General features: G+C 41.2%; 106 protein-coding genes, 2 tRNA genes and 5 pseudogenes (2 of these 113 cut by a window edge). 88 read left to right on the forward strand and 25 right to left on the reverse strand.

Annotated elements, in window-relative coordinates:
- The 20 genes and pseudogenes from STO1_RS02290 to dtd all read left to right on the forward strand — a co-directional run.
- Positions 1 to 736 carry the 3' end of a type I restriction-modification system subunit M gene (locus tag STO1_RS02290; protein WP_096421784.1) on the forward strand. The gene continues 836 nt to the left of window position 1, outside the view, so the window shows 736 of its 1,572 coding nt (coding positions 837–1,572); its start codon lies beyond the left edge, outside the window; its stop codon occupies positions 734 to 736.
- Complete coding sequence (locus STO1_RS02295) at positions 726 to 1,730, forward strand: virulence RhuM family protein (RefSeq protein WP_096421786.1); 1,005 nt, start codon at positions 726 to 728, stop codon at positions 1,728 to 1,730. The genes STO1_RS02290 and STO1_RS02295 overlap by 11 nt, the downstream gene beginning before the upstream one ends.
- The gene (locus tag STO1_RS02300; protein ID WP_096421788.1) at positions 1,730 to 3,559 is read left to right on the forward strand and encodes a restriction endonuclease subunit S; all 1,830 of its coding nucleotides are present in this window, start codon (positions 1,730 to 1,732) and stop codon (positions 3,557 to 3,559) included. Before STO1_RS02295 ends, STO1_RS02300 begins: the two co-directional genes overlap by 1 nt.
- A gap of 13 nt (positions 3,560 to 3,572) precedes the next feature.
- The gene (locus tag STO1_RS02305; RefSeq protein WP_049477411.1) at positions 3,573 to 4,811 is read left to right on the forward strand and encodes an ATP-binding protein; all 1,239 of its coding nucleotides are present in this window, start codon (positions 3,573 to 3,575) and stop codon (positions 4,809 to 4,811) included.
- Positions 4,804 to 7,848, forward strand: coding sequence for a type I restriction endonuclease subunit R (locus STO1_RS02310; RefSeq protein WP_096422976.1), 3,045 nt, complete (start codon positions 4,804 to 4,806; stop codon positions 7,846 to 7,848). Before STO1_RS02305 ends, STO1_RS02310 begins: the two co-directional genes overlap by 8 nt.
- Before the next feature lie 132 nt (positions 7,849 to 7,980).
- A complete protein-coding gene (locus STO1_RS02315; RefSeq protein WP_096421790.1) occupies positions 7,981 to 8,385 on the forward strand; it encodes a YbgA family protein in 405 nt (134 codons plus the stop codon).
- Complete coding sequence (locus STO1_RS02320; RefSeq protein ID WP_096421792.1) at positions 8,369 to 8,734, forward strand: TIGR02328 family protein; 366 nt, start codon at positions 8,369 to 8,371, stop codon at positions 8,732 to 8,734. The genes STO1_RS02315 and STO1_RS02320 overlap by 17 nt, the downstream gene beginning before the upstream one ends.
- 155 nt (positions 8,735 to 8,889) lie before the next feature.
- Positions 8,890 to 9,255, forward strand: a complete 366-nt coding sequence (locus STO1_RS02325) for a type II toxin-antitoxin system RelE/ParE family toxin (RefSeq protein ID WP_096421794.1) — start codon at positions 8,890 to 8,892, stop codon at positions 9,253 to 9,255.
- Positions 9,245 to 9,538 (forward strand): helix-turn-helix domain-containing protein, encoded by a 294-nt coding sequence (locus STO1_RS02330; RefSeq protein WP_000797751.1) that lies wholly within the window; start codon positions 9,245 to 9,247, stop codon positions 9,536 to 9,538. Before STO1_RS02325 ends, STO1_RS02330 begins: the two co-directional genes overlap by 11 nt.
- A 260-nt stretch (positions 9,539 to 9,798) precedes the next feature.
- Complete coding sequence (gene metE, locus STO1_RS02335) at positions 9,799 to 12,048, forward strand: 5-methyltetrahydropteroyltriglutamate--homocysteine S-methyltransferase (RefSeq protein WP_096421796.1); 2,250 nt, start codon at positions 9,799 to 9,801, stop codon at positions 12,046 to 12,048.
- Positions 12,049 to 12,142: 94 nt separating this feature from the next.
- A complete protein-coding gene (gene metF / locus STO1_RS02340; RefSeq protein WP_002877494.1) occupies positions 12,143 to 13,009 on the forward strand; it encodes a methylenetetrahydrofolate reductase [NAD(P)H] in 867 nt (288 codons plus the stop codon).
- A 579-nt stretch (positions 13,010 to 13,588) separates the two neighbouring features.
- Positions 13,589 to 15,802, forward strand: a complete 2,214-nt coding sequence (gene pnp, locus STO1_RS02350; protein WP_096421798.1) for a polyribonucleotide nucleotidyltransferase — start codon at positions 13,589 to 13,591, stop codon at positions 15,800 to 15,802.
- Between the two features lie 15 nt (positions 15,803 to 15,817).
- The gene (gene cysE / locus STO1_RS02355) at positions 15,818 to 16,435 is read left to right on the forward strand and encodes a serine O-acetyltransferase (RefSeq protein ID WP_061421303.1); all 618 of its coding nucleotides are present in this window, start codon (positions 15,818 to 15,820) and stop codon (positions 16,433 to 16,435) included.
- An 11-nt stretch (positions 16,436 to 16,446) separates the two neighbouring features.
- Entirely contained in the window at positions 16,447 to 17,331 is an 885-nt protein-coding gene (locus STO1_RS02360) for a GNAT family N-acetyltransferase (protein ID WP_096421800.1), read from the forward strand.
- An 82-nt stretch (positions 17,332 to 17,413) separates the two neighbouring features.
- A complete protein-coding gene (gene cysS / locus STO1_RS02370) occupies positions 17,414 to 18,757 on the forward strand; it encodes a cysteine--tRNA ligase (RefSeq protein WP_096421804.1) in 1,344 nt (447 codons plus the stop codon).
- Positions 18,750 to 19,136, forward strand: a complete 387-nt coding sequence (locus STO1_RS02375) for a Mini-ribonuclease 3 (RefSeq protein ID WP_096421806.1) — start codon at positions 18,750 to 18,752, stop codon at positions 19,134 to 19,136. The genes cysS and STO1_RS02375 overlap by 8 nt, the downstream gene beginning before the upstream one ends.
- A gap of 2 nt (positions 19,137 to 19,138) precedes the next feature.
- Positions 19,139 to 20,008, forward strand: a complete 870-nt coding sequence (locus tag STO1_RS02380) for a helix-turn-helix domain-containing protein (protein WP_096421808.1) — start codon at positions 19,139 to 19,141, stop codon at positions 20,006 to 20,008.
- 113 nt (positions 20,009 to 20,121) lie between these two features.
- Positions 20,122 to 21,252, forward strand: a complete 1,131-nt coding sequence (locus STO1_RS02385; RefSeq protein WP_096421810.1) for an ABC transporter ATP-binding protein — start codon at positions 20,122 to 20,124, stop codon at positions 21,250 to 21,252.
- A gap of 138 nt (positions 21,253 to 21,390) precedes the next feature.
- On the forward strand, positions 21,391 to 23,607 hold the full coding sequence (locus STO1_RS02390; protein WP_096421812.1) for a RelA/SpoT family protein: 2,217 nt from the start codon (positions 21,391 to 21,393) through the stop codon (positions 23,605 to 23,607).
- Between the two features lie 18 nt (positions 23,608 to 23,625).
- Positions 23,626 to 24,068, forward strand: a pseudogene (dtd, locus tag STO1_RS02395) (D-aminoacyl-tRNA deacylase).
- A 31-nt stretch (positions 24,069 to 24,099) separates the two neighbouring features.
- On the opposite strand, the gene STO1_RS02400 reads toward dtd, so the two are convergent.
- The 7 genes from STO1_RS02400 to STO1_RS02440 all read right to left on the reverse strand — a co-directional run bounded on the left by STO1_RS02400 (position 24,100) and on the right by STO1_RS02440 (position 29,607).
- Positions 24,100 to 24,513, reverse strand: a complete 414-nt coding sequence (locus STO1_RS02400) for a hypothetical protein (protein ID WP_096421814.1) — start codon at positions 24,511 to 24,513, stop codon at positions 24,100 to 24,102.
- 284 nt (positions 24,514 to 24,797) lie between these two features.
- Entirely contained in the window at positions 24,798 to 25,505 is a 708-nt protein-coding gene (locus STO1_RS02410; protein ID WP_172843637.1) for a nicotinamide mononucleotide transporter, read from the reverse strand.
- Between the two features lie 120 nt (positions 25,506 to 25,625).
- A complete protein-coding gene (locus STO1_RS02420; protein WP_096421818.1) occupies positions 25,626 to 26,276 on the reverse strand; it encodes a metal-dependent transcriptional regulator in 651 nt (216 codons plus the stop codon).
- 83 nt (positions 26,277 to 26,359) lie between these two features.
- Positions 26,360 to 26,854: a thiol peroxidase gene (gene tpx / locus STO1_RS02425; RefSeq protein WP_000206541.1), complete on the reverse strand. Its 495-nt coding sequence runs from the start codon at positions 26,852 to 26,854 to the stop codon at positions 26,360 to 26,362.
- Positions 26,855 to 27,083: 229 nt separating this feature from the next.
- Positions 27,084 to 28,013 carry a metal ABC transporter substrate-binding protein gene (locus STO1_RS02430; RefSeq protein WP_096421820.1) on the reverse strand — a complete coding sequence of 310 codons (930 nt, stop codon included), beginning with the start codon at positions 28,011 to 28,013 and terminating at the stop codon, positions 27,084 to 27,086.
- 26 nt (positions 28,014 to 28,039) lie between these two features.
- A complete protein-coding gene (locus STO1_RS02435; RefSeq protein WP_000559800.1) occupies positions 28,040 to 28,888 on the reverse strand; it encodes a metal ABC transporter permease in 849 nt (282 codons plus the stop codon).
- Positions 28,885 to 29,607, reverse strand: coding sequence for a metal ABC transporter ATP-binding protein (locus tag STO1_RS02440; RefSeq protein ID WP_000618098.1), 723 nt, complete (start codon positions 29,605 to 29,607; stop codon positions 28,885 to 28,887). The genes STO1_RS02435 and STO1_RS02440 overlap by 4 nt, the downstream gene beginning before the upstream one ends.
- A gap of 179 nt (positions 29,608 to 29,786) precedes the next feature.
- Between STO1_RS02440 and STO1_RS02445 the strand changes: the two genes are divergently transcribed.
- On the forward strand, positions 29,787 to 31,679 hold the full coding sequence (locus STO1_RS02445; RefSeq protein WP_096421822.1) for a M13 family metallopeptidase: 1,893 nt from the start codon (positions 29,787 to 29,789) through the stop codon (positions 31,677 to 31,679).
- Between the two features lie 88 nt (positions 31,680 to 31,767).
- A complete protein-coding gene (locus STO1_RS02450; protein ID WP_084939228.1) occupies positions 31,768 to 32,532 on the forward strand; it encodes a hypothetical protein in 765 nt (254 codons plus the stop codon).
- Between the two features lie 104 nt (positions 32,533 to 32,636).
- On the opposite strand, the gene STO1_RS02455 is transcribed toward STO1_RS02450, so the two are convergent.
- Both STO1_RS02455 and STO1_RS02460 read right to left on the reverse strand, forming a co-directional pair.
- Complete coding sequence (locus STO1_RS02455; RefSeq protein ID WP_096421824.1) at positions 32,637 to 33,266, reverse strand: MBL fold metallo-hydrolase; 630 nt, start codon at positions 33,264 to 33,266, stop codon at positions 32,637 to 32,639.
- Positions 33,267 to 33,329: 63 nt separating this feature from the next.
- Positions 33,330 to 34,424, reverse strand: a complete 1,095-nt coding sequence (locus STO1_RS02460) for a DUF2974 domain-containing protein (protein ID WP_084939227.1) — start codon at positions 34,422 to 34,424, stop codon at positions 33,330 to 33,332.
- Between the two features lie 156 nt (positions 34,425 to 34,580).
- Between STO1_RS02460 and STO1_RS02465 the strand changes: the two genes are divergently transcribed.
- The 4 genes and pseudogenes from STO1_RS02465 to STO1_RS02480 all read left to right on the forward strand — a co-directional run bounded on the left by STO1_RS02465 (position 34,581) and on the right by STO1_RS02480 (position 37,772).
- A complete protein-coding gene (locus STO1_RS02465) occupies positions 34,581 to 35,258 on the forward strand; it encodes a response regulator transcription factor (protein WP_009729883.1) in 678 nt (225 codons plus the stop codon).
- Positions 35,251 to 36,225, forward strand: coding sequence for a HAMP domain-containing histidine kinase (locus STO1_RS02470; RefSeq protein WP_096421826.1), 975 nt, complete (start codon positions 35,251 to 35,253; stop codon positions 36,223 to 36,225). Before STO1_RS02465 ends, STO1_RS02470 begins: the two co-directional genes overlap by 8 nt.
- Before the next feature lie 75 nt (positions 36,226 to 36,300).
- Positions 36,301 to 36,579, forward strand: a pseudogene (locus tag STO1_RS02475) (ABC transporter permease); the annotation flags it as partial.
- 143 nt (positions 36,580 to 36,722) lie between these two features.
- Positions 36,723 to 37,772 (forward strand): DUF389 domain-containing protein, encoded by a 1,050-nt coding sequence (locus tag STO1_RS02480; protein WP_096421828.1) that lies wholly within the window; start codon positions 36,723 to 36,725, stop codon positions 37,770 to 37,772.
- Positions 37,773 to 37,925: 153 nt separating this feature from the next.
- Here STO1_RS02480 and thrS read toward each other — a convergent pair whose 3' ends face one another.
- From thrS to STO1_RS09750, 3 genes and pseudogenes are all read right to left on the reverse strand, one after another.
- A complete protein-coding gene (gene thrS / locus STO1_RS02485) occupies positions 37,926 to 39,869 on the reverse strand; it encodes a threonine--tRNA ligase (protein ID WP_096421830.1) in 1,944 nt (647 codons plus the stop codon).
- Between the two features lie 10 nt (positions 39,870 to 39,879).
- Positions 39,880 to 40,505, reverse strand: a pseudogene (locus STO1_RS02490) (AAA family ATPase).
- A gap of 261 nt (positions 40,506 to 40,766) precedes the next feature.
- Positions 40,767 to 41,141, reverse strand: a complete 375-nt coding sequence (locus tag STO1_RS09750; RefSeq protein WP_096421832.1) for a hypothetical protein — start codon at positions 41,139 to 41,141, stop codon at positions 40,767 to 40,769.
- Positions 41,142 to 41,338: 197 nt separating this feature from the next.
- Between STO1_RS09750 and STO1_RS02500 the strand changes: the two genes are divergently transcribed.
- From STO1_RS02500 to STO1_RS02510, 3 genes are all read left to right on the forward strand, one after another.
- Positions 41,339 to 42,181, forward strand: a complete 843-nt coding sequence (locus STO1_RS02500; protein WP_084939225.1) for a metallophosphoesterase family protein — start codon at positions 41,339 to 41,341, stop codon at positions 42,179 to 42,181.
- Positions 42,182 to 42,253: 72 nt separating this feature from the next.
- Positions 42,254 to 42,691 (forward strand): Rrf2 family transcriptional regulator, encoded by a 438-nt coding sequence (locus STO1_RS02505; protein ID WP_001167381.1) that lies wholly within the window; start codon positions 42,254 to 42,256, stop codon positions 42,689 to 42,691.
- 67 nt (positions 42,692 to 42,758) lie between these two features.
- Positions 42,759 to 43,781, forward strand: coding sequence for a YdcF family protein (locus tag STO1_RS02510; protein WP_000273638.1), 1,023 nt, complete (start codon positions 42,759 to 42,761; stop codon positions 43,779 to 43,781).
- A 286-nt stretch (positions 43,782 to 44,067) separates the two neighbouring features.
- On the opposite strand, the gene STO1_RS02515 is transcribed toward STO1_RS02510, so the two are convergent.
- The 5 genes from STO1_RS02515 to STO1_RS02535 all read right to left on the reverse strand — a co-directional run bounded on the left by STO1_RS02515 (position 44,068) and on the right by STO1_RS02535 (position 47,902).
- The gene (locus tag STO1_RS02515; RefSeq protein ID WP_084939224.1) at positions 44,068 to 44,850 is read right to left on the reverse strand and encodes a DUF4037 domain-containing protein; all 783 of its coding nucleotides are present in this window, start codon (positions 44,848 to 44,850) and stop codon (positions 44,068 to 44,070) included.
- 129 nt (positions 44,851 to 44,979) lie between these two features.
- On the reverse strand, positions 44,980 to 45,639 hold the full coding sequence (locus STO1_RS02520) for an amino acid ABC transporter permease (protein WP_096421834.1): 660 nt from the start codon (positions 45,637 to 45,639) through the stop codon (positions 44,980 to 44,982).
- A 9-nt stretch (positions 45,640 to 45,648) separates the two neighbouring features.
- Entirely contained in the window at positions 45,649 to 46,326 is a 678-nt protein-coding gene (locus STO1_RS02525) for an amino acid ABC transporter permease (RefSeq protein WP_096421836.1), read from the reverse strand.
- A gap of 12 nt (positions 46,327 to 46,338) precedes the next feature.
- Positions 46,339 to 47,133 (reverse strand): transporter substrate-binding domain-containing protein, encoded by a 795-nt coding sequence (locus STO1_RS02530; protein WP_084939221.1) that lies wholly within the window; start codon positions 47,131 to 47,133, stop codon positions 46,339 to 46,341.
- A gap of 10 nt (positions 47,134 to 47,143) precedes the next feature.
- Positions 47,144 to 47,902, reverse strand: coding sequence for an amino acid ABC transporter ATP-binding protein (locus STO1_RS02535; protein ID WP_045617531.1), 759 nt, complete (start codon positions 47,900 to 47,902; stop codon positions 47,144 to 47,146).
- Positions 47,903 to 48,079: 177 nt separating this feature from the next.
- On the opposite strand from STO1_RS02535, the gene recJ reads away from it, so the two are divergent.
- The 14 genes and pseudogenes from recJ to brnQ all read left to right on the forward strand — a co-directional run bounded on the left by recJ (position 48,080) and on the right by brnQ (position 64,280).
- The gene (recJ, locus tag STO1_RS02540) at positions 48,080 to 50,299 is read left to right on the forward strand and encodes a single-stranded-DNA-specific exonuclease RecJ (RefSeq protein ID WP_172843659.1); all 2,220 of its coding nucleotides are present in this window, start codon (positions 48,080 to 48,082) and stop codon (positions 50,297 to 50,299) included.
- A gap of 176 nt (positions 50,300 to 50,475) precedes the next feature.
- The gene (locus tag STO1_RS02545; RefSeq protein WP_096421838.1) at positions 50,476 to 52,137 is read left to right on the forward strand and encodes a ribonuclease J; all 1,662 of its coding nucleotides are present in this window, start codon (positions 50,476 to 50,478) and stop codon (positions 52,135 to 52,137) included.
- A gap of 68 nt (positions 52,138 to 52,205) precedes the next feature.
- Positions 52,206 to 52,985 (forward strand): alpha/beta hydrolase, encoded by a 780-nt coding sequence (locus STO1_RS02550; protein ID WP_096421840.1) that lies wholly within the window; start codon positions 52,206 to 52,208, stop codon positions 52,983 to 52,985.
- 104 nt (positions 52,986 to 53,089) lie between these two features.
- Entirely contained in the window at positions 53,090 to 53,803 is a 714-nt protein-coding gene (locus STO1_RS02555; RefSeq protein WP_096421842.1) for a M57 family metalloprotease, read from the forward strand.
- A 225-nt stretch (positions 53,804 to 54,028) separates the two neighbouring features.
- Positions 54,029 to 55,243 (forward strand): aminoacyltransferase, encoded by a 1,215-nt coding sequence (locus STO1_RS02560; RefSeq protein WP_007520467.1) that lies wholly within the window; start codon positions 54,029 to 54,031, stop codon positions 55,241 to 55,243.
- Between the two features lie 4 nt (positions 55,244 to 55,247).
- The gene (locus STO1_RS02565; RefSeq protein ID WP_061588360.1) at positions 55,248 to 56,480 is read left to right on the forward strand and encodes an aminoacyltransferase; all 1,233 of its coding nucleotides are present in this window, start codon (positions 55,248 to 55,250) and stop codon (positions 56,478 to 56,480) included.
- A gap of 184 nt (positions 56,481 to 56,664) precedes the next feature.
- Positions 56,665 to 56,766 (forward strand): annotated as a pseudogene (locus tag STO1_RS09875) (peptidase); the annotation flags it as partial.
- Between the two features lie 101 nt (positions 56,767 to 56,867).
- Positions 56,868 to 58,715, forward strand: coding sequence for an excinuclease ABC subunit UvrC (uvrC, locus tag STO1_RS02570; RefSeq protein ID WP_096421844.1), 1,848 nt, complete (start codon positions 56,868 to 56,870; stop codon positions 58,713 to 58,715).
- The gene (locus STO1_RS02575) at positions 58,705 to 59,559 is read left to right on the forward strand and encodes a metallophosphoesterase family protein (protein WP_084939217.1); all 855 of its coding nucleotides are present in this window, start codon (positions 58,705 to 58,707) and stop codon (positions 59,557 to 59,559) included. Before uvrC ends, STO1_RS02575 begins: the two co-directional genes overlap by 11 nt.
- 173 nt (positions 59,560 to 59,732) lie before the next feature.
- A complete protein-coding gene (locus tag STO1_RS02580; protein WP_096421846.1) occupies positions 59,733 to 60,338 on the forward strand; it encodes a nitroreductase family protein in 606 nt (201 codons plus the stop codon).
- Positions 60,339 to 60,349: 11 nt separating this feature from the next.
- Positions 60,350 to 61,750 carry a dipeptidase PepV gene (gene pepV, locus STO1_RS02585; RefSeq protein WP_084939215.1) on the forward strand — a complete coding sequence of 467 codons (1,401 nt, stop codon included), beginning with the start codon at positions 60,350 to 60,352 and terminating at the stop codon, positions 61,748 to 61,750.
- 53 nt (positions 61,751 to 61,803) lie between these two features.
- On the forward strand, positions 61,804 to 62,382 hold the full coding sequence (locus STO1_RS02590; RefSeq protein ID WP_007520460.1) for a uracil-DNA glycosylase family protein: 579 nt from the start codon (positions 61,804 to 61,806) through the stop codon (positions 62,380 to 62,382).
- Between the two features lie 173 nt (positions 62,383 to 62,555).
- Positions 62,556 to 62,783, forward strand: a complete 228-nt coding sequence (locus STO1_RS02595) for a rhodanese-like domain-containing protein (protein ID WP_231870005.1) — start codon at positions 62,556 to 62,558, stop codon at positions 62,781 to 62,783.
- A 171-nt stretch (positions 62,784 to 62,954) separates the two neighbouring features.
- Positions 62,955 to 64,280, forward strand: a complete 1,326-nt coding sequence (gene brnQ / locus STO1_RS02600) for a branched-chain amino acid transport system II carrier protein (protein WP_001074573.1) — start codon at positions 62,955 to 62,957, stop codon at positions 64,278 to 64,280.
- Positions 64,281 to 64,328: 48 nt separating this feature from the next.
- Here the strand turns inward: brnQ and STO1_RS02605 are convergent, their stop codons facing one another.
- Positions 64,329 to 64,880 (reverse strand): DUF1307 domain-containing protein, encoded by a 552-nt coding sequence (locus STO1_RS02605; protein ID WP_033605963.1) that lies wholly within the window; start codon positions 64,878 to 64,880, stop codon positions 64,329 to 64,331.
- Positions 64,881 to 65,020: 140 nt separating this feature from the next.
- Between STO1_RS02605 and STO1_RS02610 the strand changes: the two genes are divergently transcribed.
- The 18 genes from STO1_RS02610 to STO1_RS02695 all read left to right on the forward strand — a co-directional run bounded on the left by STO1_RS02610 (position 65,021) and on the right by STO1_RS02695 (position 80,919).
- A complete protein-coding gene (locus tag STO1_RS02610) occupies positions 65,021 to 66,058 on the forward strand; it encodes a M42 family metallopeptidase (protein WP_096421848.1) in 1,038 nt (345 codons plus the stop codon).
- Position 66,059: 1 nt separating this feature from the next.
- Positions 66,060 to 66,521: an HIT family protein gene (locus STO1_RS02615; protein ID WP_096421850.1), complete on the forward strand. Its 462-nt coding sequence runs from the start codon at positions 66,060 to 66,062 to the stop codon at positions 66,519 to 66,521.
- 15 nt (positions 66,522 to 66,536) lie between these two features.
- Positions 66,537 to 67,253, forward strand: a complete 717-nt coding sequence (gene ldcB / locus STO1_RS02620) for an LD-carboxypeptidase LdcB/DacB (protein WP_096421852.1) — start codon at positions 66,537 to 66,539, stop codon at positions 67,251 to 67,253.
- Between the two features lie 122 nt (positions 67,254 to 67,375).
- Complete coding sequence (gene rplK, locus STO1_RS02625) at positions 67,376 to 67,801, forward strand: 50S ribosomal protein L11 (RefSeq protein ID WP_001085808.1); 426 nt, start codon at positions 67,376 to 67,378, stop codon at positions 67,799 to 67,801.
- Positions 67,802 to 68,008: 207 nt separating this feature from the next.
- Entirely contained in the window at positions 68,009 to 68,698 is a 690-nt protein-coding gene (rplA, locus tag STO1_RS02630; RefSeq protein WP_001085676.1) for a 50S ribosomal protein L1, read from the forward strand.
- A 174-nt stretch (positions 68,699 to 68,872) separates the two neighbouring features.
- On the forward strand, positions 68,873 to 69,385 hold the full coding sequence (locus STO1_RS02635) for an adenine phosphoribosyltransferase (protein WP_001049315.1): 513 nt from the start codon (positions 68,873 to 68,875) through the stop codon (positions 69,383 to 69,385).
- A gap of 186 nt (positions 69,386 to 69,571) precedes the next feature.
- Positions 69,572 to 70,516, forward strand: a complete 945-nt coding sequence (metA, locus tag STO1_RS02640; RefSeq protein ID WP_084853721.1) for a homoserine O-acetyltransferase MetA — start codon at positions 69,572 to 69,574, stop codon at positions 70,514 to 70,516.
- 8 nt (positions 70,517 to 70,524) lie between these two features.
- Positions 70,525 to 71,202 (forward strand): DnaD domain-containing protein, encoded by a 678-nt coding sequence (locus STO1_RS02645; RefSeq protein ID WP_061588350.1) that lies wholly within the window; start codon positions 70,525 to 70,527, stop codon positions 71,200 to 71,202.
- Between the two features lie 96 nt (positions 71,203 to 71,298).
- On the forward strand, positions 71,299 to 72,057 hold the full coding sequence (gene tpiA / locus STO1_RS02650; protein ID WP_000087900.1) for a triose-phosphate isomerase: 759 nt from the start codon (positions 71,299 to 71,301) through the stop codon (positions 72,055 to 72,057).
- A 178-nt stretch (positions 72,058 to 72,235) separates the two neighbouring features.
- Positions 72,236 to 73,972 (forward strand): ABC transporter ATP-binding protein, encoded by a 1,737-nt coding sequence (locus tag STO1_RS02655; protein ID WP_000965830.1) that lies wholly within the window; start codon positions 72,236 to 72,238, stop codon positions 73,970 to 73,972.
- Positions 73,973 to 73,980: 8 nt separating this feature from the next.
- Positions 73,981 to 75,762 carry an ABC transporter ATP-binding protein gene (locus STO1_RS02660; RefSeq protein ID WP_000857081.1) on the forward strand — a complete coding sequence of 594 codons (1,782 nt, stop codon included), beginning with the start codon at positions 73,981 to 73,983 and terminating at the stop codon, positions 75,760 to 75,762.
- 149 nt (positions 75,763 to 75,911) lie between these two features.
- Complete coding sequence (locus STO1_RS02665; protein WP_096421854.1) at positions 75,912 to 76,430, forward strand: Dps family protein; 519 nt, start codon at positions 75,912 to 75,914, stop codon at positions 76,428 to 76,430.
- Positions 76,431 to 76,639: 209 nt separating this feature from the next.
- Complete coding sequence (locus tag STO1_RS02670) at positions 76,640 to 76,978, forward strand: zinc ribbon domain-containing protein YjdM (RefSeq protein WP_001061598.1); 339 nt, start codon at positions 76,640 to 76,642, stop codon at positions 76,976 to 76,978.
- 2 nt (positions 76,979 to 76,980) lie between these two features.
- On the forward strand, positions 76,981 to 77,604 hold the full coding sequence (locus tag STO1_RS02675; protein ID WP_084910792.1) for a Pr6Pr family membrane protein: 624 nt from the start codon (positions 76,981 to 76,983) through the stop codon (positions 77,602 to 77,604).
- 112 nt (positions 77,605 to 77,716) lie between these two features.
- Positions 77,717 to 78,868 carry an MFS transporter gene (locus STO1_RS02680; RefSeq protein ID WP_096421856.1) on the forward strand — a complete coding sequence of 384 codons (1,152 nt, stop codon included), beginning with the start codon at positions 77,717 to 77,719 and terminating at the stop codon, positions 78,866 to 78,868.
- A 99-nt stretch (positions 78,869 to 78,967) separates the two neighbouring features.
- Positions 78,968 to 79,717 carry a tRNA pseudouridine(38-40) synthase TruA gene (truA, locus tag STO1_RS02685; protein ID WP_061588344.1) on the forward strand — a complete coding sequence of 250 codons (750 nt, stop codon included), beginning with the start codon at positions 78,968 to 78,970 and terminating at the stop codon, positions 79,715 to 79,717.
- Entirely contained in the window at positions 79,707 to 80,480 is a 774-nt protein-coding gene (locus tag STO1_RS02690) for a bifunctional hydroxymethylpyrimidine kinase/phosphomethylpyrimidine kinase (protein ID WP_057488624.1), read from the forward strand. Before truA ends, STO1_RS02690 begins: the two co-directional genes overlap by 11 nt.
- On the forward strand, positions 80,458 to 80,919 hold the full coding sequence (locus STO1_RS02695; protein WP_061588343.1) for an ECF transporter S component: 462 nt from the start codon (positions 80,458 to 80,460) through the stop codon (positions 80,917 to 80,919). The genes STO1_RS02690 and STO1_RS02695 overlap by 23 nt, the downstream gene beginning before the upstream one ends.
- 208 nt (positions 80,920 to 81,127) lie before the next feature.
- Here STO1_RS02695 and STO1_RS02700 read toward each other — a convergent pair whose 3' ends face one another.
- The 4 genes from STO1_RS02700 to STO1_RS02715 form a co-directional block, all read right to left on the reverse strand.
- Positions 81,128 to 82,210 (reverse strand): M24 family metallopeptidase, encoded by a 1,083-nt coding sequence (locus STO1_RS02700; RefSeq protein ID WP_096421858.1) that lies wholly within the window; start codon positions 82,208 to 82,210, stop codon positions 81,128 to 81,130.
- Positions 82,211 to 82,337: 127 nt separating this feature from the next.
- Positions 82,338 to 83,120, reverse strand: coding sequence for a lipid II isoglutaminyl synthase subunit GatD (gatD, locus tag STO1_RS02705; RefSeq protein ID WP_057488621.1), 783 nt, complete (start codon positions 83,118 to 83,120; stop codon positions 82,338 to 82,340).
- Positions 83,120 to 84,463 carry a lipid II isoglutaminyl synthase subunit MurT gene (murT, locus tag STO1_RS02710; protein ID WP_061588341.1) on the reverse strand — a complete coding sequence of 448 codons (1,344 nt, stop codon included), beginning with the start codon at positions 84,461 to 84,463 and terminating at the stop codon, positions 83,120 to 83,122. The genes gatD and murT overlap by 1 nt, the downstream gene beginning before the upstream one ends.
- A gap of 98 nt (positions 84,464 to 84,561) precedes the next feature.
- Complete coding sequence (locus STO1_RS02715) at positions 84,562 to 85,878, reverse strand: FAD-containing oxidoreductase (protein ID WP_096421860.1); 1,317 nt, start codon at positions 85,876 to 85,878, stop codon at positions 84,562 to 84,564.
- A gap of 349 nt (positions 85,879 to 86,227) precedes the next feature.
- On the opposite strand from STO1_RS02715, the gene STO1_RS02720 reads away from it, so the two are divergent.
- The 18 genes and pseudogenes from STO1_RS02720 (at position 86,228) to STO1_RS02810 (ending at position 103,228) form a co-directional block, all read left to right on the forward strand.
- On the forward strand, positions 86,228 to 87,805 hold the full coding sequence (locus STO1_RS02720; RefSeq protein WP_084939203.1) for a degradosome RNA helicase CshA: 1,578 nt from the start codon (positions 86,228 to 86,230) through the stop codon (positions 87,803 to 87,805).
- A 281-nt stretch (positions 87,806 to 88,086) separates the two neighbouring features.
- Positions 88,087 to 88,875 carry a GTP-sensing pleiotropic transcriptional regulator CodY gene (gene codY / locus STO1_RS02725; RefSeq protein WP_000940727.1) on the forward strand — a complete coding sequence of 263 codons (789 nt, stop codon included), beginning with the start codon at positions 88,087 to 88,089 and terminating at the stop codon, positions 88,873 to 88,875.
- Positions 88,875 to 89,450, forward strand: coding sequence for a cysteine hydrolase family protein (locus tag STO1_RS02730; RefSeq protein ID WP_061588339.1), 576 nt, complete (start codon positions 88,875 to 88,877; stop codon positions 89,448 to 89,450). The genes codY and STO1_RS02730 overlap by 1 nt, the downstream gene beginning before the upstream one ends.
- 80 nt (positions 89,451 to 89,530) lie before the next feature.
- Positions 89,531 to 89,616 (forward strand) — tRNA-Leu (locus tag STO1_RS02735).
- A gap of 377 nt (positions 89,617 to 89,993) precedes the next feature.
- Positions 89,994 to 91,271 carry an ABC transporter permease gene (locus STO1_RS02740; RefSeq protein WP_096421862.1) on the forward strand — a complete coding sequence of 426 codons (1,278 nt, stop codon included), beginning with the start codon at positions 89,994 to 89,996 and terminating at the stop codon, positions 91,269 to 91,271.
- A gap of 127 nt (positions 91,272 to 91,398) precedes the next feature.
- A complete protein-coding gene (vex2, locus tag STO1_RS02745; RefSeq protein WP_000173735.1) occupies positions 91,399 to 92,046 on the forward strand; it encodes an ABC transporter ATP-binding subunit Vex2 in 648 nt (215 codons plus the stop codon).
- A 50-nt stretch (positions 92,047 to 92,096) separates the two neighbouring features.
- The gene (vex3, locus tag STO1_RS02750) at positions 92,097 to 93,476 is read left to right on the forward strand and encodes an ABC transporter permease subunit Vex3 (RefSeq protein ID WP_061426954.1); all 1,380 of its coding nucleotides are present in this window, start codon (positions 92,097 to 92,099) and stop codon (positions 93,474 to 93,476) included.
- A gap of 293 nt (positions 93,477 to 93,769) precedes the next feature.
- Positions 93,770 to 94,426 carry a response regulator transcription factor VncR gene (gene vncR / locus STO1_RS02755; protein ID WP_096421864.1) on the forward strand — a complete coding sequence of 219 codons (657 nt, stop codon included), beginning with the start codon at positions 93,770 to 93,772 and terminating at the stop codon, positions 94,424 to 94,426.
- Positions 94,423 to 95,751 (forward strand): sensor histidine kinase VncS, encoded by a 1,329-nt coding sequence (vncS, locus tag STO1_RS02760; protein WP_096421866.1) that lies wholly within the window; start codon positions 94,423 to 94,425, stop codon positions 95,749 to 95,751. The genes vncR and vncS overlap by 4 nt, the downstream gene beginning before the upstream one ends.
- A 138-nt stretch (positions 95,752 to 95,889) precedes the next feature.
- Entirely contained in the window at positions 95,890 to 96,771 is an 882-nt protein-coding gene (locus STO1_RS02765) for a class II fructose-bisphosphate aldolase (RefSeq protein WP_001019007.1), read from the forward strand.
- A gap of 127 nt (positions 96,772 to 96,898) precedes the next feature.
- Positions 96,899 to 97,830 (forward strand): annotated as a pseudogene (locus tag STO1_RS02770) (alpha/beta fold hydrolase).
- Positions 97,831 to 97,881: 51 nt separating this feature from the next.
- Positions 97,882 to 98,427: a histidine phosphatase family protein gene (locus STO1_RS02775; protein WP_096421868.1), complete on the forward strand. Its 546-nt coding sequence runs from the start codon at positions 97,882 to 97,884 to the stop codon at positions 98,425 to 98,427.
- A 319-nt stretch (positions 98,428 to 98,746) separates the two neighbouring features.
- Positions 98,747 to 99,739 (forward strand): ABC transporter ATP-binding protein, encoded by a 993-nt coding sequence (locus STO1_RS02785; RefSeq protein ID WP_007520420.1) that lies wholly within the window; start codon positions 98,747 to 98,749, stop codon positions 99,737 to 99,739.
- A gap of 1 nt (position 99,740) precedes the next feature.
- Positions 99,741 to 100,559, forward strand: a complete 819-nt coding sequence (locus tag STO1_RS02790) for an ABC transporter permease (RefSeq protein ID WP_096421870.1) — start codon at positions 99,741 to 99,743, stop codon at positions 100,557 to 100,559.
- 1 nt (position 100,560) lies between these two features.
- Positions 100,561 to 101,346, forward strand: coding sequence for an ABC transporter permease (locus STO1_RS02795; protein WP_096421872.1), 786 nt, complete (start codon positions 100,561 to 100,563; stop codon positions 101,344 to 101,346).
- Between the two features lie 100 nt (positions 101,347 to 101,446).
- A tRNA-Thr gene (locus STO1_RS02800) sits at positions 101,447 to 101,519 on the forward strand.
- 294 nt (positions 101,520 to 101,813) lie between these two features.
- Positions 101,814 to 102,683, forward strand: coding sequence for a DUF6287 domain-containing protein (locus STO1_RS02805; RefSeq protein WP_007520417.1), 870 nt, complete (start codon positions 101,814 to 101,816; stop codon positions 102,681 to 102,683).
- Between the two features lie 227 nt (positions 102,684 to 102,910).
- Positions 102,911 to 103,228 carry a hypothetical protein gene (locus STO1_RS02810; RefSeq protein ID WP_096421874.1) on the forward strand — a complete coding sequence of 106 codons (318 nt, stop codon included), beginning with the start codon at positions 102,911 to 102,913 and terminating at the stop codon, positions 103,226 to 103,228.
- A 29-nt stretch (positions 103,229 to 103,257) separates the two neighbouring features.
- Here the strand turns inward: STO1_RS02810 and STO1_RS02815 are convergent, their stop codons facing one another.
- Both STO1_RS02815 and STO1_RS02820 read right to left on the reverse strand, forming a co-directional pair.
- Positions 103,258 to 105,057, reverse strand: a complete 1,800-nt coding sequence (locus STO1_RS02815; RefSeq protein ID WP_096421876.1) for an N-acetylmuramoyl-L-alanine amidase — start codon at positions 105,055 to 105,057, stop codon at positions 103,258 to 103,260.
- A 57-nt stretch (positions 105,058 to 105,114) separates the two neighbouring features.
- Entirely contained in the window at positions 105,115 to 106,023 is a 909-nt protein-coding gene (locus STO1_RS02820) for a LysR family transcriptional regulator (protein WP_096421878.1), read from the reverse strand.
- Positions 106,024 to 106,126: 103 nt separating this feature from the next.
- Between STO1_RS02820 and STO1_RS02825 the strand changes: the two genes are divergently transcribed.
- From STO1_RS02825 to STO1_RS02835, 3 genes are all read left to right on the forward strand, one after another.
- Positions 106,127 to 106,357 carry a YqgQ family protein gene (locus STO1_RS02825; protein WP_050540635.1) on the forward strand — a complete coding sequence of 77 codons (231 nt, stop codon included), beginning with the start codon at positions 106,127 to 106,129 and terminating at the stop codon, positions 106,355 to 106,357.
- Positions 106,357 to 106,737 carry a rhodanese-like domain-containing protein gene (locus STO1_RS02830; RefSeq protein WP_007520409.1) on the forward strand — a complete coding sequence of 127 codons (381 nt, stop codon included), beginning with the start codon at positions 106,357 to 106,359 and terminating at the stop codon, positions 106,735 to 106,737. Before STO1_RS02825 ends, STO1_RS02830 begins: the two co-directional genes overlap by 1 nt.
- An 86-nt stretch (positions 106,738 to 106,823) precedes the next feature.
- Positions 106,824 to 107,057, forward strand: a complete 234-nt coding sequence (locus STO1_RS02835) for a hypothetical protein (protein ID WP_007520408.1) — start codon at positions 106,824 to 106,826, stop codon at positions 107,055 to 107,057.
- A gap of 40 nt (positions 107,058 to 107,097) precedes the next feature.
- Here the strand turns inward: STO1_RS02835 and STO1_RS02840 are convergent, their stop codons facing one another.
- Positions 107,098 to 107,823: a 16S rRNA pseudouridine(516) synthase gene (locus STO1_RS02840; RefSeq protein WP_057488609.1), complete on the reverse strand. Its 726-nt coding sequence runs from the start codon at positions 107,821 to 107,823 to the stop codon at positions 107,098 to 107,100.
- 159 nt (positions 107,824 to 107,982) lie between these two features.
- Between STO1_RS02840 and typA the strand changes: the two genes are divergently transcribed.
- The 6 genes from typA to STO1_RS02870 all read left to right on the forward strand — a co-directional run.
- Positions 107,983 to 109,824: a translational GTPase TypA gene (gene typA, locus STO1_RS02845; protein ID WP_096421880.1), complete on the forward strand. Its 1,842-nt coding sequence runs from the start codon at positions 107,983 to 107,985 to the stop codon at positions 109,822 to 109,824.
- A 20-nt stretch (positions 109,825 to 109,844) separates the two neighbouring features.
- Positions 109,845 to 110,099, forward strand: a complete 255-nt coding sequence (locus STO1_RS02850) for a DUF3165 family protein (RefSeq protein ID WP_000262659.1) — start codon at positions 109,845 to 109,847, stop codon at positions 110,097 to 110,099.
- A 431-nt stretch (positions 110,100 to 110,530) separates the two neighbouring features.
- Entirely contained in the window at positions 110,531 to 112,552 is a 2,022-nt protein-coding gene (locus STO1_RS02855; RefSeq protein ID WP_096421883.1) for a bacteriocin-associated integral membrane family protein, read from the forward strand.
- A gap of 1 nt (position 112,553) precedes the next feature.
- On the forward strand, positions 112,554 to 113,195 hold the full coding sequence (locus STO1_RS02860; RefSeq protein ID WP_000571283.1) for an ABC transporter ATP-binding protein: 642 nt from the start codon (positions 112,554 to 112,556) through the stop codon (positions 113,193 to 113,195).
- Positions 113,196 to 113,298: 103 nt separating this feature from the next.
- A complete protein-coding gene (gene murD / locus STO1_RS02865) occupies positions 113,299 to 114,651 on the forward strand; it encodes a UDP-N-acetylmuramoyl-L-alanine--D-glutamate ligase (RefSeq protein WP_096421885.1) in 1,353 nt (450 codons plus the stop codon).
- 1 nt (position 114,652) lies between these two features.
- Positions 114,653 to 115,343, forward strand: partial view of a UDP-N-acetylglucosamine--N-acetylmuramyl-(pentapeptide) pyrophosphoryl-undecaprenol N-acetylglucosamine transferase gene (locus STO1_RS02870; RefSeq protein ID WP_096421887.1) — the 5' portion only. Its footprint extends 368 nt past the window's final position; only the first 691 of its 1,059 coding nucleotides appear in the window; it begins with the start codon at positions 114,653 to 114,655; its stop codon lies off the right edge, out of view.

The following is a 115,343-nucleotide window of genomic DNA, read 5'->3' on the forward strand; positions in this document are numbered from 1 at the left end:
CAATAACTTTGACATTAAGCGCGGAGACACCCTTTTAAATCCTCAGCATTTAGAAGAAAAGCCATTTGATGCTATCGTTTCTAACCCTCCGTATTCTGTCAAATGGGTGGGAGATGGAGACCCAACTCTGATAAACGATGACCGTTTTGCGCCAGCTGGTAAGTTAGCTCCTAAGTCAAAAGCTGACTTTGCCTTTATCATGCATAGTCTCAACCACTTGTCTAATAAAGGTCGAGCAGCCATTGTTTGTTTCCCAGGCATTTTCTATCGTGGTGGTGCTGAAAAGACCATTCGTCAGTATCTAGTAGATAATAATTTTGTTGAAGCAGTCATTGCCCTTCCAGATAATCTCTTCTTTGGGACTTCTATCGCAACTACGATTTTGGTTCTAGCGAAAAATAAGCTTGAAAATAAAACCCTCTTTATTGATGCGAGTAAAGAATTCAAAAAAGAGACCAATAACAATGTCTTGACGGATAGCAATATAGAGCACATAGTTGAATTGTTCTCTAATTATCAAAATGTTGACTATAAAGCAACTCTTGTTGATAATGAGGTGATTGGTTCAGAGCAGGATTATAATCTATCTGTCTCAACCTATGTCGAACAAGAAGATACCCGTGAGAAGATTGATATTGATGTGCTTAATAAAGAAATCGCTGAGACTGTTACTAAGATTGACCACTTGCGTGCAGAGATAGATAGAATTGTAGAGGAATTGAGCCATGGCAAATGATGTGATTCTTTACAGAACAGATGATGGTCAGTCCGCTATTGAGCTTCATCTGGATAATGGAACGGTCTGGCTGACCCAACAAGAACTAGCTGAGCTCTTTCAGACTTCCAAGCAAAATATTAGTAAACATATCAAGGCTATCTTTGAAGATGGTGAACTGGATGAAGCAGTGGTTGTCAACTATCAGTTGACAACCACTCGTCACGGTGCAATGGCTGGTAAAACTCAGTCAAAAAAAGTCGCCTACTATAATCTTGATATGATTTTGGCGATTGGTTATCGAGTGCGTTCCCCTCGTGGCATTCAGTTCAGACACTATGCTTCGACAGTCTTGAAAGAGTATCTGATCAAGGGCTTCGCTATGGATGATGAGCGCTTGAAAAATTTGGGTGGGGGCTCTTACTTTAAAGAACTTCTTGAAAGAATTCGAGACATTCGCTCGAGTGAAAAAGTCTTTTACCGTCAGGTCTTGGATCTCTTTGCTACATCAAGTGACTACAATGCAAATTCACCAGAGGCAAAGAAATTCTTTGCGACGGTTCAAAACAAGATGCATTATGCCATTCACCACAATACTGCGAGCGAACTCATCTACAATCGTGTTGATAGTGAACAGGAGTTTATGGGCTTGACTACTTTTAAGGGAGACCTCCCTACTCTATCTGAAGCAAAAGTTGCCAAGAACTATCTGACAGAAAAGGAACTCCGTGGGCTTAATCAGCTTGTATCAGGATATCTAGACTTTGCAGAAAGACAGGCAGAGCGAGAAGAGGTCATGACTATGGCGGACTGGGTGGTCCACGTTGATCGTATCCTTCAGGCTACTGGCGAAGATTTGCTAGATAACAGTGGTTCTATTTCTCGTGAACAGATGAAGCAGAAGGTAGATAAGGAATATAAGAACTATCAAGCCAAGACACTCAGTCAAGTTGAAAAAGATTACCTCAAGGAAATCAAAAGCATTGAAAATCTAGCCAAGGAAGGAGGTAACTAATGAACATCCTAGAAGAAATCCAAAACTGTTCTGTTGAGTGGAAAGAGTTGGGGGAAGTGTGTTCTATTAAGAAAGGTAAGCAACTAAATAAAAATTTATTGATAGAAGATGGATTATATCCTGCGTATAATGGTGGACAAACTTATTCAGGAAGAACTAATGATTACAACGTGGAAGCTAATACAATCATTGTAAGTCAAGGTGGAGCTTCTGCAGGTTTTGTTAATTTTGTCGATACCAAATTTTGGGCTAATGCGCATTGTTATTATATACTTCCTGATGAGACTCGAGTGAATAATAGATTTGTATATCATTTTGTAAAAATGAATCAGAAATATCTTATGGATTTTCAACATGGAGCGGGGATACCCGCGTTAAAAGCTGACAAATTGTCCAAACTATTACTCCCCATCCCTCCTCTAGAAATTCAAGAAAAAATAGTGCAAATACTTGACAAAATGACTGATTATGTTACAGAATTGACCTCAGAATTGACCTCAGAATTGACCTCACGTAAAAAGCAATATTCTTTTTATCGAGATAAGCTTTTATCATTTGAAGATGAGGTATATCAGGTTGAGTGGAAGACACTTGATGCAGTTTCTGAACAAACAAATAATATTTTTTGGAATAAAATTGGAGATGATGAATTATTTAAATATATAGATTTATCGTCAGTAGATAGAGTTACTAATAAGATTATTGAAACTACAGCAATAACTAAATCGACTGCTCCAAGTCGGGCCCAAAGAATTGTAAAGTCTGATGATATTATCTTAGGAACAACAAGACCAACTTTGAAACGTTTTACGAAAATAACTGATGATTACAATAACCAGATTTGTAGTACAGGGTTCTATATTTTTAGAACAAATGGTGAGGTCTTACCTAACTACGTATATCATATATTTTCATCAAGTGATTTTTATAAATATTTGGAGGAAAATCAGAGTGGGGTAAGTTATCCAGCAATTTCTGATACTTTGGTAAAGAAGTATAAAATTCCAGTTCCCTCTCTCGAAATTCAATCTCGTATAGTTCAAGTTCTGGACAACTTTGATACGGTTTGTAATGACCTCAACATCGGACTTCCCAAGGAGATTGAACTACGCCAAAAACAGTACGAATATTTTAGAGAAAAACTCTTGACATTCATCGCCGAAGGCGAGTACTCTGAGAGTAGAGTAGAGGAGTGGGACAATTCCGCTCTTATCAAGCTTTTACAGTGGGTATTTGGCCCAATTCGGGTGGAGTTGGGAAGCATTTGTGAATTTGTAAGAGGAAATGGACTTCAGAAGAAAGATTTTACAGAAATCGGGAAATCTGTTATCCACTACGGACAAATTTACACTAAATATGACTTTACAGTCACTGAAACTCTTTCCAAAACTAGTGAAATAGTGTTCGAAAAGCTAAAAAAAGCCTATCCTAATGATTTAGTAATGGCAATAACATCTGAAAATGTTGAAGATGTTGGGAAAGCAATTGTTTGGGAAGGGAAAGAAGAGATTGGAATTTCTGGGGATAGTTATATAATTCGAACAAATCAAAATTCACGATATCTAAATTATTGGTTTAGGTCGATTTCTTTTCAATCTCAAAAAGAAAGAAAAGTAACTGGAACAAAAGTTATTCGTATCAATTCGAAGGATATGGAACAATTTAAAATTGTTCTTCCACCTCTCACTGAACAAAAAAGAATTGTCTCCATTCTTGACAATTTCAACACCTTAACCAACTCTCTTTCTGAAGGTCTTCCAAAAGAAATCGAACTAAGACAGAAACAGTATGAATATTGGAGAAATCGATTACTCAATTTTAATGAATAAGGAAAAGTGAATCATGGCGAATGATAAAGTATTTGATACATTGGAAGATGTTGCAGAGGAATTGATCTCAAGTGATAAGAAGGTGCATTTAATTTATGCTTTTAATGCTACAGGGAAAACAAGGCTATCTACAATTTTAAAGGATAAATTAAATATCTCGGAAAATAATGAAGAGTCAAAAGTTAAGAAAATACTTTATTTTAACGCTTTTACAGAAGATCTTTTTACTTGGGAAAATGATTTAGAAAATGATGAAGATCGTTACCTCAAATATGATAAACGTACCTATTTTGGTAACTTTTTGGAGAATCAGCAACAATTTAATCAGGTTATTATAACTTTTCAGAAATTTGTCGGTGATTTAATAGTTCCTATTTTTGAGGATATTGAAGAACAGGCTGTTGATGATTTTGGTATTCCAATTATTGATATTATTGGTGGTCAGCGTATACCAAGATTAGAGAGTAACTTCAAAAGCATTCGTTTTACAGTAGATGATGAAACGATCAAAATTTCTAGGGGTGAGGAGAGGATATTTGTTTGGTCTATATTCCTAACTCTTTTGGAACTTATTATTGAAGAGTTAAGCGATTCAGATATTGACTCTGATTTTCAGGACTTTAAGTATATTTATATTGACGATCCAATTTCGTCGTTAGATGATAACAATACTATTGATTCCGCTATTTTTTTAAAGGAAATTATTGCCAAATCTAAACGCACTGATTTAAAGTTTATTATTTCTTCTCACCAACCACTTTTTTATAATGTTTTGTACAATGAAATACGATTTGACAGAAAAATACCAAATAAAAAAAAGTCCTTTTATGTTATGAAAAAAGAAGTTGATAAGGAAGATAAAGTCGGATATATTTTAACTGACATTGAGAGAGATTCTCCCTTCGGATATCATCTAAGGGTAAGAGAAGAATTACGTAGAGCTGTAGACAGTGGACGAGTAGAAAAATTTCATTATGCTTTGTTAAGAAATCTATTAGAGAAAACAGCTACCTTCTTAGGTTATAGTAGATGGGAAGAAGTTTTATTAGGGTTAGAAGTGGCTGGTGATGAGATTACTCCAGAAAATATAGAGTTATATGCTCAAAGGATTGATTTATTCACACATAATCGTCAATCAGATTTGGAGTTTAGAGAATTGCAAGAACGAGAAAAAAATACCTTAATAGAATTATTCAATAGCTTTGAGAAAAATTATAAATTTAACCCAAAAGAGGAAAATGAAAATGGTTGATTATTCAAAAGTACATGAAGTAATTGCGGAAACAAATGAAGGGATTCTCTTGGCTGAGTATCAACCAGAGTATCGCACAGATAGAGAATTTCAGTCTGAGGCTGATTTAGAAAATCAGTTAATTTCTGATTTGGTGAATTATCTTAACTACGAGCGACTAGATATCCATACACCTGAAGAGCTCTTAGCAAATGCCAAGGTTCAAATTGAAAAGCTCAATAAGGTGACCTTTACGGATGCAGAGTGGCAACGTTTTGTAGTTGAGTATCTGGACTGTCCCAATGAAGGGCTAGTTGAAAAAACACGAAAAATCCAAGAGAATCATATTTACGACTTTGTCTTTGATGATGGGCGGATTAAGAATATTTTCATCCTTGATAAGAAAAATATTCATAACAACAGTATGCAGGTTATCAACCAAGTGACCCAAGTGGGTAACCACACTAACCGTTATGATGTTACTATTTTAGTGAATGGTCTTCCGTTAGTTCAGATTGAATTGAAAAGACGTGGTGTTAGTCTTAAACAGGCTTTTGAACAAATCCATAGATATAGTAAGGAAAGCTTCAATAGCGAAAATTCTTTATACAAATACATTCAGATTTTTGTTATTTCCAATGGGACCTATACACGCTACTTTGCAAATACAACAGCTCAAAATAAAAATCATTATGAGTTCACCTGTGAGTGGGCAGACCGCAAAAATAAAACAATTCATGACCTAGAAGACTTTACTGTTACATTCTTGAGCAAGAGAGTCCTTTTGGAAGTTTTGACCAAGTATTGTGTTTTTGATGCTGATAATACCTTGCTCATCATGCGCCCATATCAGATTGCAGCAACTGAGAGTATCTTGCGCAAGATTCATTCATCTAATGAGATGAAGAACTTTGGCTCTATCAATGCTTGTGGCTATATCTGGCATACGACGGGTTCTGGGAAAACTTTGACCAGCTTTAAGACTGCGCGCTTGGCGACAGAGTTGGAATACATTGACAAAGTGATATTCGTCGTAGATAGAAAAGACCTAGACTATCAAACCATGAAGGAATATCAAAAATTCCAACCAAATTCAGTCAATGGTAGTAACAATACAAAAGAACTCCAACGTAGTATTGAAGAAAATGATGGAAAAATCGTTGTCACAACCATTCAAAAGTTAAATAAATTTATAACAGTAAATCCAAATCATGAAATCTATAGTAAAAAATGTATTTTGATTTTTGATGAATGTCACCGCTCCCAGTTTGGGAAGGCTCAAAAGCGTATTAAGAAGGCCTTTAAACAGTATGCTCTATTTGGTTTCACAGGGACTCCAATCTTCCCAGAAAATAGCTTAACGGGTGAAACGACACAGGAAGTTTTTGGCGAACAACTTCATAACTACGTTATAACAGATGCTATTCGAGATAAAAAAGTGTTGAAGTTCAAGGTTGACTATAACTATATCAAGCCTGAAATCAATAAATATAGAGAAGCAGAAAAAACAGTTGGCCGAGAGCTTGATGAGAAGAAACTCAAAAAGATGGAGAAGGAGCTCCTATTGCATCCAGAACGGATAGCAACCATTACAGAGTACCTGTTGAGAGTTTATAATGACAAGACGCATCGGAGTAAATATTACACTCATAAACAAAAAAAGATGCAAGGTTTTAATGCTATGTTGGCTGTACAAAGTATTGAAGCAGCAAAACTATACTATGAAGAACTCCAGCAGCAACAGGCAACTCTACCAGAAGTTAAGCGTTTGAAGGTCGCTACTATCTTTAGCTTTGCGCCTAACGAAGAACAGTCAGCTTATGGAGAGATTCAAGATGAAGAGCTAGACCCTCAAGATACAGCCATGTCTCTTTCATCTAAAGAGTTTCTTTCTAAAGCAATCTATGACTATAATCAAATGTTCAAGACCAACTTTTCGACTGATGGGAAAGAGTTTCAAAATTATTATCGAGACCTTTCAAAACGAGTTAAGTCTAAGGAAGTGGATTTACTGATTGTAGTGGGAATGTTCTTGACGGGATTTGATGCTCCAACAATGAATACTCTCTTTGTCGATAAAAATCTTCGTTATCATGGATTGATTCAGGCATTCTCTAGAACTAATCGAATTTTTAACGAGGTTAAACCTTTTGGCAATATCGTTTGTTTCCGTGATTTAGAAAAGGCTACGCAAGAAGCTATTAAGACTTTTGGAGACACAAATAAGCTTGAAATCATCTTAGAAAAAAGCTTTAGTGAATACATGGATGGTTTTGTCGATCAGGTAACGGGTATCGAGGTCAAAGGATATACTGCGGTTTGTCAGGAAATTCTGGAAAAATTCCCAAATCCGCAAGAGATTGAAACAGAGCACGATAAAAAAGAGTTTGTTAAGTTATTTGGTGAGTTATTGAAACTTGATAATGTTCTTCGAAATTATGACGAATTCCAAGAAATCGACAAACCTATTTCTGAAGGTTATCTTCAAGATTTAAGAAGTGCCTATGTGGAAATTCGAGATGAATTTTTGAATCTTAAAAACTATGAAAAGACTAAGGATTTGGATGTTGACCTTTCAGATGTCGAATTTGAAATTGAGTTACTAAAAACTGATGAGATTAACCTAGACTATATCTTGGCATTGATTGTTGAAAAATCGAAGAATTCTGAGTCTAAAGAAGTAATGAAAGCAGAAGTTAGTCGTGTGATTCGTTCTAGTATTGATATCCGTGCCAAAGAAGAGTTGGTTATTGGATTTATCAATGACACCGATTTGCAAAAATTGAAAGACCATGATGGGATTATCCATGCTTTCTACGAATATGGCAAGGAGCGCAAGAAAATCGCGATTCAAGACCTAGCTGAGGCTGAGAAACTTGTAGATGACTATCAATTGTTTATCGACAAATCAATTCAACGAGGTTATGCTGAAAATAGTGGGACTGATTTGGATTCGATTATTCCACCAACTTCTCGTAGACAGGGAGCGCGTGAACGGAAAAAGCAAGAAGTTTTACGTAAGATTCAGTTGTTAGTAGAGACTTATTCAGGTATTTAAGGGGTTGTCGAACACGATTTATTAGAAAAATCAGGAGCTACAAAAAATATTGATTCGCTTATAATTCACTCATTTTTTAAATACAACTTTGTTTCCATATTTCCTGGAAACGGATAGAAAACAAGGAGAAAGATGGAACAAACTAATCAAAAATCCCAGTGCCAACAACTCTGGGCTAGAAATAAATACCTCGTTTTGAGCCATTCTAGCAATATTTACAATGAGATTCGTCAATATTTGAAGAATGAACAGGTGGAGCTGAGTCTGGTTCAAGAGATGATTGACCGTGCCTGTCAAATCCCAGAACACAAGGGTCAGGTTTGCAATGCCTTCCAGCATGTTTGGGGCTATTTCAAAAAGAAAGCGACAGATGCCGAGCGTAAGGACTATATGCTCTTACTGGATCGCTACCGCTTTGGTCAGGCTTCTAAGGAAGACTTGATTGCTAAGACTCGAGACTTGCTTGAACGCTATCCCAATACCTACTTGCAACATTCGACTTTACTGAAAGGAGACTCCCATGAGACTTTGGCATGAGGCTTTGATTTCACAACTTCCCCGTCCTCAACTTTTGGGGCAACATCGAGAGTGCTGCGCCCTGCGTGGCAATGGCTGGGGGAGAAAGCATGCGACGGTTAACTATGTCTTTACCCACTCGCCCTATCAACTCTATGCTTATCATCGCTTGATCATGGAGGAGATGGCTGGTCGTGGCTACAATGTCAGTCCAGAGTGGCTGGACAAGAACTACCGTGGCAAGACCTGCTCTCCTTATGAAGACTTGCCTGAGGAGAACCTAGGTAATCCCGTCTATAGTGAGCATAATGCAGAATACTATGAGGAGTGTCTTGCTAATCTCCGTGACAAGGGGATAGAGCTGGAGTAAGAGTCAGGATTAGCTCCACATTATAACTCTTCTCGTAATTTTTTCGAATAATAAAAAGAAGACTTTAGAATGATTCTAAGGTCTTCTTTTTATGAGTATTAGGATTTACTTTTAATAACTTTTAAGTTATAATTAAATTGAAAAGAGGTTGCTTGGTGCATACAATTTACTTCTATAAGGACAAAAATGGAAATGAGCCAGTCTTAGATTATATGAGAGAATTGGCTAGAAAGAAGAGTAAGGATAGTCGCATTAAACTGAACAAACTAAACGACTATATTGAGTTGCTTAGTCAGCATGGGACTAGAGCTGGTGAACCCTATATTAAACATTTGGAAGATGAAATTTGGGAACTAAGACCTCTGAGGGATAGGATTTTATTTGTAGCATGGCTTGATGGAAGTTTTGTTTTCTTACATCATTTTGTCAAAAAGACTCAGAAAACTCCTAGGAGAGAAATTGAAAAAGCCAAGCGTGAACTGAAGGACTTAAAAGAAAGAGGATTAAGTGATGAAAAATAGCGCCATTGGGAGTAATTGGAAGGATGTCCGAACAGAACTCTTTACCAAGGAAGAAATTCTTGAAAGTGATATGCGAGTGGCTATCATGAGTGAGTTGATAGAAGCTAGACATGAGCAAGGTATTAGTCAGAAAAAGCTAGAAGAACTCAGTGGAGTAAGCCAGCCTGTTATAGCTAGGATGGAGACAGGAAAGACCAGTCCTCAGTTGGATACGGTCTTAAAAGTCTTAGCCAGTTTAGGAAAGACACTAGCAGTCGTCCCACTTGAACAGGAAAAAAGTTGATTAAGCTGACCTATAGTCTTTTCTAATAACAAGCCATAGTCACTGATGAGAATAGTCAATAGCTCGTTTGAGCATTCCAACTAAAATACAGCCACAAAACAAGCAATACAAAGGATTTGAGACACTGGTCTCAAGTCTTTTTCTTTTGTCCAAAAGAGTGATATAGTTTCAAACTATATCAAAGCCTAATTATTTACAATTATACAGACAGTTTCTTTTCTGTTAAGATAGTTTCAACAACATATTTTGGAGGACACATCATGTCAACTACGATCATCGGTTTCCCTCGTTTGGGTGAATTCCGCGAATTAAAATTTACAACTGAAAAATATTTTAGAAAAGAAATCTCAGAAGAAGAACTCCTTGCAGCAGCAAAAGACTTGCGTGCAAAACACTGGAACATCGTCAAAGAAAAAGGCATCACTGAAATTCCATCGAATGACTTTTCTCACTATGACAACTTCCTTGATGCGGCCTTCCTTTTCAATGTAGTGCCTGCATCTGTTCAAAACTTGGAATTGTCAGATCTTGAACGTTACTTTGCTTTGGGACGTGGTTACCAAGGAGAAAAAGGGGATGTTCGTGCCCTTCCGATGAAGAAATGGTTCAACACCAACTACCACTACATCGTGCCTAAATTTGAAAAAGACACTCAAGTTAAATTGGCGGGTCACAAGATCTTTGATGAGTTCCAAGAAGCAAAAGAACTTGGATTGAACACTCGTCCAGTCCTTGTAGGTCCATTCACTTTCCTTCAATTATCAGACTTTGAAGAAGGCGTGAAAGCAGAAGACTTCGTAGATAGCTTAGTAGCTGCTTACCAAGAAGTTTTTGCTAAATTGGCGGAGCTTGGTGCAACTCGCATCCAACTCGACGAAGCGGCTCTTGTCAAAGACTTGACAGCTGAAGAAAAAGCTCTCTTCTTGAACCTCTACAACAAGCTTTTGGCTGACAAAAAAGGTCTTGAAGTCTTGCTTCAAACTTACTTTGGTGATGTTCGTGACGTCTACAATGACCTTGTGAACTTGCCAGTTGATGCCATTGGTTTGGACTTCGTTGAAGGTAAGAAAACTCTTGAACTCGTTAAAGGTGGCTTCCCAGCTGACAAGACTCTTTATGCAGGTATTGTCAATGGTAAAAACATCTGGCGCAACAACTACGAAAAGAGCTTGGCTGTTCTTGAGCAAATCCCAGCTGTAAACATCGTATTGACAAGCTCATGCTCACTTCTTCATGTGCCATTTACAACAGCTAACGAAGAATTTGAACCAGCTATCTTGAACCACTTTGCCTTTGCAGTTGAAAAATTGGAAGAACTTCGTGACTTGGATGCTATCCGCAATGGTCAAGGGGATCAAGCTCTTGCAGCTAACAAAGAACTCTTTGCGACTGAACGTGTTGGTGAAAATGCAGAACTTCGTGCGCGCATCGCTGGATTGACTGACGCAGACTACACTCGTTTGCCAGCCTTTGCTGAACGTGAAGCTATCCAAGAAGATGCCTTCAAACTTCCAGCTCTTCCAACAACAACCATCGGTTCATTCCCTCAAACTAAGGAAGTTCGTGCCAAACGTTTGGCCTTCCGTAAGGGTGAATTGTCACAAGAAGAATACGATGCCTTCCTTGCTGAGACTATCGACGAATGGATCAAATGGCAAGAAGAAGTTGGATTTGACGTGCTTGTTCACGGTGAATTCGAGCGTAATGACATGGTTGAGTACTTCGGTCAAAACTTGTCAGGTTACCTCTTCTCTAAGAATGGTTGGGTACAATCTTACGGTATGCGTGGGGTGAAACCACCAATCATCTGGGGTGATGTCACTCGTCTCAACCCAATCACTGTCAAATGGTCTAGCTACGCACAAAGCCGTACAGACAAGCCTGTCAAAGGTATGTTGACTGGACCTGTTACCATCCTTAACTGGTCATTCCCACGTGAAGACATTTCTATCAAGGATTCAACTCTTCAAATCGCTCTTGCCATCAAGGATGAAGTTCTTGACCTTGAAGCTGCAGGTGTGAAAATCATCCAAATCGACGAGGCTGCTCTTCGTGAGAAATTGCCACTCCGTCGTAGCGACTGGTACGAAGACTACCTTGATTGGGCTATTCCAGCCTTCCGCTTGGTACACTCTACAGTTGCGCCAGATACTCAAATCCACACTCACATGTGTTACTCAGAATTTACAGATATCATCCCAGCTATCGACAACATGGATGCGGACGTTATTTCCTTTGAAGCAAGCCGTTCAAACCTTGAAATCTTGGACGAACTCAAAGCGAAAAACTTCCAAACAGAAGTGGGACCTGGGGTATACGATATCCACTCACCTCGTGTGCCAAATGAAGGCGAAATCGACCACACAATCGATGCTATTCTTGCTAAAGTACCAAGCAAGAAAGTTTGGATCAACCCTGACTGTGGTTTGAAAACACGTGGTATTCCAGAAACAAAAGAAAGCTTGATCCGCCTTGTCGAAGCAGCAAAAGCTGCGCGTGAGAAATTATAAGATAAGATTTCGCTCGTGACCCTGACTGATCAAGGAACTGCTTAGCCCAAGCCGGCTTAGCAATCATGAAATCAAAAAGAAAAGGATAATGACTATGTCACGCCAAACTCCGTCACTTTCATTTGAAGTGTTCCCTCCAAACCCAGCTGTGGGTAATGATAAAATTATTTCAGCCTTGCAGGATATGCGGGAGCTGACACCGCACTTTATCAGTGTGACTGCCAGCAATAATAAATTTAATATCAAGGAAACAACGGTTCGTTTGGCTGACTTTATCCAGAATGACTTGGCGATTCCAACCATTGCCCACTTGCCAGCTATCTATCTGACCAAGGACAAAGTTGCTGAAACCATTGCAGACTTGGATAAGGTTGGGGTACAGAAAATCTTGGCCTTGCGTGGGGATATTATCCCTGATGTGGAGCCACAAAAGGATTTCCGCTACGCAACGGATTTGATCGAGTTCATCAAGGAACAAGCCCCTCACTTTGATATTATTGGAGCTTGTTATCCTGAAGGGCATCCTGACTCGCCAAACCAGATCTCAGATATTCAAAATCTCAAGAAGAAAGTGGATGCAGGCTGTTCAAGCCTTGTAACGCAACTTTTCTTTGACAATGAGCGCTTCTACGATTTCCAAGACAAGTGTACCTTGGCAGGGATTGATGTTCCCATTCATGCGGGGATCATGCCCATTCTTAACCGTAATCAAGCACTTCGTCTCTTGAAGACTTGTGAGAATATCCATCTTCCACGTAAATTTAAGGCCATCTTAGACAAGTATGAGCATGACCCTGAGTCGCTCAGAGCAGCAGGGCTTGCCTATGCCGTGGATCAGATCGTGGACTTGGTCACTCAGGATGTCGCAGGTGTGCATCTCTACACCATGAACAATGCTGAAACAGCAAAATACATCCACCAAGCAACCCATGCCTTGTTTAATCATCAGTCTTTAGGATAATAAAAAGCAAACCATTCTTCTCAGGTGAGGGGAATGGTTCCTTTTTAATAGAAAAGCCCGCACTTTTTAAGAAAAATATGATAAAATAGACTCTGTACGTACTTGATACAAAGATGAGGGTATAAAAGTTTTAAAGGCTTTGTCGATTCTCAATTTTATGATAGAAATTTTTTCATAATTTGTTCTTTTCAGTATTTAGTTTGAGCGACACGAACGAGTCAAATCGATGTTATTTGACGAGAGAGTTAGTAAAGCATTTAGCTAATCGCCTAATAGCGATTAGCGTGAAAGGATTAGATGCTTTAGCATCAAACCTTTCTAATGATTTGTATCCTGAAAGTTGAACACGGGCTAAATCCCTAGTGAAAAAGATAGATTTCCTGGTGTGTATCGCACACTGCGTCATTTATGCTATCATGAGTAATTGAACTCGGCCGAAAAGCTGTGTAAAAAAGATAAACTGTCTTGTCTTCATCGAAGACTTCGCCAGTTTCCTATTTTTACTTTGCTTTTTGCGACCTTAGTATCTTGATCTTTGTAGGCAAGGCGTATAATTTCATCAATCCAAAGGGGATTAAAATGACAAAACAAGTGTTTCAAACGACTTTTGCGGGTCGTGAGTTAATCGTAGAGACTGGTCAGGTTGCTAAGCAAGCAAATGGCTCGGTTGTTGTGCGTTACGGTGAGTCAACTGTATTGACTGCTGCCGTTATGTCTAAGAAAATGGCAACTGGGGATTTCTTCCCTCTTCAAGTCAACTACGAAGAAAAAATGTATGCGGCCGGGAAGTTTCCTGGTGGCTTTATGAAACGTGAAGGACGTCCTTCAACAGATGCGACTTTGACAGCGCGTTTGATTGACCGTCCAATCCGTCCTATGTTTGCGGAAGGTTTCCGTAATGAAGTCCAAGTGATTAACACAGTGCTTTCTTACGATGAAAATGCCTCTGCTCCAATGGCAGCTATGTTTGGTTCATCATTGGCACTTTCTATCTCAGATATTCCGTTTGACGGACCTATTGCTGGGGTACAAGTGGGCTATGTCGACGGCCAAATCATTATCAACCCTACTCAAGAACAGGCAGAGCGTTCGCTTCTTGAATTGACAGTTGCAGGAACTAAACATGCAATCAACATGGTTGAGTCTGGTGCCAAAGAATTATCAGAAGAAATCATGTTGGAAGCTCTTCTCAAAGGGCACGAAGCTGTTAAAGAATTGATTGCCTTCCAAGAAGAAATCGTTGCTGTGGTCGGTAAGGAAAAAGCAGAAGTGGAATTGCTTCATGTAGACGCTGACTTGCAGGCTGAAATCATCGCAGCCTACAATAGTGACCTCCAAAAAGCGGTCCAAGTAGAAGAAAAATTGGCTCGTGAAGCTGCAACTCAAGCAGTTAAAGACCAAGTGACTGCTGTTTACGAAGAAAAATATGCAGACCATGAAGAATTTGACCGTATCATGCGTGATGTGGCTGAAATCTTGGAACAAATGGAACACGCTGAAGTGCGCCGTTTGATTACAGAAGATAAGGTACGTCCTGACGGTCGTAAAGTCGATGAAATCCGTCCTTTGGATGCGGTTGTTGACTTTCTTCCTCGTGTGCACGGCTCTGGTCTCTTCACTCGTGGCCAAACTCAAGCCCTTTCAGTCTTGACCTTGGCTCCCATGGGTGAAACTCAAATCATCGATGGTTTGGATCCAGAGTACAAGAAACGCTTTATGCACCACTATAACTTCCCTCAATACTCTGTAGGGGAAACTGGTCGTTATGGTGCACCAGGTCGTCGTGAAATTGGTCACGGTGCTCTTGGTGAGCGTGCCCTTGCTCAAGTCTTGCCAAGTTTGGAAGAATTTCCATACGCGATTCGCTTGGTAGCTGAAGTGTTAGAATCAAACGGTTCATCTTCTCAAGCCTCTATCTGTGCGGGAACTCTTGCCCTTATGGCTGGTGGTGTGCCAATCAAGGCGCCAGTAGCTGGTATTGCCATGGGTCTCATCTCTGATGGAAATAACTACACTGTATTGACAGATATCCAAGGTTTGGAAGACCACTTTGGAGACATGGACTTTAAGGTAGCAGGTACTCGTGAGGGGATTACAGCCCTTCAAATGGATATCAAGATCCAAGGGATTACTGCAGAAATCTTGACTGAGGCCCTTGCCCAAGCCAAGAAAGCGCGTTTTGAAATCCTTGATGTGATCGAAGCTACTATTCCAGAAGTGCGTCCAGAATTGGCTCCAACTGCTCCAAAAATTGACACCATCAAGATTGATGTGGACAAAATCAAGATTGTCATCGGTAAAGGTGGAGAAACCATCGACAAGATTATCGCTGAGACAGGCGTTAAGATTGATATCGACGAAGAAGGTAATGTTTCTATCTACTCTAGCGACCAAGATGCTATTAACCGTACCAAAGAAATCATTGCTGGTCTAGTTCGTGAAGCCAAAGTGGATGAAGTTTACCATGCCAAAGTTGTCCGTATCGAGAAATTTGGTGCCTTTGTCAACCTCTTTGATAAGACAGATGCACTTGTGCACATTTCTGAAATGGCTTGGACTCGTACCAACCGTGTCGAGGACTTGGTAGCTATCGGTGATGAAGTCGACGTTAAGGTTATCAAGATTGATGAAAAAGGCCGTATCGATGCCTCTATGAAGGCTCTTCTTCCTCGTCCTCCAAAACCTGATCATGATGAAAAAGGCGAAAAGTCTGAGAGACCTCACCGTCCACGTCATCACAAGGACCACAAACCTAAGAAAGAATTTACAGAAACACCAAAAGATTCAGAATAAGAAAAGGAGAAATGTATGGGATGGTGGCGCGAAACCATTGATATTGTAAAAGAAAATGATCCAGCGGCACGCAACAGTTTGGAAGTTTTGCTGACTTATCCAGGTGTCAAGGCCTTGGCTGCCCATCGTCTCTCGCATTTTCTCTGGAAGCACGGCTTCAAACTCCTAGCTCGGATGCACAGTCAGTTTTGGCGCTTTTGGACCCAAATCGAGATTCATCCGGGTGCCCAGATTGACTCAGGTGTCTTCATCGACCACGGTTCAGGTCTGGTGATTGGAGAGACGGCGATTGTTGAAAAAGGCGTTCTTCTCTATCACGGTGTGACCCTAGGCGGTACGGGAAAGGATACAGGCAAACGTCATCCGACTGTGCGTAAAGGAGCTCTCATATCAGCCCATGCCCAAGTCATCGGACCGGTAGAAATCGGTGAAAATGCCAAAGTCGGTGCTGCCGCAGTAGTCGTGGCAGACGTACCTAGTGATGTGACAGTTGTCGGTATTCCAGCTAAGATTGTTCGCGTTCATGGACAGAAGGATGAACCAACGATCCACGAAGTCGAAGAAAAACGAGAGTACTACGTCAATAAACTAGAGCAGGCTAGAGAAGCCAGTCACAGATCGTCAGGGTTGTAGAGGTTACCTATATGATTCAAGCAAGAAACAAGTTAAGCCAAGAGGAGTTATCTGAGGCGAAAAAACTAATTAACTGTTGCCAAAACTATGACGGTACCTATCGTGATCCCTATCTTTCTAACATGCTTAATTTTGACCCAAACATGCCCGCCTTTTTCCTTTATTATGAAAAAGGCGAACTTGTTGGTCTATTAACTGTCTATGCTGATGACCAAGATGTGGAAGTGACGATACTGGTTCATCCAAATCATCGCCGTCAGGGGGTTGCGCGTGCATTGTTTACTAGTTTTGAGAGAGAAACAGCTTCTTTTCCGATTCATTCAGTTACTTTTCAGACAGAGCGTGTTTTTCTAGACCGCCATTCTGATTTTGTCAGCAACTGGGGATTGGTCGAGGATGAGGAGACAGAAACTTGGTTAGGTAAGGATAGAAAACCTTATCCGTTAGCAAATGTTTCCAATCTTGAAGTTTTGTTAGCAGATAGTTCGTATAAGGATCAAATTAGTCAGTTGAAATTTCAGGCATTTTCAGAGGAACATGAATCTAGAGAAGTTGAGAATAGATATGTCGCTGAAGCTCTGAAAGATCCAGAAAGTCGCCTATATATTTTATTAAAAGACGGTCAGGTTATTGGGACTTGCACGGTAGATTTATCGACTAATACGAATTACTTCTACGGTTTAGCAATATCAGAACTTGAACGTGGGAAAGGTTATGGAAGCTACTTAGCAAAATTCCTTGTCAACCAATTGATTGAGCAAAATGATAAGGAATTTCAGATTGCAGTGGAAGATAGCAATGTAGGTGCCAAGTGTTTGTATGAAAAAATTGGCTTTGTCAAACAGACTCAGGTGGTTTATCTGAATGAGAAAGGAGCAAGGGATTCCGAAGTGTAGAGATATTCGGACTGAAATTCAATTGAACTCTTAGTGATGAAACTAACAGTTCTTGGATTTTAGCTTTCCTGACTATTATTTTATGATTAAAATCTATGACACTATGTCTCGTGATTTGCGAGAATTTGTCCCGATTGAGGACGGCAAAGTCAAGATGTATGTTTGTGGGCCTACGGTATACAACTATATCCACGTGGGGAATGCCCGATCGACGGTGGCTTTTGACACCATTCGTCGCTACTTTGAATACCGTGGCTACGAAGTTGCCTATATTTCCAATTTCACGGATGTGGATGATAAGATTATTAACCGTGCCAGGGAAGAAGGCATCACGCCTCAGGAGGTTGCGGATAAGTACATCGCTGCCTTTCGTGAGGATGTGACGGCCTTGGGGGTGAAACCTGCGACTCGCCATCCACGTGTAGTAGAGTTTATGGCGGACATCATCCGTTTTGTGGAAGACTTGATTGAAAAAGGCTTTGCCTACGAGAGTCAAGGGGATGTTTACTTTCGTGTAGAAAAATCTCACAACTATGCTAAATTGGCCAATAAAACCTTGGAAGATTTGGAGCTAGGTGCTTCAGGTCGTACCGATGAAGAAACGGCTCGCAAGGAAAATCCTGTAGACTTTGCCCTTTGGAAAGCTGCCAAACCAGGCGAGATTTCTTGGGACAGTCCTTGGGGACCTGGTCGTCCGGGCTGGCATATCGAGTGTTCGGTCATGTCGACAGAGATTTTGGGCGATACCATTGATATCCACGGTGGTGGAGCTGATCTGGAATTTCCGCATCATACCAATGAAATTGCCCAGTCAGAAGCCAAAACAGGTAAGACTTTCGCCAACTACTGGATGCACAACGGCTTTGTCAATATTGACAATGTCAAGATGTCTAAGTCCTTGGGCAACTTTATCACAGTCCATGATGCCCTTAAGACAATTGATGGTCAAGTGTTGCGTTTCTTCTTTGCGACTCAGCATTACCGTAAACCAATCAACTTTACGGAAAAAGCAGTTCGTGACGCAGAGACCAATCTCAAATATCTGAAGAACACTTACGAGCAACCATTTACAGGAACTGTGGATGCACAAGAGTTACAGGCTTTTAAAGATAAGTTTGTTGCCGCTATGGATGAGGATTTCAACTCTGCCAATGGCATCACAGTTGTCTTTGAAATGGCTAAGTGGATCAACTCCGGCAACTATGATGCAAGTGTTAAGCAAGCTCTTGCGGATATGTTGGAGGTCTTTGGTATTGTCTTTGTAGAGGAAGTTTTGGATGCAGAAATTGAAGCCTTAATCCAAAAACGTCAAGAGGCGCGTGCGAATCGTGACTTTGCAACAGCAGACCAAATCCGTGACCAATTGGCTGCTCAAGGAATTAAGCTCCTTGACACCAAGGATGGAGTGAGGTGGACACGTGATTGATGTCAATCTCATTAATGGGATTGCGCTGGCTTTTGAGGGGGATGCGGTTTATTCCATGTATATTCGCCACCACCTCATCCTCAAAGGCATGACCAAGCCCAATAAACTTCACCAAGAGGCGACCAAGTATGTCTCAGCCAAGGCTCAGGCTCGTCTGATTGCCCTGATGTTGGAGGAGCAAGTCCTTACGGAAAAAGAAGAAGAAATCTACAAACGTGGTCGCAATACCAATAGTCACACAAAGGCTAAAAATGCTGATGTCGTGACTTATCGTATGTCTACTGGATTTGAAGCAGTCATGGGCTATCTCCATTTGACAGAAAATGTGGAGCGCTTAGAAACCTTAATCTCTTGGTGCATCCAAAAAGTGGAGGAGTAGAAATGCTTGCAAAAGAATTACTAGACTGGTTTCCTGAGGCTCAGATTTCAGATCAGCCGATAGAGAAGCCAGGATATCTTACTCTTCCTCTGTCTTCACAGCAGTGGATTTTACTAGAGGAGACCAATCTCACTGAGCGTGAAAAGCAGTTAATTTCCCTTTTGACCCAAGAGGAGCAGGCTCGTTCGCTCAATCCTTGGTATTCCTATCTGATCGAGGGGAAGGGGCAGGCGCCTCAAACTTTTAAAAAGATTCAGCTGGTTTATTGTCATCTTTCCTATTTCCAACAGGAAAATCTAGCCTCTTGGCTAGACATGATGCAGACTCTTTTTCCCAACTGCCAGACAGTGCTACAAGTTGGGGCTCAGGATTATGTATTTGTGCTTCAACAAGATAAGTACACCTCTGTTCGCTCAATCTTATCTGATACGATTGAAGCGGTTGAGTATGACTTTGGTCTTCGTCTGTCGATCATGTTAGGCCAGGTTTGGCCTCAGACAGGCTCTCAAGCCCTATCAGACTTGATCAAAGTGGAGCGAGATTTGTTTAAGATTTGGTGGCGTCAGGGGCATCAAGGTGTACATACCTTTTCACAGCTCTATCTTTGGAGTATGGGAGAAAGGATTGTGGACCTGAGAGTCATTAAAGACTGCCTGCACCAGATGATTTTGGACCAGGACCAGATTCAGGAAATTATCCTTTCTCTCTGGGAAAACAGTGCCGTCCTAACTAAAACGGCCCAGCAACTCTATCTGCACCGCAACTCTCTCCAATACAAGATTGATAGATGGGAAGAATTGACAGGACTTCAGTTGAAGGAGTTGACGGATCTCACTCTTTGTTATCAGTTGATTTTACCAGATCTTCTTTAAAGTTTTGTGCAAGTTGCACAGAACTTTTTTATTTTTTTGGTCACCTTGCCATAGAAATGTAAAGCGTTTTCATTTATAATAAAACTATCAAAAATAAAAGGAGTTCACCTTCCATGGTAGAATTAAATCTTAAAAACATTTACAAAAAATATCCAAACAGCGAACACTACTCAGTTGAAGACTTCAACTTGGACATCAAAGACAAGGAATTTATCGTTTTCGTAGGTCCTTCAGGATGTGGTAAGTCTACAACTCTTCGTATGATTGCTGGTCTTGAAGACATTACAGAAGGTACTGCATCTATCGATGGCGTGGTTGTCAACGACGTAGCTCCAAAAGACCGTGACATCGCCATGGTATTCCAAAACTACGCTCTTTACCCACACATGACTGTATATGACAACATGGCTTTCGGTTTGAAATTGCGTAAATACAGCAAAGAAGACATCGACAAACGTGTGCAAGAAGCTGCAGCAATCCTTGGCTTGAAAGAGTTCTTGGATCGTAAACCTGCTGACCTTTCTGGTGGTCAACGTCAACGTGTTGCCATGGGTCGTGCCATCGTCCGTGATGCAAAAGTGTTCTTGATGGACGAACCTTTGTCAAACTTGGATGCCAAACTCCGTGTATCAATGCGTGCTGAAATTGCGAAGATTCACCGTCGTATCGGAGCTACAACTATCTACGTAACTCACGACCAAACAGAAGCGATGACACTTGCAGACCGTATCGTTATCATGTCAGCAACTAAGAACCCAGCTGGTACAGGTACTATCGGACGTATTGAACAAATCGGTACTCCTCAAGAAGTTTATAAAAATCCAGTTAACAAATTTGTTGCAGGATTCATCGGAAGCCCAGCTATGAACTTCATCAATGTGAAATTGGTTGGTAGCGAAATTGTTTCTGACGGTTTCCGTTTGAAAGTTCCAGAAGGAGCTTTGAAAGTTCTTCGTGACAAAGGCTACGAAGGAAAAGAGTTGATCTTCGGTATTCGTCCAGAAGATGTGAATGCAGAACCTGCTTTCCTTGAAACATTCCCAGAATCAGTTGTCAAAGCAACTATCTCTGTATCAGAATTGCTTGGTTCAGAATCTCACCTTTACTGCCAAGTTGGTAAAGACGAATTTGTTGCCAAAGTGGATGCTCGTGACTACTTGCAAACAGGTGCAACAGTTGAACTTGGATTTGACTTGAACAAAGCACACTTCTTCGATGTAGAAACTGAAAAAACAGTCTACTAAACAAATGAAATGTCAAAACACTGCTAGAGAAATCTTGCAGTGTTTTTTTAATGATTGGTATTGGCATGAAAACAGGCTTTTCTAGTTTTAATATTCTTAAAAAAGTGATAAAATGGTAGGAAGAATTGGAGAGTATAGATGCCGAAAGAAGTGAATTTGACGGGCGATCAGGTAGTCGCTTTAACGAGAGAATATTTAACAAAGGAAGACGTTGCTTTTGTACAAAAAGCATTGATTTACGCAGTTGATTGTCATAGTGGTCAATACCGAAAATCAGGTGAGCCCTATATTATCCATCCTATCCAAGTGGCAGGAATTCTGGCTAAGCTCAAACTGGATGCCGTAACTGTTGCCTGTGGTTTTTTGCATGATGTAGTTGAGGACACAGATGCGACACTGGATGATTTGGAGCGTGAGTTTGGTCATGATGTTCGGATTATCGTTGATGGAGTGACCAAGCTTGGTAAGGTTGAGTACAAATCACTCGAGGAACAATTGGCTGAAAATCACCGCAAGATGCTCATGGCCATGTCTGAAGATATCCGTGTTATTTTGGTCAAACTATCGGACCGTTTGCACAATATGCGGACTCTCAAACACCTGCGAAAGGACAAGCAAGAACGTATCTCCAGAGAAACCATGGAAATTTACGCACCACTAGCTCATCGTCTAGGGATTTCCAGTGTCAAGTGGGAGTTGGAAGATTTATCTTTCCGTTACCTCAATCCAACTGAGTTTTACAAGATTACTCACATGATGAAGGAGAAACGCAGAGAACGTGAGGCTTTGGTCGATGAAGTCGTAACCAAGTTGGAGGACTATGCTACCGAACGCAATCTCAAAGGGAAAATCTATGGTCGTCCTAAGCATATCTATTCTATCTATCGCAAGATGCAGGATAAGAAGAAACGCTTTGAGGAGATTTATGACCTGATTGCCATTCGCTGTATCTTAGATACCCAGAGTGATGTCTATGCCATGCTGGGTTATGTGCATGAACTTTGGAAACCCATGCCAGGCCGCTTCAAAGACTATATCGCTAATCGTAAGGCCAATGGATACCAGTCTATCCATACGACCGTTTATGGACCAAAAGGGCCGATTGAATTCCAGATTCGGACCAAGGAAATGCACGAAGTGGCTGAGTACGGGGTAGCAGCTCACTGGGCCTATAAGAAAGGCATTAAAGGGCAGGTCAACAGCAAGGAATCTGCTATTGGGATGAACTGGATCAAGGAGATGATGGAGCTCCAAGACCAGGCTGATGATGCCAAGGAATTTGTGGACTCTGTTAAAGAAAACTATCTGGCGGAGGAGATTTACGTCTTTACTCCAGATGGTGCGGTCCGCTCCCTTCCAAAAGATTCAGGACCGATTGACTTTGCCTATGAAATTCATACCAAAGTCGGTGAAAAAGCGACCGGTGCCAAGGTCAATGGCCGTATGGTTCCGCTGACAACCAAGCTTAAGACAGGGGATCAGGTTGAAATTATCACCAACCCCAACTCCTTTGGACCGAGTCGTGACTGGCTCAACATGGTCAAGACCAGCAAGGCGCGCAACAAGATTCGCCAGTTCTTTAAAAATCAAGACAAGGAATTATCTGTAAACAAGGGCCGTGAAATGTTGATGGCCCAGTTCCAAGAAAACGGTTATATGGCCAATAAATTCATGGACAAGCGTCACATGGACGAGGTACTTCAAAAGACCAGCTACAAGACAGAGGAAGCTCTCTATGCTGCTATTGGTTTTGGAGAAATCGGTGCGATTACCGTCTTTAACCGTTTGACAGAAAAGGAACGCCGTGAGGAAGAACGTGCCAAGGCCAAGGCGGAAGCAGAAGAGCTTGTCAAAGGTGGCGAAGTTAAGGTTGAGAATAAGGAGAAGCTCAAGGTTAAGCATGAGGGCGGTGTCATTATTGAGGGAGCCTCAGGTCTCTTGGTTCGGATTGCTAAGTGTTGTAATCCCGTGCCTGGTGACGATATTGTCGGCTACATTACCAAAGGTCGTGGTGTAGCTATTCACCGTGTGGACTGTATGAACCTTCGCGCCCAAGAAAACTACGAGCAACGTCTCCTTGATGTGGAATGGGAAGATCAATTCTCAAGCAAGGAATACACCGCCCACATCGATATCTATGGTCTCAACCGTACAGGGCTTTTGAACGATGTTTTACAAGTTCTCTCCAACACAACTAAGAATATCTCAACCGTTAACGCCCAACCAACCAAGGATATGAAATTTGCCAATATCCATGTGTCATTTGGTATTTCCAACCTCTCAACTCTAACGACAGTCGTGGATAAGATTAAAAGTGTGCCAGAGGTCTACTCTGTCAAACGGACCAACGGATAATTGAATAGAAAGGCGCTTATGAAAATCATTATCCAACGGGTTAAAAAAGCCCAAGTGAGTATCGAAGGTCAGGTTCAAGGAAAAGTCAATCAGGGGCTCTTATTGCTGGTTGGAGTTGGACCAGAGGACCAAGAGGAAGATCTGGACTATGCTGTCCGAAAGCTTGTCAACATGCGGATTTTTTCAGATGCAGAAGGCAAGATGAATCTGTCTGTCAAGGATATTGGGGGGAAATCCTTTCGATTTCTCAGTTTACCCTCTTTGCGGATACCAAGAAAGGCAATCGTCCAGCTTTTACAGGCGCAGCTAAGCCTGATATGGCAGCTGCCTTCTATGATGCTTTCAATCAAAAATTAGCTCAAGAAGTGCCCGTTCAGACAGGTATCTTTGGAGCGGATATGCAGGTGGAGCTGGTCAATGACGGACCAGTCACCATTATCCTTGATACAAAAAATAGATAGGAAAACCAAGCCCAGTCGGCTTGGTTTTTGTTTAGAGACAATCCCATGAAGAAATGTGTTTATCGTAAAAGTCTAGATAGTTTTCTCTTAGGTAGTTAGCTGTCATATAATAAAAAGTAGAATGGCAAGAAGTGACGATTGGCATAAGAGAGGAAAATCGCTGAAAACTAGAGAAGGTTAAAAGGACAAATAATAGAAAATCAATGGTGAAAACCCCTAAATAGTAGAAGCGAATCTTTTTGTTAATCTGAGGATAAATCTCAGCGAAGTGATGTTTGAGTCGGAAGACCAAGCGAGACAACAGTAGTCCCTGAGCGAGGAGGAAAATAAAACCAGAGAGCAGGAGCCAGTCCAAAGATGCCTTGGGTCTAGTGGTAAAAAATGTAAATAGCAGCAAATCGCAGAGTGCAATGGCTGCAAAATGGATTCTAAAGAGCTTTTTCATAGGAAAACCTCCCTCTTTTATCTAGCTTCATTCTACACTAAACGAATGAGAGTTACAACTAATACTCAATGAAAATCAAAAAGCAAACTAGGAAGCTAGCCACAGGTTGCTCAAAGCACTGCTTTGAGGTTGTAGATAAGACTGACGAAGTCAGTTACATATATCTACGGCAAGGCGAAGCTGACGTGGTTTGAAGAGATTTTCGAAGAGTATAAAATGATAATAAATAGTAGAAGGAAGATTCTATTAAGTCGTCTTTCTTTCTTTATTTGAGTCTCCTTCTGTTATCTATCTTCTTTGTCATTCCAGACAAATAAAGCTCCGATTGCATTGAGGATATAAAAGATGTATTTACCGATATTAGCGAAGTTGCCTTGAATGCCAGCCTTTGTCAGCTGCACAAAATTGTAAATCAACCAAAATCCCCACTGAGTTGTCAGTTTCAATGCGTTTAAAGCATTGGCAATGAGGGACAGTGCAAAGGCAATAGTTGTCACGTAGGCAAGGAGATTCATCTTTCCTCCATAGCCGATATAGTTGGTCACAAAGGCAAAGAGGAAGGCGATGATTGAAATGATGATGGCTGCCAATTTTACCTGTTTTTGGCTCATTTGGTTGGGTCTACCTTCTTGCGAAGCTTCCCATTTCTTAATAGCAAAGGTATAGATGAGAAAGGTAACAGGATAGGTGATAATGGCCGCCTTATTTCCAAGGATATAATCAATGGTACCAGATAAAATCGTATTGACAATGCCAAAGTAATTTCCCCATTTGCTTAATTTTCCCGTGAAACGAGTGGACAACATGGAAATCCCAACGTTGGTTACGGAAATCAATCCAAAGGGAACAAGTGCAGTCCATGGTCCCCAGTCTACAAATTTGTCGAGACGTGAGTTGAGGTAACCAGATGCAATCGCAATCCCAACGACCAAAGCAACCCCGAAAAGGTCAAACCATTTGGATGTCGCAAAAATTTTTAGTAATTTTTTCATATGTTAAACTATCTTTCTTTTTTTTAACAAATATTCTACAACTAAATGAAAGTAAAATCAAATGATAGAAATAAAACCCTGAAAATAAAATTTTCAGGGGTGGTTGGGGTACTTGAGAAATTAGTCGATTTTTTCGACATAGAGTTGTTTGGCGATATCCATACTAACTTGGAGGTCTTCGTCTTTGTTGACCAGAGTAAAGCTATTGGAAAAGCTATCAAACTGCTTGACTTGGAGTTGGTCACCGATATGAATTGCGTGCTTTTCTAGATACTTGAGTAGCTCAAAGCTATCATGAACGCGAGTCAGGAGATAGATTCCAGCTTCCTGGACGGCTGCTAGTGGTAGGTTATTGATTTCAACCAAGAGTTCTCCCTCGGCAGGTATGGTTCCACCGTGGGGGCAGGTTTTAGGGAATCTCAGTAGTTTATCCAGTCTCTCTACGAAGAGATCGGATACAGTGTGCTCTAGGACCTCAGCTTCTTCGTGGATTTGATCGCTAGTATAGTCTAGATGGTGAACTAGAAAGACTTCAATCAAACGGTGTTTACGATAGAGTTCTGAGACCAGTTTGAGGCCAATATCTGTCAATAGATAGCCGTTCTCCTTATCCTTGAGGATGAGATTTTCACTTTTCATGCGTTTGATCATCTCTGTTACAGCAGGCGGAGAGACCTGCATACGGGCAGCAATTTCTTTGTTGGTGATTTTCTGCATGTCCGTACCGATTTCATAAATACATTTTAGGTAATCTTCTTTATTTGGCGTCATTCGTTTCCTCTTGTCTTTTCTCTCCATCTAGTATATCAAAAAAAGCTAGATTTCTCTAGCCTTCTGCCCTAATGGCTTTGATTTTAGTCCAGTTCTTTCACTGCAGCAATAGCAGCTTCAAAGTCTGGTTCTGTGTTGATGTTATCAACGTATTCTACGTAACGGATGACATTATCAGTGTCGAGAACAAAGACAGCACGCGCAAGGAGATGCCATTCGTTGATCAAGAGGGCATAGTCACGACCGAAAGAATGGTCAAAGTAGTCTGAAAGCATGATGGCATTGTCAAGGCCTTCAGCCCCACACCAGCGTCCTTGGGCAAATGGTAGGTCCATAGAAACAGTAAGAACGACGGTGTTGTCAAGGTTGGCAAGTTCTTGGTTGAATCGACGTGTTTGCGTTGAGCAGACACCAGTATCGATAGAAGGGACAACACTCAAGACTTTTTTCTTTCCATCAAAGTCAGCTAGCGTTTTTTTAGAGAGATCGGTTGTTGTAAGAGAAAAGTCAAGTGCCTTGTCTCCAACTTGCAGTTGTTTACCTGTAAAGGTTACAGGATTTCCGAGAAAAGTGGTCATGAAACTACTCCATTCTTTTTTTCTTTCATTTTACCGAGAATTGTCAGATTTTTCCAATGATTTGACTGAAAAATGAAAGATAAAAAAACGCCAATTCCCGTGAGAACGACGTTTTTCAGAGGCTTATACTCAATGAAAATCAAAGAGCAAACTAGGAAGCTAGCCGCAGGCTGTACTGGAGTACGGCAAGGCTAAGCTGACACGGTTTGAATTTGATTTTCGAAGAGTATTATTTTGCTAATCCTTCAGCAATCTTATCAAGGTTGTATTTCATCATGTTGTAGTAGCTGTCGCCTTCTTTACCTTCTTCAGCGATTGAGTCAGTAAAGATTTGTGCGTAGATTGGGATATTTGTGTCTTGTGAAACAGTCTTCATTGGACGGTCATCGACACTTGATTCAACAAAGAGTGATGGAACCTTTGTTTGGCGAAGTTTTTCAACCAAGGTCTTGATTTGTTCCGGTGTTCCTTCTTCTTCTGTGTTGATTTCCCAGATGTAGGCACTTGGGACACCGTAGGCTTTAGAGAAGTATTTGAAGCATCCTTCGCTGGTTACGATGAGTTTCTTCTCAGCAGGGATATTGTTAAATTTCTCTTTGGCTTCCTTGTCCAGTTTGTCTAGTTTTTCAGTATAGTCTTTGAGATTTTTTTCGTAGAATTCCTTGTTGCTAGGATCTTTTGCAATCAACTGTTTAGCGATATTTTTAGCATAAATCATCCCATTTTCAAGGTTGAGCCAAGCGTGTGGGTCTTCTTTGCCTTTCTCGTTTTGGCCCTCAAGGTAGATAACATCAACACCTTCGCTAACTGCAAAGTAGTCTTTGTTTTCAGTTTTCTTAGCATTTTCGACCAATTTGGTAAACCAAGCATTGCCACCTGTTTCAAGGTTGATACCGTTATAGAAAATCAAGTCAGCTTGAGAGGTTTTCTTAACGTCTTCAGGAAGTGGTTCGTATTCGTGCGGGTCTTGACCAACAGGAACGATACTGTGAAGATCAATCTTGTCACCAGCGATATTTTTGGTAATATCAGCGATGATTGAGTTTGTAGCAACAACTTTTAGTTTTTGACCAGAAGCCGTATCTTTTTTTCCGCTAGCACATGCTACAAGAGCAATGACGGAAAGAAAGAGTACAAGCAATGTACCTAATTTTTTCATTAGATTCCTCCAGAAGGGTTTCCCCGTTATTTAATGATTTTTTTGTTTTTCAGTTTCAAGTATCGTTGCTTAGGAGAGATAAAGAAACTGATTAGAAAGAAGCTGGCGGATGTGAGCACGATGCTCGATCCTGCTGCGAGATTGAAACTATAGCCGATAAAGAGTCCCACAACAGAAGCGGTTGCCCCTAGGGTTGATGAAAGGAAAATCATACTCTTTAGGCTATTAGCATAAAGGTAAGCCGTCGCGGCTGGAGTGATTAGCATGGCCACGATAAGAATGGTTCCAACACTTTGCATTGCGGTGACAGACACAAGGGTCAAGAGCACCATGAGCAGATAGTGGTAGAAATTAACGGGCATTCCCATGGCCTTAGCCAGAAGCTCGTCAAAGGATGTAATCAATAGTTGTTTAAAGAAAATCCCGATAATCAAGAGAATGACTGCGCCCACACCAATGGTAATCCACATGTCCGTATCTTGGACAGCGAGGATATTCCCAAAAAGGATATGAAAGAGGTCTGTCGAACTCTTGGCAACACTAATCAAGATGACACCTAAGGCTAAGAAAGATGAAAAGGTAATACCAATGGCAGTGTCACTCTTGATAATAGAGTTTCCCTTGATGTAGGTAATGATGATGGAAGCCATCAAGCCAAAGATGATCGCTCCAATAAAGAAATCAATTCCCAGGATAAAGGAAAGGGCTACGCCGGGCAAAACTGCGTGAGAGATGGCATCCCCCATGAGAGACATCCCACGTAGGATGATAAAACATCCCACAGCTCCAGCAACAACTCCGATGACAATAGCTGTTATCAAGGCGTTTTGTAGGAAATGGAAATTTTGCAATCCATTGATAAATTCTGCTATCATAGGTCACCTCCATTGAAAAAGAGTTTGCTACCGTAGGCCTTTTTGAGATTGACCTCGGTAAAGGTTTCTTCGGTCGGACCAAGGTCTATTAATTCTCGATTGAGAAGCAAAACTTGGTCGAAATAATGGGGGACTTTGCTGAGGTCATGATGGACGATGAGAACTGTTTTACCAGATTTTTTTAGGTCTCTCAGCGTATTCATGATAATCTCTTCACTGATCGAGTCAATCCCGACAAAAGGCTCATCTAGAAAGATGTAGTCAGCTTCCTGCACTAGGCAGCGGGCAATCAAAACACGTTGGAATTGTCCTCCTGAGAGCTGGCTGATTTGGCGATCAGCATAGTCTGAGAGTCCAACGATTTCAAGTGCTTCTGCCACTTTTTTCCAGTGGCTGGCCTTTAAAGTGTGGAAGAGCGGGATGGATGGATAGAGTCCCAGAGAGACACATTCCTTGACCTTGATAGGGAAATTGTAGTCGATATGGATTTTTTGCTCGACATAGGCAACTCGATTTAAAGATTTCTTGACTTCTTTGTCGTCGAGAAAGGCCTGACCTTCATGTGGGATAATTCCTAACATACCTTTTAATAAAGTTGATTTTCCAGCACCATTTGGACCAATAATTCCGGTAATAGTTGGTCCGTGGAGCACTAGTGAGATATCCTTTAGTGCCAGCGTTTCTTTGTAGGAGACGCTGAGGTGTTCAATACGTATCATAACAAATTCCTCCCTCCCGTATTTAATATACATTAAAAAAAAAATTAAGTCAAGTTAATTTTTAAAAAATTTAATAAAACAACAATAAAATGAAAGATACAAGAAATTTATTTTTAATTGCATTCCCTAGATTTTTTTGCTAAGCTAGGAATAAGTGAAAATATGAAAGCGAGAACAAGATGACACGTTATCAAGACGATTTTTATGACGCTATTAATGGCGAATGGGAAAAAACAGCTGTCATTCCAGCTGATAAATCACGAACAGGTGGTTTTATTGACCTTGACGAGGAAATTGAAGAGTTGATGCTGGCGACTACGGACAAGTGGTTGGCAGGTGAGGATGTCCCAGAAGATGCTATCCTAGCCAACTTTGTTAAGTACCATCGTATGGTACGTGATTTTGACAAGAGAGAAGCAGATGGGATTAAGCCCGTCCTTCCTCTACTCAAGGAATACCAAAATTTGGAGAGCTTTGCAGATTTCACCAGCAAACTAGCAGAGTTCGAACTAGCTGGTAAACCAAACTTCCTTCCATTTGGTGTTTCACCAGACTTTATGGATGCCAGAACAAATGTTCTCTGGGCAAGTGCACCAGGAACAATCTTGCCAGATACAACCTACTACGCTGAAGACCATCCTCAGCGTGAGGAACTCTTGACTCTTTGGAAGGAAAGTACCACGAATCTTCTCAAAGCCTATGATTTTTCAGATGAGGAAATCGCAGACTTACTAGAGAAGAGATTGGAATTGGACCGTCGTATCGCAGCGGTGGTTCTTTCTAACGAAGAAAGTTCAGAATATGCCAAACTTTACCATCCATATGCCTTTGAAGATTTCAAGAAATTTGCCCCTGCCCTACCTCTGGATGATTTCTTCCAAGCAGTGATTGGACAAACTCCAGATAAGGTTATCGTAGACGAGGAACGTTTCTGGCAAGCAGCAGACCAATTCTATAGCGAAGAAGCGTGGCCTCTACTTAAAGCAACCTTGATTTTGGGCGTTGTCAATCTCTCAACAAGCTATCTCACAGACGAGATTCGTGTCTTGTCAGGTGCTTATGGTCGTGCTCTTTCAGGTGTTCCAGAAGCTCAGGACAAGGTCAAGGCAGCTTATCACTTGGCTCAAGGTCCTTTCAAGCAAGCCCTTGGTCTCTGGTACGCGCATGAAAAATTCTCTCCAGAAGCTAAGGCAGACGTAGAGAAAAAAGTAGCGACTATGATTGATGTTTATAAGGAACGCTTGGCTAAGAACGACTGGCTCACACCTGAAACGCGTGACAAGGCTATTGTCAAACTCAATGTCATCAAACCTTATATTGGTTATCCAGAAGAGCTACCAGCTCGCTACAAGGACAAAGTAGTGGATGAAACTGCCAGTCTCTTTGAGAATGCCCTAGCCTTTGCGCGTGTGGAAATCAAGCACAGCTGGAGCAAGTGGAACCAACCGGTTGACTACAAGGAGTGGGGCATGCCTGCTCACATGGTCAATGCCTACTACAATCCTCAGAAGAACTTGATTGTCTTCCCAGCTGCCATTTTACAGGCTCCATTCTATGACTTGCATCAGTCGTCTTCTGCCAACTACGGTGGGATTGGTGCTGTTATTGCCCACGAGATTTCTCATGCCTTTGACACAAATGGTGCTTCTTTTGATGAAAATGGTAGCCTCAAGGATTGGTGGACAGAGAGTGACTATACTGCTTTCAAAGAAAAAACACAAAAAGTTATCGACCAGTTTGATGGGCAAGAATCTTACGGTGCAAGAATCAACGGGAAACTAACCGTGTCTGAAAACGTTGCTGACTTGGGAGGAATTGCTGCAGCCCTTGAAGCTGCTAAGAGAGAACCAGACTTCTCAGCTGAAGAATTCTTCCACAACTTTGCTCGTATCTGGCGTATGAAAGGCCGTCCTGAGTTGATGAAACTCATGGCCAGTGTCGACGTGCACGCGCCTGCTAAACTCCGTGTCAACGTTCAAGTACCAAACTTCGATGACTTCTTTACAACTTACGATGTCAAAGAAGGCGATGGTATGTGGCGCTCACCAGAGGACCGTGTGATTATTTGGTAAAGTAAGTCCTTAATCAAGTATCATCTTGGGATTAATGATTCATTTTTGAAGTTTATCCATCTGAAAATTCAATGCTATCGAGGTTAACATGAAGAAATTTTTAATGACGCTTTCAGCTATTCTTTCGATTTCAGTTTTAGCATCTTGTGGTCTCAATAAAAATAGGAACAATACAGAACCTTCATCTGCACTATCATCTGTCTCCAAAGACGATAAGACTAGTGTATCAACAGAAGCAAAGGCTGAAAATACTAGTGACTCGTCAACCAAGGAATCGCAATCGACTACTGAAAATAAGAAAGAAACCAGACAAGATTTATATAAAGAAGTGATTGAACGCTATAAACACTTTACAGACCTTTTAAAACAAGGTAATAGAGAAGATTTATACAAGGAAAGTAAACAAGATAAGATTACTTCAGAAGAATATGGCCTGGTTTTCTCTCGAATGGATTATCAAAATGTACCCGATTGGAAATACGTAATTGTTGATTTGAATAAGGATGGTCAAGACGAGTTGCTTATTGGCGATGAAAAATTTGTTTCAGCCATTTATTATTTGGAAAATCAAAAACCTAGCTTACTTCACACAGCATATATAGCTTCTGCAGGTGGTTTTCGCTCAGGATTTGATATTTATGAAAACGGTCAAGTCTCTTATGCAGACTGGCAGTCAACTCGTCCAGAAATGAACCTGTCTCTATATTCGTTCGATAAAAACGGAGTGCAGAAGATTAAAGAAGCAACTATTCAAATCGGTGGCAACGAAAAAGCAGAGCAAGTTTTAGATATTTCTTCTGAAAAGCTTGATTTGTCTAACATTGGTTGGAAAGAATTGAATCCGGCTAATTAGTTTTGAATTGCTTTTCTAGTCAATATTGATTCTTCTGAGCAAATATTGACATAGAAATAGAAGCTACACAAAAACCAAGGAAATTATCCTTGGTTTTTTGCTTGCTAGAAAAAGGGATTAAAGGTCTTTTCGTGAGCGATAGTCGTAGCTGGACCATGCCCGGGATAGACATCGTAGTTAGGAAGAGTGAAGAGTTGCGTCTGAATGCTATGGAGAAGTTGTTCCGTACTACCTGTAGGAAGGTCTGTCCGTCCGATGGTTTCTCGGAATAGAGCATCTCCGGTCAAGACTAGATGAGCATCAGGAAAGATGATAGAAACGCCGCCGATAGAGTGCCCTGGGGTTGGTAGAACTGTAAAACGAAATTCCTTAAGCTGGTATTCTTCATGAAAGGCAAAGGTGTGTTCTGCTGGTTTTGCGACCACATCTGCCATATCGTCGTGACGAGGGAGACCAGAGAGATTATCTACAGGTGTATAAAGCCAGCTAGCTTCACTCTCTGCTACATAAACTGGAGGATTTCCAAAAGTCTCGCGAACTAAGTCCAGACTCATAATATGGTCGTAGTGGGTATGGGTCAGGAGAATCGCGCAGACTGGTTTGTTGATTTTCTCAATAGTCTTGCGAATAGATTCCCAATGGCTACCTGGGTCAACCACAATTAGGTGTTGATCCCCTTCCAGGTAATAAGTGTTTTCATAGGCAACGGGATTCACGGTTTTATGGATTTTCATACTGGCTCCAATCTCAAAGAATGTACTAAATTAAGTATAGCATAGAAGAGGATACTTAGGGTATCAAAAAGTCTTTTTCGTGCTTTGACGATTTTTCCAAGCTTGATAGCGGGTGTCAATCAAGAGTTGGGTTAAGCGCCCCATGGTTTCTCTTTCTTCGGGAGTGAGGGATTGAGCTTGTACAAAGAGTTGATGAATGTGTTCAATGGCATTGAAGGAAGAAAGATCGTTGATAGAGGAGATGCCCGCATCGAGAATGATTCCAAAAAAGAGGTCAAAGTAGAGCTGCAGTTCTTCGTCAGGAACTGTTTCAACCCATTCCTTGAAGGTTGTATCGACTTGCTGACTATCACTATTGGTCTCGTCTAGTTGGACAAAGTGTTTGTCTTCAATCTGCCAACTAAAGGTGTCGTGCTGGGCAAGGCCACCTAAGGCGGTGCTTCGAACGACGATTTTTTTATCCGGAATTTCCAGCATCATCCCGATGATAGACCCTTGTGGGATAAATACTTTCGTTCTTTCCATCATGTTTTGATAGCCAGGTGTTTCGGTTAGTTCCTTGTGAAGCCCAGGGGCATCAAAAGTGTAGACAGCGACAATGTTTTTCTGCAAGTTTGGATCAAGTTGACTGGCAGCATAGACAGCTAGATTGCCCCCTTTTGAATGCCCTGCTAGGATGATCTTTTGATTGGGATGTTGGGCAAAAAAGTCCTCTAAATACTGGAGGGCATGTTTTTGAGCAGGGATTTCCTTCATATAGGTCATATGGAAATCTTCTTTCCAACCAATGATGCTGTCATCCGTCCCGCGAAAAACAAGCAAATAGGTATCGAGACTGATACGATAAGTCATAGCCGCAAACTGTTTTTGCAATTCAGGATCAATATCATTGATAAAGTTTGAGAGCTTGCAATTTTTAAAGCGTTTGTGTTGAGAGAGTTGATCCAACAACTGGAGACGGTTTTTATTGGTCAACATCGTCGTGTCTCTAGGGATTTGAGGTGCTAGATCTATGAGACGCTTTGGTTCTTGAGTGACTACATCATCGAAAGCAAGATAGGTCAACTCAGTCAAGGCAAGAACATCTAACTCATTCACGGGGAGGTCATAAAAGGAATCGTATGCTACATCATTGAGGTAGTCAAAAATATTGGCCATAAAAGCTCCTTTCTCTATGTTTATCCTATCACATTTACCAAGAATTAGCCAGTGGGCTTACTAGATTTTGCTATATTGCTAGCGAGCTGGTTTAAATACAGGTTTGCATTTTATCCATGGGGAAAATCTGTTATAATAAGAGCAAAGGAGAAGCGCATGCACAAGATTTTACTAGTAGAAGATGACCAAGTTATTCGGCAACAAGTGGGGAAACTGCTCTCAGAATGGGGTTTTGAGGTTATTTTGGTGGAGGACTTTATGGAAGTATTGAGCCTTTTTGTTCAGTCAGAGCCTCATTTGGTCCTCATGGATATTGGTCTGCCACTCTTTAATGGTTACCACTGGTGCCAGGAGATTCGTAAGATTTCTCAGGTACCTATCATGTTTCTGTCTTCGAGAGATCAGGCGATGGATATTGTCATGGCGATCAATATGGGTGCGGATGATTTTATAACCAAACCTTTTGACCAGCAGGTGCTCCTTGCCAAGGTTCAGGGATTGTTGCGCCGTTCTTATGAGTTTGGCCGAGATGAAAGTCTGCTGGAGTATGCGGGTGTGATCCTCAATACCAAGTCTATGGACCTGCACTATCAGGGGGAAGTCCTGAGTTTGACTAAGAATGAATTTCAGATTTTGCGGATTTTGTTTGAACATGCGGGTAATATCGTGGCGCGTGATGACCTGATGCGGGAACTCTGGAATAGTGACTTTTTCATCGATGATAATACCCTGTCTGTCAATGTTGCTCGTTTGCGTAAAAAGTTGGAAGAGCAAGGCTTGGCAGGATTTATCGAAACCAAGAAGGGAATAGGGTACGGACTGAAACATGCTTGATTGGAAACTATTTTTTCTGGCCTATCTGCGTTCTCGCAGTCGTCTTTTCGTCTATATTTTTTCATTGGGCTTTCTTGTTTTTCTCTTTCAGTTTTTATTCGCCAGTATAGGATTTTATTTTTTCTATTTTTTCCTCCTCAGTAGCTTTTTGACCCTTTTATTTTTGGTTTGGGATATTTCTGCAGAAGCTCAGGTTTACCGGCAGGAAGTACTGTATGCTGAAAGAGACCCAAAGTCTCCTTTGGAGTGCGTGCTAGCGGAAAAACTCGAAGAGCGTGAGTCTGAATTGTATCAAAGGAAGTCAGAAGCCCAAAGTAAACTGACAGATTTGCTTGATTACTATACCTTGTGGGTTCATCAGATAAAGACTCCCATTGCAGCGAGCCGTCTCTTGGTAGCAGAAGTGCCTGATCGGGAGGTCAAGCAGCAACTGGAACAGGAAATATTTAAGATTGACTCCTATACCAATCTGGTGTTGCAGTATCTGCGTTTGGAAAGCTTCCACGATGACTTGGTATTTGAAAAGGTTCAAGTGGAGGATCTAGTGAAGGAAGTGGTTCGCAAGTATGCCCTTTTCTTTATCCAAAAAGGACTGACGCTCAATCTCCATGACCTTGACAAAATCATCGTGACTGATAAGAAGTGGCTGTTGGTCGTCATTGAACAAATCCTCTCAAACAGCCTCAAATACACCAAGAAAGGTGGACTAGAGATTTATATGGAAGGTCAGGAGCTCTGTATCAAGGATACGGGAATCGGGATTAAAAACAGTGATGTGCTCCGAGTCTTTGAACGTGGCTTTTCAGGATACAATGGCCGTTTGACGCAACAGTCCTCTGGACTTGGCCTCTACCTATCTAAGAAAATTTCTGAAGAACTGGGTCACCAGATTCGTATCGAGTCTGAGGTCGGAAAAGGAACGACAGTGCGGATTCAGTTTGCTCAAGTGAACCTAGTCCTTGAGTGAGAAGAGTAGATAAGAGCCCAGGATAAAACAACTGGGCTTTTCTATCTTTAACCGTGTAGCCTAGTAAATTATTTTATCTATTATAAACAACTCTCTGAGGGATATGAAGACCACGAACGAAAAGGTAGGTCTAGATCAAAAGCAGATTAAGCAAACCATTAACAAGCAAATCTTGACAGTTTTCTTCCTTCCTGTAATTTTTGCATTTCTCCATTGGCCTTTGCTTATCATATGCTTAGTTTAGTTCTCAAGGTCATTGAAGTAGTCGATGATACCATGAGGTTGACGATAACTTTCTCTATCTGTTCAATTGATAGATTTCTTTGGAGAAAGACTGTAAAATTTTTGATATAATGTTAAGGATGGACTGACGGATATTTAAAGGATAATTTTCAAAAGAATAACAGGTGAGAATTAAAAATATGTAAGATTGGACAGAAGTTTCTCTACCATCATCCATGCAGAAACAAGATTATATGAAATAAAAGGAGTAACCAATGACCGGAAACTATTCAACACGTGAATACCGTGAGAAATTATATGATGATCTTCATGTTCGATTAAGAGATACAGTGATTTTGATGTGTGCGATTTTTATTGCCTCTATCGGCCTAAATATGAATTCAACAGCTGTCATTATTGGAGCCATGCTGATTTCGCCTCTTATGACACCGATTGTTGGACTCGGATTTGGTTTAGCTATTTTTGATACGCGTTTAATCAAGCAATCTCTAGAGGTTTTATTTACTCAAGTATTGGTCAGCTTGCTTGTCTCGACTCTGTATTTCTGGATTTCTCCCTTATCTTATGCAAGTAGCGAACTGATTGCACGAACCTCTCCAACCATTTGGGATGTTCTCATTGCTATTGCTGGTGGGATAGCAGGTGTAATTGGGTCAAGGAAAAAAGAAGCAAACAATATCGTGCCAGGAGTAGCCATCGCAACAGCTTTGATGCCACCTATCTGTACTGCAGGCTATGGTTTAGCTAATGGAAATGTACGATTTTTATTTGGGGCTCTCTATCTTTTCTTGATCAACTGTGTCTTTATCATGCTAGCCAACATTGTTGGAACAAGAATTTTGATGAGAAAATCTCCCTTAAGTTCATTTAAAGAGCTAAATATTAAAATGAGAATTGGGTTGATATCCTTGATTGTATTATTGGTTCTTCCAGCCAGCTATTCAGCAGTCACTCTGACGATAGATCAAGCGCGAAAAGAAGGAATCAAACAGTTTGTAGGAAAAGAGTTCGCCAATCACACGGTCATTAATCAAGTCTACAAGTCAAGGAACAATGAATTGGTCTTGACGGTTGTTGGAGATCCGATTTCAGACGAAGAATTAGAAGCGCTCCACCAAAAACAAGCCTCTTACGGTATTCAATCTGTTCAATTGAAAGTCAATCAAGTTCATAATTCGACAAAATTAGACAGTGATACGACCAAGGAATTTTATGAAACCATCAACAAGTATATCGATCAAAAACTCTCTGAAAAAGATTCACAAAAAGATATTGTAAAAGAAAATGAGGCAGACAAGGAATGAGGATATTGACCTTATCTAACTCATGAAAGCAAATCTTGTGTTGTGGTTTGACCAATCACTACTAGCTCAGATTAAATAAAATATAAAAAGCAACAGCTGAAATAGTTGTTGCTTTTTCTGGCTCTGAAAAATGTTTCTCAGACTGTGATTGTTTTATTTCTCAACGCGTGATTTGTTGGCGATATCAGCAAGGATTGCTGCTGCAAACTCATCTACTGGGACAGTTTGTGTTTCTTTTTGGCCATAGCGACGAACATTGACTGTTCCGTCTTCCATTTCTTTGTCTCCAACGATTAATTGGTAAGGAATTTTGCTTGTTTGTGAAGCACGAATCTTGAATTGCATTTTTTCATTGCGCTCATCTACATCTGCACGGACACCACGGTCACGGAGTTTTTTAGCTACTTCCCATGCGTAGTCCACATGTTTTTCGTTAGAAACGGGGATGAGGGTCACTTGGTGTGGGGCAAGCCATGTTGGGAAGGCACCCTTGTAGTTCTCAATCAAGATAGCTGTGAAGCGTTCCATGGTTGAGATAACCCCACGGTGGATCATAACTGGACGGTGTTCTTCACCGTCAGCTCCAATATATTTGAGGTCGAAGCGTTCTGGAAGCAAGAAGTCAAGCTGGATAGTAGAAAGGGTTTCTTCTTTACCGAGGGCAGTTTTAACCTGGATATCCAATTTTGGTCCGTAGAAGGCTGCTTCACCTTCAGCTTCAAAGTAATCCAGTTCCATATCATCCATAGCTGCTTTCAACATGCGTTGTGCATTTTCCCACATCTCATCGTTGTCAAAGTATTTGTGTTTATCTTCTGGGTCACGATAAGACAAGCGGAAACGGTAATCTGTCAAATTAAAGTCTTCATACACGTCGATAATCAATTGAAGAATTTTCTTGAATTCTTCCTCAATTTGTTCTGGAGCTACAAAAGTATGACCATCATTGAGGGACATTTCACGTACACGTTGAAGACCTGTAAGGGCGCCAGATTTTTCATATCGGTGCATCATGCCAATCTCAGCGATACGGATTGGTAATTCACGGTATGAGTGTACATGGTGTTTATAAACTTCGATATGGTGAGGACAGTTCATTGGGCGGAGGACAAACTCTTCACCGTCTCCCATGTCCATAGTTGGGAACATATCTTCACGGTAGTGATCCCAGTGACCAGAAGTTTTATAGAGTTCCACTGAGGCAATTGGTGGAGTGTAAACATGTTGGTAGCCTGCAGCGATTTCCTTGTCGACAATGTAGCGTTCCAATTCACGACGGATAGTGGCTCCGTTTGGTAACCAGAATGGTAAACCTTGTCCGACTTCTTGTGAAATCATGAAGAGGTCAAGTTCTTTACCGAGTTTACGGTGGTCACGTTCCTTGGCTTCTTCACGCATTTGAAGGTAGTTCTTCAAGTCTTTCTTGTCAAACCAAGCTGTACCGTAGATTCGTTGCATCATCGCGTTGTCGCTATTTCCACGCCAGTAGGCACCAGCTACGTTGAGCAGGTGGAAAATTTGGATACGACCTGTTGATGGGACGTGAGGACCACGGCAGAGGTCCACGTATTCGCCCTGACGGTAGATAGTCAAACCGCCTTCGTCTTCTGAGTGTTCTTCAATCAATTCCAATTTGTAAGGGTCGTTCTTGAAGATTTCACGGGCCTCGTCCTTAGTCACTTCTTCACGGATTGATGGGAAGTTTTCTTTAACGATTTTTTTCATTTCTTCTTCGATACGAGGCAGGTCTTCGTTGGAGATTTGGCCAGCAATATTGTCGGTATCGTAGTAGAAACCATCTTCGATAGCTGGACCAACACCTAAGTGAATGTCTGGGAAGAGGCGACGAGCTGCTTGGGCAAACAAGTGAGCAGCTGAGTGGCGCAAGATTGGCAGAGCATCTTCGTGATCAGACGTCACGATTTCGATGCTTCCATCTTCAGTGATAGCACGAGTAGTGTCGATGAGTTTGCCGTTGAATTTACCAGCCAAGGCTTTTTTTGCTAGGGAATTGCTGATGGATTGGGCAATTTCAAAAGTTGTAACGCCAGATTCGAATTCACGAACAGCGCCATCTGGGAAAGTAATCTTAATCATGGTTTTCTCCTTAAATATTTATTCTATTTTTGTTGGACAATTTTAAGAGCCGAGCAACTTCTTCTGCAGTCTGATTTTCTGGTTGACTACCATCTGTTACGAGACTAGGATAGCCTAATTTCATCGCTTCCTTACGAACCATTTGAGCAAAAAGAATATCTCGTTGCATCCAGTTTTCAAAAGCTTGCTCAGGGTTGGTTGTACCCTCTAAGACATAAGGAACCCATTCTCTCTGTCTATAATGCTTTTTTTGAAAATCAGCTGTCGGAGTCAAGCATAGATAGGATGATGCTTGACATTCAAGCTCCTTTACCAAGTGAGGCAAAAGTCCTGCTCCCTCCACCAAGAGAGGTCTGTTTTGATTTTTTATCAAGTAAGATTTTACATAAGGAAAAATCTTACTTGAAAAAAGTGCCATTCTTCATCTGCCATCTCTTCTGGATTTCTCATCCAGATTTGTTCTGGATTTCTATCCTGCCTAAGAAGGCAAATCGGCTGTGAGTCTGCACTTGCTTGACTCATCATCTCTTCTATCAAATCATCCAGTTTGATATGAAGTAGTTGATACTGTCTTGCAAGAAGTGAGGCAATTGTTGACTTTCCACTGCAAGGCGATCCGCCAATCATATAAAGCATCGTTCTTCCTCCTTCTGACAAAACAAAAAGCGACATCCTCGAAAGGACGTCGCAACGTGGTTCCACCTTCATTTATGTTCCTCAAAAAGAGGGACACCTCTGATTGGCTTTAACGTAGCCACCGTTTTATGTTTGCATAAAAGTCAGTAGAGTAGTATCAGTTTAGGCTTTCTATGCGTTTCCAGCAACCACGCACTCTCTAGTAGAAAGGGACTAAGTGACTTGTCTCTATGCATTATTATAGCATGATTGCGAGATTTTTCAAGGATTTTGTGAAAGTTTTTTATTTTTTCCTCGCTGTAGCATGTATTTAATACCCGAACCTGAAGCCATACCAAGTAGGGCAAAGAGTTCATAAGCTAGGAAATAAACGAGAATGAATTCATTAAAAGTGATGATGGTAAAGCAATAGAGCAATCCGACACCAAGCAGCCACCACAGTGAGAATTGGAAACGGTAGCTATAAAGAAGGGACACGATGAAGGTTGCCAAAGGTGAAAAGAGGAGAATGTTGTAAATGTGCAGTCCCTTCAGTGTATATGGGTTAGTGATGAGTAGTGAGAATAGCACATAGAGGGGCCAGTAAAAGAAGAAAATGACAAAGTAGTATGGAATATACTTAAGATATTTCCGCATGGCAATAGTCCTCCAATCTACAAAAATTGAGAGATGTTGAAGACCACATAATCCTAAATGAAGGGGAACTCTCTATTTATATTATAGCACGTATTGGAAGCCTTTACAAGTTAATCCAGTGAGTAGCGATAGTGCTCTTTTTGAGTGTTTTCTGCTATAATACTAACAAAAGAAGTAAGAGGAAAAGAGGAGAAAGGATGACCAAAATAGCAGTTCTTTCAGACATACATGGGAATACGACAGCCCTGGAAGCTGTACTGACTGATGCTAAAAAGGCAAAGGTAGATGAGTACTGGCTTTTGGGGGATATTCTTATGCCAGGAACAGGACGTGGAAGGATATTGAATCTTTTAGCGGCTTTGCCTATTACTGTAAGAGTTCTTGGTAATTGGGAGAATAGTCTCTGGCGTGGTTTGCATCGCAAGCTAGATTTGACAAAAGCTAGTCATCGCTACCTCCTACGTCAATGCCAGTATATATTAGAAGAAATCAGCCCTGAAGAAATCGAAGACCTCCACAATCAACCCATGCAAGTTCATCGTCAGTTTGGTGATTTGATGGTGGGAATCACTCACCATCTCCCTGATAAAAACTGGGGTAGGGAGTTGATTCATACGGGAAAACAAGAAGATTTTGATAGATTAGTGACGGAACCGCATGCCTCCATCGCAGTATATGGTCATATCCACCAACAGTTGCTTCGTTATGGAAGTGATGGACAGTTGATTCTTAATCCAGGGTCCATTGGACAACCCTTCTTTCTAGATGCGAAGTTGCGTAAGGACCTGCGGGCCCAGTATATGATCTTAGAGTTTGATGAAGCAGGTTTGGCTGATGTTGATTTTCGTCGAGTGGATTATGATGTAGAAGCCGAATTGCAGTTGGCTAAAGATTTAAAGCTCCCCTATTTCCAGGTCTATTATGAAAGTTTGGTAAATGGGATTCACCACACTCATAACCAGGAACTTCTGTATGAGATTGCTCAAAAACAGGGGCATGATATTGAGTTGGATGAATGGTTAGATAGTAGTAATGATTGACATGACATCAAAAAGGGGTATAATGAGTATGAGAAGAGAGATGATGAAAATCTCAGGTGAAAGGGGAACAAAATGCAAATTTCAAGTCGATTTACCATTGCGACCCATATGCTAATTATCATTGCTATAAAGGGCCGGGAAAGCAAGGTGACCAGTGATTTTCTCGCAGCTAGCGTTGGAGTTAATCCAGTCATTATCCGTAAGACTTTGTCGCAACTCAAAAAAGCAGGATTGATTTCAGTTGCGCGTGGGACGGGCGGTACCGAGATTATAAAGGACCTCCAAGATATTAGCCTTTTTGATGTGTATCAGGCTGTCGAATGTCTAGGAAAATCTGGCAAACTCTTTAGTTTCCATGACAATCCCAATCCTAACTGTCCAGTAGGGGCTAATATTCATAAGGTCTTGGATCAGAAATTGCTGGATATCCAAGTAGCTATGGAAAATCAACTTCGTCAGATGAGTCTGGCTCAGGTTGTGGCAGATGCAGAAGCAAGAATAGCAAAATAAGAGGGCTAGGCTCCTCTTTTTCTATTGCCATAATTATGGTACAATGTAGACATTAAAGGAGGAGACTATGTACTTTATCACAGGATTTTTTGTCCTACTTTTTCTCGTTTCGTTTTTAAGGGACAATCGCAGTCTCTGGAATCCAGCTCTCTTGCTTTTGTCTCTGCTCTTTTCTTATATGTCCATTGCCAATCTTTTTTACGAAGCTGGGCAGAAAGAAGTGCACATGGTTTTCTTTGCAGGGATTTTTCTCCTGCTGCCTCTTTTAGTTTTTCTAAGTGGTTTTTTCCTTATTTATAATGGATTCGTGTTATTGAAAAAAGAAGGAAAATCCAAGGCAAATTATTTGTCTCTAGGATTAGGTTGTGTGATTCTATTCTTTTTTGTGATCATGGCGATTCGAGTGAGCGATACCAAGGGCTTGTTTTACACCAATCATCTAGTGAATATTATCTTTTTCTTTTTGATTTATTCGTATTTGATTTTTGGTTTTGCCTTTGCAGGATTTCTGCTTTATTCTATCCTGTATCTTTTTATTCCTAAGAAAAAATATTATGATTTTATCATCATTCACGGAGCAGGTTTGTTGAATGGAGAAAAAGTGACTCCCTTACTAAAGAGTCGCATTGATAAGGCAGTAGAAGCCTATCGCCAGTCTCTTAATCCCAATGTTAAAATCATCGCGAGTGGTGGTCAAGGTGGAGATGAAAAGATATCCGAAGCTCAGGCGATTTGTAATTATTTGTTGGAAGAGACAGATATTCCGAGAGAAGCGATTCTCCTAGAGGAAGACTCAACGACGACCTATGAGAATCTTCTCTTCTCAAAAGAAATGGGAGAGAAGCTGGTGACCAGTCCACGTTTTCTCTTTGTGACCAATGATTACCATGTTTTTCGTACCAGTACCTATGCTCGCCGTATTGGGATGAAGGGAGATGGCCTTGGTTGCCGTACAGCCGCCTACTATATCCCATCGGCCTTTATCAGAGAATATATTGCTCTATGTGTGAAGATGAGATGGCTTTTTATCGCCCTCTATGTTTTGTTGATTTTAGCTCTGATTTTCTCCTATAGAGGTGTTCTATGGTAATATGTAAAATTCATATTGTAATTCTTGTTAGAATCTCTAAAAAATCTTGTAGTAACCCTAAGGGAAAAATTGTCACTAGTAATGAAAGAGCAGGGTAAGTGATTGTGAGTGCGGTTTTTGGAACGGCTTCATGATTGCTCGTCAATCAATTGAACAATTTCTAACTTAGTTGCAGATTTTCAGAGAGAGTCAAAAATAGGCAACTGAATATGAGTAGACTAGAATTTTACAGTCAACGACAAATAAAAATGTGAACAGCAACAGAGGTTCACATTTTCTTTTTGGTCTATGGCAAAATGGCTTTTAGTTCCTTCAGGATAGTTTGCAAGGTTACGATCGCTTGTTCTCCTTGTTGTGGTTGATAGAGTAGTTGGAAATACTTGCGAATAGTTTCTTCAAATTGCTTAGGGAGGAGAGTACAATGGGCCTTTGCGTACTCCAGCATCCGTTTTTCACCAGGATGGGTTTGCTCATTGAGCGCAAACAACAAGTCAAAGTAGGAAGCAAAAAATTCACTTGAGCGGTGATTCATACTGAGAAGATCTTGGCGTTTGATAGCTTTTTCTATTTGGTGAGAGAAGGCAGGCATGGTTTGTTCTAGCAAAAGGAGTTGCCTTTCAATGATATGCTTTTTGAGTTCCTGTGGATAGGGAATCTGGTAGGTTCTTTGGAGCGAAGCATAGTTTCCATTCGGATCGTATAGAATCTTGCTGTGGAGTAGATTATGCCACATGCAAGTTGTATAAGCATTTTGAGCTTTGTGTTGAAAAATGGTTGAGTTCAATTCTTGTTCAAACGACTCCAGCGAACGATAAATCAGCTCGATTTGGATACCGTTGTTTAGTACACAGTCGTCCTCTAATTCCCAAAACTGGTTTCCAATTTCCATATAGGAGCAATAGTTGCTAAGAATGATTTGACGAGTTTTCTCGTCAATAGGTGAGTTAAGATAGACATAGACATCATAGTCAGAATTTTGATCGTAGTCTTGTCCTGCACGTGAACCACCAAGAGCGATAGCTTCTACTTGTTCCAGTTGAGAGAATTCTTTGCAAAGTTCGTGGATCATGATTTTTCTCCTTGCTTTAGGGTTTTAAAGTCATTTTACCAAAAAGTAAAACGTTTGCATAGCATTGAGTTACTCTTTTTCATTTATAGCAAAAAATGTGAACCCTTGTTTTGAGTTCACATTTCTTTTTTATTCTGCGGCTTGTTGCCAACGTTTTGCTAGCTTATGAGACAGGCTAGAAATGGCAAAGTTAAAGATAAAGTAAATCAAGGCAATCAGGATATAAAGACTGAAGACCTGCTCTGGTTCGAAATAGCGTCCCATGAGAATTTGGCTGGCGCCAAAGAGTTCTTGTAGAGCGATAACAGAGTAAAGAAGACTGGTATCCTTAATCACAGTTACAAACTGAGAAATGATAGCTGGCAGCATTTTACGGATAGCTTGTGGGAGAATGATGTAGTAGAGGATTTGTATGGAGGTAAATCCCTGAGACATTCCAGCTTCGTACTGTCCCTTGTCCACGGCGTTGAGACCGCCTCGGATAATCTCAGCTAGGGCTGCTGAGGTAAAAAGGGTAAAAGCAGTAATACCTGCTGGTGTGGACTTCATCTTGAAAACTAAAAAGATGGTGAAAATCCAGAGAAGGTTGGGAACGTTACGTACAAACTCGATATAAATGCTGGAGATGATCCGTAAGACAGGATTTTTCCCATTTCTCATGACGGCTAGTACTGTTCCGATAAGGGTCGAGAGGACGATAGCAATTAGAGAAATGTAGAGGGTCAAGCCAAATCCTTTAAAGATAAAGGCTAGGTTATCTGGGGTCAAAACTTCTAAAATAGATTCCATAGTAACCTCCTAAAGTGAATAGGCTTTTTTATTGGCTTGCTCCATCTTGCGACCAAATTGGGCGACAGGGAAGCATAGGGCAAAGTAGAGTAAGGCAGCACCTAGAAAGGCTGGGATGTAGTTTCCGTTGAGAGCTGACCAAGACTTGGTCACAAACATCAAGTCCACCCCAGAGATGACAGCAACCGTTGAAGTATTCTTGATAAGGTTGACGATTTGGTTGGTCAAAGGAGGGAGAATGATACGGAAGGCCTGAGGCAAGATAATCAATCGCATGGCACTGATATAGGTGAAACCTTGTGATAAGGCGGCCTCCATCTGACCATTAGGGATGGACTGAATCCCTGAACGAATAACCTCAGCAATATAGGCACCGTGATAAAGTCCGACGCAGAGAACAGCTGTCCAATAAATCGGAATCATGATGGTATGGTCACTGATAAGAGGCAAACCATAGAAGACGATGACAAACTGCACCAAGAGGGGAGTATTTTGGTAAAATTCGACAAAGATGCGAGCTAAAATGCGCAAAATTGGGCGCTTGCTAGTTGACATGGCTCCAAAGAAGATACCCAAGACCATGGCGAGGATAAAGGATCCGATTGCTAGGGCAAGGGTGAAGAGGAAACCGTTGAAAAATTGTCCAAAATCCTGAAAATAGGCTGTCCAAGATGATAAATCTGTCATGGGGTGTCCTCCTTAATCTGCAGTATGGCTAGATGGTTTGAGTTTGTAACGGTCATAGAGTTTCTGCAAACTGCCATCCTTGCTCCATTTGGTAACCAAGTTATCGAGATAGTCGTTTAGCTCGGTATTTGATTTCTTGGTAACGATACCGTAGTCAGATGGCTTGAAACTATCATCTAGCAATTCTGTTCGTTTACTGATGTAACCAGATAGGATAGAGCGATCCACGGAAAAGGCATCAATACGGTGAGCGTGAAGGGAAGTAATCAATTCTGGGTAGGAACCAAGTTCGACAAATTTAAAGGTTAGACCTTTCTTTTTACCCAGTTCGGTAATCAAGCGTTGGGTGATGGATCCTTGGGCAACCCCAATGGTTTTTCCGTTTAGGCCCTCAATGCTTTTAATGTTGGCAGATTTGTTGACCAAAAAGCCAGAAGCGTCCGTATAGTAGGGACTGGTAAAGTTGTAGAGTTTTTTACGTTCTTCTGTGATGGTGAAGGTTGCGATATCCATGTCGACCTGTTCATTGTCTAATAGTGGTCCGCGGGTTTGAGCGGTAACTGGAACGTAGCGAATCTTGACCTTGAGTTCGTCTGCAATCATCTTGGCAAGGTCAGTTTCGATACCAGAATAAGTCCCTGTCTTGGGATCCTTGTAGCCAAAATTGGGAACGTCTTGTTTGACACCGACAACGAGCTCGCCTCTTTTTTGAATGTCTGCGATACTGGTATCGGCTTGGACTGGTTTGGCAGCAGCAAGGCCGAAAAGGCTAATCACTATTGCTGATAAAAAGAATTTCTTTTTCATAGAGACCTCCTTATTTTACTTTGTCACTTTCGTGGTTGATGATTTTGCTGAGGAATTGTTGTGCACGAGGTTCGCTTGGATTGTCGAAAAAGTCATCGACATCTGTCGTATCTACTAAAACTTCCCCGTCAGCCATAAAGATGATGCGGTCCGCAACTTCACGGGCAAAGCCCATTTCGTGGGTAACGATGATCATGTTCATCCCATCATGCGCCAGTTTTTGCATAACTGCTAGAACATCTCCGATGGTTTCAGGGTCAAGAGCAGATGTTGGCTCATCAAAGAGGAGGAGCTCCGGATGCATGGCAAGACCACGAGCAATGGCGATCCGCTGTTTTTGACCACCAGATAGCATGGCGGGATAGGAATCTTTCTTGTCCCACATATTTACAAATTCCAGATATTTTTGGGCTGTTTTTTCAGCTTCTTTTTTATCAATTCCTAGAACTTTTACGGGTGCGAGTGTTACATTTTCTAACACTGTTTTGTGTGGATAAAGATTAAAATGTTGAAAAACCATGCCGACTTCCTTACGAAGAGGAACTAAATCTTTCTGACTAGCACCTGCTACTTGGTGTCCATTGACCAGGAGACTTCCTTTGTCAACAGCCTCTAAACCATTGATCGTACGGATAAGAGTGGACTTCCCAGAGCCGGAAGGTCCAAGCAGGACAACAACTTGTCCTTTTTCAAAACGGAGATTGATGTCGCGGAGTGCGTGGTAGTCTCCGTAATATTTTTCGACGTTTTTAAATTCTACTAAAGCCATGAGAGATCTCCTTTGTGTTAGATTTTATAACATGATTCTACAACAAAAGAGTGTTCTTGTCAAATCATATCTGAAAAAAATTCACTAAAATGTTATAAAAAAGCAATCTGAATAGAGAAAATGCCTAAATCATGTTATAATGAAACGATAGAATTCTTAGAAAGAGTGGATGTTTTTTTGATAACTCCTACTTATGAATGGCAGTTTGCCCCGCAGGTTGAAGATGCGGATTTTACAAAGATAGCCAAGAAGGCTGGACTGGGTCCCGAGGTAGCACGGTTATTATTTGAAAGAGGGATTCAGGACGAAGAAAGCCTGAAAAAGTTTTTAGAACCTTCCTTGGAGGACTTGCATGACCCCTATCTGCTCCATGATATGGACAAGGCAGTGGAACGGATTCGTCAGGCCATTGAAGAAGGGGAAGACATTCTCATCTATGGAGACTACGATGCGGACGGTATGACTTCAGCTTCGATTGTGAAGGAAAGTTTGGAACAGCTTGGCGCCGAGTGTCGAGTTTATTTGCCCAATCGTTTTACAGATGGCTATGGTCCCAATGCCAGTGTCTATAAATACTTTATCGAGCAAGAGGGAATTTCCTTGATTGTGACAGTGGATAATGGAGTTGCTGGTCACGAGGCCATTGAATTGGCCCAGTCTATGGGAGTGGATGTCATTGTGACTGACCACCATTCCATGCCGGAAACCCTTCCTGATGCCTATGCGATTGTTCACCCTGAACATCCAGATGCGGACTATCCTTTCAAACAGTTGGCCGGATGCGGAGTGGCTTTCAAGCTAGCTTGCGCCCTTTTAGAAGAAGTGCAAGTGGAATTGCTTGATTTGGTCGCTATCGGTACCATTGCAGATATGGTGAGCTTGACAGATGAAAACCGTATCATGGTTCAATATGGTCTGGAAATGCTGGGGCATACTCAGCGTATTGGCCTACAAGAAATGCTGGATATGGCTGGGATTGCTGCTAATGAAGTAACAGAAGAAACGGTTGGTTTCCAGATTGCCCCTCGTTTAAATGCCTTGGGGCGCTTGGATGATCCCAATCCTGCCATTGATTTGTTGACTGGGTTTGACGACGAGGAAGCACATGAGATTGCCCTCATGATTCATCAGAAAAACGAAGAGCGCAAGGAAATCGTTCAGTCAATCTATGAAGAAGCTAAGACCATGGTGGATCCTGAGAAGAAGGTCCAGGTTTTGGCCAAGGAAGGCTGGAATCCTGGCGTTCTGGGTATCGTGGCTGGGCGCTTGCTGGAAGAACTAGGGCAGACAGTTATCGTTCTCAATATAGAAGATGGTCGTGCCAAGGGTAGCGCTCGTAGTGTGGAAGCGGTCGATATTTTTGAAGCCTTAGATCCCCACCGAGATCTCTTTATCGCCTTTGGCGGCCATGCTGGTGCAGCTGGAATGACGCTGGAAGTTGAGAAACTTTCAGATTTATCTCAGGTTTTGGAAGACTATGTCCGTGAAAAAGGTGCAGATGCTGGTGGCAAGAACAAGTTAAATCTAGATGAAGAGCTGGATTTGGAGACTCTTAGTTTAGAAACGGTTAAAAGCTTTGAACGCTTGGCACCCTTTGGGATGGATAATCAGAAACCTGTCTTTTATATCAAGGATTTTCATGTCGAAAGTGCCCGTACTATGGGAGCAGGCAATGCCCACCTCAAACTAAAAATTTCCAAGGGTGAGGCAAGCTTTGAAGTGGTGGCCTTTGGACAAGGTAGATGGGCAACAGAGTTTGCTCAAACCAAGAATCTAGAATTGGCAGTCACCCTGTCTGTCAATCAATGGAATGGCCAAACTGCCCTCCAGTTGATGATGGTGGATGCGCGTGTGGAAGGTGTTCAACTCTTTAACATTCGTGGGAAGAATGCAGTCTTGCCAGAAGGGGTTCCAGTCTTGGATTTCTCTGGAGAGTTGCCAGATCTAGCGACTAGTGAAGCGGTTGTTGTGAAAACCATTCCTGAAGATATTACCTTGCTGAAGACGATTTTTCAGGAGCAACATTTCTCAGCTGTCTATTTCAAGAATGACATTGACAAGGCCTACTATCTGACAGGTTATGGAACTAGAGAACAGTTTGCAAAATTGTACAAGACCATTTACCAGTTCCCAGAGTTTGATATTCGCTACAAGCTCAAAGATTTGGCAACTTATCTCAATATTCAACAAATCTTGCTGGTCAAGATGATCCAAGTATTTGAAGAGCTGGACTTTGTGACGATCAAAGATGGTGTCATGACAGTCAATAAAGAAGCACCAAAGCGAGAGATAGGAGAAAGTCAGATTTACCAAAATCTCAAGCAAACTGTCAAAGACCAAGAAATGATGGCGCTGGGTACCGTGCAAGAAATGTATGATTTTTTAATGGAAAAATAGTAGAAGTTAGGAAAGAGTTGGGTAACCAGCTCTTTTTTGAAAACAAATCTTCGTTTTGAAAATCATCAAAAAAATGGTATAATGGTAGGAAAAGATTCGGCTGAAAGTTTTAGAACTTTTAGAATAAGAGGGTAAACCTACCCTATAATCAAGATAAATGAAGTTTCGGAGGGAAAATGAGTAATATCAGTTTAACAACACTAGGTGGTGTACGAGAAAATGGGAAAAATATGTACATCGCTGAAATCGATGGTTCTATTTTTGTTTTGGATGCTGGGCTTAAATACCCTGAAAATGAACAACTAGGGGTTGATGTCGTCATTCCAAACATGGACTACCTTTTTGAAAATAGTGACCGTATCGCAGGGGTCTTCTTGACCCACGGGCATGCGGATGCTATTGGTGCCCTGCCTTATCTCTTGGCAGAAGCGAAGGTGCCTGTGTTTGGCTCTGAGTTGACTATCGAGTTGGCGAAACTCTTTGTCAAAGGAAATGATACGGTTAAGAAATTCAATGACTTCCATATCATTGATGAAAACACGGAGATTGACTTTGGGGGAACGGTGGTTTCCTTCTTCCGTACGACTCACTCTATCCCAGAAAGTCTGGGAGTTGTGTTAAAAACACCAAAAGGGAACATTGTTTACACAGGCGACTTCAAGTTTGACCAGACGGCTAGTGAATCCTATGCGACGGATTTTGCGCGTTTAGCCGAAATCGGCCGTGACGGTGTCTTGGCACTTCTCAGTGATTCTGCGAATGCAGACAGCAATATTCAGGTGGCGAGCGAGAGTGAAGTTGGGGATGAAATTACCCAAACCATCGCTGACTGGGACGGTCGTATCATCGTTGCAGCAGTTGCCAGCAACCTTTCTCGTATCCAGCAGGTTTTTGATGCAGCTGCGGAGACTGGCCGCCGAGTCGTTTTGACTGGATTTGATGTTGAAAATATCGTCCGTACAGCGATTCGTCTCAAAAAATTGTCTCTAGCTAATGAAAGCCTTTTGATAAAACCGAAAGAAATGTCTCATTTTGAAGACCATGAGTTGATTATCCTAGAGACAGGTCGTATGGGTGAACCCATCAATGGGCTTCGCAAGATGTCCGTTGGGCGCCACCGTTATGTAGAAATCAAGGATGGGGACTTGGTTTATATTGTAACAACTCCATCCACCGCCAAAGAAGCAGTTGTGGCTCGCGTTGAAAATATGATTTACCAAGCTGGTGGTGTGGTAAAACTCATTACCCAGAGTTTGCGAGTATCAGGACACGGAAATGCGCGTGATTTGCAGTTGATGATCAATCTTTTGCAACCGAAATATCTCTTCCCTGTCCAAGGGGAGTACCGTGAGTTGGATGCGCATGCCAAGGCTGCCATGGCAGTTGGAATGTTGCCAGAGCGCATTTTCATCCCTAAAAAGGGAACGATCATGTCCTATGAACATGGAGATTTCGTCCCAGCTGGAGCAGTTTCTGCAGGCGATGTCATGATTGATGGAAATGCCATTGGTGATGTTGGGAATGTCGTTCTTCGCGACCGTAAGGTCTTGTCAGAGGATGGAATCTTTATCGTGGCTATTACTGTTAACCGTCGTGAGAAGAAGATTGTGGCTAAGGCTCGTGTTCATACGCGTGGATTTATCTACCTTAAGAAAAGTCGTGACATTCTCCGTGAAAGTTCAGAATTGATTAACCAAACGGTAGAAGAGTATCTTCAAGGGGATGACTTTGACTGGGCAGATCTCAAAGGCAAAGTTCGTGACAATTTGACCAAGTACCTCTTTGATCAAACCAAGCGTCGCCCAGCAATCTTGCCAGTCGTGATGGAAGCAAAATAATAAGCAGAATACCTACAGAAAAAGTCGAAATTCGGCTTTTTCTTATAGAATAGTAAAAGGAGACAACCATGGCAGTTATGAATATTGAGTATTACTCAGAAGTTTTGGATATGGAGTGGGGTGTTACCGTCCTCTATCCAGATGGCAGTCGAGTGACTGAACCAGATTGCGCAGATATTCCTGTTCTTTACCTTTTGCATGGAATGTCAGGAAATCAGAATAGCTGGCTCAAGCGAACCAATGTCGAGCGCTTGTTGCGGGGAACCAATCTCATTGTTATCATGCCCAATACAAATAATGGCTGGTACACAGATACTCAGTATGGCTATAACTACTATACTGCTCTAGCAGAAGAGTTGCCTCAGGTTATGAAACGTTTCTTCCCCAATATGACCAGCAAGCGAGAAAAGACCTTTATTGCAGGTCTCTCAATGGGAGGCTATGGTTCCTTCAAGCTGGCTCTCGCAACCAATCGTTTTTCTCGTGCGGCTAGTTTTTCTGGTGCACTCAGTTTTCAGGGATTTTCTCCTGAAAGTCAGGATTTAGGCTCTCTTGCATACTGGCGAGGAGTTTTTGGAGAAATCAAAGACTGGACAGCTAGCCCTCATTCGCTTGAAAGTATTGCTAGGAAATCGGATAAAAAAACCAAACTTTGGGCTTGGTGTGGCGAGCAAGACTATCTCTACTCTGCCAATAATCTTGCTGTGAAAAACCTCAAAAAGCTTGGTTTTGAAGTGACCTATAGTCATAGTGCTGGCACTCATGAGTGGTACTACTGGGAAAAACAATTGGAGCATTTTTTAGCTACTCTACCAATTAACTTTGTCTTGGAAGAACGTTTATCTTAGTTTTAGGTTTCTTTCAGCTTTCTTCAGTAAAATAGGGAATCTATCTTGATCAAGTAGAATGTGATTTTAAGATAGATTCTTATTTTTATGAAAGGTGGAGCGTCATGTTCTGGATTATTCGATTATTGTTCCGATTTCTTTTGGGAATTTGGCGTTTCTTTTGGCGTCTAGTCTGGACCTTGGTCATCATCCTTCTCCTTGCTTTTGGAGTACTATGGTATCTGACAGGTGATTTTCATTCTGCGGTCAATCAGGTTGAAAAAATGAGCAAGATTGGTCAAGGTGGCTGGAATCAATGGAGGGAGACGGGAACGCTGGAAGTCTTGTCTCAGACAGACAGTCACCAACATGCAGAAGGCAAGTGGGCTCAGGCCTCAGCTCGCATCTATATTGAACCTCAAATGGATGAGACCTTCCAAGGTGCCTATGCAGAAGCTATAAAAAACTGGAATCAAACGGGAGCCTTTACCTTTGAGGTGGTTGTGGATCCTAGCCAGGCAGATATTGTGGCAAGTGAGATGAATGATGGATCGACCGCTGTAGCAGGTCAAGCTGAGAGTCAAACCAATTTGTTAACCAATCAATTTATATCTGTAACGGTTCGCCTGAATCACTATTATCTATCTAATCCAAACTATGGATATTCTTATGAACGGATTGTGCACACGGCGGAGCACGAGCTGGGGCATGCCATCGGATTGGATCATACCAACAAGACTTCTGTTATGCAACCTGCAGGCTCCTACTATGGGATTCAGCCTCGGGATGTGATTGAAGTCAGAGAATTGTATGTAAATAATTATGGACGAGTGATTTAATTTGCTTTTTCAAAAGCTAAAACAACAATTTTTATACTACAAATTTAGTTGAGAAAGATTATCTTAATGACATACTTCCTATTATTTCTTTTAACTATTTATAGGAAAAGTTACTGATATTAACTCCATATACTAGGTGATGTGTGAAGATTATTTTTTCTTTATTTTTAAAAAAAAAAATAGTAAAATAGGACTAAGATTAATAGAAAATGGAAAGTACATGTCATGTATTATTATCGAGTTGGTATTTCTGCTGAAGAACATGATCGTTTTGTTAGACGAAGTTCTTTAGTGAATCTCTTGCAAAGTAGTGCTTGGGCAAGTGTAAAAAGTGAATGGGAAAATGAAAGAGTTGGGTTTTATAGTGATAATCAAATAGTGGCGGTAGCTAGTTTACTTTATAGATCTTTACCCTTTGGTTTTACAATGTGCTACATTGCCAGAGGTCCAATTTTGGATTATACTGACCAATCTTTGATGGATTTTGTATTTTCTTCGCTTAAAAAGATTGCGCAGAAAAAACGAGCTCTTTTTATTAAGATAGACCCTGCGCTTTGTTTGAATAAAACTTATATTGATGGTCAATTTTATGATTACTCAGAGGAAACTCTAAAAACGCTAAATTATCTACAAAAACTAGGATTCATTTGGTCTGGTAAGACTAGTGGAATGATTGATACTATTCAGCCTCGTATACAGGCGAAAGTGTACAAAGAAAATTTTGATGAGAAATATCTACCGAAATCAGCAAGACAAGCTATTAGGACTGCACAAAATAAAGGAATAACTATTCAGTTTGGTGGGATTGAATTATTAGAATCATTTTCTTTTCTAATGAAGAAGACGGAGGCAAGAAAAAGTATTCATTTGCGTAATGAAGCCTACTATCGAAATTTACTATTGTCTTTTCCAGACCATGCTTATATAACATTATCTACACTTGATTTGCCAAATCGGTTGAATATTTTAGAAGAACAAAGAAATCAGAATCAAAAAATTCTAGAATCTTTATCAGCTACTGTTAAATCTTCGAAATATCAAAGTAGGTTGCAAGAAAGCGAAAGGTTGAATGAAGAAATTCTATTTTTGGAGAAATATATTTCTTCAGGTGTTCAAGTTGCTCCTTTATCAGCCACTTTGACCTTGGAATTTGGGCAGACATCTGTGAATTTATATGCAGGAATGGATGTAGAATTTAGACGCTATAATGCTCCAATTTTAACATGGTATCGAACACTACAGCATGCATTCGAAAGAGGTTCTATCTGGCAAAATCTAGGAGGCATTGAACATACAAGAGATGGCGGGCTTTATCGCTTTAAGGCTAATTTTAATCCAACTATTGAAGAATATTTAGGCGAGTTTACGCTACCTATTCATCCTTTGTATCCTTTAATAAATCTCCTATTTAATCTTCGAAAAAAATATCATAGAAAGTAAATGTATGACACTAACTGTACTTACTAAAGAAGACTTTCGCATTTATTCAGAATCAATTACCTCCCGCTCGTTTTTACAATCAATCCAGATGGGAGAATTATTAGAAAAGCGAGGAGCAACAGTGACCTACCTTGCTCTAAAGCATACAGAGACCATTCAGGTTGCCGCGTTGGTTTATAGTTTGCCAATGACAGGTGGACTGCACATGGAAATCAATTCTGGTCCAATTTATAGCGATGCAACTTACCTAAAGGAATTTTACAAAGATCTCCAAGTGTATGCTAAACAACATGGGGCTCTGGAGTTGATTGTCAAACCTTACGATACTTTTCAAAGTTTTGATACTAATGGGAATCCAGTGACGGAGGAGCAACAAGAAATTATTCAGTGTTTGACGAATCTAGGATATTGTCATGATGGTTTACAGATTGGTTACCCAGGTGGGGAACCTGATTGGTTATATGTCAAGGATTTAGAAGGAATCACAGAGGAGAATTTAATTAGATCTTTTAGTAAAAAGGGAAAACCCTTGGTTAAGAAAGCTAGAAGCTTTGGCATTCAATTGAGACGATTAAAACGTGATGAATTATCTATTTTTAAAGATATTACTGCTACGACATCAAAAAGAAGAGAATATAGTGATAAAAGTTTAGAATATTACGAACATTTTTATGATGCATTTGGAGACCGAGCTGAATTTATGGTTGCAACTTTAAATTTTCAAGATTATCTTTCTCAACTGGAGAAAACTCAAGAAAACTTATCCAAAAAAATAGCAGATTTTGACGCAGCGTTAAGAAAATCACCTGATTCAGCTCAGAAGAAAAAAGAGCATAAAGAATTGCTACATCAATTTGAAACTTTTGAGGTTCGTAAATCGGAAGCACATAAATTGATAGCAAAGTATGGGGAACAAAAGGTTGTATTGGCTGGTAGTCTTTTTATCTATATGCCTCAAGAGAGCACCTATCTTTTTAGTGGCTCTTACACAGAATTTAATAAGTTCTATGCACCAGCGTTGCTTCAAGAGTATGTTATGTTAGAGAGTATAAAGCGTGGAATTCCTGTTTATAATTTTTTAGGGATTCAAGGAATATTTGATGGAAGTGATGGTGTGCTTCGCTTTAAGCAAAACTTTAATGGCTATATTGTAAGGAAGGCGGGAACTTTCCGTTATTATCCTTCTCCTCTCAAGTATAGAATTATTTCTCTAATAAAAAGGATATTGGGTCGATAATTACGTTACCTATGTACTACCCCAAAAAGTTATTTTTTGTATAACTTTTGTAGTATAGTTTAGTGCTTCTTTTTTCTATGTTCTATTTGAGTCAAAAATATTTTGATGTGCATAAGAGGGGAAAACCAGGAAGTAATATGGAAATTTCACTTATATAAATTAGGGTATCAGATAAATCTATAGCTATACCAACGAGACTTCTGTTATGCAACCTGCAGGCTCTTACTATGGGATTCAGCCTCGGGATGTGAAAGCTGTTCAAGAACTCTATACTAGTAGCGACTAGATGAAGTCGGTGCAATCCGAAAAGAAACCAAAGCTCCTCCATCAAGTGATTGGTGGGGCTTTTTGTTCGTCCTGTTACGGCCTTTTTGCTATAATGGAACTATGAATAACTTGATCAAATCAAAACTGGAGCTCTTGCCGACCAGCCCCGGTTGCTACATTCATAAAGATAAAAACGGCACCATTATCTATGTAGGAAAGGCTAAAAATCTGCGCAATCGCGTGCGCTCTTACTTCCGTGGCAGTCACGATACCAAGACAGAGGCTCTGGTATCTGAAATTGTGGATTTCGAATTTATCGTTACCGAGTCCAATATTGAGGCCCTCCTTCTGGAAATCAACCTCATCAAGGAAAATAAGCCCAAGTACAATATCATGCTCAAGGATGATAAGTCTTATCCATTTATCAAAATTACCAATGAGCGCTATCCTCGTTTGATTATCACCCGTCAGGTCAAGAAGGATGGAGGTCTTTATTTTGGACCTTATCCCGATGTGAGCGCAGCCAATGAAATCAAACGACTACTGGATCGGATTTTCCCTTTTCGGAAATGTACCAATCCGCCGTCTAAGGTTTGTTTCTATTACCATATCGGCCGGTGTATGGCCCACACCATCTGTAAAAAAGATGAGGCCTATTTCAAGTCCATGGCTCAGGAGGTTTCTGACTTCTTAAAAGGGCAGGATGACAAAATCATCGACGAACTCAAGGGTAAAATGGCAGTAGCAGCACAAAGTATGGAGTTTGAACGGGCAGCGGAATACCGTGACCTGATTCAGGCGATTGGCACTCTGCGGACTAAGCAACGGGTCATGGCTAAAGACCTCCAAAACCGTGATGTCTTTGGCTACTATGTGGACAAGGGCTGGATGTGTGTGCAGGTTTTCTTTGTCCGTCAGGGTAAGTTAATTGAGCGTGACGTCAATCTATTCCCTTATTACAACGATCCTGATGAAGATTTTCTGACCTATGTGGGACAATTCTATCAAGAAAAATCTCACCTGGTTCCCAATGAGGTGCTGATTCCGCAGGATATCGATGAAGAAGCAGTCAAGGCCTTGGTGAATACCAAGATTCTCAAACCCCAACGTGGGGAGAAAAAACAACTGGTCAATCTGGCCATAAAAAATGCTCGTGTTAGTCTGGAGCAGAAGTTCAATCTACTAGAAAAATCTGTCGAAAAGACCCAGGGAGCTATTGAAAATCTGGGACGCTTGCTCCAAATCCCGACTCCGGTTCGTATCGAGTCCTTTGATAACTCTAATATCATGGGAACCAGTCCTGTTTCAGCTATGGTGGTCTTTGTCAACGGTAAACCGAGTAAAAAAGACTACCGTAAGTACAAGATAAAAACGGTTGTCGGTCCAGATGATTATGCCAGTATGAGAGAAGTCATTCGCAGACGTTATGGCCGAGTTCAACGTGATGGTCTAACCCCGCCAGATTTGATTGTCATTGATGGGGGACAAGGTCAGGTCAATATCGCCAAGCAAGTCATCCAAGAGGAACTGGGCTTGGATATTCCAATTGCAGGTCTGCAAAAGAATGACAAGCACCAAACCCATGAACTGCTCTTTGGAGATCCACTGGAAGTGGTAGAGTTATCTCGCAATTCTCAGGAATTTTTCCTCCTCCAACGCATTCAAGATGAGGTACACCGCTTTGCTATCACTTTCCACCGCCAACTGCGCTCCAAAAATTCTTTTTCATCTCAATTGGATGGGATTGACGGTCTGGGACCTAAACGCAAGCAGAATCTCATGAAGCATTTTAAATCTCTCACTAAAATCAAGGAAGCCAGTGTGGATGAGATTGTCGAAATTGGTGTGCCAAGAGCAGTCGCAGAAGCTGTTCAGAGAAAGTTGAACCCGCAGGAAGAAGTGGAGTTAGCTCAAGTAGCGGAAGAAAAAGTAGATTACCAAACAGAAGGAGGTCATCATGAACCATAAAATCGCAATTTTATCAGACATTCATGGAAATACGACAGCCTTAGAAGCAGTGATTGCAGATGCTAAAACTCAAGGAGTCAGTGAATATTGGCTTCTGGGAGATATTTTTCTGCCTGGTCCAGGTACAAATGATCTGGTTGCTCTGCTAAAGGATCTGCCTATCACAGCGACTGTCCGCGGAAACTGGGATGATTGTGTCCTTGAGGCTTTAGATGGGCAATATGGCTTAGAAGACCCACAGGAAGTCCAGCTCATGCGATTGACCCAGTTTTTGATGGAGCGAATGGACCCTGCAACGATTGTCTGGCTACGAAGCTTGCCTTTGCTGGAAAAGAAAGAAGTTGACGGGCTGCGCTTTTCTATCTCTCATAATTTACCTGACAAAAATTATGGTGGTGACTTGTTGGTGGGGAATGATACAGATAAATTTGACCAACTCCTAGATGAGGAAACGGATGTGGCAGTCTATGGTCATGTCCACAAGCAGTTGCTTCGTTATGGAAGCCAAGGGCAACAAATCATCAATCCCGGTACGATTGGCATGCCCTATTTTGATTGGGAGGCGTTAAAAAATCACCGTGCCCAGTATGCTGTGATAGAGGTTGAGGATGGGGAATTGGTAAATATTCTATTTCGAAAAGTTTCTTATGATTATGAAGCGGAGTTAGAATTGGCCAAGTCTAAGGGCCTCCCCTTTATCGAAATGTATGAAGAATTACGACGAGAAGACAACTATCGGGGGCACAATCTAGAACTCTTAGCTAGTTTAATTGAAAAGCATCGGTATGTAGAGGATGTGAAGGATTTCTTGGAGGCTATAAAGTCAGAATACAAGATAGACTAGTTTCTTTAAGCTGCTGAAAAATAGTAGGAATTGAATGAGGGAATCACTGATTTAAATGATGTGCTTCGTTCAGTTGCTTATCCTTGTTCCAGTTAATTTCTATGAAAAATCTCTGCAAGCTCTTTCAGAATATGGTAGAATGGAAGCAGTAGAATTAGAAAAGGAAATCGATTATGAAATTTCTTGAATTAAATAAAAAACGTCATGCGACCAAGCATTTCACTGATAAGCCTGTGGATCCAAAAGATGTTCGTACTGCTATCGAAATCGCGACTTTGGCTCCAAGTGCCCACAATAGCCAGCCATGGAAGTTTGTGGTGGTTCGTGAAAAAAATGCTGAATTGGCAAAATTGGCTTATGGTTCGAACTTTGAGCAGATTTCGTCTGCGCCAGTGACCATTGCCTTGTTTACCGATACAGATCTGGCCAAACGTGCCCGCAAGATTGCCCGTGTTGGTGGTGCAAAGAATTTCTCAGAAGAGCAACTTCAATACTTCATGAAAAATTTGCCTGCTGAATATGCACGTTACAATGAGCAACAGATTAGTGACTACTTGGCCCTCAATGCTGGTTTGGTTGCCATGAACTTGGTTCTGGCTCTTACAGATCAAGGAATTGGTTCCAACATTATCCTTGGATTTGACAAATCAAAATCCAACGAAGTTTTGGACATTGAAGACCGTTTCCGCCCAGAACTCTTGATTACAGTGGGTTACACAGACGAAAAATTGGAACCAAGCTACCGCTTGCCAGTAGATGAAATCATCGAGAAAAGATAGAAGGAGATAATATGACAGTAATTGATTTTACAGCAGAAGTAGAAAAACGCAAAGAAGCCCTCTTGGCTGACCTATTCAGTCTTTTGGAAATCAACTCAGAACGTGATGACAGCAAAGCGGATGCGCAACATCCTTTTGGACCTGGTCCAGTAAAAGCTTTGGAGAAATTCCTTGAAATCGCAGACCGTGATGGTTACCCAACAAAAAATGTAGACAACTATGCAGGTCATTTTGAGTTTGGTCAAGGAGAAGAAGTTCTTGGAATCTTTGCCCACATGGACGTGGTGCCAGCTGGTAGCGGTTGGGACACAGATCCATACACACCAACCATCAAGGACGGTCGCCTCTACGCGCGTGGTGCTTCTGATGATAAGGGACCTACAACAGCTTGTTACTATGGTTTGAAAATCATCAAAGAATTGGGCCTTCCAACGTCTAAGAAAGTTCGCTTTATCGTTGGAACGGATGAAGAATCAGGCTGGGCAGACATGGACTACTATTTTGAACATGTAGGACTTGCCAAACCAGACTTCGGTTTCTCTCCAGATGCTGAATTCCCTATCATCAATGGTGAAAAAGGTAACATCACAGAATATCTTCATTTTGCAGGTGAAAATGCAGGTGCTGCCCGTCTTCACAGCTTTACAGGTGGTTTGCGTGAAAACATGGTACCAGAATCAGCAACGGCAGTTGTTTCAGGTGATTTGGCTGATTTGCAGGGCAAATTAGATGCCTTCGTCACTGAACACAAACTCAGAGGAGAAATCCAAGAAGAAAACGGCCAGTACAAGGTGACTATCATTGGTAAATCAGCCCATGGTGCTATGCCTGCTTCAGGGGTCAATGGTGCGACCTACCTTGCCCTCTTCCTCAGTCAGTTTGACTTTGAAGGACCTGCAAAAGACTACCTCGACATCGCTGGTAAGATTCTCTTGAACGACCATGAGGGTACAAATCTCAAGGTTGCTCATGTAGATGAAAAGATGGGTGCCCTTTCTATGAATGCCGGTGTCTTCCGCTTTGATGCAGCAAGTGCTGACAATACCATTGCCCTCAACTTCCGTTATCCAAAAGGAACAAGTCCAGAGCAAATCAAGTCAGTTCTTGAAAACTTGCCAGTTGCTTCTGTTAGTCTTTCTGAACACGGACACACCCCTCACTATGTGCCAATGGAAGATCCGCTTGTGCAAACCTTGTTGAATGTTTATGAAAAACAAACTGGTCTTAAAGGTCACGAGCAAGTCATCGGAGGTGGAACCTTTGGTCGCTTGCTAGAACGTGGTGTTGCCTACGGTGCTATGTTCCCAGATTCTATTGATACCATGCACCAAGCCAATGAATTCATCGCCTTAGACGATCTCTTCCGAGCAGCAGCAATCTATGCAGAAGCTATCTATGAATTAATCAAATAAAATGATAGAAGTCTGAGATTTTATGCTTAGACTTCTTTTTGGAGGGAAAACAGATGTCTCAAATCGAAAGAATCAAGCAAGCCATTATGGCGGATCCACAGAATACCAGCTATACGGAACGCGGAATCGAACCTCTCTTTGCAGCGCCAACAACTGCTCGTATCAATATTGTCGGTCAAGCTCCGGGCTTTAAAACGCAAGAAGCTGGAATTTATTGGAAGGATAAGAGTGGTGATCGTCTGCGTGAGTGGCTAGGTGTTGATGAAGACACCTTTTACAATTCAGGGTTGTTTGCAGTTATTCCCATGGACTTTTATTTCCCAGGACATGGAAAATCAGGCGACCTTCCACCCCGTAAAGGCTTTGCCGAAAAATGGCACCCACAACTCCTAAAGGAATGTCCAAATATTGAATTGACCCTTTTGATTGGACAATATGCCCAAGCCTATTATTTACAGGAGAAAATCAGTGGCAAGGTGACAGAAAGGGTAAAACATTACCAGAACTACTTGCCTGAGTATTTCCCCCTAGTTCACCCTTCTCCTCGTAATCAAATCTGGATGGCTAAGAATCCTTGGTTTGAGTCTGAAGTGGTTCCAGAGTTGCAAAGAAGAATTAAAACGATTTTATAGTCAATGAAAATCAAAGAGCAAACTAGGAAGCTAGCCGCAGGCTGTACTTGAGTACGGTAAGGCGACTCTGACGTGGTTTGAAGAGATTTTCGAAGAGTATTAGGAGAAAAAGAATGAAAGAAATAGCCTTCGATGAATTTTATCAGTTTTACTAAAATGGTCAGCTTTCTCTAGTGGACGTGAGAGAAATAGAAGAGTTCAAGATGCTTCATTTAGAAGGTGCACACAACTTACCGCTTAGTCAACTGGCTGATACTTATGAGCAGTTGGAAAAGGAGCAGTTACATTATGTTATTTGTAAATCTGGGATGAGATCAGCTCGTGCTTGCCAGTTTTTAGAGGAGCATGGATATAAGGTCATCAATGTTCAAGGTGGCATGACGGCCTTTGAAAATCTTTAAAATTTTGCATTTCTCCTACTTGGTGTGTACTAGGTAGGAGAATTTTGTTTTTAGATAATTCTTATTTTTAAAAATATTGAAAACATTCAATATTTACTTCGTGATGCTTTTTTCATACTCTTATTCGTGATATACTAGGTCAGTATTTTAGAAATATGAAGGAGATTCTTTATGGCTAAAAAAGGTGCCCTAACAGGTTTGCTCCTGTTTGGAATATTTTTTGGTGCGGGGAACTTGATTTTTCCGCCTTCTCTAGGTGCCCTATCTGGAGAACATTTTCTTCCTGCCATTGCAGGTTTTGTCTTTTCAGGCGTCGGTATCGCCGTTTTGACTCTCATTATTGGAACTCTCAATCCTAAGGGATACATTTATGAGATTTCTAAGAAAATCTCACCTTGGTTTGCGACGCTTTATCTCGCAGTCCTCTATTTATCAATTGGTCCCTTCTTTGCCATTCCACGTACAGCCACAACAGCTTACGAAGTCGGGATTAGCCCCCTTTTATCAGATGCGAATAAAGGACTTGGATTGATTGTCTTTACCGTACTATATTTTGTAGCGGCTTATTTGATTTCACTCAATCCATCAAAGATTTTGGATCGGATCGGACGTATCTTGACACCAGTCTTTGCTTTGTTGATCGTTATCTTGGTTGTACTAGGTGCCTTCAAGTATGGTGGAACAAGTCCTCAAGCGGCCTCAGAAGCCTATCAATCCTCTGCTTTTGGAACAGGTTTCCTAGAAGGGTATAATACCTTGGATGCTCTTGCTTCAGTCGCCTTTAGTGTGATTGCTGTTCAAACCTTGAAACAACTTGGATTCTCAAGTAAGAAAGAGTACATTTCAACTATTTGGGTGGTTGGTATCGTTGTAGCTCTTGCCTTTAGCGCTCTTTACATCGGTTTAGGATTCCTTGGAAATCACTTCCCGGTACCAGCAGAAGCAATGAAGGGTGGAACACCAGGTGTTTATATCTTGTCGCAAGCTACTCAGGAAATCTTTGGTTCAACAGCTCAACTCTTCCTTGCTGTTATGGTAACTGTAACCTGCTTCACAACGACAGTTGGCTTGATTGTGTCTACAGCTGAATTCTTTAATGGACGTTTCCCACAAATCAGCTACAAGGTCTATGCAACTGCCTTTACCTTGATTGGATTTGCTATTGCAAACCTTGGTCTTGATGCAATCATTAAGTATTCAGTTCCAGTACTGGTAATCTTGTACCCAATCACCATCGCCATTGTGATGATTGTGATTGTTAATAAGTTTGTCGCTCTATCAAAACCAGGTATGCAGTTAACTATTGGGCTTGTTACAGCGATTGCTCTTGCAAGCGTCCTTGGAAGTTCTTTTAAGATTGAGTTTCTAGCAAATCTCGTTAATGCTCTTCCGTTTGCAGCTGCCTCTCTACCATGGTTGGTGCCAGCAATTATTGGAATCTTGCTTTCACTGGTTCTACCAAACAAACAAGAGAGTGACGTTTTTGAGATGGAATAAAAAAATTCTTGGTCATCGACCAAGAATTTTTTGTATGAGCACGACTCATTAGTTGGTTTGTTCAGTATAACCAGCTTCTTTAAGCATTTTTTTCGAGGCAGCAAAGCTTACACGGTTTCCAATACCAGAATATTCGTTCGGCATTGCTTTTTTCAATTCGTCAAGACTCGCGACAGTCATGTCAACCTCGATGTTTTGGATAACTTTTTCGTCTTGAATTTCAACTTTTTGTGTAACCCCTTTGACCCCTTCATAACCTTTATAAGTATCATCAACAATTTCCTTAACACCTTCCGCGGTATTATTAAGTTTTTCAGGGTCAAGTACATTATGAACAGTTTGTTTTACAACGTCATCTCCCTTCACAGTATAAGTCAAGGTAGAATGAATTCCAGGTTTGCTATTGTGGACAAATGTGTGGGTTTCTGTCTCATCTTTCTTTTCAGATGATTGCTGACTGCTTTGTTTGGTCTCGCTTGACTGAGTTGTTGTGTCTTCTTTGCTACTGCTGTTAGTAGGTGTTGATGCTTGTTTGGAACATCCGAGTAGGAGGACAAGTGAAGCCACTAGGGCTAGTGATACTTTAAAGTATGATTTCATATTTTTTACTTTCCTTTTATAATCAAAGTATTTGTATTATAACATGGATCGATAGTGAAAGCAACTAAACACAGTTTTTCTCCTTTTTGAGAAGGAGTCTGACTAGAAAAATGTTATAATGGTAGGAAAGAGGTGAAGAAATGAATCAGACTGTAAACTATATCAAAGAACTAACCGCAATTGCATCTCCGACGGGCTTTACGCGTGAGATTTCAGACTACCTAGTCCATACTTTAGAAGAGCTTGGTTACCAGCCTATTCGAACAGCTAAGGGGGGTGTCAATGTGACCATTAAAGGTCAAAACGATGAGCAACAACGCTATGTGACTGCCCACGTGGATACGCTGGGTGCTATTGTTCGTGCAGTCAAACCGGATGGTCGTCTCAAATTAGATCGTATCGGTGGTTTTCCTTGGAACATGATTGAAGGGGAAAACTGTACGGTGCATGTGGCTAGCACTGGTCAAAAGGTATCTGGAACCATCCTCATCCACCAAACTTCATGCCATGTCTACAAGGATGCAGGAACTGCAGAACGCACACAGGACAATATGGAAGTGCGTTTGGACGCAAAAGTGACCAATGAAAAAGAAACTCGCGCCTTGGGCATCGAGGTCGGTGATTTTATCAGCTTTGACCCACGAACTATCGTGACAGAGGCTGGTTTTATCAAGTCCCGTCACTTGGATGACAAGGTCAGCGCAGCAATTTTGCTCAATCTCCTTCGAGTTTATAAAGAAGAGCGAATTGACTTGCCGATGACGACACATTTTGCCTTTTCAGTATTTGAAGAAGTGGGTCATGGTGCTAACTCAAGTATCCCAAGTCAAGTTGTCGAATATCTAGCTGTAGATATGGGAGCTATGGGCGATGACCAACAGACAGATGAGTACACAGTATCTATCTGTGTCAAGGATGCTTCAGGACCTTATCACTATGACTTCCGTCAACACTTAGTAGCTTTGGCGAAAGAGCAGGATATTCCATTTAAGCTGGATATCTATCCATTTTATGGTTCGGATGCTTCAGCAGCTATGTCAGCAGGTGCAGAGGTCAAGCATGCCCTCCTTGGTGCGGGAATCGAGTCCAGTCACTCTTATGAGCGCACCCACATTGATTCAGTAGTAGCGACTGAGCGTATGGTTGATGCCTATCTCAAGAGCGAGGGGGTATCATAGAATGTGCTTAATCTGTCAGAGAATTGAACTCATCAAAGCTGGACAAAATCCCTACTTTGTAAAAGAACTAGAAACAGGCTATGTTGTCATTGGAGACCACCAATACTTTAAGGGCTATACCTTATTTCTGGCAAAAGAGCATGTCACAGAACTTCATCAGATGGAAACCTCTGTAAAACTTCGTTTTCTAGAGGAAATGAGTCTGGTCCAAGAAGCAGTCGCCAAAGCGTTTAAAGCTGAAAAGATGAACATCGAACTTCTAGGAAATGGAGATGCCCATGTTCACTGGCACCTCTTTCCAAGACGATCAGGTGATATGAGGGGTCGTGGATTGAATGGCCGTGGTCCAGTCTGGTGGGTGCCCTGGGAAGAAATGGCGGCAGAAGATTGCCAAGTGCAATTCCATGAGTTGGAACAAATGATTAAAACCTTATCCGATGAATTAGAGAAGCATGTGATTTAAGAGAGGAAGAAAAAAATGAAAAAAAGATACATCGTTTTATCCGGTTTGCTAGCAGTAACCCTAGCAGCATGTTCTCAAGAAACACCTAAAAATGAAGAAAATACTCAAAAAACGGAACAGACTAGCCAATCTGAAGGGACTGTAGGAAGCAAATCTCAAGCTTCTAGTCAGAAAAAGGCAGAAGTTGTCAATAAGGGAGACCACTATAGTATACAAGGAAAATACGATGAAATCGTCGTAGCTAATAAGCACTATCCTTTGTCAAAAGACTACAATCCAGGAGAAAATCCAACAGCTAAGGCAGAGTTGGTCAAACTCATTGCAGCAATGCAAGCAGCTGGCTACCCAATCAGCGATCACTACAGTGGTTTTAGAAGTTATGAAACTCAAACCAAACTTTATCAAGACTATGTGAATCAAGACGGTAAGGAAGCAGCAGATCGCTATTCAGCTCGCCCAGGTTATAGTGAACACCAAACAGGTCTTGCTTTTGATTTGATTGGGACTAATGGAGAATTAGTGACAGAGGAGAAGGCAGCTCAGTGGCTCTTGGATCATGCGGCTGACTATGGCTTTGTTGTTCGCTATCTCAAAGGAAAGGAAAAAGAGACTGGCTACATGGCGGAAGAATGGCATCTTCGCTACGTCGGAAAAGAAGCCAAAGAAATTGCTGCAAGTGGCCTTAGTTTGGAAGAATACTATGGCTTTGAAGGCGGAGATTACGTCGATTAAAAAAGAAATTTTTCTCTTGCATTTTTAGATAAATAGTGTATAATAGATGAGTATGTGTAAAGCATACTTGTGGGAGGTAAAAATCTTACATTACCGCCAAAACCACAAAGGAGGATTTAAAAATGGCTAAAAAAGTCGAAAAACTTGTAAAATTGCAAATCCCTGCTGGTAAAGCTACACCAGCTCCACCAGTTGGACCTGCTCTTGGTCAAGCTGGTATCAACATCATGGGATTCACAAAAGAGTTCAACGCTCGTACAGCTGATCAAGCTGGTATGATCATTCCAGTTGTTATCTCAGTATACGAAGACAAATCATTTACTTTCGTTACAAAAACACCACCAGCTGCTGTTCTTTTGAAAAAGGCTGCAGGTGTTGAAAAAGGATCAGGTACACCTAACAAAACTAAAGTTGCTACAGTTACTCGTGCACAAGTACAAGAAATTGCAGAAACTAAGATGCCAGATTTGAACGCAGCAAACATTGAGTCTGCAATGCGTATGATCGAAGGTACTGCTCGTTCTATGGGATTCACTGTTGTTGACTAATCAATAACACAGTAGAAAATCTCACAGCAGTCTATTAGTTGCTTTTCATACTAGGCAAGTGACTGAGGCTTGTACTTAGGTACAGTAAAGGAACTGAACGAAGTAGGAAAAGGAAAATAATAGGCTGAAAACCCGCAAGACTTCATCATTTCGAGAAGTGACGTGGGAGATGAAAATCGATTGAACCACTTACAAGGAGAATAGAAAATGGCTAAAAAAAGCAAACAACTTCGTGCTGCTCTTGAGAAAATTGACAGCACAAAAGCATACAGTGTAGAAGAAGCTGTAGCACTTGCAAAAGAAACTAACTTTGCAAAATTTGACGCAACTGTAGAAGTTGCTTACAACTTGAACATCGACGTTAAAAAAGCTGACCAACAAATCCGTGGAGCAATGGTATTGCCAAACGGAACTGGTAAAACTTCACGCGTTCTTGTTTTCGCACGTGGTGCAAAAGCTGAAGAAGCAAAAGCTGCTGGTGCAGACTTTGTTGGTGAAGATGACCTTGTTGCGAAAATCAACGACGGTTGGTTGGACTTCGACGTAGTTATCGCTACACCTGATATGATGGCTCTTGTTGGACGTCTTGGACGTGTCCTTGGACCACGTAACTTGATGCCAAACCCTAAAACTGGTACTGTAACAATGGATGTTGCTAAAGCAGTTGAAGAGTCTAAAGGTGGTAAAATTACTTACCGTGCTGACCGTGCAGGTAACGTTCAAGCAATCATCGGTAAAGTATCATTTGAAGCTGAAAAATTGGTTGAAAACTTCAAAGCTTTCAACGAAACAATCCAAAAATCAAAACCAGCTACAGCTAAAGGAACTTACGTAACAAACTTGACAATCACAACTACTCAAGGTGTTGGTATCAAAGTTGACGTAAACTCACTTTAATCAGTAGTTTATAAAAGAGAAGACGAGTACGAAAGTGCTCGTTTTTTTGATGAGTATGACCTTTTAGAAAAATCAGTTCATTGATCAGCTTTGTAGCAATAGTGCGTTTCCTCTTCTTCTTTCACAGAAAATATGGTATAATAGAGAGTAAAAAACTTTGAAAGAAAGAAAAAGATGAATTTAAAAGATTATATCGCAACGATTGAAAATTATCCTAAGGAAGGCATTACCTTCCGTGATATCAGCCCTTTGATGGCAGATGGAAATGCTTATAGCTATGCTGTTCGTGAAATTGTTCAGTATGCAACAGACAAGAAGATCGACATGATTGTGGGTCCAGAGGCTCGTGGATTTATTGTTGGTTGCCCCGTTGCCTTTGAGTTGGGGATTGGCTTTGCGCCTGTTCGTAAGCCAGGTAAATTGCCACGCGAAGTCATTTCTGCTGACTATGAAAAAGAGTACGGTATTGATACCTTGACCATGCACGCTGATGCCATCAAACCAGGTCAACGCGTTCTCATCGTAGATGATCTCTTAGCAACAGGCGGGACTGTCAAGGCAACAATTGAGATGATTGAAAGACTTGGTGGAATTGTAGCCGGTTGTGCTTTCTTGATTGAGTTGGATGAGCTTAAAGGCCGTGAAAAAATCGGAGATTACGATTACAAGGTACTTATGCATTATTAATAAAAAACAGTCCTTGGGGCTGTTTTCTCTTCATCCGCTATATAAATTAACTATAGCTAGTTAGAGAAAAACTATAATTGAAAACTATATCTTCATACAGTATAATATAGGGAAGAAGTATTTGGAGGTTTTTGCTTTCAAACAGACAAGATCATTCCCAAAATAGAGAACTGTTAGGAGGGTATTATGCCGATTCGACTTGATAAAAAATTACCAGCTGTGGAGATTTTAAGGACAGAAAATATCTTTGTGATGGACGACCAACGGGCCGCTCATCAGGATATTCGCCCCTTGAAGATTTTGATTTTAAATCTCATGCCCCAAAAGATGGTGACAGAAACGCAACTCTTGCGGCATTTGGCTAATACACCGTTGCAATTAGATATTGATTTCTTATATATGGAAACGCATCATTCCAAGACAACCCGTGCCGAACATATGGAAACCTTCTATAAGACCTTTCCAGAGGTCAAGAATGACTTCTTTGATGGAATGATTATCACGGGAGCACCAGTGGAGCATTTGCCTTTTGAGGAGGTGGATTATTGGGAGGAATTCAAGCAGGTCATCGAATGGTCCAAGACGCATGTTTTTTCAACCCTGCATATCTGTTGGGGTGCACAAGCAGGTCTTTATGTTCGCTATGGCGTTGAAAAGCACCAGATGGATCGGAAACTATCAGGTATTTACCCACAGGATACCTTAAAAGAGGGGCACCTTCTTTTTAGAGGTTTTGATGATCGCTATGTAGCTCCTCATTCTCGTCATACTGAGATTTTAAAAGAAGAAATCTTAAACAAGACCAATCTTGAGATTCTGTCAGAAGGTCCTGAGGTTGGGGTTTCTATCTTAGCTAGTCGAGATTTGCGTGAGATTTATAGTTTTGGCCATTTGGAGTATGATCGTGACACTTTGGCAAGAGAGTATTTTCGTGATTATGAGGCGGGGCTCGACCCTCATATCCCAGAGAACTACTTTAAAAATGATGATGTAAATGAGACGCCCTGTCTCTGTTGGTCTTCATCAGCTGCCCTCTTTTTCAGCAATTGGGTAAACTATGCAGTTTATCAAGAAACCCCTTTTGACTGGAGAAAGGTAGAGGATGATGCGGCTGCATTTGGATATTTATAAGAGGAATTATGACATATTTTGACGCTTTTAAATCAGGGAACTTGGTTTTACCAAGTGCCCTGCTCTTGCATTTTAAGGAACTCTTTCCTTCCAGCGAAGATTTTCTCGTCTGGCAATTTTTCTATTTACAAAATACCACAGCCTTAGGAGATGTTTCGCCTAGCCAAATAGCTGAAATCATTGGGAAAGAGGTGGCAGATGTCAACCAATCCATTTCGAATTTGACTGAAAATGGTTTGATACAATATCGGACCATTGAACTAAATGGGGAAATTGAGCTGATTTTTGATGCTAGTCTGGCTTTTGAACGCTTGGATAGCTTGTTAGATAGCCAAACTCCAGCTACAACTGCCCCAAACTCCAAAAATCAATTGAAGGATCTGGTTGAAACTTTTCAGCAGGAATTGGGGCGCTTGTTAACACCATTTGAAATCGAAGATCTTTCCAAGACTGTCAAAGAAGATGGAATCAAGGCGGATTTGATCAAGGAAGCTCTCCGAGAGGCGGTTTTTAATGGCAAACCAAACTGGAAGTACATTCAGGCAATCCTTCGTAACTGGCGCCATGAAGGTATCCAGTCTGTGGCTCAGGTGGAGGCCAAACGAGCAGAGCGAGAAGCGAACAATCCCAAACAAGTTCAGGCTTCGGCTGATTTCCTCGATGCCATGAATTTGTGGCAAGATTAGTCGCTTGAAAAATCTTGAAAATTAGAGTAAGGTTTGCAAGCTCGTTATAAATATGATAGAATAATAGTGAATAAAATGAAAAAAGAGGTATGTGAAATGTCACGTAAACCATTTATCGCTGGTAACTGGAAAATGAACAAAAATCCAGAAGAAGCAAAAGCATTTGTTGAAGCCGTTGCATCAAAACTTCCTTCATCAGACCTTGTTGAAGCAGGTATCGCAGCTCCTGCAGTTGATTTGACAGCTGTTCTTGCTGCTGCTAAAGGTTCAAACCTTAAAGTTGCTGCTCAAAACTGCTACTTTGAAAATGCAGGTGCGTTCACTGGTGAAACTAGCCCACAAGTTTTGAAAGAAATCGGTACAGACTACGTTGTGATCGGTCACTCAGAACGTCGTGACTACTTCCATGAAACTGACGAAGATATCAACAAAAAAGCAAAAGCAATCTTTGCAAACGGTATGCTTCCAATCATCTGTTGTGGTGAGTCACTTGAAACTTACGAAGCTGGTAAAGCGGCTGAATTCGTAGGTGCTCAAGTATCTGCTGCATTGGCTGGCTTGACAGCTGAACAAGTTGCTTCAACAGTTATCGCTTACGAGCCAATCTGGGCTATCGGTACTGGTAAATCAGCTTCACAAGACGATGCACAAAAAATGTGTAAAGTTGTTCGTGACGTCGTAGCAGCTGACTTTGGTCAAGAAGTTGCGGACAAAGTTCGTGTTCAATACGGTGGTTCTGTTAAACCTGAAAACGTTGCTTCATACATGGCTTGCCCAGACGTTGACGGTGCCCTTGTTGGTGGTGCGTCACTTGAAGCTGAAAGCTTCTTGGCATTACTTGACTTTGTAAAATAATCTAGCTTATTCCAGACAGACAGTAAAAGTACTAAGTGACTTTGACTGCCTGTCTTATTTTTACTTGGAGCATTCTTGTGAAAGAGGGATTTTGCTAGACTAGGAAAGTTCCTTAGGGAAAGAAAGGCGTGCAGATGCGCGCTCTTTTCTATATCAAAAAGTTATGAAAGGGGGAGTTATGCTCTATATTTGGTCTTATTTGAAAAAATACCCCAAGTGGTTATTCTTGGATTTCTTTGGAGCGGTTTTCTTTGTTGTCGTCAATCTTGGACTGCCAACTGTTCTAGCTCGGATGATTGATGAAGGTGTGAATAAAGGGAATGAACAGCAATTGTATGTTTGGGCTGCAATTATGCTGGTGATTATCCTATGTGGAACCTTGGGGCGTATAGTCTTGGCTTATGCTGCTAGTAAGCTGACGACCAATATGGTCAAGGATATGAGAGATGATCTCTATGCCAAATTACAAGAGTATTCTCATCATGAATATGAAAAGATTGGAGTGTCTTCACTGGTTACTCGTATTACCAGTGATGCCTTTGTTCTCATGCAATTTGCAGAACAGACCTTAAAACTGGGTGTCATCACTCCTATGATGATGCTGTCTAGTATCTTAATGATCTTCCTGACCAGTCCGTCATTAGCTTGGATAGTAGCTTTTGCAGTACCTTTCTTGGCTGTGGTGGTTATTTATGTGGCTGTCAAGACTCGCCCTTTATCCGAAAAACAGCAGGCTACCTTAGATAAGATAAACCAATATGCCAGGGAAAATCTGATGGGACTTCGTGTCATTCGTGCCTTTGCCCGTGAGGAGTTTCAAGAGGAACGCTTTGCAGGGCAAAATGCAGTCTATGCAGCTAATTCCAATCGTCTGTTTAAACTAACTGGCTTGACAGAACCCTTGTTTGTTCAGATTATCATTGCCATGATTGTAGCTATTGTCTGGTTTGCTCTGGACCCTATCAAACAAGGAAGCTTGCAAATTGGGGACCTGGTAGCCTTTATCGAATATAGTTTTCACGCCCTCTTGTCCTTCCTTTTCCTATCCAATCTCTTCACCATGTATCCTCGTACATCCGTTTCGAGTGAACGTTTGAAAGAAGTCATGGAGATGCCGATTTCTATTGATCCCAATGAAGGAGGTGTCAGAGAGACAGCAACCCACGGATATTTGGAATTTGAAAATGTCACCTTTGCCTATCCTGGTGAGACGGAAAATCCTGTTTTGCACAACATTTCTTTCAGCGCTAAACCGGGTGAAACCATTGCCTTTATCGGATCGACCGGATCGGGCAAGTCCTCTCTTGTGCAATTGATTCCTCGTTTTTACGATGTCACGCTTGGGAAAATCAAGGTTGATGGTGTCGATGTGAGGGATTACCGCCTCAAGTCTCTTCGTCAAAAGATTGGTTTTATCCCGCAGAAGGCCTTGCTGTTTACAGGAACTATCGCTGAAAATATCCGCTATGGGAAGGAAGATGCTAGTCACAAAGACCTACATCAGGCAGCGGATGTGGCGCAAGCCAAAGATTTTATCGAAAGCCGAGAAGAAGGTTTTGCGACCCATCTAGCCGAAGGTGGAAGCAACCTTTCTGGAGGACAGAAACAACGTCTCTCAATTGCCAGAGCGGTTATAAAAAATCCTGATATCTATATTTTTGACGATTCTTTCTCAGCCTTGGACTATCGTACAGATGCCATTTTGCGCCGTCGTCTCAAGGAAGTAACACAGAATGCTACAGTTTTAATTGTTGCTCAACGTGTCGGAACCATCATGGATGCGGATCAGATCATCGTTCTTGATAAGGGAGAGATCGTGGGTCGCGGTCGCCATGAGGAATTAATGGAAACCAATGATATCTATCGTGAGATTGCTGAGTCGCAGTTGAAAAATGCATCTCTAACAGAAGAATAGGAGGAAATATGAAAACACAATCTAGTTTGGCTCGTTTGTGGAGCTATTTGAAAGCCTACCGTTTTTCTGTCTTTTTTGCAGTCTTTCTAAAAGTTTTAAGCGTAGTCATGAGTGTCTTGGAGCCTTTTGTATTGGGGCTAGCCATTACGGAGTTGACAAAGAATCTCTTAGATATGGCTAATGGTCTTGCAGGCGCTCGTATCAATACTGGCTACATCGGAACTGTTTTAATCATTTACCTCTTTAGAGGTCTCTTGTATGAACTTGGGTCTTATTATTCCAACTATTTCATGACCAATGCGGTTCAGTCTATGACTCAGGATCTGCGAAATGAAATGACCGAGAAAATCAATCGTATCCCAGTATCTTTCTTTGACAAACACCAATTTGGTGATTTGTTGGGACGCTTTACCAGTGATGTTGAGACGGTTTCCAATACCCTTCAGCAGTCTTTTCTGCAAATTGTCAATGCCCTTTTGACGATTGTCCTCGTCATGGGAATGGTATTATACTTGAACTTTCAGCTGGCTATAGTGGTGATTCTATCCATTCCAGTGACCTATTTTGGTGCTAGAAGCATCCTGAAACGTTCTCAGCCTTATTTTAAAGAGCAGGCGGCTATTTTAGGACGGATGAATGGTTATGTGCAGGAAAATCTCACAGGTTTTAATGTTTTGAAACTCTATGGTCGTGAGGAAACCTCGCATAAAGAATTTTCTGAGATTACGGACGACCTCCAACGTGTTGGCTTTAAAGCCAGCTTTATCTCTGGGCTCATGATGCCAGCTCTTCATGCTGTATCGGACTTGACCTATCTGATCGTTGCAGTTCTCGGTGGTTTACAGGTTATCGCGGGCCGTTTGACAGTGGGGAATATGCAGGCCTTTGTTCAGTACGTTTGGCAGGTCAGCCAGCCTATTCAAAACATCACACAACTTGCGGGTCAAATGCAAAGTGCTAAGTCTTCGCTAGACCGCATCTTCGACATCTTGGATGAGACAGAGGAAGTCAAGGGAGAAGAACTCGAAATCCTTGAACCCTTAACAGGTCAGGTGACCTTCCAACATGTTGACTTCCAGTATGTTGAAAACAAACCATTGATTCGAGACTTTAATCTAGAAGTTCAACCGGGAGAGATGGTAGCGATTGTTGGTCCGACTGGAGCTGGTAAGACAACTTTGATTAATCTACTCATGCGTTTTTATGATGTTACAGCAGGTGCAATCTTAGTTGACGGGCAGGATATTCGCCAGTTTTCACGACAAGACTACCGACGTCAGTTTGGGATGGTCTTGCAGGATGCTTGGCTTTATGAAGGGACAATCAAAGAAAACCTACGTTTTGGAAATCTTGACGCCAGTGACAAGGAAATAATAGAAGCTGCCAAAGCAGCAAATGTAGACCACTTTATCCGAACTCTTCCTGGCGGTTACAACATGGAGATGAACCAAGAGTCAAGTAATATTTCCCTCGGGCAAAAACAACTCTTGACCATCGCGCGTGCTCTCCTAGCCAATCCTAAAATTCTCATTTTGGATGAAGCGACTTCCTCTGTTGACACCCGTTTGGAACTCTTGATTCAAAAAGCCATGAAACGCTTGATGAAGGGAAGAACCAGCTTTGTCATCGCCCACCGTCTCTCTACCATTCAAGAAGCGGACAAGATTCTCGTTCTTAAGGATGGACAGATTATTGAACAGGGAAATCATGAAAGCTTGCTCCAAGCAAAAGGTTTTTATTATGACCTGTATCAAAGCCAATTTTCAAGTAAATCCGAGCAAGTCGGCTAATCAAAACTGTCCAGACTATTCTTAAATTATCAGTCTATTACAACTTTTCTCAGATAGTACACTTTTCTTGCTATCGTTTTATGGTAGTAGTATACTTATACTGTAACCACTAATAAGGTGGTTATAAAAAAAGAAAAGAGGTAAGAAATATGGTTGAATTGAAAAAAGAAGCAGTAAAAGACGTTACAACATTATCTAAAACAGCGCCAGTAGCATTGGCAAAAACAAAGGAAGTATTGAACCAAGCAGTAGCAGACTTGTACGTAGCGCATATCGCTCTTCATCAAGTACACTGGTACATGCGTGGACGTGGTTTTATGGTATGGCATCCTAAGATGGATGAATACATGGATAGCCTTGATGGTTACCTTGATGAAATCAGCGAACGCTTGATCACTCTTGGTGGCAAACCATACTCTACTTTGACAGAATTCCTTCAACACAGTGAAATCGAAGAAGAAGAAGGAGAATTCCGTAACGTTGAAGAAAGCTTGGAACGTGTTCTAGCTATTTATCGCTACCTCATCACTCTTTTCCAAAAAGCTTTGGATGTAACTGACGAAGAAGGCGATGATGTTACAAACGATATCTTTGTTGGGGCTAAGGCTGAACTTGAGAAAACAGTTTGGATGCTTGCAGCAGAACTTGGACAAGCTCCTGGTTTGTAAAATATAGTTGCTACCCCTTTTATCATGAGGTATCTGATAAGTGCCCATGACCAATCATCTTTTAAAAGTCATGTAACTGTAAACAGTTGCATGATTTTTTTGTTTGCTGGACTTAGGACACATTGTCAAAAGTAGGATTTTACGGTATAATAGTTGCTGTTCAATAACATATGAATTTTAAAGAATAATTGTTAGTTTAAGGAGGACTTATGAACAACTTACCAAATTGCCCAAAATGTAATTCAGAATATGTCTACGAAGATGGAAATCTCTTGGTATGCCCAGAGTGTGCCTATGAGTGGAATCCTGCAGAAGTTGCAGAAGTAGAAGAAGGTGTAGTTGCTATCGATGCCAATGGAAATAAACTGGCTGACGGCGATACTGTGACCCTTATCAAGGACTTGAAAGTAAAAGGTGCACCAAAGGATTTGAAACAAGGAACTCGTGTTAAAAATATCCGTATCGTAGAAGGTGACCACAACATCGACTGTAAGATTGATGGTTTTGGAGCTATGAAATTGAAGTCAGAGTTTGTTAAGAAAATCTAGCTATGAAAACGAACTACAAATTTATCTTTTATAGTCGTGTGCTCTTGTTCTTAGCGGCATTTACAGGAGTTTATTTAGAGATCACCAAGCATGGTGGTTTTGGTATGCTCCTTTACTACACAGTATTGTCCAATCTTTTGGTAACGATTTTCACGGGCTATCTGCTCCGTGTGATGAGCCGTTCAGGTGAAAATTGGCAAAGTCCGACCTTGCTTCGTCTCAAGGGTGGCGTTACCATGAGTATCATGATTACCTGTGTGATTTACCATTTTATGCTTGCTCCGATCGCGACAGACTTTTACCGTGTGGAAAATTTCCTTTGCCACTATATCGTTCCACTCTGGTTTTTAGCCGACACCCTCTTCTTTGATAAACGGGGTCAATACAAGATCTGGGATCCAGTCTTGTGGACCATCTTGCCCTTAGTTTATATGATTTTTGCCTTGTTTAACGGCCTGGTCTTAAAACTCAATATTCCGAATTCCAAGGACAATCCCTTCCCTTATTTCTTTTTAAATGTGAACAAGGGTTGGGACGTGGTCATCAAATGGTGTTTGATCATTTTTGCAGCGTATATGGTTGCAGGCTTCATCTTCTATCTGATCAAGCAAATCAAGCGAAAATAGTCTTCCTATTAGGAAAGTTAGGACGGAGTCTTTAGTTCAATCGGGCTCCTTCTTTTCTTGCCATCTTCCTTCTAAAAGGATCAACAGTGAGAAATATACAGAAAGAAAATTCATGAAACAATTTTTAGAACGGGCTAGTATTTTGGCCCTCTCCCTCGTTTTGATTACCTCCTTCTCCATCTCAAGTGCTCTGCCAGCCATGTTTGACTACTATCAAGGCTACCCTAAAGAACAAATCGAGCTCCTGGTCAGTCTCCCTTCTTTTGGAATCATGATTATGCTGGTTTTAAATGGTTTTTTGGAGCGTTTGTTTCCTGAGCGACTTCAGATTAGTCTGGGCCTTCTCATCCTCTCTATCGGTGGAACAGCTCCCTTCTGGTATCAGGAGTACAACTTTGTCTTTGCGATGCGGATTTTATTTGGCTTGGGTGTTGGGATGATCAATGCCAAGGCTATTTCTATCATCAGCGAACGCTATCATGGAAAGACACGGATTCAGATGTTGGGTCTTCGCGGATCAGCAGAAGTTGTCGGGGCATCGATTTTGACTCTAGTGGTCGGTCAACTCTTATCCTTGGGATGGACAGTGACCTTCTTGGCCTACAGTGCGGGATTTTTAGTATTGATTCTTTATCTGCTCTTTGTCCCTTATGGGAAAGAAAAGAAAGAAACAAAGAAAAAAGAGACCGAATCGACTCGTTTGACAGGAAAGATGAAAGGATTAATTTTTCTATTGGCTGTCGAAGCAGCAGTTGTTGTCTGCACCAATACGGCTATCACCATTCGTATTCCTAGTCTGATGGTGGAAAGAGGTCTAGGAGATGCCCAGTTATCGAGCTTGGTTTTAAGTATCATGCAGTTGATTGGTATCTTGGCTGGTGTGAGTTTTTCTTTCTTCATCTCTCTATTTAAAGAAAAATTGCTCCTTTGGTCAGGTATCGCCTTTGGATTGGGGCAAATTGTGATTGCCTTGTCTCCGTCATTGGGTGTGATGGTAATTGGAAGTGTTGTGGCAGGTTTTTCTTATAGTGTGGCCTTGACCACTGTCTTTCAGATTTTATCGGAGAGAATTCCAGCCAAGCTCCTTAATCAGGCAACTTCCTTCGCAGTGTTAGGATGTAGCTTTGGTGCCTTTACCACACCTTTCATTCTTGGGGCGATTGGCTTGGTGACTCAAAACGGTATGTTGGTCTTCGCCATTCTAGGCTGCTGGTTGATTGTCACTTCTATCTTTGTTATGTACGCACTTCAAAAGAGAGCTTAGGATTGGTTTCCTAAGTTTTTCTTTTTCAATTTTTTGTACCCGGACAATTTTAAATTTTGTAGCTTGTTACGAGACTACTTTCCTGATAAAATAGAAGTTATGACAAGATATAAAGCAATCATTTCCTATGACGGTTATGCCTTTGCTGGTTTTCAGCGGCAGCCTCATGCGCGGAGCGTTCAGGAAGAAATTGAAAAAACGTTAACGAGACTCAATAAGGGGCAAGCCATCACTGTTCACGGTGCTGGTAGGACTGATAGTGGGGTTCATGCTCTAGGACAGGTTATTCATTTTGACCTGCCCTATCAGATGGATGAGGAAAAACTCCGTTTTGCTCTGGATACCCAGTCTCCAGAAGATATTGATGTGATTTCGATTGAGATTGTGGCGGATGATTTTCATTGTCGTTATGCAAAACATAGCAAGACTTATGAGTTTATCGTGGATAGAGGGCGCCCCAAAAATCCTATGCGTCGTCACTACGCTACTCACTTTCCCTATCCGCTTGATGTGGAGCGGATGCAGATGGCAATCAAAAAGCTAGAGGGAACCCATGATTTCACCGGTTTTACAGCATCTGGAACCAGTGTAGAGTACAAGGTTCGCACCATCACAGAAGCGAGTTTAACAGTAGATGAGACAGGGCAGTTTTTGACCTTTACCTTTGCTGGAAATGGTTTTCTTTACAAACAGATTCGCAATATGGTAGGGACACTTCTCAAGATCGGCAACAACCGTATGCCAGTTGAGCAGATTGACCTGATCTTGGAGAAAAAAGACAGACAGCTTGCAGGTCCCACTGCGGCACCAAATGGCTTGTATTTAAAGGAGATTCGTTATGAAGAATAATCGTATTTTAGCACTTTCTGGAAATGATATTTTTAGTGGTGGTGGTTTGTCAGCTGATTTGGCTACCTATACCTTGAACGGCTTGCATAGCTTTGTAGCAGTGACTTGTTTGACAGCCTTGACTGAAAAGGGCTTTGAAGTCTTTCCAACTGACGATGCCATTTTTCAACATGAATTGGATAGCTTGCGTGATGTGGAATTTGCAGGGATTAAGATTGGTCTTCTTCCTACTGTCAGTGTGGCTGAGAAAGCCTTGAACTTTATCAAGCAACGTCCAGGAGTGCCTGTTGTATTGGATCCCGTCTTGGTCTGCAAGGAAACGCACGATGTGGCTGTCAGTGAACTCTGTAAAGAGTTGATTCTCTTTTTCCCTCATGTCAGTGTGATTACGCCAAATCTTCCTGAAGCAGAATTGTTGGCGGGTCAGGAAATCAAAACTTTGGAAGATATGAAAGCTGCAGCGCAGAAATTGCATGATTTAGGAGCGCCAGCAGTCATTATCAAGGGAGGCAATCGCCTTAGTCAGTCCAAGGCTGTAGATGTCTTTTATGATGGACAAAGTTTTACTGTCCTAGAAAATCCTGTTATCCAAGGACAAAATGCTGGTGCAGGTTGTACCTTTGCCTCAAGCATCGCCAGTCACTTGGTTAAAGGGGATGAACTTTTACCAGCAGTAGAAAGCTCTAAGGCTTTCGTTTACCGTGCTATTGCACAAGCAGATCAATATGGAGTAAGACAATATGAAGCAAACCAAAACAACTAAAATCGCCCTTGTATCCCTCTTAACCGCCCTTTCTGTGGTTCTAGGTTATTTCTTAAAGATTCCAACACCAACAGGCATTCTAACTCTCTTAGATGCGGGTATCTTCTTTGCAGCCTTCTACTTTGGTAGTCGTGAAGGGGCTGTGGTCGGAGGTCTAGCAGGTTTCTTGATTGACCTCTTATCAGGCTATCCACAGTGGATGTTCTTTAGCTTGATCAACCATGGCTTGCAGGGATTTTTCGCAGGATTTAAAGGAAGATGGCAATGGCTAGGCCTTATCTTAGCTACTATTGCGATGGTAGGAGGCTACGCCTTGGGTTCAACTTTGATGAATGGCTGGGCAGCAGCCCTACCAGAAATCCTACCAAACTTCCTGCAAAATATCGTGGGAATGGTTGTAGGGTTTGTGCTTAGTCAAAGTATTAAGAAAATTAAGTAAAGCGGCTGGAGAAAAGTTCTAAAAATCAGAAAAACGCATAATATCAAGTGTTGAAAAACCTTGATACTATGCGTTTTATTGTGGGAAGATTTTATACTCTTCGAAAATCAAATTTAAACCGCGTCAACGTCGCCTTGCCGTACTCAAGTACAGCCTGCGGCTAGTTTCCTAGTTTGTTCTTTGATTTTCATTGAGTATTAGATGAATATTAATCAAAATAAAGCAAGTCTTTGCTGGTGCTTGTAAAGAGGTCAAAGCCATCCTTGGTAACAACACCACAGTCTTCGATACGAATGCCGACTTTACCAGGGATATAGATACCTGGTTCAACAGAGAAGCACATGCCTTCTTCAATGACCATGTCATTTCCTTCCATGATAGATGGGAATTCGTGGACATCCATACCGATACCGTGACCGAGACGGTGGTTAAAGTACTCACCGTAACCAGCTTTTTCGATGACTTCACGGGCAGCGCGGTCTACTTCATGAGCAGTCACACCAGGTTTGATAAAGTCAAGAGCAGCTTGTTGGGCTTCAAGGGTCAAGTTGTAAATATCTTTCTTGAATTGGTCTGGTTTGCCGACAGCGACTGTACGAGTCATATCTGATGCGTAGCCATTGACCATAACACCCAGGTCAAAGAGGAGAAGGGCGTCTTTTTCGACCTTGTTTGCACCAGGAATTCCGTGTGGATTTGCAGCATTATCACCAGTCAATACCATGGTATCAAAACTCATTTCATAGCCTTCACGTTTTAAGGCGAAGTCGATTTGGGCAATGATATCTGTCTCTGTTTTATCAAGAGAGATATTGTCAAAACCAACTTTTACAGCCTTATCAGCATAGAGCCCTGCAACCATCATTTTTTGCACTTCATCAGTTGATTTGATGAGGCGCATGCGTTGGATGCGAGGAGTGAGGTTTTCAAACTCAGCAGTTTCAAAAACTGTTTTCAAACCATGGTATTTTGTCAAGATGAGATTGTCAAACTCAACAGCGACACGTTTGAAGTCGCGCTGTGGCAAGGCATTTTTGATTTTTTGCCATGGATTTTCAGAATCCACATAGCCCACTACTGGGAAAGAAACAGTGCTGCTTGCACGCTCCACTTCAAGGGCTGGGACAAAAAGGAGAGGTTCCCGGTCCGCTAGGACAAAGAGGAACATTTGGCGTTCATGGGGATCACTGTAAAAACCAGTGAGGTAATTAATAGTGACGGGGTCAGATACGACAGCGACGTCTAGTTTTTCTGATTCAAGGTATGTTACGATTTGTTGTAATTTAGACATATGCTACCTTCTTTCTACCTCTCTATTTTGGCAAAAAAAGAGAGAAAATGCAAGAGAGAAGGGTAAAAGAACAGGCAAAAAGAACTCCGACAAGATAGTGGAGTTCTTTTATCTAATTTTCCTTAGTTTAAGAAAAGTCAGCCTTGCTTTTCACGTCGCTGTATTCTTCAGCGATTTCTTGACTGAGAATATCCTCATAGGCAGGGAGTTGGATGTCCTGACCGTATTTTTTCTTGAGAGCAGTAGTGACTAAGCGATAAGCTAGATTGGCATTACGAGAGAGGATAGGCCCGTGGAAGTAAGAACCAAAGACATTCTTATAATGAACCCCTTCGCCGACCTTTTCTTCGTTATTTCCATTTCCATAGACTACCTGTCCCAGTGGTTTTTGGTCATCTGAGAGGAAGGTACGGCCCTGATGATTTTCAAATCCATAGTAGGTTTCATCGAATTCGTCATTGTGAATCTTGATGTCGCCGATAAAGCGGTTATTGGTCTGGTTGAGGGTGTAGTGACCCATGACTCCTAGACCTTGGATGCGCTTGCCTGAGGCTTCAACATAATATTGCCCCAATAGTTGGAAACCACCGCAGATAGCTAGAACTACACCGTCGTTTTGAATGTAGTTGTCAATGCTCTCTTTTTTAGCAGGTAGGTCTCCTGCGATAATACTTTGTTCAAAGTCTTGACCGCCACCGAAAAAGGCGATATCGTAGTGATTTTCGTCAAAGTCATCATGGAGAGAAACGATGTCAACCGTTACATGAGCCCCCAGCTTTTCAGCCACATACTTGAGCATAAGGATGTTTCCATTGTCTCCATAGGTATTCATGAGGTTCCCATAGAGGTGGGCGATGTTGAGCTGATAAGGGTAGTTGCCAGCTTTTGAGGAAAGTGAAGTATAAACCATTAGTTCATCTCCTTTCTAACAATCTGACGACTAGCCAGCAGTTCGCGGAATTCCAGCATGGCAGTATAGGTAGCTAGGATATAAGCATGCTTGCAGTCTTGCTTCTCAATGGTTTTGAGAACTTGCTCCAGATTACTTGTCTCAGTGATTTTATCAGCTGGATAGCCAGTCACCCGAAGACGACGAGCAATTTCAGAATGCCGAACACCGCCAGCGTTGATTTCAGGGATATCCATGTCAGTGATTTGTTCAAAGTCCGCATCCCAGATCCAGCTAGTGTCAATTCCATCTGCATAGTTGGCATTAAGGAGGACAGATAGGCTAAATGGGTAAGGAGCTAGTTTGATCATCTCGATAGCCTGAGTTGCACCGACTGGATTTTTAATCAAGACAAGGGTGCATTCCTTATCACCGATATGGAAGGTTTCCTGGCGTCCAAAGACAGCACGGCTTTTGTCAAATCCCTGCTTGATGAGTTGTGAATCGGCACCGAGGAAACGGGCAATAGCGACCGCAGCAAGGGCATTGTAGATATTGTAGAGTCCACCGATTTGGATTCCGTATTCTTGTCCGTCAATGACAAAGCGAGAGTGATTGTTAGTCAATTCAACCAATTCTGTCAGACGGTAGTCCAAGTCAGGACGTTTGCAACCACAATTTTCACAGATATAGGCCCCCAAGTTGGCATAGGTATTGAGTTCATATTTGAGGATGCCTTGACAGTCAGGGCAGAGAATACCTTCGGTATTGTAGTGAGCCCGTTGGGCTGGCCCTTTTTCCAAGTCAAAACCAAAATATTGTACAGGATTTGGAATAGCTGGCTTGTAGAAAAGCGGACTGTCACCATTGAGGAGAACTGTAGCCGTAGGCACTTTACGGATGGCATCCAAAATCATGTTATAAGTCGTGTAAATCTCACCATAGCGGTCCATCTGGTCACGGAAAATATTAGTGATGACAAAAAGGCTAGGGTGGATGTAGTCACAGATACGAGATAGACTGGCCTCGTCAATTTCTAGGACTGCAATGTTTTTTCCAGTTTTAGACGATTTGGCAGTCAAGAAGGTCGTTGCGATTCCTGTAATCATGTTGGCACCGCTTGGGTTAGTAAGAACCTGACCATAAACTTCTTTTAAAATGCCGACAGTCAGGGCGGTTGTCAGGGTTTTCCCATTGGTTCCAGTGACCACGACAATCTCGTAGTTCTTAGCTAGGTTTTGTAAAATATCTTTATCAAATTGGAGGGCAAGTTTTCCTGGGAGCGTACTTCCGCGGCCAAGACGGCTTAAAACGAAGTGAGAAGAACGCCCAGCTAGGAGGCCCAAAGTAGTTTTTAATTTCATGTTTCTATTATATCATAAAAGAAAGAAAAGACAGATTTGAGATTTCGCAGAAACAAAAACAGCCCGATGAGGGCTGTGAGATAAGATAAGACTTCAACTTAAATCGCAAACAAGTCATTCAAGTTCTCAGCCAAGGTTGGGTGAGTGAAGATTTGTTTTGTGAAGTAAGTGTAAGGGATCTTGTTGTCCATAGCAACAGTGATGATGTTGATGATTTCTTGAGAACCTTCTGAGAAGATAGTTGCACCGAGAATCTCTTTTGTTTCAGTATTGACAACAGCTTTGAAGGCTCCGCGAAGGTCTCCATTTACGTGACCACGAGGCATAGTAGCAACAGGGATTTCCTTAACAGCGTAAGGGAGTTTCAAATCAGCTGCTTGGCTTTCCGTCAAGCCAACTTGAGAAAGAGCTGGTGTGATGAACATGGTGTTTGGTACATTGAGACGGTCTTCAAGTGTGTAGCTGCCATCTCCAGCAAGGTAGCTGTAGACAACACGGAAGTCATCAAGTGAAATGTAGGTGAATTGAAGTCCACCATTGACGTCTCCAACTGCAAAGACACCAGGAACGTTTGTTTGGCAGTGTTTGTCGACCTTGATAGCACCACGCTCCGTTAGTTCAATATCTGTATTTTCAAGTTGAAGTGGTTCTACATTCGGTTTACGTCCAGTTGCGTAGAGAAGGGCATCGAAACGGTAAGTTTCCTTTTCAGTTACGACGAGGACTTGATCACCGTCGTTTTTGATTTCAGTAGTATGGATGTTTTGAAGCAATTCAATACCGTCTTCTTCCATGTATTGTTTAGCAAGAGCTGCGATGGAAGGTTCTGCACGAGGAAGGAATGTATCCAAGGCATCTAGGACTGTGACTTTGCTACCAAGTTTGTTGTAGAGTCCAGCAAATTCAAGACCGATGTTTCCACCACCAAGGACTCCAAGTTTTTCAGGCAATTTGTCCAAGTTTTGGATACCTGTTGAGTCAAAGACATTTTTACTTGTAGCAAGTCCAGGAATTGGCAAGACGTTTGAAACAGCGCCAGTGTTGATGACGATTGTTTCAGCAGTCATTTCTTGTTTTTCGTCACCAGCCTGGATCTCGATCACCTTATTTGACACGAAATGTGCCTCTGCATCAATGACATCAACGCCATTATCGGCCAACATTTTATAATTTTTAGCGTTAAGACGACCAGTCACCGCACCACGCTCTTTCATGGTATCGTCAAATGACCAGCCCTTTTCAGCCGCTACAATCATAGTCTTGGTTGGGATACAAGCAATATTAATGCAAGTACCACCATACATCGCTTTACTGCGCTCGATGACAGCAACTTTTTTTCCAGCCGCATTCATCTTAGCAGCCAAAGTCTTACCGGCTTTACCAAATCCAATGATAATTAAATCGTATGTTAACATTTTTAAATCCTCCTATTCGCATTTCATTCTAGCACAAGAAAAAAACTTTTGCACAATTCTGCTACGGGAAATGAAGTGAGCTTGAAATGGTCCCTTCAAATCCTTTGAAAAAGAAGTTTCAGGCCACTTTACTGTTAGAAAATCGTTTACATGATTTTCCTTAAAGATTCTACTATCTTTTGCCCCGCTCTTGTGTTATACTAGATAGGTTGCAAAGAAACTCGTACTTTTCTTTCGTGGAAAAGAAGCAACACGGTATCTCGTTTTTTAAGAAGATACGTCATGAAAAGAAAAGTATATACTAAGCGCTATAGGGTGGCTTCGCACCATCTTTAGAAAGAAGAAAAACGTGAAATTTAATGAATTTAACTTGTCTGCTGATTTGCTAGCAGAGATTGAAAAAGCTGGATTTGTAGAAGCAAGTCCCATCCAAGAACAGACCATTCCATTGGCTCTTGAGGGAAAAGACGTTATAGGTCAAGCCCAGACTGGTACAGGGAAAACCGCGGCCTTTGGCTTGCCAACCCTTGAAAAAATCCGTACAGAAGAAGCAACTATTCAAGCCTTGGTCATCGCTCCAACTCGTGAACTCGCTGTTCAAAGTCAAGAAGAACTCTTCCGCTTTGGTCGTAGCAAGGGAGTGAAAGTTCGCTCAGTTTACGGTGGTTCGAGCATTGAAAAACAAATCAAAGCTCTTAAGTCTGGTGCCCATATCGTTGTAGGAACACCAGGTCGTCTCTTGGACTTGATCAAACGCAAGGCTTTGAAATTGCACGATATTGAAACCCTCATCCTGGATGAAGCGGACGAAATGCTCAACATGGGCTTCCTTGAAGACATTGAAGCCATCATTTCCCGTGTCCCTGAAAATCGTCAAACCTTGCTCTTTTCAGCAACGATGCCAGATGCTATCAAACGTATCGGTGTTCAGTTTATGAAGGACCCTGAGCATGTCAAGATTGCTGCCAAGGAATTGACAACAGAATTGGTGGATCAGTACTATATCCGTGTCAAGGAACAAGAGAAATTTGATACCATGACACGTCTTATGGATGTGGAACAACCAGAGCTTGCTATCGTATTTGGTCGTACCAAACGCCGTGTAGATGAATTGACTCGTGGACTTAAAATTCGTGGCTTCCGTGCAGAAGGAATTCATGGTGACTTAGACCAAAATAAACGTCTTCGTGTCCTTCGTGATTTTAAAAATGGGAATCTTGATGTTCTAGTTGCGACAGACGTGGCAGCACGTGGTTTGGATATCTCAGGTGTGACCCATGTCTACAACTACGATATTCCACAAGACCCTGAAAGTTACGTTCACCGTATCGGTCGTACAGGTCGTGCTGGTAAGTCAGGTCAATCTATTACTTTCGTAGCACCAAATGAAATGGGTTACCTTCAAATCATCGAAAACTTGACTAAGAAACGCATGAAAGGCTTGAAACCAGCAACAGCAGAAGAAGCCTTCCAAGCTAAGAAACAAGTAGCGCTCAAGAAAATCGAACGAGACTTCGCAGACGAAGCCATTCGTGGGAACTTTGAAAAATTTGCTAAAGATGCTCGTAAATTGGCTGCAGAATTTAGTCCAGAAGAATTGGCTATGTATATCTTGAGTCTGACTGTCCAAGATCCAGACAGCCTTCCTGAAGTGGAGATTGCGCGTGAAAAACCACTGCCATTTAAACCATCAGGTAATGGATTCGGTGGCAAAGGTAAGGGAGGTCGTGGAGGCCGTCGTGGGGACGACCGTCGAGACCGTGATCGCCGCGGCAATGGTCGCCGTGATGACTTCAAGAAAGGCAGTCGCGGGAACGATCGTTTTGATAAAGACAGACGTTATCGTAATAAAGACAATAAAAAACCTCACAACACTTCAAGCGAAAAGAAAACCGGCTTTGTTATTCGTAACAAAGGAGACAAATAGAAAAAAGCGATTCACAGTGTGAATCGCTTTTATATATAAGGAGACCGATAGTAAAAGAAGATGGTGATAGTAAAGGATAGGTGAAACGGAAAGGGATTTATCATGTCATCTTCTTATAATATTATAATATAAAAAATAAAATAGGATGTCAATAAAAAAATCGCTTTTTTCTAAAATATTTTTGCTGTTCAAAATTGCAATTAAATAAGCAATTTTCAGATAATAATTGAAAATTCACGCTCTTTATGTTATAATGGTAGCGATTAAATGCGAGGTAAAAAATGGCACACTTATTAGAAAAAACAAGAAAAATTACTTCTATTTTGAAACGCTCAGAGGAGCAACTTCAAGATGAACTTCCTTACAATGCGATTACACGCCAGTTGGCAGATATTATTGATTGTAACGCTTGTATTGTGAATAGCAAGGGACGCCTTTTAGGCTACTTCATGCGTTATAAAACGAATACAGATCGTGTAGAGCAGTTTTTTCAAACTAAGATTTTTCCAGATGATTATATTCAAGGTGCAAACATGATCTATGATACGGAAGCCAACCTTCCTGTTGAACATGATTTGACCATTTTCCCTGTAGAGAGCCGTGCAGATTTTCCAGATGGTTTGACGACCATTGCTCCGATTCATGTATCAGGGATTCGCCTAGGTTCGTTGATCATTTGGCGCAATGATAAGAAATTTGAAGATGAAGATTTGATTCTTGTTGAGATTGCGAGCACGGTGGTAGGGATTCAACTGCTGAACTTCCAACGTGAAGAGGATGAGAAAAATATTCGCCGTCGTACTGCTGTTACCATGGCGGTTAATACCCTTTCCTATTCAGAACTTCGTGCCGTATCAGCTATTTTAGCTGAGTTGGATGGAAATGAAGGGCAGCTGACTGCATCAGTTATTGCAGATCGTATTGGCATTACGCGCTCAGTGATTGTCAATGCGCTTCGTAAATTGGAGTCGGCGGGAATTATTGAGAGTCGTTCATTAGGAATGAAGGGGACTTATCTCAAAGTTCTAATTGGTGATATTTTTGAGGAAGTGAAAAAGAGGGACTACTAATGACAAAGGCTTTAATCTCGATTGACTATACAGAGGATTTCGTAGCAGACCATGGAAAGCTAACTGCTGGAGCACCTGCTCAAGCAATATCAAAAGCCATTGATCAGGTAACCAGATTAGCTTTTGAGCGTGGGGACTATGTCTTTTTTACCATTGATGCTCATGAGGAGAAGGATACATTCCACCCAGAAAGCAAGCTTTTTCCACCGCACAACATCATCGGAACTAGTGGGCGTAACCTTTATGGCCCCCTAGCTGATTTTTATGCTGAGCATGAGGCGGATAGTCGTGTCTTTTGGATGGACAAGCGTCACTATTCAGCATTTTCAGGAACGGACTTAGATATCCGTTTGCGGGAACGTCGGGTTGATACTGTTATCTTAACAGGTGTTTTGACGGATATTTGTGTTCTTCATACGGCTATTGATGCCTATAATTTAGGTTATCAAATCGAGATTGTCAAGCCTGCAGTTGCCTCTATTTGGCCAGAAAATCATCAGTTTGCTCTTGGTCATTTTAAGAATACTCTGGGAGCCAAATTGCTAGATGAAAATCTGTCTGAAATGAAAGAATGATTCCCTTGGAAAAATGAAAAAAATCTGAAAAAAGTGTTGACAAAGATTTTGAAAGTTGATATACTAGTAAAGTAATCGACGCGGGGATGGCGGAATTGGCAGACGCGCAGGACTAAGGATCCTGTGACCGCTTTAGGTCGTGAGGGTTCAAGTCCCTCTCTCCGCATAGGGTAAGAGTTAGCTTTGGCTAGCTCTTTTTGTTTTTACAAAGAAGACTAGAGGCTACGTTTCGTATATCGAAAAATATTGGCATCAAGAACAGTCATTGTATCAGAAAATTTAAACTGAGTTTTCCATTTCATCCTATCAAGAATTTTCTCAGACACAAGTCAGAAAATGAAGAACTTAGGAAATGGAAAATGCTAAGCTGAAAGACGGTGCCAGCATTTATAAAATGGAGTATATTTTTGATTGATAAAACGTATTCCATATGAGAAAAGTTAGTGTTCGCTAGCTTTTTTGTTTTTTTCAAAAAAATTTTTTGATTTCATAAACATTTCATATTTGGATTTTATAATAGTCTTACAAATATGGAGGTGACAAATGAATCCAATCCAAAGAGCTTGGGCTTATGTCAGCAGAAAACGACTGAGAAGTTTTATTTTATTTCTGATTTTATTTGTCCTTTTAGCAGGAATTTCAGCCTGTTTGACTCTGATGAAGTCCAACAAAACAGTAGAAACGAATCTTTACAAATCACTCAATACCTCTTTTTCTATTAAGAAGATAGAAAATGGTCAGACTTTTAAGTTGTCGGACTTATCATCCGTGAGCAAGATTAAGGGACTGGAAAATGTCTCTCCTGAACTCGAGACGGTCGCAAAACTGAAAGACAAGGAAGCGGTGAGTGGTGAGCAGAGCGTCGAACGTGATGACTTGTCAGCTGCAGACAAGAATTTAGTTAGCTTAACAGCTCTTGAGGATTCATCCAAGGATGTTACCTTTACTAGTTCGGCTTTCAATCTAAAAGAAGGCCGACACCTTCAAAAAGGGGATTCCAAGAAAATCCTGATCCACGAAGAGTTGGCTAAGAAGAACGGTCTTTCGCTTCATGACAAGATTCGCTTGGATGCTGGTCAGTCAGAATCTGGAAAAGGACAGACAGTTGAGTTTGAAATTGTCGGTATCTTTTCTGGTAAGAAACAAGAAAAATTCACAGGCTTGTCTTCTGACTTCAGTGAAAACCAAGTCTTTACAGACTACGAAAGTAGCCAAACCCTTTTGGGAAATGGTGAACCACAAGTCAGTGCAGCCCGCTTCTATGTAGAAAATCCTAAGGAAATGGACGGACTCATGAAGCAGGTGGAAACCTTGGCTTTGGAAAGTCAAGGTTACCAAGTTGAGAAGGAAAACAAGGCCTTTGAACAAATCAAAGACTCAGTGGCAACCTTCCAAACCTTCCTCACCATCTTCCTTTATGGGATGTTGATAGCTGGAGCAGGAGCTTTGATTTTGGTCTTGTCTCTCTGGTTGAGAGAAAGGGTCTACGAAGTGGGGATTCTTCTGGCACTTGGAAAAGGCAAGAGCTCGATCTTCCTCCAGTTCTGTTTAGAGGTAGTTTTGGTATCACTTGGAGCTTTGCTTCCAGCATTTGTTGCAGGAAATGCCGTTACATCCTATCTGCTCCAAACTGTCCTAGCCAGTGGAGATCAGGCAAGCTTACAGGACACGCTGGCCAAAGCAAGCGGTCTATTAACTAGTCTCCTATCCTTTGCAGAATCCTATGTCTTTCTGCTCTTGATTGGTTGCTTGTCTGTAGCCCTTTGTTTCCTATTCTTATTTAGAAAATCGCCTAAGGAAATTTTATCATCTATTAGTTAATACTCTTCGAAAATCAAATTTAATCCGTGTTAGCTTTATCTGCAACCTCAAAGCTGTGCTTTGAGCAACCTGCGGCTAGCTTCCTAGTTTAATCTTTGATTTTCATTGAGTATAAGAAGGAGAAATCATGACTTTATTACAATTGCAAGATGTTACCTACCGTTATAAGAACACTGCTGAAGCAGTTTTATATCAGATCAAGTATAATTTTGAACCTGGAAAATTTTATAGTATCATTGGTGAGTCAGGAGCAGGAAAATCCACTCTCTTGTCCCTACTGGCTGGTCTAGATAGCCCTGTTGAAGGTTCTATCCTTTTCCAAGGAGAGGACATTCGGAATAAGGGATATTCTTATCATCGCATGCACCATATTTCCCTGGTCTTTCAAAATTATAATTTGATTGATTACCTTTCTCCGCTGGAAAATATCCGCTTGGTCAACAAAAAGGCCAGCAAGGATACTCTTCTTGAACTTGGTCTGGATGAAAGCCAGATCAAGCGGAATGTTCTCCAGTTATCAGGTGGGCAACAACAACGTGTTGCCATTGCTCGCAGTTTGGTCTCAGAAGCTCCAGTTATTCTAGCTGATGAGCCAACAGGAAATCTGGACCCTAAAACTGCTGGAGATATTATCGAACTGCTCAAATCACTTGCCGAGAAAACAGGTAAATGTGTGATCGTCGTCACCCACAGTAAAGAAGTGGCACAAGCGTCAGATATTACACTTGAATTGAAGGATAAGAAACTGACTGAAACTCGCAATACTACAAAATAAGATGAGCTTGTTTTGATAGAATTATGAAATCAAATCTAGAAAGGGAACCTATGTTACACAACGCATTTGCCTATGTTACAAGGAAGTTTTTCAAATCGATTGTTATCTTCCTGATTATTCTCCTCATGGCGAGCTTGAGTTTGGTCGGCTTGTCGATCAAGGGAGCTACTGCCAAGGCTTCTCAGGAGACATTTAAAAATATCACCAATAGCTTCTCCATGCAAATCAATCGTCGCGTCAATCAAGGAACGCCACGTGGTTCTGGGAATATCAAGGGTGAGGATATCAAAAAAATCACCGAAAACAAGGCCATCGAGTCTTATGTTAAACGCATCAACGCCATCGGGGATTTGACTGGATATGAACTCATCGAAACGCCAGAAACCAAGAAAAATCTCACTGCAGACCGTGCCAAACGGTTTGGAAGCAGTTTGATGATTACAGGTGTCAATGACTCCTCTAAAGAAGATAAGTTTGTCTCTGGCTCATATAAGCTGGTTGAAGGTGAGCACCTGACCAACGATGATAAGGACAAGATCCTCATGCATAAGGACTTGGCAGCCAAACATGGCTGGAAAGTTGGAGATAAGGTCAAATTGGACTCTAATGTCTATGATGCAGACAATGAAAAAGGTGCCAAGGAAACAGTCGAAGTGACAATCAAGGGGCTCTTTGATGGTCACAATAAGTCAGCAGTAACCTATTCACAAGAACTCTATGAAAATACAGCTATCACAGACATTCACACAGCTGCAAAACTTTATGGATACACAGAAGACACAGCTATTTATGGGGATGCAACCTTCTTTGTAACAGCAGACAAGAACTTGGATGACGTCATGAAAGAGTTGAATGGTATCAGTGGTATCAACTGGAAGAGCTACACACTTGTGAAGAGCTCCTCTAACTACCCAGCTCTAGAGCAATCCATCTCTGGTATGTACAAGATGGCCAACCTCCTCTTCTGGGGTAGCTTGAGCTTCTCAGTTCTTCTCCTTGCACTCTTGCTCAGCCTTTGGATCAATGCTCGTCGCAAGGAAGTGGGAATTCTCCTCTCTATCGGTCTCAAGCAGGCAAGTATCTTGGGGCAATTCATCACCGAATCTATCCTGATCGCCATCCCTGCTCTCGTTTCGGCTTACTTCCTAGCCAACTACACAGCTCGAGCAATCGGAAATACTGTTCTTGCCAATGTCACTTCAGGTGTTGCCAAGCAAGCCAGCAAGGCTGCTCAAGCCTCTAATCTTGGTGGTGGTGCAGAAGTAGATGGCTTTAGCAAGACCTTGTCGAGCTTAGATATTTCCATTCAGACATCAGACTTTATCATCGTCTTTGTCCTTGCTCTGGTTCTAGTGGTTCTCGTTATGGCTCTTGCCTCAAGCAATCTCCTCAGAAAACAACCAAAAGAGCTCTTGCTCGATAGCGAATAAAAAACTTGCTACCTATTCTCCCCTAAATGGGGTATAATATAGGTAGCATTTTTATCTGTTTTGTCTTGATAAGGACTCTTCGAAAATCTCTTCAAACCACGTCAGCTTCACCTAGCCGTATATATGTTACTGACTTCGTCAGTTCTATCTACAACCTCAAAGTAGTACTTTGAGCAACCTGCGGCTAGCTTCCTAGTTTGCTCTTTGATTTTCATTGAGTATAAAGCTCTTTCCTATCAGGATGAAACAGAGAAGATTTACAAGAAATTTAAAGGAATGTGAAACGTTTTTCTATGAAAATTTTAATTGTAGAAGATGAAGAGATGATCCGTGAGGGGATCAGTGATTATTTGGCGGATTGTGGTTATGAAACCGTTGAAGCAGCAGATGGTCAGGAAGCTCTGGAAAAATTTTCCAGCTATGAAGTTGCTCTAGTACTGCTGGATATCCAGATGCCCAAGCTCAATGGTTTAGAAGTCCTAGCTGAGATTCGTAAGACCAGTCAGGTTCCTGTCTTGATGCTGACTGCCTTTCAGGATGAGGAATATAAGATGAGTGCTTTTGCTTCGCTAGCAGATGGCTATCTGGAAAAACCCTTCTCCCTCTCCCTCTTAAAAGTGAGGGTAGACGCGATTTTCAAGCGCTACTACGATACGGGACGAATCTTCTCCTATAAGGATACCAAGGTGGATTTTGAGAGCTATAGTGCAAGCATAGCAGGTCAAGAAATAGCCATCAATGCCAAAGAGTTGGAAATTTTGGACTATCTGGTAAAAAATGAAGGACGGGCTTTGACTCGATCTCAGATAATCGATGCCGTTTGGAAGGTGACAGATGAGGTTCCCTTTGACCGTGTTATTGATGTTTATATCAAGGAACTACGGAAAAAGCTAGACTTGGATTGTATCCTCACTGTGCGCAATGTTGGTTATAAATTGGAGCGAAAATGAAACGAACAGGTTTATTTACAAAGATATTTATCTATACCTTCTCAATTTTTAGTGTTCTGGTTATTTGCCTTCATTTAGCTATTTATTTTCTTTTTCCTTCGACTTATCTGAGCCATCGTCAGGAAACCATTGGTCAGAAAGCGACAGCCATTTCCCAGTCCCTAGAAGGAAAGGATAGGCAAAGTATCGAGCAAGTGTTAGAATTGTATTCCCAGACTAGTGATATCAAGGGGGCCGTCAAGGGAGAGATGACCGAGGACAAGTTAGAAGTCAAGGACAGTCTTCCTCTGGATACAGACCGCCAGACTACCTCTCTCTTTATCGAGGAGCGTGAGGTGAAAACGCAAGATGGTAGCACCATGACTCTGCAATTTCTAGCTTCGATGGATTTGCAAAAGGAAGCAGAGCAAATTAGCCTCCAGTTTCTTCCCTATACCTTGCTGGCATCGTTTTTGATTTCCCTCTTGGTAGCCTACATCTACGCTCGAACCATTGTTGCCCCGATTTTGGAAATCAAGCGGGTAACCCGTCGGATGATGGATCTGGATGCTCAAGTGCGATTGCGCGTGGATTCCAAGGATGAGATTGGTGATCTCAAGGAACAAATCAATAGCCTTTACCAGCATCTCTTAACAGTTATTGCCGATTTGCATGAGAAAAATGAAGCCATTCTCCAGCTGGAAAAGATGAAGGTCGAGTTCTTACGAGGGGCCTCTCATGAATTGAAAACACCCCTGGCTAGTTTGAAAATCCTAATCGAAAATATGAAAGAGAATATCGGTCGTTACAAGGATAGGGACCACTATCTGGGAGTAGCTTTGGGGATTGTGGATGACCTCAGTCACCACGTTCTTCAGATACTTTCTCTTTCTTCTGTTCAAGAATTACGAGAGGAGAAGGAGAACATTGACCTACTCCAGATGACGCAAACTCTGGTTAAGGATTATGCTTTGTTAGCTAAGGAAAGAAAAGTTCAGATAGAGATTAGCCTGACCCATCAGCAGGCTTACATAAACCCATCTGTGATGAAACTGATCCTATCTAATATCATCAGCAATGCTATCAAGCACTCCATTCCAGGGGGCTTGGTTCGTATCGGAGAGAGAGAAGGGGACATCTATATCGAGAATAGCTGTAGTCCAGAAGAACAAGAAAAATTGGCCCAGTCTTTTTCTGGCAATGCTAGTCGCAAGGCCAAGGGTTCAGGAATGGGACTCTTTGTGGTCAAAAGTTTATTAGAACACGAGAATTTATCTTATCATTTTGAGATGCAAGATGATCGTTTGACCTTCTTCATGTCTTATCCTAAAATAGCCCAAGATTAAGAGAAGAAAGGGTTTGCATATATTGAGCTATAAGAAATTCAATCTAAAGCATGGGAAAAACTAGCTTTTTTTGTCAAAAAGTGATAAAATGAACAATGTAAATGGGATGTCCCAAAAAATATATAGGAGGCCTGACAAATGGCAATCGTTTCAGCAGAAAAATTTGTCCAAGCAGCTCGTGACAACGGTTATGCAGTTGGTGGATTTAACACAAACAATCTTGAGTGGACTCAAGCTATCTTGCGTGCAGCAGAAGCTAAAAAAGCTCCAGTTTTGATCCAAACTTCTATGGGTGCTGCGAAATACATGGGCGGTTACAAAGTATGTAAACTTCTCATCGAAAACCTTGTAGAATCAATGGGAATTACTGTACCAGTTGCTATTCACCTTGACCATGGTCATTATGAAGATGCACTTGAATGTATCCGAGTTGGTTATACTTCAGTTATGTTTGACGGTTCACACCTTCCAGTTGAAGAAAACCTTGAAAAAGCTCGTAAAGTTGTAGAATTTGCCCATGCAAACGGCGTATCAGTAGAAGCTGAAGTTGGTACTATCGGTGGTGAAGAAGACGGAATCATTGGTGATGGCGAATTGGCTCCAATTGAAGATGCTAAAGCAATGGTTGCAACTGGTATTGACTTCTTGGCAGCTGGTATTGGTAACATCCACGGTCCTTACCCAGCAAACTGGAAAGGTCTTCACCTTGATCACTTGCAAAAATTGACAGAAGCAGTTCCAGGCTTCCCAATCGTATTGCATGGTGGTTCAGGTATTCCTGATGACCAAATCCAAGCAGCTATCAAACTTGGTGTTGCGAAAGTTAACGTTAACACTGAATGCCAAATCGCATTTGCTAACGCAACTCGTAAATTTGTTGCTGAATACGAAGCAAACGAAGCAGAATACGATAAGAAGAAACTCTTTGACCCACGTAAATTCTTGAAACCAGGTTTCGAAGCAATTACAGAAGCTGTTGAAGAACGTATCGACGTATTCGGTTCAGAAGGTAAAGCTTAATCTGGCTGAACAATACAGAAAGAACCTGCCCATTGGGTGGGTTTTTTTGAGTGAATATATAGCTAATATACTGTAGAAGAAGCAATCTTAAGTTGCTAAAAGGTTCTATTTTTTGTACAATAATGCTATGAAAACACTAAAAAAATGTTGCCTTGGCTTTATTAGTTTCATTCTTTTGTTTTTAGTAGCTACATTTATCTTTCACTGTATTAGTTTAGAAAAGGAACAAGCCTCCTTAACACCTATGGGGCAAACTGTTCTTGTCAATGGTCATCAAATGAATATTTACGTTCAAGGTAAAGGATCTGAGACGATAGTATTTCTTTCAGGTGCTGGAATTGCTTCTCCGATCTTGGACTTTAAGAATGTGTCGATTCCTTATCGAAAAGATACAAGGTAGTCATCGTGGAGCGAGCTGGCTATGGTTATAGTGAGGATAGTAATCAATCTAGAGATGTGATGGAGGTTCTTTCTGAAACTCGTCAAGCCTTGTCACAGGCTAATCTTTCAGGTCCATTTATCATCATATCTCATTCCATGGCCAGTCTTGAGAGTCTGGCTTGGCAGGAAAAATATCCTGATGAAGTGAAAGCCTTGATTGGTCTGGATTGGGCACTGCCGTCAAGTTATGAGGATTTAAAGAACAATCAAGCCTTGCTTACTGTGGCATTTTGGAGCAGTAAGATTGGCTTATTACGCTACTTCCCTGAGTCCTTTTATATAAAAAATCCAACTCTGATCGAAAGTGAACGAAAACAATATAAAAATTTAGCTTATAAGCAGTTGATGTCACAAGCTATGCTTCATGAATCCCAAACGGTAAAGGAAAATGCCAAGAAAGTTCCCTCTAGAATCAATCAGAAAATCCCTACCTTACTCCTGGTTTCTAACGGTCAAGATACAAGCTTTAGTCAATCTGAGTGGCAGCGCTACGCAGAGAAATTTGCTAGTGAACAGTCTAATGTGAAGGTCATCTATATGGATGCACCACACGACCTCTATCATTATCAAAGCGATGCTATTGTTTCTCGCATTAAAGAATTTTTAGAGAATAATTGAGGGCTTAAAAATCCATTGAGACTGATGATAATAATTGAAAGGTAGTGACTTATGAATAATTCTTATATTTTACTTAGACATGCTCATTCAAGATTTTCAAGTGATGATTTTAATAGAACTTTATCAGAAAAAGGATTTTCATCTCTTGACCAGTTAGAGTTTTTGAATTCTTTTAATATTGATTATTATTTTTCTAGTCCTTATAAACGAGCATTTGAAACGATTAATAGCTCGCCAATTCAATTTGATAAAATAGTTCTTGATAATAGGTTACGAGAGAGAAAATTATCTTCAACCTTTATAAAAGATTCTGAGTTTGAAGACAGTATTAAATATTTATGGCAAAATCCTAGTGAATCTCTTTCAGAAGGGGAATCAAATCAAGACGCACTAGCTAGAGTACTAAATTTTTTAATGGAATTGGAAGAGAGATACTCAGAAAAAACGATTTTACTTAGTTCACACGGGAATTTGATAGGAATACTACTAAATCACTTTGATTCCAGTTTTGATTATGAAAAATGGGAGCAAATGACCTTTCCAGATTGTTTTCTAATTGATAGAAATGGGATTGTGAAAAGAATTATGAAAGATTAGTTCTTTGATTAAATAGTGAATCATATTGATCAAAATAGTTTGCTTTTTACAATTCGTAACCTGCCCCTAAGGGCAGGTTTTTTGTGTTTTAAAGAAATTATCAAACAAGAATTTTTGATTCAAAAGTATTACATTAAGAGAGAAGTCTCTAATTTCACAATCTACAGGCAAACGCTTGCATTCCGTTTTTTATTGAACTATAATAGGTTGGTATAAAGTCTTTTGTAATAATAAAATGTAGAAGATTTAGAAGGTAAGGATTTAGAATATTTGTAGTCAAAAATACGATGTTTCTATTCCTTACGATAGGGAGAGAAATATGGCAATGATAGAAGTGGAACATCTCCAGAAAAATTTTGTGAAGACTGTTAAAGAACCGGGATTGAAGGGGGCTTTGCGCTCCTTTATTCATCCTGAAAAGCAGACCTTTGAAGCGGTCAAGGATTTGACTTTCGAAGTACCAAAGGGCCAAATTTTAGGCTTTATTGGAGCTAATGGTGCTGGGAAGTCGACAACTATTAAGATGCTGACAGGGATTTTAAAACCGACATCTGGTTTTTGTCGGATTAACGGCAAGATTCCGCAAGATAATCGCCAAGATTATGTTAAGGATATCGGGGTTGTCTTTGGACAACGTACCCAGCTATGGTGGGATTTGGCTCTGCAAGAGACCTATACGGTCTTGAAAGAGATTTACGATGTGCCAGATTCGCTTTTTCAGAAGCGCATGGATTTTTTGAATGAAGTCTTGGACTTGAAGGAATTTATCAAGGACCCCGTGCGAACTCTTTCACTGGGACAACGGATGCGGGCGGACATTGCGGCTTCCTTGCTTCACAATCCCAAGGTTCTCTTTTTAGATGAGCCGACTATTGGTCTGGATGTTTCTGTCAAGGATAACATTCGTCGAGCCATTACCCAGATTAATCAGGAGGAAGAAACAACCATCCTCTTGACCACTCATGACTTGAGTGATATTGAGCAACTTTGTGATCGGATTTTCATGATTGACAAGGGGCAGGAGATTTTTGATGGAACGGTGAGTCAACTCAAGGAAACCTTTGGCAAGATGAAGACTCTTTCCTTTGAATTGGTGCCAGGGCAAAGTCATCTCCTTTCTCACTATGAAGGCTTTCCTGATATGACTATTGATAGACAAGGGAATAGCCTTAATATTGAATTTGATAGTTCCTGCTACCAGTCAGCTGATATTATCAAGCAAACCCTGTCTGATTTTGAAATCCGCGATTTGAAGATGGTGGATACGGATATCGAGGATATTATCCGTCGCTTCTATCGAAAGGAGCTCTAAGATGGTCAAATTGTGGAGACGTTATAAACCCTTTATCAATGCAGGGGTTCAGGAGTTGATTACCTATCGAGTCAACTTTCTCCTTTATCGGATTGGCGATGTCATGGGTGCTTTTGTGGCCTTTTATCTCTGGAAGGCGGTCTTTGATTCCTCGCAAGATTCTTTGATTCAAGGCTTCAGCATGGCGGATATCACCCTCTACATCATCATGAGTTTTGTGACCCATATTTTGACTAGGTCGGATTCTTCCTTTATGATTGGTGATGAGGTCAAGGATGGTTCCATTATCATGCGTTTGTTGAGACCAGTGCATTTTGCAGCTTCGTACCTCTTTACGGAACTTGGATCCAAGTGGTTGATTTTTATCTCTGTTGGACTGCCATTTTTAAGTGTTATTGTATTGATGAAAATCTTATCTGGGCAAGGGGTTGTAGAAGTGCTAGGATTAACCATCCTTTATCTCTTTAGCTTAACCCTAGCCTACCTGATCAACTTTTTCTTTAATATCTGCTTTGGATTTTCAGCCTTTGTATTTAAAAATCTATGGGGTTCCAATCTACTCAAGACTTCCATAGTGGCCTTTATGTCTGGAAGCTTGATTCCCTTGGCTTTTTTTCCTAAGGTGGTTTCAGATATTCTGTCCTTCTTGCCTTTCTCATCCTTGATCTATACTCCGGTCATGATTATCGTTGGGAAATACGATGCTAGTCGGATTCTTCATGCGCTTTTGCTTCAGTTTTTCTGGCTCTTAGTGATGGTGGGTCTGTCTCAGTTGATTTGGAAACGAGTCCAGTCCTTCATCACTATTCAGGGAGGTTAGTATGAAAAAATATCAACGCATGCATCTGATTTTTATCAGACAATACATCAAGCAAATCATGGAATACAAGGTGGATTTTGTGGTTGGTGTGCTAGGAGTTTTTTTGACCCAAGGTCTGAATCTCTTGTTTCTCAATGTCATCTTTCAACATATCCCCTCGCTAGAAGGTTGGACTTTCCAAGAAATCGCTTTTATCTATGGATTTTCCTTGATTCCCAAGGGATTGGACCACCTCTTTTTTGACAATCTCTGGGCACTGGGGCAACGATTGGTGCGAAAGGGAGAGTTTGACAAGTATCTGACCCGTCCTATTAATCCGCTCTTCCACATCCTCGTTGAGACCTTTCAAATTGATGCCTTGGGCGAGCTCTTGGTCGGTGGCATTTTACTAGCGACAACAGTATCAAGCATTGCTTGGACTCTTCCCAAATTCTTGCTTTTCCTAGTCTGTATTCCTTTTGCGACCTTGATTTATACTTCCTTTAAAATCGCGACAGCCAGTATCGCTTTTTGGACCAAGCAGTCAGGTGCTATGATTTACATTTTTTATATGTTTAATGACTTTGCTAAGTATCCGATTACCATTTACAATTCGCTTCTTCGTTGGTTGATTAGCTTTATCATCCCTTTCGCCTTTACAGCTTACTATCCTGCTAGCTATTTCTTACAGGACAAGGATGGACTCTTTAATATCGGTGGTTTGATGCTGATTTCCCTTGTTTTCTTTGCTATTTCTTTAAAACTCTGGGACAGGGGCTTGGATGCCTACGAAAGTGCGGGTTCGTAAAAGGAAGAATCTCAAAGCCTTGTCTCAGGATATGCTTTTTCTAATGGAGATGAAAATTTCTTGACATCTATTCTCAAAGTGCTATACTAAAAGGGTAATCGCCGATTTAGCTCAGTTGGTAGAGCAACGCACTCGTAACGCGTAGGTCACAGGTTCGATCCCTGCAATCGGCAGAATGAAGAAGTCCATTAGGGCTTCTTTTTTTGTAAATATAGGAAAGGTGGAACGTTTGAGATAGGTTCTATTTAACGTCTGAAACTCCTGCTTATAAATAAAAACTAAAATTTATATTTTGTGGTATAATATATTTTAATAAGCACTTGTTTTCGTTCCGTTTTAGAGGACTATAGGCTGTTAATCATTCTAGAATTTTTTGCATAGGTTTTCTAAAAATTATAAAAATCCGTGGATAATAACGAATGAAGTCTCGCAAGCTTGGCTGAATATAAATCAAAAAGGAGAAAATTATGAATAAGAAAGAACGAGAAAAACAATTTGAAGAGGTCAATGGACGTAAGCGGTCTGAATCAAAGTCGGCTCCGAATAAAAATATAAAAATCTATATTGGCCTAGCACTCGCTGCTTCAGTCACTCTCATCTTGGTAAGTATTTTCTCGCATTCTTTGATTGGAAAGAAAGAGTCAAATCAAGCATCGTCTGCCGTTTCAACTACAGAGTCAACAAGTCAATCGTCTACAAACCAAGGAAAAATAGATGAGACTGATAAGGATAAACAAGAGGAAATTCAAAAACTCAAGAATCAACTGACTGCTTTAGATACCAAAATTACGGAAGCAGAAGCACTTGTTAGCAAGTTGAAGAAAGAAACTACCGTTCCAAAACTAGATATTGAAGCAATCAAGAACAATGATCTATCTAGTTTAGAAGGTACTTGGCGTAGTCAATCTGGTAATGAATACATTATTAATGATTCTGGAGAAGTACGTGCGACTTGGTTTACAAATGATCAAAAGTACGAATCTGTAGTTGGATTAAAGGTATCAAAAGGTCAAGATAGTCGTAACCCTGAGACAGCTTCTCTCAGTGCGTGGGTGAAAGATTCTGTTGCTGGAGGATTTGTAGTAGTAGCTGTGCCAAGCGGAGTTGTTATGCAACCTGGGGATGATGGAAAGATTACGGATAAAAGTAATCATGCTGAGGAAAGACTTTTTTCTGGACAACAATATGAAGCGATGTTAATGAAACCAGAAGATGTTTATTATCGTGTGAAACCAGATGCTAGTAAACTTAATGAAGAGGAGAAGAATTTAGCTCAACTACAGGCTGAGCGTGAAGCAATCAAATCTTCTCTAGAATCTAAGGAAAAGAAAAACTAGATTGTATTCGTTCAAAAATACTGTTACAATCGGCAGAATCAAGAAGCCTTAATTAGGCTTCTTTTTTTGTTGTCGGTAATATTCAACCACTTAGACTGAGATAGAGACCAGATAGGCAAAAGAGGTTGTTCTGGGGGAAACCCTCTGCTATAATGATTTTTGTAAGGGGCGTGAAGGGTTGGTGCCAGACAACTCAAATTCCTAAAAAAAGAAAATGGAGACAAAAAATGAAAAAATTATTGGGACTTATATTTTTAGTAGCAGCAGCGCTAGTATTGTATTTCGGCTCTGTTGGATGGGCAAGTTTGGATGTCAACCTCTGGTCACTCATTCCGGTAGGATTGTTCCTCTATTTTACGCTAGAAAACTTTTTGAAAAAAGACTACAAGTCTAGTCTGATGTGCTTGATCATTGCCTTTGTCATTGTAAATGCTATTTTTGATCTCTTACCAATTTCAAGTGGTTTGGTAATTGCTGCCGGTGTGCTAGCATGTGTAGGACTTGGCTACCTCTTTCCTGATAAGGATAAACAAGAAGACAAATAAAAAGTCTCGAGATTTCTCGAGACTTTTTATTATTTACCAGCGTAATATTTTTGGATCCCTTTCACAATACCTGCGACCAGTTTATCTTGGTAGTGGCTATCTCTGATTTGTTGGTTTTCGGTGAAATTATCCATATAACCAAGCTCTAGGAGGACAGCTGGTTTGGCTGTTTCGCGTAGGACAGCAAAGCTGCTCTCCAACAGACCAGCATCCTTAGCTCCTGTTTCTGCTAGAAGAGAGGAGTGGATGGCAGCGGCGAGGCGTTTGCTTTCACTCATACGATCAGGGTGATTGTGCCAGTATTGATTAATCTTACTTGGATAATCAGGTTCATCTCTATAGGAGTAGGTTTGAATACCGCTCGCTTTTGAGTAGGTATTACCAGTAGCGTTGAAGTGAATACTGATAAAAATATCAGAGTTGGTCTTATTAACCATACGAGAACGTTCGGTAACAAAATCAACGTCAATATCACTATCACGAGAGGTGAGGACCTTGTAGCCCAGTTCTTCTAACTTAGCACGAAGTTTACGGTAAATCTGCATATTGAGATCTTTTTCAGCGACATTGTAGTAAAAAGCACCGGAATCTCGACCACCATGCCCAGGATCTAGGAAGATGGTATTGCTATATTGGCCTTTTGTAAATCCGCCTTCAGTTGAAACTTCAGAAATCCATTGGCCGTATTTTTGGAACAAGTGCTCCTTGCCGTCTATCTTGTAAGTTCCTGAAACATAATGTCCACTATCGTCCAGATAGTAACGAGCCTTGTAATAGTCGTCGTAAATCCACTCATTCTTGGCCATATAACCGCCAGACTTGAGGTAGTATGCCCCAATCCACTCTTGATTTGCATAACGGCCATCCGCTTTTAGATAGAACCAGCTATTGTAGGATTTATCAAAAATCCACTCTTTTTCCGCCATGGCCCCGCTGGCCTTGAGGTAGTAGCTTTCTTTCCATTTATTGGAAAGCATGACTCCATTTTGTTCAAAAGCATACCAAGAACCATTGATTTTCTCCCATTTGTCTTGGCTATATTTCCCATATTCATTAGCGTAATACCAATTTTCATTGATTTTCACCCAAGAGTTTTCTGCCATGGCCCCGCTACTGTCAAGCAGGTAGGCACCAATGGTTGTCTGGCTGAGCATCACGCCGTTTTTATCAAAGTAGTACCAAGAACCGTTGATTTTCTCCCACTTGTCTTGCGAGATTCTGCTAGATGGTGTGACATAGTACCAATTTTGGTCAACCTTCACCCAGCCATTGTTAGCCATAGCCCCACTTTTAGTAAGGAGATAACCATCAACGATTGTCTGACTGAGCATGACGCCATCTTTGTCGAAGTAGTACCAAACTCCTCCGATTTTTTCCCATTTTTGCTGGATGATTTTTCCAGACTCACTGGTGTAGTACCATTTCCCTTCAAGAACCACCCAACTATTTTCTACCATGACCCCGTCTTTATTGAGAACATAGCCGTCAAAGATAGTATCGCTGAGTCGATTTCCCTCTTGGTCAAAATAGAACCACTTATCTTGAATTTTTTTCCATCTTAGGACAGGCTGATTATTTTCATAGAAACGCCACTGCTTGTTTTCTTCCTGCCATCCTTCTTTTTTAGGGGCTTCTTCTTTTGTCTTGTCTTTTGGAAGTGATGCAACCTCCTCTTCAGTTTTAGTTGAAAGATCTTTCTTATCTTCCTTAGAGTTGCTTTGTTCGGTGGTAGCAGGAGGATTAGCGTTGCTTTCCTCTGCGTAGATAGGTGCTTGGGTCAATCCTGCCATTGAAAGGACAACAGCACTTGCCAATATAAACTTTTTCAACGATATTCTCCAATCATTATTTTCTAAGAAATATTATAAAATATGTCTGATGGTTTATCAACTATCAAACTGAACTTCTTCTACTAAGTATTCGATAAAGCGTTCACCCATCTTAGACAGGCTGGTTTTTTCATGCTGGATATAGACTAGTTCAATCGGGTCGTCAATGTCCAGTGGAATGGAAACGATATTGTCTCCGTTGAGGTTGCTGTTCAAAATCCCTGTTGCAATGGTGTAACCATCCAAACCAATCAAGAGGTTAAAGAGGGTGGCGCGGTCACTGACAACAATGGATTTCTTGTGGTGCTCTTGTGAAAGAATCTCCTCTGAAAAGTAGAAGGAATTGTGCGTCCCCTGGTCATAACTCAGATAAGGAAAGTCTTCCAAATCAGCCAGTTTGACCTTATCTTTTTTAGCTAGAGGGTTGGTCTTGCTGACAAAGATATGGGGTTGAGCGGTAAAGAGGTGGTGAGTTAAGAGGTGGTTGTCATCTAGCATTTTCGTTAAAACATCGCGGTTGTAGCTGTTTAAAAAGAGGACACCGACCTCGCTACGGAAGTTCTTGACGTCATCGATAATCTCCCAAGTCCGAGTTTCACGAAGGAAGAGCTCGTATTTCTCCATATCACTTTTCTTGAGCAGAGAGACAAAGGCATTGACTACAAAGGCATAGTGCTGAGAGGAAACGCTGAAAAGTTCGCGGTGGGCGATAGGATTTTTATAGCGTTCCTCAAGAAGCTGCGTTTGCTCAACGACCTGACGGGCATAGGAGAGAAACTCCATCCCATCACGGGTTAAGGTAATGCCCTTGGGATTGCGGATAAAGATTTCAATACCCATTTCATTTTCCAAGTCTCGAACGGCATTAGAGAGACTGGGTTGGGTGATAAAGAGTTGCTTGGCTGCCTCATTCATAGAGCCAGTTTCGACGATTTTGATAATATAGTGTAGTTGTTGAATTCTCATGTTTTTATTGTACCACACTTGCGGAAGAATGGGCAATGAAGACGAAGAAAATAGGGGGGAAAGAGCCGGTCCAGTATTGAAAAAAAGTCTAGAATCTGCTAAAATGGAAGCTATGAAAACATTCTATGATGTGCAGCAATTTCTCAAACAGTTTGGCATTATTGTTTACATGGGGAAGCGCTTGTATGATATTGAACTGATGAAGCTCGAACTCTCTCGGATCTATGATGCAGGTCTCATGGACAAGCTAGATTACTTAGAAGCGGAAGCTGTTCTCCGCAGGGAGCACAAGATAGAATTAGACTATATTGAGAAAAATGGAGAAATGAACTAATGGTTACTTGGATTTTGTGGGCACTTATACTGGCAATGGTGGCATGGATGGGCTATAACTACCTTCGTATTCGTCGTGCGGCTAAGATTGTGGACAATGCAGAATTTGAAGCCTTGATTCGGAAAGGGCAATTGATTGATGTCCGTGAACCAGCAGAATTTCACAGAAAACATATCCTCGGAGCTCGCAATATTCCTTCAAATCAGTTGAAGTCAAGCCTTGCAGCCCTTCGCAAGGATAAACCTGTCCTTCTCTACGAAAACCAACGTGGACAACGAGTGACCAATGCAGCACTTTATCTGAAAAAACAAGGTTTTTCTGAGATTTATATCCTTTCTTATGGATTGGATTCTTGGAAAGGGAAAGTGAAAACGAGCTAACATTCTATTAAAAACTGTCGAATGATAGATAAAGCTAGCATTTTAAGGTATCATCATTTATATTAAATTTAAGGAGATTTTATAATATGAATTCACAACAAAAGAAAAAACCTTCACTTATTTTAGGTATCTTATCTATCGTCCTTGGTTTGCTATCTCCGATAGTGGGTCTGATTTTGGGGATCATAGGATTGGTCTTGGCTTTTTCGTACCAAAAAGAATCTGGACTAGACTATAAAACAGAAAAGATTCTCAATATCGTAGGACTTGTAGTTTCTGTCCTTAACTGGATTGCAGCCATCGCATTAGTTTTTAGATAAGTAAAAACAAAAAAAGCTTTAAATTTAAAGCTTTTTTCTTTTATCCACTTTTCTCTAAGTAGTTTTTAATGATTTCCAATTCCTCTGGATTCAAGGGACGGAATTGCCCTTCTACTAGTTCTAGGTCTAATGTAAAATCACCGAATTGGACGCGTTTTAGGGCAGTCACCTTGACACCAACTGATAGAAACATCTTCTTGACTTGATGAAATTTGCCCTCAGAGATGGTGATGGAGGCACGGCTCTCTGTTGGGCTTGCGGACAGAATGTCTAGTTTTGCAGGTTTACAAGTAGTCCCATCTAAAAAGACAATCCCATCTTTGAATTTTTGGATATGTTCTGGTGTGAGCAGTCCGTTGACCACCACTTGATAGGATTTATCGACATGGTACTGGGGATGAAGGAGCTGAAAACCAAGAGGTCCATTGTCTGTCAGAAGGAGCAGTCCCGTCGTGTCACGGTCTAATCTGCCGACAGCATAGAGCTGGTCAGACTGGATGTCAGGTGGAAGGAGGTCCATGACGGTTGGTAGGTCCTTATCCTGACTGGCTGTCACCACTCTACCTGGTTTATGAAGCATGAGGTAGGTGTGCTTGTATCCTTGAATCTGCCGTCCTTGAAAAACTAGTTTCTGCAATCCAGTATCGACATTTTGAGCGAGGGAGTTGGCTGGACAATCATCTACTAGGATTTCTTTTTTCAGGAGTGCCTGTTTCATAGCCTTGCGACTGATCATTTCTTGGGCTAATAATCTATCTAAACGCATACCAGCTTATCTTATCATAAGTCTCTGACTTTGAAAAGAGTTGCCTTGACTAGAAAAGTAGAGTGAAAACATTTACACTTAGCTGAACTGTGATTTTTGAATGAGACTGTGGTATAATTGTTCAGTTAGAAATAAAAATTTAAAATATTAGAGGAAATCATGACAAAATTAAGAGAAGATATCCGTAACATTGCGATTATCGCCCACGTTGACCACGGTAAAACAACCCTCGTTGACGAATTATTGAAACAATCTGAAACTCTTGATGCACGTACTGAATTGGCAGAGCGTGCTATGGACTCAAACGATATCGAAAAAGAGCGTGGAATTACCATCCTTGCTAAGAATACAGCCGTTGCTTACAATGGAACTCGTATCAACATCATGGACACACCAGGACACGCGGACTTCGGTGGAGAAGTTGAGCGTATCATGAAAATGGTTGACGGTGTTGTATTGGTCGTAGATGCCTACGAAGGAACCATGCCACAAACTCGTTTCGTATTGAAAAAAGCCTTGGAACAAGATCTTGTTCCAATCGTGGTTGTAAATAAAATCGACAAACCATCAGCTCGCCCAGCAGAAGTAGTAGACGAAGTGTTGGAACTCTTCATTGAGCTTGGTGCAGATGATGACCAGCTTGATTTCCCAGTTGTTTATGCTTCAGCGATAAACGGAACATCTTCATTGTCAGATGATCCAGCTGATCAAGAAAAAACAATGGCACCAATCTTTGATACCATTATCGATCATATCCCAGCTCCAGTAGACAACTCAGATGAGCCTTTGCAGTTCCAAGTGTCACTTTTGGACTACAATGACTTCGTAGGTCGTATTGGTATCGGACGTGTCTTCCGTGGTAGTGTGAAGGTTGGGGACCAAGTTACCCTTTCTAAACTAGACGGCACAACGAAAAACTTCCGTGTTACAAAACTTTTTGGTTTCTTTGGTTTGGAGCGTCGTGAAATCCAAGAAGCAAAAGCAGGTGACTTGATTGCCGTATCCGGTATGGAAGATATCTTTGTTGGTGAAACCATTACTCCAACAGATGCCGTTGAACCTCTTCCAATCCTACACATTGATGAGCCAACGCTTCAAATGACCTTCTTGGTAAACAATTCACCATTTGCAGGTCGTGAAGGAAAATGGGTAACCTCTCGTAAGGTGGAAGAACGCTTGCAAGCAGAACTGCAAACAGACGTATCCCTTCGTGTTGACCCAACGGACTCACCAGATAAATGGACTGTTTCAGGACGTGGAGAGTTGCACTTGTCAATCCTTATCGAAACCATGCGTCGTGAGGGGTATGAACTTCAAGTATCTCGTCCAGAAGTTATCGTAAAAGAGATTGATGGCGTTAAGTGCGAACCATTTGAACGTGTCCAAATCGACACACCAGAAGAATACCAAGGTTCTGTCATCCAAAGCCTTTCAGAACGTAAAGGTGAAATGCTAGATATGGTGGCTACAGGAAATGGACAGACTCGTTTGGTCTTCTTGGTTCCTGCCCGTGGTTTGATTGGTTACTCTACTGAGTTCTTATCTATGACTCGCGGTTATGGAATTATGAACCATACCTTTGATCAATACCTGCCAGTGATTCCTGGTGAAATTGGTGGTCGCCATCGTGGTGCCCTTGTATCAATTGATGCTGGTAAGGCTACAACATACTCTATCATGTCTATTGAAGAACGCGGAACGATCTTTGTCAACCCAGGTACTGAGGTTTATGAAGGAATGATCATTGGTGAAAACTCTCGTGAAAACGACTTGACAGTTAACATCACTAAGGCGAAACAAATGACCAACGTCCGTTCAGCTACCAAGGACCAAACAGCTGTTATCAAGACACCTCGTATCTTGACCCTGGAAGAATCTTTGGAATTCTTGAATGATGATGAATACATGGAAGTAACACCAGAGTCCATCCGTCTGCGTAAGCAAATCCTCAACAAGGCAGAGCGTGAGAAAGCCAACAAAAAGAAAAAATCAGCTGAGTAACAGCTAGGAAAGAGATAAAGATGGTCTATTTAATCATAGGGATACTCTTATTACTACTCTATGTATTTGCGACACCCCAAAGTATCAAAGGAACAGTCAACATCGTTATCTTGGTCTTTGTAGTTGTTGCACTCTTGATTTTGCTGATGTTGTCCATCTTGCAAATCTTCCAATTACCGACAGAATTCTTTGTCACAATCGCCATGCTTGCCCTTGCCTACTTTAGCTTGAGAGATATTACACTCATGCCTGTAAAAAAGGGTAAAAGAAGATAAATAGAAAGAGAGCTGCGGCTCTCTTTTTCGATTTAAAATAAGATTTTTAAGACTTTCCTTAGGTGATTACGGACGGTAGCGACTTTCTTCGAAATTCCATACCTAAACTTTGAGCCTATAGTCTCAAAGTTTCCGAATGCCTGAAATCTATTGTTTTCAGGCATTTTTATCACAACGGAAAGTCTAAGATTCCGTTTCTTGCAAAAAGGAATAAACCTAAAAATATTTTGTTCAAGTGAGTTTTTTTCCACATTTTAAGAGCTCTATATTGTTATAGAAGTTTAAAAAGTTAGTCCAAAAAAATATAATTATATTTTGCTAAAATCTATTGACAATTTATCATAATGGTGATAAATTTGCGATAATAGAAACCGATTTCATACTCTGAAATCTTACCTCCTGAAATCAATTTTCACCACAAGGAGTCTACTATGAAGAAACTATTCATATTATTATCAACTTTTTTTCTCAGCTTCTTCCTTGCTTGGATTATTGTCCTACGTGCGCCACAATATTTATATGCAAGCTATGATTCCGTTTCTTTGCTTCGTGTCAAAAAAGATACTCAGGAACCGACGCGTGAGGTATTTGAACAGGAATTGGAGAAGTTTGTAAACTCAGAACAGAGTTTAATAGCTAGAAGAATCGTAGAGCCGAGTAAGGATGGGACGACTCACTTTACTTATGCAACTTATGGTAAGGGAACATTACCAAAAGAATTCCAAGAAGCTAGCCAAGAAAGTCGTGAACGTAGTGATCCACTAAATAGTTATCTCATTTTATCAGGCTCCTTGACGAAAGAAAAGCTAGCCGATAAATTAGGAGATTTGGGTTATAAAGCAATTCCTGACCGAAAGACACCGCCCTATACTCTTGCTTTTAGAATGTTACTAATTCCCCTTATTTTAATTAGTTTAGCGATATTTGGCTTATCTTTCTTTGCTCTGGTGATTATTACTCGGATTAAGGAAATGAGAGCAGCAGGTATAAAACTCTTTTCTGGTCAGACTCTCTTATCCATCATGGGGCATTCTTTATCTACTGATATCAAATGGCTCCTTCTATCAGCCCTCCTTTCCTTCCTAGGTGGGGGAGTCGTTCTTTTTAGTCAAGGTTTGTTTTATCCTATCTTGTTAGCTACCTATGGTTTTGGGATTAGTTTCTATCTGTTGTTTTTATTGGCGATTTCAATTTTACTAATGCTTCTTTATCTAATGAGTTTGAGTTACAAAGCATTAGTTCCTGTTATTAAGGGAAGATTACCCCTTAAACGCTTGATGACTTTAACCCTATTGTGTCAGTTAGTAGCTGTTTTTACAGTAGGCTACGCTGTTAAGACAGGTTTGACGTCTTACCAACGATTGAAAGAACTTGAAATTTCAAAACAAGCATGGAAGGATAGAGCAGACTATTACCAGATTTCTTTTGGCTTAGGTGATAGAGTAAAAGATACAGAAAATCAGAGCAAGTGGTATGCCTTTGCCAAGGAAGCAATCGAAGAAGAACAGGCTCTATTTGTAAAAGATAATCTCATTCATTTTGCAAATCCTCAAGGAAAAAATGAAAAAGGGGAAACACTGGATACCTATAGTCCAGATGCTAATGTTCTCTATGTCAGTCCAAGTTATTTGGACAAGGAAAATGTGTCTGTCAATAATGAGACTAGACAGAAACTAGCTCATCTTCAAAAAGGGGAATTTGGACTCTTATTACCAGAATCTCTTCGTTCACAGGAAGCAGAACTTAAGAAAGTTTTTGAAGAAAGTTTGAACTACTACGGAAAATCAAGCGAGGACCAAGACGCTCCTTTAGAGTATGAAATGAGAGCGATTGTTAGCTATCTTCCAACAGGAGAAAAGCGGTTTGTTTATAATAACGGTGAAAGTCCAGTATCCGTCCAGTACTTAACCGATCCGATTTTAGTTGTGTTCACTCCTACATCTACAGGTGATAGTTTCATTTCAAAATCTGTTTGGTCTATTAATGCTGGAAATCGACTCTTTATCAAAGGATATGAGAGTGGACTAGCTCTCTTGAAGGAAGCTGGAATTTATGAGCAAGTATCCTATCTTAAAGAAGGAAGAAGTGTTTATCTAACTCGTTATAATGAAGTGCAAACTGAAACAGCAACTTTCATCTTAGGAGCTATTGTGGGGATAGCCAGTTCCTTGTTACTCTTTTATTCTGTCAATCTTCTATATTTCGAGCAATTCCGTCGAGATATCTTGATTAAACGAATTTCAGGTTTACGATTTTTTGAAACGCATGCTCAGTATATGGTTAGTCAATTTGCCAGTTTTGTATTTGGTGCTAGTCTCTTTATTTTACGCAGCAGAGACTGGGTAATTGGCTTGCTCACTTTATTAGTCTTTCTAGTTAGTGCAGTTCTGACGCTTTACCGTCAAGCGCAGAAAGAATCTCGTGTTTCTATGACAATTATGAAAGGAAAATAGGATGATTGAACTAAAGAATATATCTAAAAAATTTGGAAGCCGTCAGCTATTTTCAGATACTAATCTTCATTTTGAAGGTGGGAAAATTTATGCCTTAATCGGTACAAGTGGCTGTGGTAAGACAACACTCTTGAATATGATTGGACGATTAGAGCCATATGACAAAGGGCAAATCATCTATGATGGCACCTCTCTTAAAGACATTAAGCCCTCTGTTTTCTTTAGAGATTACTTGGGATATTTATTTCAAGATTTTGGCTTAATTGAAAGCCAAACGGTTAAAGAGAATCTCAATCTGGGTTTAGTTGGTAAAAAGTTGAAAGAAAAAGAGAAAATCTCTTTGATGAAACAAGCTCTAAACCGTGTAAACCTATCCTATTTGGACTTAAAGCAACCTATATTTGAGTTATCAGGAGGAGAAGCACAACGTGTTGCACTAGCGAAGATAATTTTAAAGGATCCACCTTTGATTCTCGCAGATGAACCAACCGCTTCCTTAGACCCCAAAAACTCTGAGGAATTACTTTCTATCCTAGAATCTTTAAAAAATCCGAATCGAACTATTATTATTGCGACCCACAATCCTCTGATTTGGGAACAAGTGGACCAAGTTATTCGAGTTACCGATTTATCACATAGATGATAAAAGAATATTAAGTTAGAAGAAAGAGCCACAAATACACTTTGTGGCTTTTTTATTTCCATAAAAATGGTAAAATAGTAGAAGTAGAAATGGAGTTTGAGACATGAAAGTAATCGATCAATTTAAAAATAAGAAAGTACTTGTTTTAGGTTTGGCTAAGTCTGGTGAGTCTGCGGCCCGTTTGTTGGACAAGCTAGGAGCTATTGTGACAGTAAATGACGGCAAGCCTTTTGAGGAAAATCCTGCTGCTCAAAGCTTGCTGGAAGAGGGAATCAAGGTTGTCACTGGTGGGCATCCTTTGGAACTCTTGGATGAAGATTTCGCTCTGATGGTGAAAAATCCAGGTATCCCGTATAGAAATCCCATGATTGAAAAGGCATTGGCAAAGGGGATTCCAGTCCTGACTGAGGTGGAATTGGCTTATTTAATCTCAGAAGCGCCAATTATCGGTATCACTGGTTCAAATGGGAAAACAACCACAACGACGATGATTGGGGAAGTTTTAACTGCTGCCGGCCAACATGGTCTTTTGTCAGGAAATATCGGCTATCCTGCTAGTCAAGTGGCTCAAACAGCGACAGACAAGGACACGCTCGTCATGGAACTTTCTTCTTTCCAACTGATGGGTGTCCAAGAATTCCATCCTGAGATTGCGGTTATTACCAACCTCATGCCAACTCATATCGACTATCATGGTTCTTTTGAGGAGTATGTGGCAGCTAAGTGGAATATTCAGAACAAGATGACAGCAGCTGATTTCCTTGTCTTGAACTTTAACCAAGACTTGGCAAAAGAATTGGCTACCAAAACACAAGCTACTGTTGTACCATTTTCAACACAGGAAAAGGTTGATGGAGCTTATTTGGAAGATGGTCAACTCTACTTCCGTGGAGAAGTGGTCATGGCAGCTAGTGAAATCGGTGTTCCAGGTAGCCACAATGTAGAAAATGCACTTGCGACTATTGCTGTAGCCAAGCTCCGTGGTGTGGATAACCAAACCATCAAGGAAACTCTTTCAGCCTTTGGTGGTGTCAAACACCGTCTCCAATTTGTGGATGAAATTCAGGGTGTCAAATTCTATAACGATAGCAAATCAACCAATATCTTAGCGACTCAAAAAGCCTTGTCAGGATTTGACAACAGTAAGGTTATCTTAATTGCAGGTGGTTTGGACCGTGGAAATGAGTTTGACGAATTGGTGCCAGATATCACAGGCCTCAAGCAGATGGTTATCCTCGGTCAATCTGCAGAACGTGTCAAACGGGCAGCGGATAAGGCTGGTGTGGCTTATGTAGATGCGACAGATATTGCTGATGCGACCCACAAGGCCTATGAGCTAGCGACTCAAGGAGATGTGGTTCTTCTCAGCCCTGCCAATGCTAGCTGGGATATGTATGCTAACTTTGAAGTACGTGGCGACCTCTTTATCGACACAGTAGCGGAGTTAAAGGAATAATATGAAAAAAATTGTCTTTACAGGTGGGGGGACGGTTGGACATGTCACCCTCAATCTTTTGTTAATGCCTAAGTTCATCGAAGACGGCTGGGAAGTTCATTATATCGGTGATAAACACGGAATCGAACACCAAGAAATCCTCAAGTCAGGTTTGAATGTGACCTTCCATTCTATTGCAACTGGGAAGTTGCGTCGCTATTTCTCTTGGCAAAATATGCTGGATGTCTTCAAAGTTGGTTGGGGAATTGTCCAATCCCTCTTTATCATGTTACGACTGCGTCCACAGGCTCTTTTTTCTAAGGGAGGATTTGTCTCAGTACCGCCGGTTATAGCTGCGCGTGTGTCAGGAGTACCTGTCTTTATTCACGAATCAGACCTATCTATGGGTTTGGCCAATAAAATTGCCTATAAATTTGCGACCAAGATGTATTCAACATTTGAGCAGGCTGCTGGTCTCGAAAAAGTCGAGCATGTGGGAGCAGTGACCAAGGTTTCGGACCAAAAAACTCCTGAACCAGATGAATTGGTGGATATCCAAACCCACTTTGATCTTAAATTGCCAACCGTATTATTTGTCGGAGGTTCTGCAGGAGCTCGTGTATTTAACCAATTGGTGACAGACCATAAAAAAGAGTTGACAGAGCGCTACAATATTATCAATTTAACTGGAGATTCAAACCTCAATGAGTTGA

This window comes from Streptococcus oralis subsp. tigurinus, assembly GCF_002356415.1.
Taxonomy (GTDB): domain Bacteria; phylum Bacillota; class Bacilli; order Lactobacillales; family Streptococcaceae; genus Streptococcus; species Streptococcus oralis_F.

Coding starts and splice junctions, on each gene's coding strand:
- STO1_RS02295 (WP_096421786.1), top strand. CDS start 726: ATGGCAAATGATGTGATTCTTTACAGAACAGATGATGGTCAGTCCGCT.
- STO1_RS02300 (WP_096421788.1), top strand. CDS start 1,730: ATGAACATCCTAGAAGAAATCCAAAACTGTTCTGTTGAGTGGAAAGAG.
- STO1_RS02305 (WP_049477411.1), top strand. CDS start 3,573: ATGGCGAATGATAAAGTATTTGATACATTGGAAGATGTTGCAGAGGAA.
- STO1_RS02310 (WP_096422976.1), top strand. CDS start 4,804: ATGGTTGATTATTCAAAAGTACATGAAGTAATTGCGGAAACAAATGAA.
- STO1_RS02315 (WP_096421790.1), top strand. CDS start 7,981: ATGGAACAAACTAATCAAAAATCCCAGTGCCAACAACTCTGGGCTAGA.
- STO1_RS02320 (WP_096421792.1), top strand. CDS start 8,369: ATGAGACTTTGGCATGAGGCTTTGATTTCACAACTTCCCCGTCCTCAA.
- STO1_RS02330 (WP_000797751.1), top strand. CDS start 9,245: ATGAAAAATAGCGCCATTGGGAGTAATTGGAAGGATGTCCGAACAGAA.
- metE (WP_096421796.1), top strand. CDS start 9,799: ATGTCAACTACGATCATCGGTTTCCCTCGTTTGGGTGAATTCCGCGAA.
- metF (WP_002877494.1), top strand. CDS start 12,143: ATGTCACGCCAAACTCCGTCACTTTCATTTGAAGTGTTCCCTCCAAAC.
- pnp (WP_096421798.1), top strand. CDS start 13,589: ATGACAAAACAAGTGTTTCAAACGACTTTTGCGGGTCGTGAGTTAATC.
- cysE (WP_061421303.1), top strand. CDS start 15,818: ATGGGATGGTGGCGCGAAACCATTGATATTGTAAAAGAAAATGATCCA.
- STO1_RS02360 (WP_096421800.1), top strand. CDS start 16,447: ATGATTCAAGCAAGAAACAAGTTAAGCCAAGAGGAGTTATCTGAGGCG.
- cysS (WP_096421804.1), top strand. CDS start 17,414: ATGATTAAAATCTATGACACTATGTCTCGTGATTTGCGAGAATTTGTC.
- STO1_RS02380 (WP_096421808.1), top strand. CDS start 19,139: ATGCTTGCAAAAGAATTACTAGACTGGTTTCCTGAGGCTCAGATTTCA.
- STO1_RS02385 (WP_096421810.1), top strand. CDS start 20,122: ATGGTAGAATTAAATCTTAAAAACATTTACAAAAAATATCCAAACAGC.
- STO1_RS02390 (WP_096421812.1), top strand. CDS start 21,391: ATGCCGAAAGAAGTGAATTTGACGGGCGATCAGGTAGTCGCTTTAACG.
- STO1_RS02400 (WP_096421814.1), bottom strand. CDS start 24,513: ATGAAAAAGCTCTTTAGAATCCATTTTGCAGCCATTGCACTCTGCGAT.
- STO1_RS02410 (WP_172843637.1), bottom strand. CDS start 25,505: ATGAAAAAATTACTAAAAATTTTTGCGACATCCAAATGGTTTGACCTT.
- STO1_RS02420 (WP_096421818.1), bottom strand. CDS start 26,276: ATGACGCCAAATAAAGAAGATTACCTAAAATGTATTTATGAAATCGGT.
- tpx (WP_000206541.1), bottom strand. CDS start 26,854: ATGACCACTTTTCTCGGAAATCCTGTAACCTTTACAGGTAAACAACTG.
- STO1_RS02430 (WP_096421820.1), bottom strand. CDS start 28,013: ATGAAAAAATTAGGTACATTGCTTGTACTCTTTCTTTCCGTCATTGCT.
- STO1_RS02435 (WP_000559800.1), bottom strand. CDS start 28,888: ATGATAGCAGAATTTATCAATGGATTGCAAAATTTCCATTTCCTACAA.
- STO1_RS02440 (WP_000618098.1), bottom strand. CDS start 29,607: ATGATACGTATTGAACACCTCAGCGTCTCCTACAAAGAAACGCTGGCA.
- STO1_RS02445 (WP_096421822.1), top strand. CDS start 29,787: ATGACACGTTATCAAGACGATTTTTATGACGCTATTAATGGCGAATGG.
- STO1_RS02450 (WP_084939228.1), top strand. CDS start 31,768: ATGAAGAAATTTTTAATGACGCTTTCAGCTATTCTTTCGATTTCAGTT.
- STO1_RS02455 (WP_096421824.1), bottom strand. CDS start 33,266: ATGAAAATCCATAAAACCGTGAATCCCGTTGCCTATGAAAACACTTAT.
- STO1_RS02460 (WP_084939227.1), bottom strand. CDS start 34,424: ATGGCCAATATTTTTGACTACCTCAATGATGTAGCATACGATTCCTTT.
- STO1_RS02465 (WP_009729883.1), top strand. CDS start 34,581: ATGCACAAGATTTTACTAGTAGAAGATGACCAAGTTATTCGGCAACAA.
- STO1_RS02470 (WP_096421826.1), top strand. CDS start 35,251: ATGCTTGATTGGAAACTATTTTTTCTGGCCTATCTGCGTTCTCGCAGT.
- STO1_RS02480 (WP_096421828.1), top strand. CDS start 36,723: ATGACCGGAAACTATTCAACACGTGAATACCGTGAGAAATTATATGAT.
- thrS (WP_096421830.1), bottom strand. CDS start 39,869: ATGATTAAGATTACTTTCCCAGATGGCGCTGTTCGTGAATTCGAATCT.
- STO1_RS09750 (WP_096421832.1), bottom strand. CDS start 41,141: ATGCGGAAATATCTTAAGTATATTCCATACTACTTTGTCATTTTCTTC.
- STO1_RS02500 (WP_084939225.1), top strand. CDS start 41,339: ATGACCAAAATAGCAGTTCTTTCAGACATACATGGGAATACGACAGCC.
- STO1_RS02505 (WP_001167381.1), top strand. CDS start 42,254: ATGCAAATTTCAAGTCGATTTACCATTGCGACCCATATGCTAATTATC.
- STO1_RS02510 (WP_000273638.1), top strand. CDS start 42,759: ATGTACTTTATCACAGGATTTTTTGTCCTACTTTTTCTCGTTTCGTTT.
- STO1_RS02515 (WP_084939224.1), bottom strand. CDS start 44,850: ATGATCCACGAACTTTGCAAAGAATTCTCTCAACTGGAACAAGTAGAA.
- STO1_RS02520 (WP_096421834.1), bottom strand. CDS start 45,639: ATGGAATCTATTTTAGAAGTTTTGACCCCAGATAACCTAGCCTTTATC.
- STO1_RS02525 (WP_096421836.1), bottom strand. CDS start 46,326: ATGACAGATTTATCATCTTGGACAGCCTATTTTCAGGATTTTGGACAA.
- STO1_RS02530 (WP_084939221.1), bottom strand. CDS start 47,133: ATGAAAAAGAAATTCTTTTTATCAGCAATAGTGATTAGCCTTTTCGGC.
- STO1_RS02535 (WP_045617531.1), bottom strand. CDS start 47,902: ATGGCTTTAGTAGAATTTAAAAACGTCGAAAAATATTACGGAGACTAC.
- STO1_RS02545 (WP_096421838.1), top strand. CDS start 50,476: ATGAGTAATATCAGTTTAACAACACTAGGTGGTGTACGAGAAAATGGG.
- STO1_RS02550 (WP_096421840.1), top strand. CDS start 52,206: ATGGCAGTTATGAATATTGAGTATTACTCAGAAGTTTTGGATATGGAG.
- STO1_RS02555 (WP_096421842.1), top strand. CDS start 53,090: ATGTTCTGGATTATTCGATTATTGTTCCGATTTCTTTTGGGAATTTGG.
- STO1_RS02560 (WP_007520467.1), top strand. CDS start 54,029: ATGTATTATTATCGAGTTGGTATTTCTGCTGAAGAACATGATCGTTTT.
- STO1_RS02565 (WP_061588360.1), top strand. CDS start 55,248: ATGACACTAACTGTACTTACTAAAGAAGACTTTCGCATTTATTCAGAA.
- uvrC (WP_096421844.1), top strand. CDS start 56,868: ATGAATAACTTGATCAAATCAAAACTGGAGCTCTTGCCGACCAGCCCC.
- STO1_RS02575 (WP_084939217.1), top strand. CDS start 58,705: ATGAACCATAAAATCGCAATTTTATCAGACATTCATGGAAATACGACA.
- STO1_RS02580 (WP_096421846.1), top strand. CDS start 59,733: ATGAAATTTCTTGAATTAAATAAAAAACGTCATGCGACCAAGCATTTC.
- pepV (WP_084939215.1), top strand. CDS start 60,350: ATGACAGTAATTGATTTTACAGCAGAAGTAGAAAAACGCAAAGAAGCC.
- STO1_RS02590 (WP_007520460.1), top strand. CDS start 61,804: ATGTCTCAAATCGAAAGAATCAAGCAAGCCATTATGGCGGATCCACAG.
- brnQ (WP_001074573.1), top strand. CDS start 62,955: ATGGCTAAAAAAGGTGCCCTAACAGGTTTGCTCCTGTTTGGAATATTT.
- STO1_RS02605 (WP_033605963.1), bottom strand. CDS start 64,880: ATGAAATCATACTTTAAAGTATCACTAGCCCTAGTGGCTTCACTTGTC.
- STO1_RS02610 (WP_096421848.1), top strand. CDS start 65,021: ATGAATCAGACTGTAAACTATATCAAAGAACTAACCGCAATTGCATCT.
- STO1_RS02615 (WP_096421850.1), top strand. CDS start 66,060: ATGTGCTTAATCTGTCAGAGAATTGAACTCATCAAAGCTGGACAAAAT.
- ldcB (WP_096421852.1), top strand. CDS start 66,537: ATGAAAAAAAGATACATCGTTTTATCCGGTTTGCTAGCAGTAACCCTA.
- rplK (WP_001085808.1), top strand. CDS start 67,376: ATGGCTAAAAAAGTCGAAAAACTTGTAAAATTGCAAATCCCTGCTGGT.
- rplA (WP_001085676.1), top strand. CDS start 68,009: ATGGCTAAAAAAAGCAAACAACTTCGTGCTGCTCTTGAGAAAATTGAC.
- STO1_RS02635 (WP_001049315.1), top strand. CDS start 68,873: ATGAATTTAAAAGATTATATCGCAACGATTGAAAATTATCCTAAGGAA.
- metA (WP_084853721.1), top strand. CDS start 69,572: ATGCCGATTCGACTTGATAAAAAATTACCAGCTGTGGAGATTTTAAGG.
- STO1_RS02645 (WP_061588350.1), top strand. CDS start 70,525: ATGACATATTTTGACGCTTTTAAATCAGGGAACTTGGTTTTACCAAGT.
- tpiA (WP_000087900.1), top strand. CDS start 71,299: ATGTCACGTAAACCATTTATCGCTGGTAACTGGAAAATGAACAAAAAT.
- STO1_RS02655 (WP_000965830.1), top strand. CDS start 72,236: ATGCTCTATATTTGGTCTTATTTGAAAAAATACCCCAAGTGGTTATTC.
- STO1_RS02660 (WP_000857081.1), top strand. CDS start 73,981: ATGAAAACACAATCTAGTTTGGCTCGTTTGTGGAGCTATTTGAAAGCC.
- STO1_RS02665 (WP_096421854.1), top strand. CDS start 75,912: ATGGTTGAATTGAAAAAAGAAGCAGTAAAAGACGTTACAACATTATCT.
- STO1_RS02670 (WP_001061598.1), top strand. CDS start 76,640: ATGAACAACTTACCAAATTGCCCAAAATGTAATTCAGAATATGTCTAC.
- STO1_RS02675 (WP_084910792.1), top strand. CDS start 76,981: ATGAAAACGAACTACAAATTTATCTTTTATAGTCGTGTGCTCTTGTTC.
- STO1_RS02680 (WP_096421856.1), top strand. CDS start 77,717: ATGAAACAATTTTTAGAACGGGCTAGTATTTTGGCCCTCTCCCTCGTT.
- truA (WP_061588344.1), top strand. CDS start 78,968: ATGACAAGATATAAAGCAATCATTTCCTATGACGGTTATGCCTTTGCT.
- STO1_RS02690 (WP_057488624.1), top strand. CDS start 79,707: ATGAAGAATAATCGTATTTTAGCACTTTCTGGAAATGATATTTTTAGT.
- STO1_RS02695 (WP_061588343.1), top strand. CDS start 80,458: ATGAAGCAAACCAAAACAACTAAAATCGCCCTTGTATCCCTCTTAACC.
- STO1_RS02700 (WP_096421858.1), bottom strand. CDS start 82,210: ATGTCTAAATTACAACAAATCGTAACATACCTTGAATCAGAAAAACTA.
- gatD (WP_057488621.1), bottom strand. CDS start 83,120: ATGGTTTATACTTCACTTTCCTCAAAAGCTGGCAACTACCCTTATCAG.
- murT (WP_061588341.1), bottom strand. CDS start 84,463: ATGAAATTAAAAACTACTTTGGGCCTCCTAGCTGGGCGTTCTTCTCAC.
- STO1_RS02715 (WP_096421860.1), bottom strand. CDS start 85,878: ATGTTAACATACGATTTAATTATCATTGGATTTGGTAAAGCCGGTAAG.
- codY (WP_000940727.1), top strand. CDS start 88,087: ATGGCACACTTATTAGAAAAAACAAGAAAAATTACTTCTATTTTGAAA.
- STO1_RS02730 (WP_061588339.1), top strand. CDS start 88,875: ATGACAAAGGCTTTAATCTCGATTGACTATACAGAGGATTTCGTAGCA.
- STO1_RS02740 (WP_096421862.1), top strand. CDS start 89,994: ATGAATCCAATCCAAAGAGCTTGGGCTTATGTCAGCAGAAAACGACTG.
- vex2 (WP_000173735.1), top strand. CDS start 91,399: ATGACTTTATTACAATTGCAAGATGTTACCTACCGTTATAAGAACACT.
- vex3 (WP_061426954.1), top strand. CDS start 92,097: ATGTTACACAACGCATTTGCCTATGTTACAAGGAAGTTTTTCAAATCG.
- vncR (WP_096421864.1), top strand. CDS start 93,770: ATGAAAATTTTAATTGTAGAAGATGAAGAGATGATCCGTGAGGGGATC.
- vncS (WP_096421866.1), top strand. CDS start 94,423: ATGAAACGAACAGGTTTATTTACAAAGATATTTATCTATACCTTCTCA.
- STO1_RS02765 (WP_001019007.1), top strand. CDS start 95,890: ATGGCAATCGTTTCAGCAGAAAAATTTGTCCAAGCAGCTCGTGACAAC.
- STO1_RS02775 (WP_096421868.1), top strand. CDS start 97,882: ATGAATAATTCTTATATTTTACTTAGACATGCTCATTCAAGATTTTCA.
- STO1_RS02785 (WP_007520420.1), top strand. CDS start 98,747: ATGGCAATGATAGAAGTGGAACATCTCCAGAAAAATTTTGTGAAGACT.
- STO1_RS02790 (WP_096421870.1), top strand. CDS start 99,741: ATGGTCAAATTGTGGAGACGTTATAAACCCTTTATCAATGCAGGGGTT.
- STO1_RS02795 (WP_096421872.1), top strand. CDS start 100,561: ATGAAAAAATATCAACGCATGCATCTGATTTTTATCAGACAATACATC.
- STO1_RS02805 (WP_007520417.1), top strand. CDS start 101,814: ATGAATAAGAAAGAACGAGAAAAACAATTTGAAGAGGTCAATGGACGT.
- STO1_RS02810 (WP_096421874.1), top strand. CDS start 102,911: ATGAAAAAATTATTGGGACTTATATTTTTAGTAGCAGCAGCGCTAGTA.
- STO1_RS02820 (WP_096421878.1), bottom strand. CDS start 106,023: ATGAGAATTCAACAACTACACTATATTATCAAAATCGTCGAAACTGGC.
- STO1_RS02825 (WP_050540635.1), top strand. CDS start 106,127: ATGGAAGCTATGAAAACATTCTATGATGTGCAGCAATTTCTCAAACAG.
- STO1_RS02830 (WP_007520409.1), top strand. CDS start 106,357: ATGGTTACTTGGATTTTGTGGGCACTTATACTGGCAATGGTGGCATGG.
- STO1_RS02835 (WP_007520408.1), top strand. CDS start 106,824: ATGAATTCACAACAAAAGAAAAAACCTTCACTTATTTTAGGTATCTTA.
- STO1_RS02840 (WP_057488609.1), bottom strand. CDS start 107,823: ATGCGTTTAGATAGATTATTAGCCCAAGAAATGATCAGTCGCAAGGCT.
- typA (WP_096421880.1), top strand. CDS start 107,983: ATGACAAAATTAAGAGAAGATATCCGTAACATTGCGATTATCGCCCAC.
- STO1_RS02850 (WP_000262659.1), top strand. CDS start 109,845: ATGGTCTATTTAATCATAGGGATACTCTTATTACTACTCTATGTATTT.
- STO1_RS02855 (WP_096421883.1), top strand. CDS start 110,531: ATGAAGAAACTATTCATATTATTATCAACTTTTTTTCTCAGCTTCTTC.
- STO1_RS02860 (WP_000571283.1), top strand. CDS start 112,554: ATGATTGAACTAAAGAATATATCTAAAAAATTTGGAAGCCGTCAGCTA.
- murD (WP_096421885.1), top strand. CDS start 113,299: ATGAAAGTAATCGATCAATTTAAAAATAAGAAAGTACTTGTTTTAGGT.